Source organism: Flavobacterium wongokense, from assembly GCF_021608265.1.
GTDB lineage: Bacteria > Bacteroidota > Bacteroidia > Flavobacteriales > Flavobacteriaceae > Flavobacterium > Flavobacterium wongokense.
Map to the genome: position 1 here is coordinate 1 of NZ_JAKIHP010000003.1, position 115343 is coordinate 115343.

Annotated in this window: 111 protein-coding genes and 10 tRNA genes (1 of these 121 running past the window's edge); 72 read left to right on the top strand and 49 right to left on the bottom strand. The window is 39.0% G+C overall.

Annotated features, from left to right (window positions below; translation table 11 throughout):
* Positions 1 to 4949 (bottom strand): SprB repeat-containing protein (locus L1S31_RS09180; RefSeq protein WP_502539610.1); only part of this gene is annotated, 4949 nt, incomplete at its 3' end.
* A 158-nt stretch (positions 4950 to 5107) separates the two neighbouring features.
* On the opposite strand from L1S31_RS09180, the gene folE reads away from it, so the two are divergent.
* The 4 genes from folE to lgt all read left to right on the top strand — a co-directional run bounded on the left by folE (position 5108) and on the right by lgt (position 8573).
* Positions 5108 to 5779 carry a GTP cyclohydrolase I FolE gene (gene folE / locus L1S31_RS09185; RefSeq protein ID WP_236464442.1) on the top strand — a complete coding sequence of 224 codons (672 nt, stop codon included), beginning with the start codon at positions 5108 to 5110 and terminating at the stop codon, positions 5777 to 5779.
* A 76-nt stretch (positions 5780 to 5855) separates the two neighbouring features.
* On the top strand, positions 5856 to 7334 hold the full coding sequence (gene cysS / locus L1S31_RS09190; protein ID WP_236464443.1) for a cysteine--tRNA ligase: 1479 nt from the start codon (positions 5856 to 5858) through the stop codon (positions 7332 to 7334).
* Positions 7335 to 7343: 9 nt separating this feature from the next.
* Positions 7344 to 7586 (top strand): membrane protein insertion efficiency factor YidD, encoded by a 243-nt coding sequence (gene yidD, locus L1S31_RS09195; protein WP_236464444.1) that lies wholly within the window; start codon positions 7344 to 7346, stop codon positions 7584 to 7586.
* 69 nt (positions 7587 to 7655) lie between these two features.
* Complete coding sequence (lgt, locus tag L1S31_RS09200) at positions 7656 to 8573, top strand: prolipoprotein diacylglyceryl transferase (RefSeq protein ID WP_236464445.1); 918 nt, start codon at positions 7656 to 7658, stop codon at positions 8571 to 8573.
* Positions 8574 to 8606: 33 nt separating this feature from the next.
* Here lgt and L1S31_RS09205 read toward each other — a convergent pair whose 3' ends face one another.
* A complete protein-coding gene (locus tag L1S31_RS09205; protein ID WP_236464446.1) occupies positions 8607 to 9653 on the bottom strand; it encodes an RluA family pseudouridine synthase in 1047 nt (348 codons plus the stop codon).
* The gene (locus tag L1S31_RS09210; protein ID WP_236464447.1) at positions 9643 to 10260 is read right to left on the bottom strand and encodes a PASTA domain-containing protein; all 618 of its coding nucleotides are present in this window, start codon (positions 10258 to 10260) and stop codon (positions 9643 to 9645) included. The genes L1S31_RS09205 and L1S31_RS09210 overlap by 11 nt, the downstream gene beginning before the upstream one ends.
* 93 nt (positions 10261 to 10353) lie before the next feature.
* On the opposite strand from L1S31_RS09210, the gene L1S31_RS09215 reads away from it, so the two are divergent.
* Both L1S31_RS09215 and coaD read left to right on the top strand, forming a co-directional pair.
* Positions 10354 to 11340 carry a D-alanine--D-alanine ligase gene (locus tag L1S31_RS09215; protein WP_236464448.1) on the top strand — a complete coding sequence of 329 codons (987 nt, stop codon included), beginning with the start codon at positions 10354 to 10356 and terminating at the stop codon, positions 11338 to 11340.
* A 4-nt stretch (positions 11341 to 11344) separates the two neighbouring features.
* The gene (gene coaD / locus L1S31_RS09220) at positions 11345 to 11806 is read left to right on the top strand and encodes a pantetheine-phosphate adenylyltransferase (protein ID WP_236464449.1); all 462 of its coding nucleotides are present in this window, start codon (positions 11345 to 11347) and stop codon (positions 11804 to 11806) included.
* Positions 11807 to 11848: 42 nt separating this feature from the next.
* Here coaD and L1S31_RS09225 read toward each other — a convergent pair whose 3' ends face one another.
* The 11 genes from L1S31_RS09225 to L1S31_RS09275 form a co-directional block, all read right to left on the bottom strand.
* Positions 11849 to 12949, bottom strand: a complete 1101-nt coding sequence (locus L1S31_RS09225; protein ID WP_236464450.1) for a pyridoxal phosphate-dependent aminotransferase — start codon at positions 12947 to 12949, stop codon at positions 11849 to 11851.
* Between the two features lie 103 nt (positions 12950 to 13052).
* Positions 13053 to 13508: a cytochrome c oxidase assembly factor Coa1 family protein gene (locus L1S31_RS09230; RefSeq protein WP_236464451.1), complete on the bottom strand. Its 456-nt coding sequence runs from the start codon at positions 13506 to 13508 to the stop codon at positions 13053 to 13055.
* Between the two features lie 74 nt (positions 13509 to 13582).
* A complete protein-coding gene (locus tag L1S31_RS09235) occupies positions 13583 to 14719 on the bottom strand; it encodes a hypothetical protein (RefSeq protein ID WP_236464452.1) in 1137 nt (378 codons plus the stop codon).
* A 31-nt stretch (positions 14720 to 14750) separates the two neighbouring features.
* Positions 14751 to 15053 (bottom strand): hypothetical protein, encoded by a 303-nt coding sequence (locus L1S31_RS09240; RefSeq protein ID WP_236464453.1) that lies wholly within the window; start codon positions 15051 to 15053, stop codon positions 14751 to 14753.
* 38 nt (positions 15054 to 15091) lie between these two features.
* Entirely contained in the window at positions 15092 to 15337 is a 246-nt protein-coding gene (locus tag L1S31_RS09245; RefSeq protein ID WP_236464454.1) for a hypothetical protein, read from the bottom strand.
* 191 nt (positions 15338 to 15528) lie between these two features.
* Positions 15529 to 16326: a hypothetical protein gene (locus tag L1S31_RS09250; RefSeq protein WP_236464455.1), complete on the bottom strand. Its 798-nt coding sequence runs from the start codon at positions 16324 to 16326 to the stop codon at positions 15529 to 15531.
* Between the two features lie 257 nt (positions 16327 to 16583).
* The gene (locus tag L1S31_RS09255; protein WP_236464456.1) at positions 16584 to 17414 is read right to left on the bottom strand and encodes an HNH endonuclease; all 831 of its coding nucleotides are present in this window, start codon (positions 17412 to 17414) and stop codon (positions 16584 to 16586) included.
* Positions 17415 to 17615: 201 nt separating this feature from the next.
* Positions 17616 to 18641 (bottom strand): ligand-binding sensor domain-containing protein, encoded by a 1026-nt coding sequence (locus tag L1S31_RS09260; protein WP_236464457.1) that lies wholly within the window; start codon positions 18639 to 18641, stop codon positions 17616 to 17618.
* Entirely contained in the window at positions 18642 to 18911 is a 270-nt protein-coding gene (locus L1S31_RS09265) for a zinc ribbon domain-containing protein (RefSeq protein WP_236464458.1), read from the bottom strand. It lies immediately after the preceding gene.
* 206 nt (positions 18912 to 19117) lie between these two features.
* Positions 19118 to 20638: a hypothetical protein gene (locus L1S31_RS09270; RefSeq protein ID WP_236464459.1), complete on the bottom strand. Its 1521-nt coding sequence runs from the start codon at positions 20636 to 20638 to the stop codon at positions 19118 to 19120.
* A 37-nt stretch (positions 20639 to 20675) separates the two neighbouring features.
* Positions 20676 to 21428 (bottom strand): hypothetical protein, encoded by a 753-nt coding sequence (locus L1S31_RS09275; protein ID WP_236464460.1) that lies wholly within the window; start codon positions 21426 to 21428, stop codon positions 20676 to 20678.
* Between the two features lie 281 nt (positions 21429 to 21709).
* Here L1S31_RS09275 and L1S31_RS09280 point away from each other — a divergent pair, with 281 nt between their 5' ends.
* Positions 21710 to 22231 (top strand): hypothetical protein, encoded by a 522-nt coding sequence (locus tag L1S31_RS09280; RefSeq protein WP_236464461.1) that lies wholly within the window; start codon positions 21710 to 21712, stop codon positions 22229 to 22231.
* Between the two features lie 8 nt (positions 22232 to 22239).
* Here the strand turns inward: L1S31_RS09280 and L1S31_RS09285 are convergent, their stop codons facing one another.
* On the bottom strand, positions 22240 to 22842 hold the full coding sequence (locus L1S31_RS09285) for an NUDIX hydrolase (protein ID WP_236464462.1): 603 nt from the start codon (positions 22840 to 22842) through the stop codon (positions 22240 to 22242).
* A 7-nt stretch (positions 22843 to 22849) separates the two neighbouring features.
* Between L1S31_RS09285 and pyrE the strand changes: the two genes are divergently transcribed.
* Together pyrE and L1S31_RS09295 are read left to right on the top strand one after the other, a co-directional pair.
* Positions 22850 to 23491, top strand: coding sequence for an orotate phosphoribosyltransferase (pyrE, locus tag L1S31_RS09290; protein ID WP_236464463.1), 642 nt, complete (start codon positions 22850 to 22852; stop codon positions 23489 to 23491).
* A 97-nt stretch (positions 23492 to 23588) separates the two neighbouring features.
* Entirely contained in the window at positions 23589 to 23981 is a 393-nt protein-coding gene (locus L1S31_RS09295; RefSeq protein WP_236464464.1) for an SRPBCC family protein, read from the top strand.
* Positions 23982 to 24160: 179 nt separating this feature from the next.
* Here L1S31_RS09295 and L1S31_RS09300 read toward each other — a convergent pair whose 3' ends face one another.
* Positions 24161 to 26086: an LTA synthase family protein gene (locus L1S31_RS09300; protein ID WP_236464465.1), complete on the bottom strand. Its 1926-nt coding sequence runs from the start codon at positions 26084 to 26086 to the stop codon at positions 24161 to 24163.
* Positions 26087 to 26205: 119 nt separating this feature from the next.
* Between L1S31_RS09300 and L1S31_RS09305 the strand changes: the two genes are divergently transcribed.
* The 5 genes from L1S31_RS09305 (at position 26206) to L1S31_RS09325 (ending at position 31739) form a co-directional block, all read left to right on the top strand.
* Positions 26206 to 27984, top strand: a complete 1779-nt coding sequence (locus L1S31_RS09305; protein ID WP_236464834.1) for an AMP-dependent synthetase/ligase — start codon at positions 26206 to 26208, stop codon at positions 27982 to 27984.
* 131 nt (positions 27985 to 28115) lie between these two features.
* A complete protein-coding gene (locus L1S31_RS09310; protein ID WP_236464466.1) occupies positions 28116 to 29186 on the top strand; it encodes a proline iminopeptidase-family hydrolase in 1071 nt (356 codons plus the stop codon).
* A gap of 203 nt (positions 29187 to 29389) precedes the next feature.
* A complete protein-coding gene (locus L1S31_RS09315; protein ID WP_236464467.1) occupies positions 29390 to 29782 on the top strand; it encodes a hypothetical protein in 393 nt (130 codons plus the stop codon).
* A gap of 157 nt (positions 29783 to 29939) precedes the next feature.
* Positions 29940 to 30710: a DUF4382 domain-containing protein gene (locus L1S31_RS09320; RefSeq protein ID WP_236464468.1), complete on the top strand. Its 771-nt coding sequence runs from the start codon at positions 29940 to 29942 to the stop codon at positions 30708 to 30710.
* 264 nt (positions 30711 to 30974) lie between these two features.
* Complete coding sequence (locus tag L1S31_RS09325; RefSeq protein WP_236464469.1) at positions 30975 to 31739, top strand: DUF4382 domain-containing protein; 765 nt, start codon at positions 30975 to 30977, stop codon at positions 31737 to 31739.
* Positions 31740 to 31801: 62 nt separating this feature from the next.
* Here L1S31_RS09325 and L1S31_RS09330 read toward each other — a convergent pair whose 3' ends face one another.
* The 11 genes from L1S31_RS09330 to L1S31_RS09380 form a co-directional block, all read right to left on the bottom strand.
* Positions 31802 to 32899: a slipin family protein gene (locus tag L1S31_RS09330; protein ID WP_236464470.1), complete on the bottom strand. Its 1098-nt coding sequence runs from the start codon at positions 32897 to 32899 to the stop codon at positions 31802 to 31804.
* A gap of 360 nt (positions 32900 to 33259) precedes the next feature.
* Positions 33260 to 33320 (bottom strand) — tRNA-OTHER (locus L1S31_RS09335).
* Between the two features lie 228 nt (positions 33321 to 33548).
* Positions 33549 to 33621, bottom strand: a tRNA-Phe gene (locus L1S31_RS09340).
* Between the two features lie 4 nt (positions 33622 to 33625).
* Positions 33626 to 33697: transfer RNA gene (locus L1S31_RS09345), tRNA-Gln, on the bottom strand.
* 5 nt (positions 33698 to 33702) lie between these two features.
* Positions 33703 to 33786 (bottom strand) — tRNA-Tyr (locus L1S31_RS09350).
* An 8-nt stretch (positions 33787 to 33794) separates the two neighbouring features.
* Positions 33795 to 33867: transfer RNA gene (locus L1S31_RS09355), tRNA-Pro, on the bottom strand.
* 5 nt (positions 33868 to 33872) lie between these two features.
* A tRNA-Asp gene (locus L1S31_RS09360) sits at positions 33873 to 33943 on the bottom strand.
* A gap of 18 nt (positions 33944 to 33961) precedes the next feature.
* Positions 33962 to 34038: transfer RNA gene (locus L1S31_RS09365), tRNA-Lys, on the bottom strand.
* A gap of 84 nt (positions 34039 to 34122) precedes the next feature.
* A tRNA-Asn gene (locus tag L1S31_RS09370) sits at positions 34123 to 34194 on the bottom strand.
* A 71-nt stretch (positions 34195 to 34265) separates the two neighbouring features.
* Positions 34266 to 34338, bottom strand: a tRNA-Arg gene (locus L1S31_RS09375).
* A 5-nt stretch (positions 34339 to 34343) separates the two neighbouring features.
* Positions 34344 to 34416 (bottom strand) — tRNA-Arg (locus L1S31_RS09380).
* Positions 34417 to 35194: 778 nt separating this feature from the next.
* On the opposite strand from L1S31_RS09380, the gene L1S31_RS09385 reads away from it, so the two are divergent.
* Positions 35195 to 35725: a YceI family protein gene (locus tag L1S31_RS09385; protein WP_236464471.1), complete on the top strand. Its 531-nt coding sequence runs from the start codon at positions 35195 to 35197 to the stop codon at positions 35723 to 35725.
* A gap of 188 nt (positions 35726 to 35913) precedes the next feature.
* Here L1S31_RS09385 and L1S31_RS09390 read toward each other — a convergent pair whose 3' ends face one another.
* From L1S31_RS09390 to L1S31_RS09415, 6 genes are all read right to left on the bottom strand, one after another.
* Positions 35914 to 36807 (bottom strand): lysophospholipid acyltransferase family protein, encoded by an 894-nt coding sequence (locus tag L1S31_RS09390; protein WP_236464472.1) that lies wholly within the window; start codon positions 36805 to 36807, stop codon positions 35914 to 35916.
* A 32-nt stretch (positions 36808 to 36839) separates the two neighbouring features.
* Entirely contained in the window at positions 36840 to 37007 is a 168-nt protein-coding gene (locus L1S31_RS09395; protein WP_236464473.1) for a hypothetical protein, read from the bottom strand.
* A 94-nt stretch (positions 37008 to 37101) separates the two neighbouring features.
* Complete coding sequence (locus L1S31_RS09400) at positions 37102 to 38505, bottom strand: efflux transporter outer membrane subunit (RefSeq protein WP_236464474.1); 1404 nt, start codon at positions 38503 to 38505, stop codon at positions 37102 to 37104.
* Positions 38506 to 38534: 29 nt separating this feature from the next.
* Complete coding sequence (locus L1S31_RS09405; RefSeq protein ID WP_236464475.1) at positions 38535 to 41711, bottom strand: efflux RND transporter permease subunit; 3177 nt, start codon at positions 41709 to 41711, stop codon at positions 38535 to 38537.
* A 23-nt stretch (positions 41712 to 41734) separates the two neighbouring features.
* Positions 41735 to 42865 carry an efflux RND transporter periplasmic adaptor subunit gene (locus L1S31_RS09410; protein WP_236464476.1) on the bottom strand — a complete coding sequence of 377 codons (1131 nt, stop codon included), beginning with the start codon at positions 42863 to 42865 and terminating at the stop codon, positions 41735 to 41737.
* Between the two features lie 273 nt (positions 42866 to 43138).
* On the bottom strand, positions 43139 to 43717 hold the full coding sequence (locus L1S31_RS09415) for a TetR/AcrR family transcriptional regulator (RefSeq protein ID WP_236464477.1): 579 nt from the start codon (positions 43715 to 43717) through the stop codon (positions 43139 to 43141).
* Positions 43718 to 44278: 561 nt separating this feature from the next.
* Here L1S31_RS09415 and L1S31_RS09420 point away from each other — a divergent pair.
* The 3 genes from L1S31_RS09420 to L1S31_RS09430 all read left to right on the top strand — a co-directional run bounded on the left by L1S31_RS09420 (position 44279) and on the right by L1S31_RS09430 (position 45913).
* Positions 44279 to 45043: a DUF4382 domain-containing protein gene (locus L1S31_RS09420; RefSeq protein WP_236464478.1), complete on the top strand. Its 765-nt coding sequence runs from the start codon at positions 44279 to 44281 to the stop codon at positions 45041 to 45043.
* A 250-nt stretch (positions 45044 to 45293) separates the two neighbouring features.
* Positions 45294 to 45470, top strand: coding sequence for a hypothetical protein (locus tag L1S31_RS09425; protein WP_236464479.1), 177 nt, complete (start codon positions 45294 to 45296; stop codon positions 45468 to 45470).
* A gap of 11 nt (positions 45471 to 45481) precedes the next feature.
* Entirely contained in the window at positions 45482 to 45913 is a 432-nt protein-coding gene (locus L1S31_RS09430) for a hypothetical protein (RefSeq protein ID WP_236464480.1), read from the top strand.
* 443 nt (positions 45914 to 46356) lie between these two features.
* Here the strand turns inward: L1S31_RS09430 and L1S31_RS09435 are convergent, their stop codons facing one another.
* Positions 46357 to 46998 (bottom strand): DUF6266 family protein, encoded by a 642-nt coding sequence (locus L1S31_RS09435; RefSeq protein ID WP_255702239.1) that lies wholly within the window; start codon positions 46996 to 46998, stop codon positions 46357 to 46359.
* A gap of 398 nt (positions 46999 to 47396) precedes the next feature.
* Here L1S31_RS09435 and L1S31_RS09440 point away from each other — a divergent pair, with 398 nt between their 5' ends.
* Positions 47397 to 48440: a type I restriction enzyme HsdR N-terminal domain-containing protein gene (locus L1S31_RS09440; protein ID WP_236464481.1), complete on the top strand. Its 1044-nt coding sequence runs from the start codon at positions 47397 to 47399 to the stop codon at positions 48438 to 48440.
* A gap of 78 nt (positions 48441 to 48518) precedes the next feature.
* Positions 48519 to 49907 (top strand): caspase family protein, encoded by a 1389-nt coding sequence (locus tag L1S31_RS09445; RefSeq protein WP_236464482.1) that lies wholly within the window; start codon positions 48519 to 48521, stop codon positions 49905 to 49907.
* 60 nt (positions 49908 to 49967) lie between these two features.
* On the opposite strand, the gene L1S31_RS09450 is transcribed toward L1S31_RS09445, so the two are convergent.
* The gene (locus tag L1S31_RS09450) at positions 49968 to 50228 is read right to left on the bottom strand and encodes a helix-turn-helix domain-containing protein (RefSeq protein WP_236464483.1); all 261 of its coding nucleotides are present in this window, start codon (positions 50226 to 50228) and stop codon (positions 49968 to 49970) included.
* Between the two features lie 269 nt (positions 50229 to 50497).
* Here L1S31_RS09450 and L1S31_RS09455 point away from each other — a divergent pair, with 269 nt between their 5' ends.
* From L1S31_RS09455 to L1S31_RS09475, 5 genes are all read left to right on the top strand, one after another.
* Positions 50498 to 50899, top strand: coding sequence for an energy transducer TonB (locus tag L1S31_RS09455; RefSeq protein WP_236464484.1), 402 nt, complete (start codon positions 50498 to 50500; stop codon positions 50897 to 50899).
* Positions 50900 to 50996: 97 nt separating this feature from the next.
* Positions 50997 to 51782 (top strand): DUF3667 domain-containing protein, encoded by a 786-nt coding sequence (locus tag L1S31_RS09460; protein WP_236464485.1) that lies wholly within the window; start codon positions 50997 to 50999, stop codon positions 51780 to 51782.
* A 126-nt stretch (positions 51783 to 51908) separates the two neighbouring features.
* Entirely contained in the window at positions 51909 to 52670 is a 762-nt protein-coding gene (locus tag L1S31_RS09465) for a hypothetical protein (RefSeq protein WP_236464486.1), read from the top strand.
* 32 nt (positions 52671 to 52702) lie between these two features.
* Entirely contained in the window at positions 52703 to 53692 is a 990-nt protein-coding gene (locus L1S31_RS09470) for a hypothetical protein (protein WP_236464487.1), read from the top strand.
* 129 nt (positions 53693 to 53821) lie between these two features.
* The gene (locus L1S31_RS09475; RefSeq protein WP_236464488.1) at positions 53822 to 54682 is read left to right on the top strand and encodes a hypothetical protein; all 861 of its coding nucleotides are present in this window, start codon (positions 53822 to 53824) and stop codon (positions 54680 to 54682) included.
* A 6-nt stretch (positions 54683 to 54688) separates the two neighbouring features.
* On the opposite strand, the gene L1S31_RS09480 is transcribed toward L1S31_RS09475, so the two are convergent.
* Positions 54689 to 55462, bottom strand: a complete 774-nt coding sequence (locus L1S31_RS09480; RefSeq protein ID WP_236464489.1) for a S1/P1 nuclease — start codon at positions 55460 to 55462, stop codon at positions 54689 to 54691.
* Positions 55463 to 55604: 142 nt separating this feature from the next.
* Here L1S31_RS09480 and L1S31_RS09485 point away from each other — a divergent pair, with 142 nt between their 5' ends.
* Together L1S31_RS09485 and L1S31_RS09490 are read left to right on the top strand one after the other, a co-directional pair.
* Complete coding sequence (locus tag L1S31_RS09485; RefSeq protein ID WP_236464490.1) at positions 55605 to 57137, top strand: T9SS type A sorting domain-containing protein; 1533 nt, start codon at positions 55605 to 55607, stop codon at positions 57135 to 57137.
* Positions 57138 to 57218: 81 nt separating this feature from the next.
* Positions 57219 to 59255, top strand: a complete 2037-nt coding sequence (locus L1S31_RS09490; RefSeq protein ID WP_236464491.1) for a M3 family metallopeptidase — start codon at positions 57219 to 57221, stop codon at positions 59253 to 59255.
* A 113-nt stretch (positions 59256 to 59368) separates the two neighbouring features.
* Here L1S31_RS09490 and L1S31_RS09495 read toward each other — a convergent pair whose 3' ends face one another.
* The gene (locus L1S31_RS09495; RefSeq protein WP_236464492.1) at positions 59369 to 59560 is read right to left on the bottom strand and encodes a hypothetical protein; all 192 of its coding nucleotides are present in this window, start codon (positions 59558 to 59560) and stop codon (positions 59369 to 59371) included.
* Between the two features lie 224 nt (positions 59561 to 59784).
* Here L1S31_RS09495 and L1S31_RS09500 point away from each other — a divergent pair, with 224 nt between their 5' ends.
* From L1S31_RS09500 to L1S31_RS09595, 20 genes are all read left to right on the top strand, one after another.
* Positions 59785 to 60162 (top strand): hypothetical protein, encoded by a 378-nt coding sequence (locus L1S31_RS09500; RefSeq protein ID WP_236464493.1) that lies wholly within the window; start codon positions 59785 to 59787, stop codon positions 60160 to 60162.
* An 80-nt stretch (positions 60163 to 60242) separates the two neighbouring features.
* Positions 60243 to 60671, top strand: coding sequence for a hypothetical protein (locus tag L1S31_RS09505; RefSeq protein WP_236464494.1), 429 nt, complete (start codon positions 60243 to 60245; stop codon positions 60669 to 60671).
* Positions 60672 to 60678: 7 nt separating this feature from the next.
* Complete coding sequence (locus tag L1S31_RS09510) at positions 60679 to 61062, top strand: hypothetical protein (protein WP_236464495.1); 384 nt, start codon at positions 60679 to 60681, stop codon at positions 61060 to 61062.
* Positions 61063 to 61217: 155 nt separating this feature from the next.
* Positions 61218 to 61649, top strand: coding sequence for a MarR family winged helix-turn-helix transcriptional regulator (locus L1S31_RS09515; protein WP_236464496.1), 432 nt, complete (start codon positions 61218 to 61220; stop codon positions 61647 to 61649).
* A 36-nt stretch (positions 61650 to 61685) separates the two neighbouring features.
* On the top strand, positions 61686 to 62039 hold the full coding sequence (locus L1S31_RS09520; RefSeq protein ID WP_236464497.1) for a four helix bundle protein: 354 nt from the start codon (positions 61686 to 61688) through the stop codon (positions 62037 to 62039).
* A gap of 43 nt (positions 62040 to 62082) precedes the next feature.
* On the top strand, positions 62083 to 64473 hold the full coding sequence (locus L1S31_RS09525; RefSeq protein ID WP_236464498.1) for a 3-hydroxyacyl-CoA dehydrogenase/enoyl-CoA hydratase family protein: 2391 nt from the start codon (positions 62083 to 62085) through the stop codon (positions 64471 to 64473).
* 82 nt (positions 64474 to 64555) lie between these two features.
* Positions 64556 to 65737: an acetyl-CoA C-acyltransferase gene (locus L1S31_RS09530; protein WP_236464499.1), complete on the top strand. Its 1182-nt coding sequence runs from the start codon at positions 64556 to 64558 to the stop codon at positions 65735 to 65737.
* 16 nt (positions 65738 to 65753) lie between these two features.
* Positions 65754 to 66272: a hypothetical protein gene (locus tag L1S31_RS09535; RefSeq protein ID WP_236464500.1), complete on the top strand. Its 519-nt coding sequence runs from the start codon at positions 65754 to 65756 to the stop codon at positions 66270 to 66272.
* 19 nt (positions 66273 to 66291) lie between these two features.
* Positions 66292 to 68082: an acyl-CoA dehydrogenase FadE gene (locus L1S31_RS09540; RefSeq protein ID WP_236464501.1), complete on the top strand. Its 1791-nt coding sequence runs from the start codon at positions 66292 to 66294 to the stop codon at positions 68080 to 68082.
* A gap of 90 nt (positions 68083 to 68172) precedes the next feature.
* On the top strand, positions 68173 to 68751 hold the full coding sequence (locus L1S31_RS09545) for a Crp/Fnr family transcriptional regulator (protein ID WP_236464502.1): 579 nt from the start codon (positions 68173 to 68175) through the stop codon (positions 68749 to 68751).
* A gap of 73 nt (positions 68752 to 68824) precedes the next feature.
* On the top strand, positions 68825 to 69178 hold the full coding sequence (locus L1S31_RS09550) for a nuclear transport factor 2 family protein (protein WP_236464503.1): 354 nt from the start codon (positions 68825 to 68827) through the stop codon (positions 69176 to 69178).
* A 33-nt stretch (positions 69179 to 69211) separates the two neighbouring features.
* Complete coding sequence (locus L1S31_RS09555; protein ID WP_236464504.1) at positions 69212 to 69652, top strand: DoxX family protein; 441 nt, start codon at positions 69212 to 69214, stop codon at positions 69650 to 69652.
* 278 nt (positions 69653 to 69930) lie between these two features.
* Complete coding sequence (locus L1S31_RS09560) at positions 69931 to 70536, top strand: TetR/AcrR family transcriptional regulator (RefSeq protein ID WP_236464505.1); 606 nt, start codon at positions 69931 to 69933, stop codon at positions 70534 to 70536.
* A 171-nt stretch (positions 70537 to 70707) separates the two neighbouring features.
* Positions 70708 to 72051 (top strand): TolC family protein, encoded by a 1344-nt coding sequence (locus L1S31_RS09565; RefSeq protein WP_236464506.1) that lies wholly within the window; start codon positions 70708 to 70710, stop codon positions 72049 to 72051.
* Positions 72052 to 72107: 56 nt separating this feature from the next.
* Positions 72108 to 73169 (top strand): efflux RND transporter periplasmic adaptor subunit, encoded by a 1062-nt coding sequence (locus tag L1S31_RS09570; RefSeq protein ID WP_236464507.1) that lies wholly within the window; start codon positions 72108 to 72110, stop codon positions 73167 to 73169.
* Positions 73170 to 73201: 32 nt separating this feature from the next.
* Positions 73202 to 76327: an efflux RND transporter permease subunit gene (locus L1S31_RS09575; RefSeq protein WP_236464508.1), complete on the top strand. Its 3126-nt coding sequence runs from the start codon at positions 73202 to 73204 to the stop codon at positions 76325 to 76327.
* Between the two features lie 146 nt (positions 76328 to 76473).
* Positions 76474 to 77082 (top strand): TetR/AcrR family transcriptional regulator, encoded by a 609-nt coding sequence (locus L1S31_RS09580; protein ID WP_236464509.1) that lies wholly within the window; start codon positions 76474 to 76476, stop codon positions 77080 to 77082.
* Positions 77083 to 77318: 236 nt separating this feature from the next.
* Entirely contained in the window at positions 77319 to 77744 is a 426-nt protein-coding gene (locus tag L1S31_RS09585) for a hypothetical protein (RefSeq protein ID WP_236464510.1), read from the top strand.
* A 171-nt stretch (positions 77745 to 77915) separates the two neighbouring features.
* A complete protein-coding gene (locus L1S31_RS09590; RefSeq protein ID WP_236464511.1) occupies positions 77916 to 78083 on the top strand; it encodes a hypothetical protein in 168 nt (55 codons plus the stop codon).
* A 60-nt stretch (positions 78084 to 78143) separates the two neighbouring features.
* On the top strand, positions 78144 to 78842 hold the full coding sequence (locus tag L1S31_RS09595; protein ID WP_236464512.1) for a T9SS type A sorting domain-containing protein: 699 nt from the start codon (positions 78144 to 78146) through the stop codon (positions 78840 to 78842).
* On the opposite strand, the gene L1S31_RS09600 is transcribed toward L1S31_RS09595, so the two are convergent.
* Positions 78839 to 79336, bottom strand: coding sequence for a metallophosphoesterase family protein (locus L1S31_RS09600; RefSeq protein WP_236464513.1), 498 nt, complete (start codon positions 79334 to 79336; stop codon positions 78839 to 78841). The genes L1S31_RS09595 and L1S31_RS09600 overlap by 4 nt on opposite strands.
* A gap of 66 nt (positions 79337 to 79402) precedes the next feature.
* On the opposite strand from L1S31_RS09600, the gene L1S31_RS09605 reads away from it, so the two are divergent.
* The 15 genes from L1S31_RS09605 (at position 79403) to L1S31_RS09675 (ending at position 97209) form a co-directional block, all read left to right on the top strand.
* Positions 79403 to 80080 (top strand): TMEM175 family protein, encoded by a 678-nt coding sequence (locus tag L1S31_RS09605; protein ID WP_236464514.1) that lies wholly within the window; start codon positions 79403 to 79405, stop codon positions 80078 to 80080.
* Positions 80081 to 80122: 42 nt separating this feature from the next.
* A complete protein-coding gene (truA, locus tag L1S31_RS09610) occupies positions 80123 to 80881 on the top strand; it encodes a tRNA pseudouridine(38-40) synthase TruA (protein WP_236464836.1) in 759 nt (252 codons plus the stop codon).
* Between the two features lie 73 nt (positions 80882 to 80954).
* The gene (locus L1S31_RS09615; protein ID WP_236464515.1) at positions 80955 to 82712 is read left to right on the top strand and encodes an ABC transporter ATP-binding protein; all 1758 of its coding nucleotides are present in this window, start codon (positions 80955 to 80957) and stop codon (positions 82710 to 82712) included.
* A 97-nt stretch (positions 82713 to 82809) separates the two neighbouring features.
* On the top strand, positions 82810 to 84303 hold the full coding sequence (locus tag L1S31_RS09620) for an AMP-binding protein (RefSeq protein ID WP_236464516.1): 1494 nt from the start codon (positions 82810 to 82812) through the stop codon (positions 84301 to 84303).
* A gap of 2 nt (positions 84304 to 84305) precedes the next feature.
* A complete protein-coding gene (locus tag L1S31_RS09625) occupies positions 84306 to 84965 on the top strand; it encodes a GNAT family N-acetyltransferase (RefSeq protein ID WP_236464517.1) in 660 nt (219 codons plus the stop codon).
* A gap of 4 nt (positions 84966 to 84969) precedes the next feature.
* Positions 84970 to 85218 (top strand): acyl carrier protein, encoded by a 249-nt coding sequence (locus L1S31_RS09630; RefSeq protein WP_236464518.1) that lies wholly within the window; start codon positions 84970 to 84972, stop codon positions 85216 to 85218.
* Between the two features lie 93 nt (positions 85219 to 85311).
* Complete coding sequence (locus L1S31_RS09635; RefSeq protein ID WP_236464519.1) at positions 85312 to 86673, top strand: MBOAT family O-acyltransferase; 1362 nt, start codon at positions 85312 to 85314, stop codon at positions 86671 to 86673.
* Positions 86674 to 86675: 2 nt separating this feature from the next.
* A complete protein-coding gene (locus L1S31_RS09640; RefSeq protein ID WP_236464520.1) occupies positions 86676 to 87617 on the top strand; it encodes a hypothetical protein in 942 nt (313 codons plus the stop codon).
* 148 nt (positions 87618 to 87765) lie between these two features.
* Positions 87766 to 89154: a dihydrolipoyl dehydrogenase gene (gene lpdA / locus L1S31_RS09645; protein WP_236464521.1), complete on the top strand. Its 1389-nt coding sequence runs from the start codon at positions 87766 to 87768 to the stop codon at positions 89152 to 89154.
* Positions 89155 to 89275: 121 nt separating this feature from the next.
* Positions 89276 to 92260 (top strand): DUF4062 domain-containing protein, encoded by a 2985-nt coding sequence (locus L1S31_RS09650; RefSeq protein WP_236464522.1) that lies wholly within the window; start codon positions 89276 to 89278, stop codon positions 92258 to 92260.
* 393 nt (positions 92261 to 92653) lie between these two features.
* Complete coding sequence (locus tag L1S31_RS09655; protein WP_236464523.1) at positions 92654 to 93574, top strand: GlxA family transcriptional regulator; 921 nt, start codon at positions 92654 to 92656, stop codon at positions 93572 to 93574.
* Positions 93575 to 93590: 16 nt separating this feature from the next.
* Positions 93591 to 94193, top strand: a complete 603-nt coding sequence (locus L1S31_RS09660; RefSeq protein ID WP_236464524.1) for a hypothetical protein — start codon at positions 93591 to 93593, stop codon at positions 94191 to 94193.
* Between the two features lie 5 nt (positions 94194 to 94198).
* Positions 94199 to 94723: a DinB family protein gene (locus L1S31_RS09665; protein ID WP_236464525.1), complete on the top strand. Its 525-nt coding sequence runs from the start codon at positions 94199 to 94201 to the stop codon at positions 94721 to 94723.
* Positions 94724 to 94732: 9 nt separating this feature from the next.
* Positions 94733 to 95566: a GNAT family N-acetyltransferase gene (locus L1S31_RS09670; protein WP_236464526.1), complete on the top strand. Its 834-nt coding sequence runs from the start codon at positions 94733 to 94735 to the stop codon at positions 95564 to 95566.
* A gap of 131 nt (positions 95567 to 95697) precedes the next feature.
* Complete coding sequence (locus L1S31_RS09675; protein WP_236464527.1) at positions 95698 to 97209, top strand: DUF4394 domain-containing protein; 1512 nt, start codon at positions 95698 to 95700, stop codon at positions 97207 to 97209.
* A 69-nt stretch (positions 97210 to 97278) separates the two neighbouring features.
* Here the strand turns inward: L1S31_RS09675 and L1S31_RS09680 are convergent, their stop codons facing one another.
* On the bottom strand, positions 97279 to 98121 hold the full coding sequence (locus L1S31_RS09680; RefSeq protein ID WP_236464528.1) for an isoaspartyl peptidase/L-asparaginase: 843 nt from the start codon (positions 98119 to 98121) through the stop codon (positions 97279 to 97281).
* A 1-nt stretch (position 98122) separates the two neighbouring features.
* Positions 98123 to 98995 carry a cyanophycinase gene (locus tag L1S31_RS09685; protein WP_236464529.1) on the bottom strand — a complete coding sequence of 291 codons (873 nt, stop codon included), beginning with the start codon at positions 98993 to 98995 and terminating at the stop codon, positions 98123 to 98125.
* Between the two features lie 126 nt (positions 98996 to 99121).
* Between L1S31_RS09685 and rluF the strand changes: the two genes are divergently transcribed.
* The 6 genes from rluF to L1S31_RS09715 are packed head-to-tail and all read left to right on the top strand — an operon-like array spanning position 99122 to position 104308.
* Positions 99122 to 99877 (top strand): 23S rRNA pseudouridine(2604) synthase RluF, encoded by a 756-nt coding sequence (gene rluF, locus L1S31_RS09690; protein ID WP_236464530.1) that lies wholly within the window; start codon positions 99122 to 99124, stop codon positions 99875 to 99877.
* Positions 99874 to 100245 carry a fluoride efflux transporter CrcB gene (crcB, locus tag L1S31_RS09695; RefSeq protein ID WP_236464531.1) on the top strand — a complete coding sequence of 124 codons (372 nt, stop codon included), beginning with the start codon at positions 99874 to 99876 and terminating at the stop codon, positions 100243 to 100245. Before rluF ends, crcB begins: the two co-directional genes overlap by 4 nt.
* 60 nt (positions 100246 to 100305) lie before the next feature.
* Entirely contained in the window at positions 100306 to 101310 is a 1005-nt protein-coding gene (locus L1S31_RS09700; RefSeq protein WP_236464532.1) for a DHH family phosphoesterase, read from the top strand.
* Positions 101311 to 101314: 4 nt separating this feature from the next.
* Positions 101315 to 101926 carry a gliding motility-associated peptidyl-prolyl isomerase GldI gene (gene gldI / locus L1S31_RS09705; protein ID WP_236464533.1) on the top strand — a complete coding sequence of 204 codons (612 nt, stop codon included), beginning with the start codon at positions 101315 to 101317 and terminating at the stop codon, positions 101924 to 101926.
* Between the two features lie 2 nt (positions 101927 to 101928).
* Positions 101929 to 103071: a peptidylprolyl isomerase gene (locus L1S31_RS09710; protein ID WP_236464534.1), complete on the top strand. Its 1143-nt coding sequence runs from the start codon at positions 101929 to 101931 to the stop codon at positions 103069 to 103071.
* Positions 103072 to 103102: 31 nt separating this feature from the next.
* Entirely contained in the window at positions 103103 to 104308 is a 1206-nt protein-coding gene (locus L1S31_RS09715) for a peptidylprolyl isomerase (RefSeq protein WP_236464535.1), read from the top strand.
* 49 nt (positions 104309 to 104357) lie between these two features.
* Here the strand turns inward: L1S31_RS09715 and L1S31_RS09720 are convergent, their stop codons facing one another.
* The 7 genes from L1S31_RS09720 to L1S31_RS09750 all read right to left on the bottom strand — a co-directional run bounded on the left by L1S31_RS09720 (position 104358) and on the right by L1S31_RS09750 (position 110102).
* Positions 104358 to 105809, bottom strand: a complete 1452-nt coding sequence (locus L1S31_RS09720) for an APC family permease (protein WP_236464536.1) — start codon at positions 105807 to 105809, stop codon at positions 104358 to 104360.
* Positions 105810 to 105912: 103 nt separating this feature from the next.
* Positions 105913 to 106689 carry a nucleoside triphosphate pyrophosphohydrolase gene (gene mazG, locus L1S31_RS09725; RefSeq protein WP_236464537.1) on the bottom strand — a complete coding sequence of 259 codons (777 nt, stop codon included), beginning with the start codon at positions 106687 to 106689 and terminating at the stop codon, positions 105913 to 105915.
* Positions 106690 to 106804: 115 nt separating this feature from the next.
* On the bottom strand, positions 106805 to 107296 hold the full coding sequence (locus L1S31_RS09730) for a DUF5606 family protein (RefSeq protein ID WP_236464538.1): 492 nt from the start codon (positions 107294 to 107296) through the stop codon (positions 106805 to 106807).
* Positions 107297 to 107413: 117 nt separating this feature from the next.
* Entirely contained in the window at positions 107414 to 108001 is a 588-nt protein-coding gene (gene def, locus L1S31_RS09735) for a peptide deformylase (RefSeq protein ID WP_236464539.1), read from the bottom strand.
* Positions 108002 to 108032: 31 nt separating this feature from the next.
* Positions 108033 to 108449 carry a Holliday junction resolvase RuvX gene (gene ruvX, locus L1S31_RS09740; RefSeq protein ID WP_236464540.1) on the bottom strand — a complete coding sequence of 139 codons (417 nt, stop codon included), beginning with the start codon at positions 108447 to 108449 and terminating at the stop codon, positions 108033 to 108035.
* Between the two features lie 75 nt (positions 108450 to 108524).
* Positions 108525 to 109139: an META domain-containing protein gene (locus L1S31_RS09745; RefSeq protein ID WP_236464541.1), complete on the bottom strand. Its 615-nt coding sequence runs from the start codon at positions 109137 to 109139 to the stop codon at positions 108525 to 108527.
* Positions 109140 to 109235: 96 nt separating this feature from the next.
* Positions 109236 to 110102, bottom strand: a complete 867-nt coding sequence (locus L1S31_RS09750) for a copper resistance protein NlpE N-terminal domain-containing protein (protein ID WP_236464542.1) — start codon at positions 110100 to 110102, stop codon at positions 109236 to 109238.
* 209 nt (positions 110103 to 110311) lie between these two features.
* Between L1S31_RS09750 and L1S31_RS09755 the strand changes: the two genes are divergently transcribed.
* Together L1S31_RS09755 and L1S31_RS09760 are read left to right on the top strand one after the other, a co-directional pair.
* Positions 110312 to 111127 (top strand): 2,3,4,5-tetrahydropyridine-2,6-dicarboxylate N-succinyltransferase, encoded by an 816-nt coding sequence (locus tag L1S31_RS09755; protein ID WP_236464543.1) that lies wholly within the window; start codon positions 110312 to 110314, stop codon positions 111125 to 111127.
* A gap of 36 nt (positions 111128 to 111163) precedes the next feature.
* Positions 111164 to 111976 carry a glycosyltransferase family A protein gene (locus L1S31_RS09760; protein WP_236464544.1) on the top strand — a complete coding sequence of 271 codons (813 nt, stop codon included), beginning with the start codon at positions 111164 to 111166 and terminating at the stop codon, positions 111974 to 111976.
* Here L1S31_RS09760 and L1S31_RS09765 read toward each other — a convergent pair.
* Entirely contained in the window at positions 111957 to 112781 is an 825-nt protein-coding gene (locus L1S31_RS09765) for a glycosyltransferase family 2 protein (protein ID WP_236464545.1), read from the bottom strand. The two genes, L1S31_RS09760 and L1S31_RS09765, sit on opposite strands and share 20 nt — an antisense overlap.
* 25 nt (positions 112782 to 112806) lie before the next feature.
* Positions 112807 to 113625: a glycosyltransferase family 2 protein gene (locus L1S31_RS09770; RefSeq protein WP_236464546.1), complete on the bottom strand. Its 819-nt coding sequence runs from the start codon at positions 113623 to 113625 to the stop codon at positions 112807 to 112809.
* A gap of 99 nt (positions 113626 to 113724) precedes the next feature.
* Between L1S31_RS09770 and L1S31_RS09775 the strand changes: the two genes are divergently transcribed.
* Both L1S31_RS09775 and L1S31_RS09780 read left to right on the top strand, forming a co-directional pair.
* Positions 113725 to 114576: a glycosyltransferase gene (locus L1S31_RS09775; protein ID WP_236464547.1), complete on the top strand. Its 852-nt coding sequence runs from the start codon at positions 113725 to 113727 to the stop codon at positions 114574 to 114576.
* Between the two features lie 9 nt (positions 114577 to 114585).
* On the top strand, positions 114586 to 115343 hold the 5' portion of the coding sequence (locus tag L1S31_RS09780) for an LTA synthase family protein (protein WP_236464548.1). 1219 nt of this gene lie beyond the right edge of the window; 758 of the gene's 1977 nt are visible here — the first part of the coding sequence; the start codon lies at positions 114586 to 114588; the stop codon falls past the right edge of the window.

The following is a 115343-nucleotide window of genomic DNA, read 5'->3' on the forward strand; positions in this document are numbered from 1 at the left end:
AATGTGGTAGAGTAACAGGCTGGTGCTCCAGCAAAATAAGCTCTCACATATATTATTTGATCATTTGGATAAATATTACAATATGGACTTGGAATTGGACTACCTCCCGTATCAGCATCTGTTTGAGTTTCGTGATAGGTAATCACAACTGTTGGGTCTGTAGTTACCTCAATATCTTTGGTTGTTAAGTCGAAAGCACAATAAAAACCATCATTATTCAAACTATCATCACAAACTACATAATCCGTCGGCGTGTTGATTATTGGAGCTACATTAACGGTAACAACTGCTGTACCTGTTTGTGCTTGAGAACAGGCCAATGAACTTCCTTCAGTAACACTTACTAAATCATAAGTATAGGTCCCTGCAGGTGATGTTGGTACGTTGATTACGTAGCTGTCACCAGTAATTGTTTGCACAGCTGGCTGTAGAGCTGTATTGATTGAATAGGTAAAAGTATATGGTGCTGTACCTCCAAAACCTGTAAGCACTATTTGTGGTGATGGTGAATTCAGACACGTAGCTGTAGTACCCGTTATCGTAGCAGTTGGTAAAGCATTCACCGTTACGGTTGCTGTGCCCGATTGTGCCTGTGAGCATCCAAGCGCTCCTGAATCCTGAACACTAATTAAAGTATAGGTAAATGTTCCTGCAGTAGCTGTAGAAACCGGAATGGTATAGGTATTTCCTGTACTTGCCGGGCTTGTAATGGTAGTGGTACCTCCGTCTGTACTATAGGTAAAGAAATAAGGCGCAGTACCGTTTGCTCCCGTAAAGGTAATATTTGGACTTGCTGCATTTCTACAAACAGTAGTCGTTCCAGAAATAGTAGCTGTAGGCAATGCTATAACAGTTACAGTTGCTGTACCAGCCTGAGCTTGTGAACATGCCGGTGAGCCCGAACTTTGAACACTAATTAAGGTATAGGTAAATGTTCCTACCGTAGCTGTAGAAACGGGTAAAGTATAAGTGTTTCCTGTACTTGCCGGTGTTGTAATCGTAGTTGTTCCTCCATCTGTACTATACGTAAAGAAATAAGGCGCTGTACCATTTGCTCCTGTGAAAATAATATTTGGACTTGCAGCGTCCTTACAAACCGATGTGGTTCCTGATATCGTAGCAGTTGGTAACGGATTAACAGTTACTGTAGCTGAACCTGATTGCGTTTGGGAGCAGACTGGTGAACCAGAGCCTTGAACACTAATTAAGGTATAAGTGAATGTTCCTGCAGTAGCTGTAGAAACCGGTATGGTATAGGTATTCCCTGTACTCGCTGGGCTGACAATGGTAGTGGTACCTCCGTCTGTGCTATAGGTAAAGAAATAAGGCGCTGTACCGTTTGCTCCTGTAAAGGTAATATTTGGACTAGGATCATTTCTACAAACTGTAGTTGTTCCTGAAACCGTAGCTGTTGGCAATGGATCAACCGTCACAGTCGCTGTACCTGCCTGATTTTGTGTACATGCCGGTGTTCCGGAACTTTGAACACTAATTAAGGTATAGGTAAATGTTCCTGCAGTAGCTGTAGAAACCGGAAGGTTATATACGTTCCCGGTACTTGCCGGTGTTGTAATCGTAGTTGTTCCTCCATCAGTACTATAAGTAAAGAAATAAGGCGCTGTACCATTTGCTCCTGTAAAGGTAATATTTGGACTAGGTGCATTTCTACATACTGTTGTAGTTCCGGAAATGGTCGCGGTAGGTAATGCAACGACCGTTACTGTGGCTGAACCTGACTGCACTTGGGAACATGCCGGAGTTCCTGAATCCTGAACACTTATCAATGTATAGGTAAACGTTCCCACTGTACCGGTTGCAACTGGTATGGTATAGGTATTTCCTGTACTTGCCGGGCTGACAATGGTTGTTGCACCTCCATCTGTACTGTACGTAAAGAAATAAGGCGCTGTACCATTTGCTCCTGTAAAGGTAATATTTGGACTTGCAGCATCTTTACAAACCGATGTTGTTCCCGATACGGTAGCAGTAGGCATCGGATTTACATGGAGATGGAATGTTGTGGTACCAAAAACTGTAGGATCTGCAATTTCGGTCATTCTGATTACTACCAATTGACCATCTGTACCCGGAACAGCAGTATATGGATTGATGACAGGTGTACCTGCATTGGCCTCAGCCTGTGTATTGTGAAAAGTTATGTTATAATCTGCGGCAACGTGCCCTACCAATGCGGCAGCTACCTGTGGTGTAAAATCAAAATTCTCAGTACCATCATTAGAGACATCACACAATGTCAAATCAGGTACGGTATGAGGTGTAACAGCACAATTATCTACAATCAAATCGAAAGGTTTTACAACATGGCAGTTGTAGCTAATTAGATAAATAGACGCATAAATATGATATGTTCCAAGAGCTGAACTTGGGCAATATGCTGTTGGATTTGGTATTGGATTACTTCCTGAATCGGCATCAGCCTGAGAAGTATGATATGAAATATCATAATCTGCAGGAGATAACGAACCTAAGATAACTGAATTATTAGCTGTTAAATCAAAAGCACAATTCGGAACACATAATGTAAGGTTGTTTGGCGAGCCTGTTGAATCAGGGTGCACATTTAAGGTTGTTGTTGCTGTGGCTCTTTGAGGGACTCCACATACATTATAAACAGTTTCCAATGTGTAAGTAGTGGTTGCAGTAGGACAAACAACTATATCCGGTCCGCTTCCAAGAAAGTTTCCGGCTGCAACAGGACCTTCGTACCAGTTTATGGTTTGAGATACATTCGGACCTGTTGGAGTAAACCTCCAAGCTTCAGAAACGTTATCAGTATTAGTCGGATTTCCAGGAGTTGGGTCTGTACTAAATGCAGCTGCATTTCTACCCGGCGCGGCAACAGCTTGTGAACCATCGGTATTGATTACACCTATCGTGCCTCTTCCACCATTCCAGCCAGTACATGCTACCCTTCTTTGTACATATACTTCAATTATATTGGATACTTCATACAATACGATTTGACTAGTCGACAAACCTATGGTGTTCCCACATGAAAATTGAGGACAGTTGGCAAAATTGGCAATGAACTTTCTACAAGGATAGGTACCAACTACATTATAATTAACACTTATCTGAACACCCGGAGGAGGCGTCACAGAAAAGTCGGTATCCTGATAAACTCCAAATATTGAATTTGTGATCGGGAAACCAGCACTAGGTATCGGTGTACTATAGGACCAAGGACAAAAATCGCCCGCAGCAAATAGAGCCGGATTCGGGAAATGGATTACCTGATTGGTTCCAACATTTAATTGCGTGTAATTTTGACCATAAAAACAAAAATTCATACCCGCAGGAAAACTAAATGGTGCTGACCAGTCGTCATCACCAATAGGACCTCCTGGAAGAATATTTGTCCATGATGGGTTTTCGAAAGCTGCCTGTGGACAGAAAGGAATCGAAGTTACCGAATAAGTGGTAGTCGAAGGAACGTCGGAGACGTTTGCATGCAGTGTCCTGCACTCCCCTGTTGTACACAAAGTCAAATCCAATGGTGCTGTTCCTGGTGCCGGAGTAGTCTCTACCGTAGCACATCCATTCGGAACAACATTAGCTGTTAATGTAAGTCCTACAGGAAGCAATCTTTCACATAAAGTAAAAAATCCTTTGATTTTAATAAACTGATAAATCTCTGTAGAACTCAGTGGCAAGGTAGTAAAAGTCCCTGTTCCTGCAGGTCCAATATTAACCGGAACTGTAAATGGAACCGGGTTGAGTGTACTTGCCAGCGTAACAGTTGAGTTTGGCGTTCCTGTGATTATAAAGGTCGCCGTATTTCCTGGACAGATGGTTTGAACCGCACTTGGACTGGTTACGTCCGGTAATGGATTTACCGTAATCGTAACAGAACCCGAAATCGCCGCACAACTTCCTACGGTAGATGTTACTGTATAAACTGTAGTTGCAGTTGGAGAAACTGTTGGGTTGGCAAGGTTAACATCGCCTGGAGCCAAACCGGCAGTAGCAGCTGGAGATGCAGACCAGGTATATCCTGAAGGACTTCCTGATGCATGCAGCGTAATCGAACTACCTGTACATATCGCTGAATTTAATGGGACCGAAATTTTTGGACCAATCACTACATTTGACAAAGTAGCAGTTTGAGCAGTCGGAAGTGTACTATCGGTAACTGTAATCGAATAAGTTCCCGGAGGTAAGTTTGGGAATATCCCAGTGGCATTCGTAACATTGATTGCTCCACCTGTGATGGTAAAGCTATAAGGTGCTAATCCCCCCAAGGCTGTTGCCGTTACGCTTCCGTCATTTGGTGTTGCACAGGCAGCGTTGGTAACATTATAGGTAAGCATCAAATCATCAGTCAGCATCATATCGTCAATCGCGAAATCATTCCCGTTTGCGGTTACATTATTATTCCAAAGTTCAATCTGAACCGTAGTTGCTGTAGCAGTAAATTGGTAAACTACATGCCTCCAGCTTTGTGATGGCGCAGGTGCTACAGTAGAACCAGAAATTAAAACAGGTGGAGACCCACCTGTAATCTGAATTCCGATATCTGCCGGAGAACCTAAGTTTGAAACGGACTTTATCCAGTAACCGAATCTGTAGATTGTTCCTATTGTTGCAGTAGTCACACCAGCTCCCGTTCCTCCTGCTCTCCAAAATCGCGGATTTCCTGCAGTGGTGTTACCGTCAATGATCAGCATTTTTCCGACACCTGTAGTATGGTCGCCTTCAAGAATGAAATCAGCGTTATTGATTGTAAATGGGTTATTGGTCACAGCAAAATTCCCTGTAACCGTGGTGCCTGTAAAAGGGGCTGCAAGTTGGTTATAGCCCGCTCCATTGGTCACAAAACCTACACCAGAGCTCCCAGCTTCAAACCCAGGATTGATTAATAAGTTTTGCGAATTGGCATAGTAGTTAATAAATAGTAAACTTAAAACGAGTAAAATTTTACTTTTCATAGTAGGTTGATTTTTTTTGAGGCGTAATTTACATAAATTTAACAATATGGCAAACCCAAAAATTGAATATTTTAAATATTAACACTTTAAGATTATTTTTGATTTTATTCTATATCTTTGTGCTTTCATTTTTAAAACCCAAATTAACAGAGAATTTAATGACAAATAGTGACCAAATCAGTGACGAATTAGGAGAAAATCATATCGCAACAAGTGCTCAAAATCCTGTAAGAAATGATGCGTTTAATTTGACAGATGAACAAAAGATTGAGATGATAAAAAAAGACGTTGAAAACATTCTGAACACCCTTGGAATGGATTTGACCGATGATAGTTTAAAAGGAACGCCAAACCGTGTTGCAAAAATGTTTGTCAAAGAAGTTTTTGGAGGTTTGAATCCGAATAAAAAACCTAAAGCTTCCACCTTTGCCAACAATTATAAGTATGGCGAAATGCTGGTTGAAAAGAACATAACCCTCTACTCTACCTGCGAGCATCATCTGCTTCCTATTATTGGAAAAGCACACGTTGCCTACATCTCAAACGGGACTGTGGTAGGGCTTTCAAAAATGAACCGAATTGTGGATTATTATGCCAAAAGACCTCAGGTGCAGGAACGTCTGACGATGCAGATTGTCCAGGAACTGCAAAGGGTTTTAGGAACCGAAGATGTTGCCTGCGTTATCGATGCCAAACACCTTTGCGTAAATTCGCGTGGAATCCGTGACATTGAAAGCAGTACGGTGACTTCTGAATACGGAGGGAAATTCAACGACGAAACCACCAAACGTGAGTTTCTGGATTACATCAAATTAGACACAAAATTTTAATAGCTTAATCTAACTAGCCCCGATTGCAGCAAGCTACCATGTAGCGCGGAAAGCGGGAAAAAGCTCCTAAACATTTATGGCATTATACAAAGACCATCAGTTAAAGATATACAATTCCCTTTCGGGAGAAAAAGAAGTTTTCAAGCCTGTCCACGCAGGGAATGTTGGAATGTATGTATGTGGCCCAACGGTCTACAGCAACGTGCATCTTGGAAACGTCCGTACCTTCATGTCGTTTGATATGATTTTCAGGTATTTACTGCATTTGGAATACAAAGTGCGTTATGTGCGGAACATTACCGATGTAGGCCATATTGTGGATGATGTAGATGATGGTGAAGATAAGATTGCCAAAAAAGCAAGAGTGGAACAATTGGAGCCAATGGAAATTGTACAGCGTTATACTGTGGATTTCCACGATGTGCTGAATCAATTCAATTTTCTTCCACCGAGCATTGAACCAACAGCGACAGGCCATATTATTGAGCAGATTGAAATCGTAAGCCAGATTATTGAAAAAGGGTTTGCCTACGAGAAAAATGGCTCGGTTTATTTTGATGTCGTAAAATTCAATGAGAATAACCATTACGGGAAATTAAGCGGCAGGAACATTGACGAAATGCTTGCCAATACCCGCGATACTGACGGTCAAAGCGATAAAAAGAACCCACAGGATTTTGCCCTTTGGAAAAAAGCAGAACCTGAGCATATCATGCGCTGGCCTTCGCCATGGGGAGTTGGTTTCCCAGGCTGGCATTTGGAATGTACAGCGATGAGTACCAAATACCTTGGTGAAACCTTTGACATCCACGGTGGTGGGATGGACTTGAAATTCCCGCACCACGAATGTGAAATTGCACAGAACGAAGCCTGCACAGGCCACAGTCCGGTGAATTACTGGATGCACGCCAACATGCTGAACCTGAACGGTAAGAAAATGTCGAAATCTACCGGAAACAACCTACTTCCGGGCGAAATATATTCGGGTGGAAGTCCGTTTCTGAGTAAGGCTTTTTCTCCAAATGTGGCTCGTTTCTTCATGATGCAGGCACATTACCGAAGCATTCTTGACTTTACCGATGACGGAATCCTTGCTGCTGAAAAAGGCTTTAACCGATTGATGGATGGTTTGGATATTTTGAAGAATTTACAGGCATCGAGTGCTTCTACCCTTGATATTGCAAGTTGGAAGAAGAATTGCTACGATGCGATGAATGACGATTTCAATACTCCAATCCTGATTGCAAACCTGTTTGAAGGAATACGCTTTGTCAATTTGGTAAACGATGGCAAGGAAACGCTGAATGCTGAGGATTTAAAGACACTTTCGGATACCTTGAACACCTTTACCTTTGATGTTTTAGGAATAAAAGACGAGAAAGCTTCGGCTGATAATTCAGGCAAGTTGGATGGTGTCGTTGAAATGCTGATTGGCATGAGAAACGAAGCAAGAGCCAATAAAAACTTTGCCTTGTCGGATCAAATCCGTGACCAGCTGCTGGAACTTGGAATCCAATTAAAGGACGGAAAAGACGGTACTAAATTTAGTATTTGATAACCACCCATGTTAAAAAAAATCCTGATAGCGCCACTTTTAGTACTGATTTATTTTTACAAAATAGTACTATCACCGCTCCTACCCTCAAGCTGCCGGTTTCAGCCCACGTGTTCGAGCTATTTTATTGAGGCACTGAAAATTCACGGTATTTTTAGAGGGACTTATTTGGGCGTAAGCCGAATTTTAAGATGCCATCCATGGGGAAAAAACGGCTATGATCCGGTTCCGGAAAAAAAATGCAGGCATTAAAGTTTCCTTAATTTAATAGCCATTTTAGAACAAATCACTATTTTTACAATCTAACTCACCCAACTAATCATGATTTGGAATCCCTCAGAAGGAATTAATATAGGTTTTTTTACCATCCGTTTTTACAGCTTAATGTTTGTCATTGCTTTTGGGCTTGGCTGGTACATTATGAAGCATATTTTCAATAGGGAAAAACAACCCATTGAAAAACTGGATACCTTATTTATCTGGACGGTTATAGCCACTTTGCTAGGCGCCAGATTAGGCCACGTTTTTTTCTATGATTGGGAATATTACCGAAACCACGTATTGGAAATCCTGCTGCCTTTCCGATTCTCACCAAAATTTGAATTTACAGGTTTTCAGGGCTTGGCCAGCCACGGAGCTGCCGTTGCCATCATCATCGCAATGTATTTCTACAGTACCAAAGTAATCAAAAAACCGATGCTTTGGGTTTTGGACCGGGTTGTGATTCCGGTTGCCTGCGGTGCTGTCTTTGTTAGGATTGGAAATTTCTTCAACTCAGAAATCGTGGGTAAGATAACCGACTCTCCTTTCGGAATCCGATTTATCAGGGATTATTATTCGCCTAAGGAAGCGGTGAACCTTACCAAAATATCCAATGTGAACCAGGCTTATGATGCCTTGGTAACCGACCCAAAATATGCAGCGCTTTTAGAACGCGTTCCGGCAAAACATCCGGCACAATTGTATGAAGCCGGTTTGTACGTTTTTGTATTTTTAATCCTGTTTTTCCTGTATTGGAAAACCAAAACTGCCGAAAAACACGGATTGCTTTTTGGCTATTTCCTAATCCTGCTTTGGACGGTACGTTTTGTAGTGGAATTTGTAAAGGAAAGCCAGGGCGGAATTGAAGAAACCTTTGGTTTATTTTCAACCGGGCAATGGCTCAGCATTCCGTTTATTTTATTGGGAATCTATTACCTCTTCGTTGCCGAAAAACCTATAGAAGAAGACAAAATATAAAATAAAAAGTCCCGTTTAAAACGGGACTTTTTATTATTCTTCCTCTTCAGTTAAACCCGATTTGGCATAGTTGCGCCATTTTTCAATACAGTCTTTCATGTCCTGAGGCAGTTCGGTGTCAAAACGCATGTATTCTCCTGTTCTTGGATGGACAAACCCAAGGGTTTTGGCATGCAGTGCCTGTCTTGGCAATGTCTTGAAACAATTGTCTATAAACTGCTTGTATTTGGTAAACGTGGTTCCTTTCAGAATCAAATGGCCACCATAGCGTTCGTCATTGAATAAGGTGTGCCCAATGTATTTCATGTGGACACGTATTTGATGCGTCCTTCCGGTTTCCAAAATGCAGGAAACCAAAGTCACATAACCAAAACGCTCCAGTACTTTATAATGCGTAACCGCGTGTTTTCCGATTTCCTCATCTTGAAAAACGGCCATCTGCATGCGGTCTTTTACATGCCTTGCAATGTTTCCTTCAATCGTTCCTTCGTCTTCTTTGATGTTCCCCCAAACCAGCGCAACATATTCTCGTTCGGTGGTTTTGTCTTCAAACTGTTTGGCCAGATGTGTCATCGCCAATTCTGTTTTGGCAACAACCAAAAGCCCTGAGGTGTCTTTGTCAATACGGTGTACCAATCCGGGACGGTCACTTGAATTCTTAGGAAGGTTTTCAAAATGGAAAGCCAAAGCGTTTACCAATGTTCCTGTATAATTTCCGTGTCCGGGATGCACAACCAATCCGGGTGGTTTGTTTATAATCAATAAGGATTCGTCTTCGTAAACAATGTCAAGAGGAATGTCTTCGGGAAGGATTAGGTTTTCAAATGGCGGATGCGAAAGCATCACCCGAACCACATCAAAAGGTTTTACCCTGTAATTCGATTTCACCGGAATGTCATTTACCCAGATATTCCCCTCCTCTGCGGCTTTCTGGATTTTATTCCGTGTCGCATTGGCAATCAGCTGCATCAGGAATTTATCCACACGCAGCAACGATTGTCCTTTATCGGCAACAAATCGGTGGTGTTCAAATAATTCTTCCTCTTCTAATTCGGGAGTATTATCGGGATTATTGTCCATCTATAGGAGGCATTTGCGTAGTATCTACAGTGGTAGTATCAACGGTTTCTTCATAAGTAATTTTTCCGTCACCCAGAACCAAATCAATTTTGGATGACTTAAGGACTTTTTCACCCGGCTTTAATTTCTTGCCGTTCATCCTCATTTCGAGCACCATGTCTTTACCCAAATAAGGCTTGTAGGTAATTGTTCCTTCAGCAAGACCAACAGCTTCGAGGGTTGGCACAGCCTGGCGATAGGTTTTCTCAATCAAATCGGGAACAGCCACCATCGTATATTTATCAGCGTTGATTTTGATATAAATCTTTCTTCCTTCCTTTACTTTTGAACCTGCTTTTGGCTCCTGTTCTACGATGCTCAACTTTGGGAAATCGGGCCTGAAATCAACAGTATCCAAAATGATATAATCCAAATCGATGGAAGCCAATTTTTCTTCAGCCTGTTCAGCAGAAAGCTTACTCAAATCGGGAACGGTAATTTCCTGTCCGTGATTTGTGGTATAGGTTATCCAATGAAAAAATAAATACGCAATTGCGGCAACTATTGCCATAGCGGCAAGAATCTGAAAAAAGAAAACCCGGCTTGTTAAATACGCACGTAAGCTCATAGAAAAAAATTAATTTGCACAAAGATATAAAAAACATAAGGGTATTTAGTTCGAAAAAAATTGATAATTTTGTCTAAACTAAAACTAACCTAAATGAACGTAGCAGTAGTAATGGGTGGATATTCAGATGAGTCTGTAATATCATTACGAAGTGGTCAATTAATCCTAAATCATCTTGACAAAAACAAATACCAGGCATTTGAAGTCCATATCCTTAAAGACGGATGGCACTGCCTGATTGATTCCCAAAAATATCCTATCAACAAAGCTGATTTTACGTTTACCAAGGACAATCAAATCATAAAATTCGATGTTGCCGTAAACACCATCCACGGAACTCCGGGTGAAGACGGGCACATGCAGGCGTATTGGGAATTATTGGAGCTGCCTTACACGGGTTGCAGCTTTTACCAATCGAGCCTGACGTTCAACAAAAGGGACACCTTATCCGTTTTGTCAAAATTCAATATCCCCAAAGCGAAATCCATTTATTTATCCAAAGGCAACGCTATTGATGGAAAGGCAATTGAAGCCGAATTGGGCCTGCCCTTTTTTGTGAAACCAAACCAATCCGGGAGCAGCTTAGGTGTTTCGATGGTGAGTACTTTGGAGGATCTGCCAAAAGCTTTGGATTTTGCTTTCGCAGAAGACAATGACATTTTGATTGAATCCTATCTGAACGGAAGCGAGGTTTCTGTAGGTGTGCTGAATCTTAAAGGAGAAATCAAAGTATTGGGAATTACTGAAATCCTTTCGCAGAATGATTTCTTTGATTATGAGGCTAAATATTTGGGCAAATCAGAAGAGATTACGCCAGCCAGAATCTCTAAGGAATTGGAGGGCTTGGTCATTGAGACTGCCAAAAAAGTATATCAATCCTTAGGAATGACGGGGTTTTCGCGTGCCGATTTTATCATCATGAACGGCATTCCGCATTTTATCGAGATCAATACCAATCCGGGATTGTCGCCACAAAGCATTTTCCCGCAACAGGCAGCCTACGCAAATATTCCGTTCAGCGATTTGCTGGATAACGAAATTACACTAGCTTTACAAAGGAAACCTATTTGGAAGAAGTAACATTATGAAAAGAAAAGCCGTTTTCCCAGGTTCGTTTGACCCAATCACCCTTGGGCATTATGATATCATCAAAAGAGGCGTTTCCCTTTTTGATGAAGTAATTGTTGCGATTGGAATCAACGCCGATAAAAAATACATGTTTTCTTTGGAAGACCGCAAGAAATTCATCGAAGAAGCCTTTAAGGATGAACCGAAGGTTTCTGTCATTACCTATGAAGGCCTGACGATTGATTTGTGCCGAAAACTCGGAGCCGATTTTATCCTTCGTGGCTTGAGGAATCCTGCCGATTTTGAATTTGAAAAGGCCATTGCGCATACCAACCGAAGGTTATCCAAAATTGAAACCGTCTTTCTTTTAACGGCTTCCAAAACCTCTTATATTTCTTCGAGCATTGTCCGTGATGTGATTCGCAATAATGGGGATTATACGGTGTTAGTTCCAGAGAGTGTTGTAGTAACGAAGTAAGTTCAGGTTATTGCGCAAACCTTTATTAGTGACAGTTTTTCTTTATTGTATTGCCTTAATAAATTGCTGCATTTCCTTCATGGTACCAATGGTAATTCGTGTCCATTTACCATTTTCCTCATAAATCCTAGTCCCTTCAATGTTATTGTTTTCCAATAGCTTAAAATAGTCCTTGCTGTAATTCGCCAATGAAAAGTAGATAAAATTGGTATTGGAAGCAATGCATTCGCAGTTCAGTTTTTTGAGTTCAGCAATGGTGTACTCTCTTGCCGTTTTGTTTAGAGCGTAGCAGTCGGCAATAAACTTTTCATCTTTCAAAGAGGCAATGGCTGCAAGTTTTGAAAGCACGCTCACACTATTATTGGTATTGGACTGCATCCCTGCAAGGTTCTCAATCATTTTATTATTCGCAACCGCATATCCTATGCGTGCCCCTGCCAAACCATAGATTTTAGAAAATGTTTTGGTAATAATCAGATTAGGATGTGTATCAATAAGATTGCAAAGCGATTGTTGGGTTGTAAATTCCAAATAAGCTTCATCAATGAACACCAGGGTTGTCAAAGGGATATTGGCAATAAAATTAACCAGTTCGGTCCGTTCACATAATGTTCCTGTCGGATTGTTTGGGTTACAGATGTACACCAATTTGGTGTCGTTGTTTACAGCTTCCCGCATTGCCTGCAGATTGATTTTCTTATCAGCAGTAAGCGGTATTTGATTTTTCCTTAAACCCAGGTTGTCCAATGTTACGGTCCAATAAGCATAACTTGGATCGGGAATTACATAATCCCCTTTTTCCAATGATGCAAATTTTGCAACCAAATCCAGGATTTCCGTTGAGCCGGCTCCCAATAAAATGTTTTCCTCCCTGACATTATTTTTCAACGCAATCGCAGCAATTATTTGTGCTTCAATATCCCAGTTATATCGGTTGCTGATAGCCACATTATCGGCAAATGCCTTTCTTGCCAATGGCGATGGGCCATACGGATTTTCGTTTGACCTTAATTGAATCAGGCTTTCACTTTTTTCTTCAATGACGCTTTCTGTTGATGGAATTGCAAAACCTTCCAACGGGATAATCCCTAAACCTACAATTCCTAAACCTGTTTGTTTTAACCAATCTCTTCTATTACTCATAAATATTTAATTTAAAATGTAGGCATACTGTTTTAAGATCAGATAGTATGGCGGTTTTTTTAAAAATTGTTACAGTTTTAACTTCCTTTTACAATGAAACGGCTTATTGCTTTAAACTGATGTCAGCGGTTGATGCTTGATTTTTAATAACGATTATCCTGGTCTGATTATTGTCAATTATCACGCTGTCGTACTTCCAACCCGTTGCCTGCCTTTCCAGCCACATTTTCATAATTCCGGTTTCTTTAGCTCCATTTACCGGTAAGATTATCTTTAGCGTGTTTTTATTGTTGGAATAGAAAGCTTTACCATCATAAATTTCCTGATTGGTGATGGGTTTCAAATGCCCAAACTTTTGGACGACAACCGGATTTTTATTTGCGCTGTCTAAAGCAGCCTCATAAAAGGAAGGATCCGCGTTGGCCAGCGCATAAAAATCTAAGTTTCCGTTTAAAAACATTCTTGAGGAAAATACTAAAACCCCAATAATGAATGCTGATATCAGCAACCAAAGGAGGTTCCTTTTCCACCAGGGTTTTTCAATTAGAAGTTCGTTCATTTATCTTTTTGTTTTAGTAATTCGGTGTAGGCACTTACCACTAAATTTGTGCAGCTTTATGTAGTGAAAGCATTTTATTCGTAATATTCTATTTTTCTTTCGGCTGTTAATGTAGGTTCTCCCTCTTTTTTACCTTCTAAATACATATTGCATTTAACCCAATTTTGGTGGCTGTCATATTCATAATCATAATACCTTTTTAGGGGAGCAATGTTTTGCCCAGGAAAATCCGGAATAAACTCTTTTTCAATGATATCGCCATTTTCATTAAAGGTTTTTACATACCTCTTTGTAGGATTGGAAATTTCCCCAGGGCCGGTAATATAATATCTAACTTTTTGAACATATCCCTTCATGGGATCGTATTCATAATCTTCAGAAGAGATAATCCCATTGTTTCCCCAAAAAACCGCCTGTATGACTCTTCCTTTGTTGTCGTATTTATATTTTAACTGCAAATCAGGAGAGAAACCACTTTCTGTGCCCAATGCAGCGTAAGACCCGCCATCTTGTTGATGTCCGGGAATAATCTTTTGGCTAATCAGTTGATTTTTATCGTTATACAGGAATTTTAACCTCCAAACCAGATCTTTTTCCGAAACGTTTTTTATCCTGACAGTATCCATGTTTTCATTGTAGGGCCAATATTCGTATGACTCTGTAATTCGATTATTTTCATCGGTTTTGTACACGTAATTGAATTGTGAAATTCCCAAATGTTCAACTCCATCGATGGTTTGTCCGAACTGGTATGAGTATCTGTACAAATCATAATTTACAAATAGTTCGGGATTTTGGAATATCGTAGCATTACTTAAAATTGGTTTGTACTTATTCTTTTGAACTACATCCTTAGTATCAAATTGCTGTATTTCCAGCTTTGTGGAGTCGATTGCTGTAAATTCAAATGAAGGGATATCGCCGTATTGCATTTTCAACAGTCCGTTTTGATAAAATTCCAGGCAGTTATTATTCCTCACATCATTTTTTAGCATTACCTGTTCTTTGGCATAATTACTCAGTGATGCTTTGATGCTGACATAACGGGTTTTGACCGACTTTACCTGGCCTTTAAAATTGAAATCATGGTAACCTCTGGAATTGCTGGAAAGTACTTGAATATCATTTAAATTCTCCTGCGCATGAGCAACACAGGAAAACACACCAATGGTTAGGAAGAACGTAATTTTAAATTGGGATGCTATAGTCATACTTAATTTTTGTAGAATTCTGTAAGCGTTGTTAGATGGTATTTCTATTTTCGGGTTTTATGATCTTATTAAAAATAAACTGAAGCAGTAAACAAACCGGAACCATTATGATCAGGTTTCCGGCAAATACCGCGAATTCCGGATTTAAGCATTTTACAGGCCTCGTGTGAATTGTACGGTCAATCCAAAATAGCAATAAAGGATATAAAAATATTAAAAATGCCGTAATCAAATAAGTCAGCCATTGCCCTACCAAATTCCATCTTTTATAGGAATAGGCTAAAAGCAACGGAACCGCTATATAAGGGAAAAGAATCAATATTATTATGAGCATGATTATAATTTTTCAAGGTTGCTTCGGAATATCAAATTTCATTCCCTCTTTTTTGACATTAAAATTTTTAGGTCCGAATATAAATAGGTCCCTCCAATCATAATTCCTGCAATGCAGGCCGGAATTGATTTACTTGTTACCGGATTCAGTATCCCAAAAATACCCAGGACCATGATAAACAGGCAAAAAGGATAGGCAATAAGCCGAACCAGGATTTTTTTTAAAGTCCATTCGCCGGTTTGTTTTTCAGACGGGTTTGGTGTTCTTGAATTATCCTTATTCATTTTTTAAGGGAATTTGTTTTCCAAAAAAGTGGCTTGTTAGCGACTGTTAACTGGGCGTAGCCAAAGACAGAACAGCTATTACTCCAAACGGCTGTTAGCTGGAGTGAGGATTAACAGCTACTATTCAAAATATAGTAAAAACCCTTTAGGAATTTAGGTCCTAAAGGGTTTCCTTCAACTGTAATGAAGGCCTAGTAATATTCAAACGCAAAGGAGTGCAACACCGTTCCACCCAAGCTTTGATTTGCCGTTAGAGGATAATTATCGGAATTATAGGTGTATTGATAATCTCCCTGATGATTTAAAAAATTGTGTGAAATACCGCCAATAATGGAATCTACCCAAGTCATTGCACCCTGCTTTCCGAGGACATGGGTAAGAATTATTTTGTCATATCCCGTTACGTTTTTAAAGATACTGTTTTTGGTGTCATAAGTATAGTTGTCTGTATAGGAATCAAATTCCTTTACGACCTGCAAACGAACGATTTCACCATTCTCCATAGTAATGGTTCCGGTTTTTAGTGATTCTGTTGGCTCGCCCGGAACATTGGCATTTTGTGCGAATGAAACGGTGTTATTACTATTATAGGTATAAGTTGTTACTCGCTCACCTTCAAAATCCTGGGAAGTCGTTTTGAATTGAACCAATTGGTTATTGGCGTTGTATGCGAATTGGTCTGTAGAAAGAAGCTCTCTGTCCTCACTAGGTGTACCGGCATCGTATACTGCAAACTTTTCAATTTTTGTAATCACATCCCCTGTGTATGAATAGACATCGGCATAATCATCATCCCCATCTTTAAAGATTTCGACTAGTTTATTTCCGTTATAGGTATAGTTTGTAACGGTTTGACCAAAAAGGACATCGCCTTCAGTCATTTTTTTCAATAAAAGGGGTTGCGATTCGGAAGAACCTCCATCATCGCTTGATGAGCAGGAAGAAAGTAACACTACAGAAAAACTGAGTAACAATAAGATTTTTTTCATTTGATAAAGATTTAAATTTTTACAATAATTTGTTAAAAATATTAAAGTAAATGATATAAAAAATGTTTTTTTACTATTTAGAAAAAAAATCTTTCTTAAAACTAATGGTTTAAAGCAAACAGCAGCAACAGAGCAAGACCCGGGAATGCGAAGCAGACGAACAGGGCGGCACGAGCCGAAGGCGAACTGGCGAAGCAAGCCAAAGATAAAACAGCTATTGTGTTAAACGGCTGTTAGGGGTAGTGCAAATGATTAGATTAATTATAATATCTCGAAATCACTCCCAATAAAGTATCTCGAATAATTTCGGCACTGTCGCCAAAATGAGCTTCCCGGTGATGATTTGGACAAATTCCTGCAACGTTATATATTGTGTCCGGCCCTCCTTGACTTAACGGTACAATGTGATGTGTTTCAAGAAATAGTTCACCCGATGATGTTTTAAATCCTTTAGCTCCACAAAATTCGCATTTCCCACTTGCTCGCTTTAAAACAGTTTTTCTAACTTCTGGATTTCTAAAAAAAACTTCTCCGATTACACTATGTTTTTCTGAGGGGGATGTCACATTAGAATCGATGTCAAATTGATCTATTAATTTAATCCCTCTAGAAAGTACGAATTCTCCTGAAATATTATCGTAAGATGTCACAGTCCACGGCATCGAATCAAGAAGTCTAAGATTTACCTTAGATGCTTTCTCAGTTTTTAGATCTCCTTCTCTGCGATAACCGTCGTTTATAATAACTCTCACAGTGTGATTATTTTGATAAGCACTTTGCACATGTCTATCAAATTTATTTGCTCGGCTTTTCCATATACCTTTTGTTGAACTGCTTTTACTTGTTAATCGCAAATTACTTCGAAGTAGGATTTCGTCTAATTCCTGACTAATTGAATCATACCATATATTTAGAACCGTTACACTACTATTGGAAAAAGCCCATTCGTAGCAATACTTAGGGTTTGTTCTTGCTCTTCTTATACCGCCCTGAAAATTTGCCCAATCGCTTACGTCGATTCCAGCTTCTTTAACTAAATCCATCACAAAGAGCTTATTTCGTGGCTTGAGATCTTCTATTGAATTCATTTGTTTTTATATACGTGGATTTTTAGTGCATTACCCCTAACGTTCCGCGGCTTTGCGCAGTGGCGGCAAGTTAATAATAAATGTAATAAGAAATTTTGATGTTCAGAGTATTTTCCAAGACCCGAGGCGGAACGCCGAACGGGGCGCAGCCAAAGACAAAAAAAGCTATTACGCCAAACGGCTGTTAGCGGCTGCCCTATTTTACTCTGAAAATTGAGTAAAACGTATTCCGTCAAACATGCTCAATCCCACATTTCTGGTTCCGAACCAAAGTTTTCCGGAAGCATCTTCTACTATAGTGAAAACTCCGTTGTGGACAAGGCCTTCGTTTGTAGTGTAATTTGTGAATGATTTTCCATCGTAGCGCCAGGCACCTCCACCTACATAAATGCCCCCGATTGCTTTTTCGGTAGCGAACCAAATATTCCCATTTTTATCTTCCAGCATAGAATAAACCCAATCAATACCTTCCTTTTCAGCAAAATTAATTAAGGTTATGCCATCATATTTGTACGCACCATCAGCAGTACCAAACCATATATTGCCATTCCGATCTTCCAGCATTGACATAACCCTTACATAACCAAATGGTTTAAGTGTAACATTTGGTTTAATCTGCGTTATAAATTTGCCATCGAAACGCGAGATACCTTCACTAACATAGGACCCAAACCATATATTCCCATTTTTATCTTCTAAGATGGATTCAATCGATTTAAGGGTAAGTCGGTCATTGTTTACAATTTGTTTTTTATCCAGAAAGCGTTCAAAAGATTTACCGTCGTAACAGTATACACCATCATCGGTGCCCAACCAAATAATTCCATTTCTATCCTGCATAATGCTCAGAACCCCATTCTTAGTTTTGGAAATAAAAACGCTTGTAAACTTTTTGCCGTCAAAAAGTGTAAGGTCGTTATCTGTTCCAAACCAGATGTTTCCATTTTTATCCTCTAAGATTGAGGAAATATTATTGTTACTCAAACCATCGCTTACTGTAAATTGATGGAACAGCTTTCCGTCATAACGATAAATTCCTTCTCCTGTTGTGCCAAACCATAGATTTCCTTTTTTATCGAGTAATCCGCGATGAACATTTGCTTTTGGAGTAGAGCCTTGTGTTTTTACAAGTTTGGGATTTTCGTTAATTGCCTGCGAATTACAGGTAAGAAAAATTAGCAGTCCGACAACTAGGATTAACGTTTTCATTTGGATGATAGTTCTCATTTATTTTTTAGGTTTCCATCTATCCAAACGTTTCATTCCTCTCGTAAATAACCAAGAAAAAAATCTTGAATGTCCGCCTTCCATCATTTTATGTTTACAATATTCTTGAAATTCTAAGACGTTATTGCCTTTATAAATAAATTCGCCATTTTCGTAGCAATAGGAACAATACTTTTTGCTAATGCTTTTGTCTGCATTTGTTCCACCTCCTTTTTCGTCTCTTTTTAGTGGCATTCCACAAGACTGACAGCTTTTAAATTCTTTGTCCATTTTGAATGTCTTTAGTTTTGACAAGTGTTCGTGTGTAGGGTTGCCCCTAACGTTCCGCCGATTGGCGTAGTAGCAGTAAATTTAGGAAAAATATTCTGCGTGAAGAAGGATTTCGGGACACGAGCGAAGCGAGTGGCGCAACAAACCGTTAGGTTTCCGGCGGAGCATTTAGGAGATATTGCGCCAAACGGCTGTTGGGTGCTGTTTTATTCACTTTTCTTACCATATTTTCTAAAAGCCGCAATAAATTGGAAAATAATATAAGCATTTACAAGTTTGGCGATACTATCTATCAATATTACTTTATTGGGAATCTCATATTCATTCTTATTAGCAATAACTTTAGGTAAAAATTCACTCTTTCTGATTGGATTTATAAATTCAAGAATGTAAGTAGCGTTCTCCCAAAAATAATTTTTCTCTTGTCCTGAAAAGTCTACGTAAAAGCCTAATTGCAAACAATAGAGGGTGAAGAATAATGAACTGCTTATAACCAAAGCTACAAACGCTCTAATCCAACTTTGCCCATGATAATTAGTTAGTCTATTGAGAATTAAAGTAATTTTTTCCGAGCCAAGTTTTAATGTACTCATATAGGTGTTTAATTCCTCTGCTTGATATGTTCCTGCAGTTACCATATCACCCATACTTTGATATACTTTTTTGATTTGGCTTAATGCTAATCTTTTCTGAGATTTTAAATTTTGGGCATTTTGGCTTTTAATATTTTTTGGGCCTGGAAGAAGTGCGCCTGCTAATGAAATGTCTGTAATTTTTGAACTGTCGAAAAATAAGTTTTGTTGAGAAAAATTACAATCAATAAAAGTTGTTTTACCTAAATCAGAATTTTCAAAATATAAATCTTTTGTTATCTCTATTTTAGAAATAGTAATGTTACCAAGATTTGTGAAATTTATAAATTTAAATGAATGTAGACTTATCTGGCTGAAATGATAAAAATTATCTTTATTAGAATATCGAGAGACAATTAAATCTTTTATTCTCGGTATCGAATTTTTAAATCGTGAAATATATTGGCCGGATTCAGTATCATAAGAATTATCGTCATTTGGTTTACAATGAATTTTTATAGGAGTAACACTTTTTATTTCTAAACGATCTATTTTGCCTCCAGCAATCCAAATTCCTGTAGCAAAATTGCCTCCTTCAATTTCGAATCTTTTTATTTCAAGTTCATCTGTTGCTAAAGCTTCTCCATTTTCTATTTCGTCTTTTCCATCTAATGTTCCCAACCAATGATTGAATGTACCGCCGATTAATATGAGATTTTCAATTTGTCCCCCTCTAATACTTACAAATCCGTTATAAGTTCCTCGCCTAAAAAATATTCTTTTAAAATTCCCTCCTCTGAAGATAATATTTCGGTATATGCCACCATCAAAAAATATATCTTTTGCGTAGGCTTCGCCTGGTTCAAACACTATATCCTCATGCATTTCAAAACTACCTCTAACAATTATTTTATTTTCCTCATTTAGAATAGAAATATCTGGGGCAGTCGGATGATGACCATATATATCTAATTTGGTCTTTCTACCAGATATTATTTCCTTGAAATGACTATTTGTAATTTTTTGACTCATTAAGTGGATGTTACTTGAAATAGCTGCTAACGTTCCGCCGCTTGACGTAGTAGCGGTAAATTTAAGAAAAATATTCTGCGTGAAGAAGGATTTGTGGAAACCGTTAGGTTTACGGCGGAGCATGTAGGAGCTATTACGCCAAACGGCTGTTAGGCAAAGTTTAAAGTTCTTGAGCCATTTTATTTATTAAATCAATACAAACTCCAAATAAATCTTGAGCGCTGTCTAAATCATAAGTAATCTGAGGATGTTGAGTTGGATTGCGATAAGAAATTCTAACCACATCTAAAGCGCTTAAAATAGTGTCATCAGGTTTAGGCTTTTTTTTATTCCGCAATTCATTTGTCATTGGGCCCCACATGGGTTTTGCTAATCGTTTAGTTTTTTTATATTTAAAATAATATTCTTTCAAAATATCTTCGGTGGCTCTAAGTATATGAAATGCACAGGCTGTACCTTCTCCGAAAGACAAACAGCGACAAGCAGCAGCAAAATCGTATTTTGCAATATCTGAAAGTTTTCCAAAAAGGTTTTCTTTTAACAATTTTTCAGGTTGATTAAGCAGATACCCACTATTGTATCTTCGTTCAGGAATTATATATAGATTTTTAGTTCTTGATTCAGAAAATATAATTTTTTCTAAAATTGAGAGTTGTTGTTTAAGCTGCGAGCATAATTCATCACTCATTGTAGCCTTCTCATCTAACTTTCTAATTTTCTCCATCGTTTCAGTCAACAAATTAATATTCTGCAATCCTGAAAGTGAAACGTTTAAATTAGCAGCCTCAAGTTGTGCTTCTAATGCGCCATATTGAGCTAAAACAACTTTAACTGTATTATGCTTTTCAAGATTCATCAAAAATCTTGTAATCAAACCTATCTGAATGAAGTCGTAGCTAAGAAATGTTTTCATGTGTAGTGCTTTAAATTTTGCCTAACTTATTTAAACACGAAATCGCGCATCATAAGTTTTAAGCTAATATACTACAAATTGCCTTCTGCCCTTTTCCGCTATCCAATAATTATCAACAAGTTATGTGTTTCACTTTGATTTTAAATTTCAAAGTGAAACAAAAAACGTTGCAGAATGATTTTAAATTTCAAAGTGAAACAAAAAACGTTGCAGAATGATTTTTAAAATCAAAGTGAAACACTCTGGCAGCATTTTTGTTTAGCGAAAATAAAAGAACCACCATGAAAGCAGAAAAAAACATCCGGTCGCTGTTTGGGTTTACCCAACTTGAAATGGCAATGTTGTTAAAGATTCCCCGTGGCCAATGGTCGATGTTCGAAGCGGCGAAACGCAGGCTGCCTTTACCTGCATGGCCGTTATTAACGCAGCTATTGAACGCCTCCCAAAACAAACAGCTCGAAAAATTCCCTGCGGCAGCATCACAGGAAACCATCCTGGAAACGAAGCTGCATCGCCTGCTGCGGGAAAATGAATACCAAATGGAGGAGTTAAGGCGTAAGCTGGAAGCAATGGAGCAAAAATATGCGTTAAGCATAAAGGCACTGCAGACCACGGAGCATTTAAAATCCGTACCCGGGTTCAACGAAGATCCGGTCTTATTGAAAATGATTGAACATAGGGCTTTAAAAAGCCTCAAACAAACCGGGTTGCCGGAACTCACAAAGCTTAGGATAAAACAGCAACTGCTTCAATACGAAGAAAAACTCCTCAAGGCCGAGTTGGAAAAATTATCCCAAAAATAAAAAGGCTCCTACTTTAGGAGCCTTTCTTCTTCAAACAATAATTTGATATTTTCAAAAGAGTTCTTCAATGCCTCTTTGATTTCTTCGGGTTTGAGCCACACCGCTTTTTCGATGCCTTCGTTTTCCTGCGGTTTTGGGATGCCAACAAAATCGGTCTGCATTTCAAACCAATGCGTCACTTTCAGTTTGTACTTTCCGTTGCGTTTAAAAACGTGATAGGTTTTCTGGAGTTTGCGGTTGATGGAAAGTCTTCCAACACCAGTTTCCTCCTCTACTTCACGCATCGCAGTTTCTTCGATTTCCTCGCCTTTTTCGATGCCGCCTTTGGGCAAATCCCATTTTCCATTCCTGAAAATAAACAGGACTTCGCCTTTTTGATTGTAAACCAATCCACCTCCGGCTTTGCAAACCGGGATTTTCTCCTTCATCTTTTTCAGTATCGCTTTCTCGTCAGGATAGTACAAAGAAGCTTTCTGGATTTTGTTCTGGAACATTTTGATGATGAGTTGCTCAATATCAATGCTTTCCAGCAAAAACAATTGAAAATCGGTCTCCTTGGCGATTTCGTTTGTTAAAAAAAGAGGTTTGTCGTTGACAAAAACTTTATACATTTGTACTATGATTTTTAATAAAGACACAGCCGAAAAAACAGCCGAATTGCTTTTACAAATAAATGCAATTAAATTGAATCCAAAAAATCCTTTTACATGGGCTTCGGGCTGGAACTCTCCAATTTATTGTGACAACCGACTGGTACTGTCGTTTCCGCCGATAAGAAATTTTATCCGCGAAGAGTTTTCCAAGCATATTGAGAAGGAATTTGGCAAACCTGATGTCATTGCCGGAGTCGCAACCGGAGCCATTGGCATCGGAATGCTTGTTGCCGAATACATGGGGCTGCCGTTTGTTTATGTGCGTCCTGAACCTAAAAAACACGGAAGGCAGAACCAGGTGGAAGGTTTTCTTCAAAAAGGCCAGAATGTAGTCGTTGTCGAAGATCTGATCAGTACCGGAAACAGCAGCCTGCTTGCCGTGGAAGCCTTGAAAGAAGCCGAAGTGCACGTTAAAGGCATGGTCGCTATCTTTACTTATGGCTTTGATGTTGCTACAGAGAACTTCAAAAAAGCGAATGTAGATTTACACACTTTGGCCGATTATAACCATTTATTGGATTTGGCTGTAGCCAAAAATTATATCACCGAAAAAGAACTCAAAACATTAAAGGAATGGCGTGAAAGCCCATCAACCTGGAGTGTATAATTAGAAACAAGAACGAAGAAACAAGAAGAAGGAAAATAATCTTTCAGCGAAGCGGTCTTGCCTCTTGCTTCTTTCTTCTAAAATAAAAAACAACACCATGAATTTAGAAAGCCCAAAAGTTACCGTAGCAAAATCGGCACAATACTTATTTGATTCGTTATCAGATGTAAAAAACTTTGAAAAACTTATGCCCGAAAACATTGCCAAATTTGAAGTTTTGGGTGATGATATCTTTAATTTTGGTTTAAAGGGAATGCCTGAAATCAAATTGAAGATGAAGGACAAAACGCCGCATTCCAAAGTGGTATTGGCTGCAGCCAGCGATAAACTTCCGTTTACCTTAACTGCAAATATTGACGCCCTGAATGATGCCCAAAGCGCAGTGCAATTGCATTTTGAAGGCGAATTCAACCCAATGATGGCGATGATGATTAAAGGCCCAATCTCGAAGTTTATTGAGACCTTAGCGGAAAACATGAATAAATTATAATTTACGATATTTGATTTACGATTGATATAGAATCGTATATCGTACTTCGTAAATCTTATATCATAAAAACAAAAGCGACTTAAAAGTCGCTTTTTTATTAATCCACTTTGTCATTCCCGCGAAGGCGGGAATCCACAACTATACAAAATAGATTCCCGCCTTCGCGGGAATGACAGTATTTATTTAATCGTTGTCAACCGCTTATCAATCACCCTTTCCATATAATCCTGTACAAACGCCTTGCATCGCAATTCCAGCAAATCCATAGCAGCATTTCGTTTTGAAATCAGGTTGTGTTCCATCGCTTTATCATTCTTATCATAAAAACCGATGGCTTTTTTACCGTCAAAAGTGCAGATGTAACCGCCACTCATAAACTGGTACATATTCGAGCCATATTTTACTACAAACGGCGAAACCTGCTTGTCGTTAATCAGGCTTCTACCCCAACTCCTGAATGGCTTTTGGTAGCCAATCATATCCAGAAGTGTCGGATAAATATCAATCTGCTGCGCCCAATCGGTGTTGACACCAACGTATTTTTCATCGGGTGAAAAGAACAAAATCGGAACTGTATTCTTATTGAATTCCTTTTTGTATTCGTCATACGCAATGGTGTTTCCGTGATCGGCAACCATAACGAAAATCGTGTTTTTATACCAAGGCTGTTTCTTTGCGGCAGCAAAAAATTGCTTTAGCGAATAATCGGTGTAACCAATGCTTTCGTTGATGTTGACTTTCCCTTTTGGGAATCGGCCTTTGTATTTTTCGGGAACTTTATACGGCTCGTGCGACGAAACCGAAAATAAGGTTGCCATAAAAGGCTGTTTCTTCTGCGAAAGCGTTTTGTTGAAATACTGGAAAAATGGTTCGTCCCAAATTCCCCAAACGCCATCAAAATCAGCGTCATTATTATATTCGGTTTTACCATAATAATGGTCGTAACCCAAAATATTCCCAAAGCCTAAAAACCCCATCGATCCATTCGGCGCACCATGGAAAAAGGAAGTGTCATAACCCTCACTTTTCAGCGTTGAAACCAGCGATTCTATTTTTTGTTTTGGATAAGGCGATGACGTAAATGCGTTCTGAAAAGACGGAATTCCGGCAATCACCGAAGAAACGCCATGAATCGATTTCCAGCCATTGGCATACGCATTGGTAAAAATCAAACTGTGCTGTGACAGCGAATCTACAAATGGCGTATACCCTTCATAATCAGGGATTTTAGTTCCCTTATTAAAAGCGCCATTATATTCCCGCGCAAAGCTTTCCAAGATGAAAATTACAATATTGGGTTTGCTGGGCTGATTGTTCTGATAGTGTTTTATAGGTACCAAAAGACGGTCTGCCTCTGCCTTGGAAACCAAATTCACTTTCTTGAATGTATTGGTGTTCCAGGTGCGTATGATCGCAAAGGGCGTATTCAAAACAATATCCGACTGCGACACATTCGAAACATAACGGCTGGCATCGAGGATATTGATTGGCCTTGTACTTTTCTTGAAATCACCACGTATTCCTCCAATGCAGATGGTAGCAATCAACAAAATGCTCAGTATTGAAAAACCAAAATACTTCAGGTTGGAGGTTTCGGTAACAGGCTGCACTTTGGTTTTTTTGTAAAGCCAGATCCAAAGGAACGCCAGTATAAAAAATAATAAAAACACATGCCAGTAATTAATCAGGAAGTCCAGGAACAACAAGCCTTTGTTGCTCTCGTGCTCCAAGGTATCCAAGGATGCACGCGTGCTTCTGCTGAAGGTGTAGCGGTAATAAATGAAATCAACGAAGTTGGTAGCATACGCCAACAGGTTGGGTACAAAATAAAGATAGAAAAGTACTTTCTGATAGCCTTTTTGAGTGTTTTTCAAGGCTGGGATAATCGAACCCAAAATAAATAATCCATTGATGTACAGGATGGTTGTCGTGTCAAAAGCCAGTCCGTGGTAACAGAGTTTCAGGAAATCAATCGTGCTGTCAACTTTGATGAGGGAACTGTTGTAAACGTAGAATAAAACTCGGGCAACGGAGTAAAAAACATAAGCCAGTAAAATTCTAATGGCCAGCACTTTATACTCTTGTAAACGTGGGTATCTTTTCATAAATGGTTTCAAAAGGAACAAAGCAAAACTACATATTTCAGGGGAAATGCTGCCATATTTTAAATTAATATTGTGCATCACGCTAATATTATTTAATTTGCATGAAAATTAGCATCCGAATGACTCCAATCACAAGACTTTTTGACTTTCCGTACCATCAGCTGGAAAATTATAACCTCAACGACGCATTGGTTACCAAACAAAATGGTCAGTGGATTAAAACCTCAACCAAAGAGTACATTGAAAAGGCCAATACCATTTCGAGGGCTTTGTTGCGAATGGGAATTCAGAAAAATGATAAGATTGCCATCATTTCCTCCAACAACAGGACCGAATGGCATATTATGGATATTGGGGTTTTACAGACCGGAGCACAAACGGTGCCGATTTACCCAACCATTTCAGAAACCGATTATGAGTACATCCTAAACCACTCGGAAGCAATGTATTGCTTTGTCTCTGATGACGAAGTTCTGGACAAGGTGAACCAGATTAAAGGAAATGTTCCAAAGCTGAAGGAAGTTTATTCATTTAACCAGATTGCAGGCTGTAAAAATTGGTCGGAATTGCTGGAACTTGGGAAAGACGAAAGCAATCAGAACGAAGTTGAAGAACGCAAAAACAAGGTGCAGCCATTGGAATTGGCCACGATAATTTATACTTCTGGAACAACCGGAAAACCAAAAGGCGTAATGCTTTCGCATAACAATATCGTTTCGAATGTACTGGATAGTGCCGAACGCATTCCTTTTGACGCAGGAAAAAGCCGTGCGCTGAGCTTCCTTCCCATCTGCCATATCTACGAACGGATGGTGACCTATATTTACCAATACTATGGTGTAGCAATCTATTTTGGTGAATCGATTGAAAAGATTTCCGATAATATCAAGGAAGTGAATCCAAACGTAATGACGGGCGTTCCAAGGCTTATTGAGAAAGTTTACGATAAGATTATTGCCAAAGGTTCTGAACTTACCGGAATAAAAAAGAAGCTGTTCTTTTGGGCGATTGACATCGGACTTCGATTTGAACCTTATGGTGCCAATGGTTTTTGGTATGAACTGGAATTAAAGATTGCCCGCAAACTGATTTTCAGCAAATGGAAGGAAGGTTTGGGTGGCAAACTCGATTTGATTGTTAACGGAAGTGCCGCGCTTCAGCCACGTTTGGCAAGGGTTTTCGCTGCTGCCGAAATATATGTAATGGAAGGTTACGGCCTATCTGAAACTTCACCGGTAATATCGGTGAATGACATGCGCAACAGAGGTTTCAAAATAGGAACTGCCGGAAGGATCATCCGGAATGTTGAAGTCAAAATCGCTGCCGATGGCGAAATCCTCTGCAAAGGTCCTAACGTGATGATGGGTTATTACAAAGATGAAGCCTTAACTAAAGAAGCCATTGTTGATGGTTATTTCCACACAGGTGATATTGGAGAAGTAGATGCCGAAGGCTTCCTTAGGATTACCGACCGCAAAAAAGAGATGTTCAAAACTTCAGGCGGGAAATATATTGCACCACAATTACTGGAAAACGCCATGAAGCAATCGCGTTTCATTGAGCAGATTATGGTCATTGGTGACGGACAGAAAATGCCGGCTGCCTTTATCCAGCCTAATTTCGAATTTGTAAAGGAATGGGCTAAACTACACAAAACGGATATTGGGACAACCAACGAGGAAATCATTGCCAACCCAAAAGTCATTGAGCGCATCCAACAGGAAGTGGACACGATTAATGAGAAATTTGGAAACTGGGAAAAAATCAAGAAGTTTGAACTAACTCCCGATTTATGGACTGTTCCTGCCGGGCATTTGACACCTACGATGAAACTGAAGCGCAAGATTGTAATGGAAAAATACATTAATCTGTTTCATAAAATATATGATTCAAACTAAGGTTTGTCTCAAATTGATTTTACGAAGATATAAAATGAGCTAAAGCTCATGTACCTGAAGCCCACTGGGCTTCCTCCTCTTAATATCAAATATAAGATATACGACTCTAACTAACCTTAAAACCTTTCACTATGAAAATAAAATTTATAAGCGCATTGTTAACTATACTTTTATTTTCTGGATGCAGGGAAAATAAAACCGAAGGCGCTACTTCGGCAACAGAAGAAACTTCAAAAAACAGTTACCTCGATTTTTCCAACAGGGATGACCAGGCAACCGGTGGCATCAAAATGATTCCGATTACCACGCCTGTGGGCAAGTTTAAGGTTTGGACAAAAACCGTAGGCAACAATCCCAAAATAAAAGTCCTTTTACTCCATGGTGGCCCTGGCGGAACACACGAATTCTTTGAATGCTTTGACGGGTTCTTTCCTCAGGAAAGCATTGAATACATTTATTACGATCAATTGGGTTCCTATTACAGCGACCAACCCAATGACAATCAGCTATGGACCAACGAACGTTTTGTAGAGGAAGTGGAACAGGTCCGCAAAGCCTTGAAATTGGATAATTCCAATTTTTATCTGATGGGACAATCCTGGGGTGGCATCCTTGCGATGGAATATGCATTGAAGTACCAGAAAAATTTAAAAGGCCTCATCATCGCCAACATGATGGCAAGTGCACCTGCTTATAACAAATATGCCGAAGACGTACTTGGCCCGCAGTTGGACAAACAGGTATTTGATAAAATCAAGGAATTTGAAGCCAACAAGGATTATACAAATCCACACTACACCGAATTGCTGTTCAAATATTATTACACCGAACACATCCTGAGAAAACCGATTGAGGAATGGCCTGAGTCGATTACAAGAGCGTTCAAGCATCTGAATCCTAATGTATATGTATACATGCAGGGACCAAGTGAGTTTGGCATTACCGGTGATGCAACCTTAAAGGATTGGGACGTTACGGCACGTTTGAAAACACTAACAATTCCAACGCTGGTTATTGGGGCAAAATACGATACGATGGATCCGAAACACATGGAATGGATTTCCAAAGAAGTCCAAAACGGACGTTTTTTATACTGCCCAAATGGAAGCCACTGCTCGCAGTATGATGACCAGGAACATTATTTTCCGGGTGTAATCAAATTTTTAAAGGATGTAGACAGCGGTAATTTCAAAAAAGGATAATCAATGGTTGTACTATCATATATAAGCTTCCTGCATTTCAGGAGGCTTTTTTTATGCAATATGAAATTGTAAATTTTTCATTTTTTTAGCACAAACGTTATTAACAATATTGATTTTTAAATAGTTAATAATTAATTATACTAATTTTTAACAATTGTTTAATTATATATACTTTTATTCCACTAACCATTAAACTTTTAATTATGAATGTAAAAAACTTTATTGTCGGCGGAATCGTCGGTGGAATTGTAGATTTCTTATTAGGATGGGTTGTTTATGGCATGCTGTTACATGACATGATGCCTATGGAACCAGGTGCAAAGGAAAATATGCTGCATATCTTTTTAGGCTGCATGTCTTTCGGGTTTTTAATCTCCTGGGTTTTCTCACAAGGTGAAGGCATTTCTAATGTAGGTGCCGGAATTAAAATGGCAATTGGTATTGCCCTGTTCATGGGATTGTGTTCCCATTTCTTTATGAACATGACCAGTGACACTATTGACTGTAAATACATGGCAATCGATATCTTAGGTTCGTTTGTATTGGCAGCCGGTGTTGGTGCAGCAGTGGCAACAGTTAACGGAAAAATGAAGTAAAGTAAGTAATTTTCATAGTGAGAAAACGCCTGTGGACCAGTTCCGCAGGCGTTTTTTTATTTGTGGAATCCTGTAACAATCTCCAAATATTCTGTAAGCCTGCTCTCGTCGAGATTATCAAACTTTGCATATCTACTAATTTAATTATTTAAATGCTATGAAAAAATTAATCTTTATGGTGAGCATAATTGCAGGAGCAGCTATGTTCAATTCGTGCAACGACGATGATTCGGTTGCAGGCAGTGGTGACTATACGTACAAAGTACGTATGACCGATGCGCCAGGCCCTTATGACAAAGTAAATGTTGACATCCAAAGTATCGCCATTGTTGATGGAGATGGAAACACTGTAACACTTGACGACGATTTGGGAGTTTACGACCTTTTGGAACTCAGCAACGGGAACAGCGTGGAACTGGCAGCACGTAACCTTGAGGACAATCAGGTAAGCCAGTTGAAACTAACTTTAGGAGCAAACAGCACCATCGTAGTTGACGGAACCAGTTATCCTTTAAGTTTTGCCTCTTCTGATGGAGCAGGTTTGACATTAAACGTAAACCAGACATTGGATGCAGACGGAACCAATGAAATCCTGCTTGACTTTGATGCCAACAATTCTATTGTGGCTACTGGCGCCAATACCTATAAAATTGTACCGGTAATCAGAACCATCAATGCTACTGCACAGGGAAGCATCTCGGGTGATACCAATACCTCATTAGCAGTTGTAACTGCAGTTTCGGTTTCAAACAGCAGCAACATTTATTCAACAAGTGTTAATGCTTCGGGGAATTACAAAATACAAGGTCTGCCACCGGGAGTATACAACCTGACCGTAACTCCGGTATTGCCTTTGTTGCCTGCGACTCAAACAAATATTACAGTAACAGCTAACCAAAATACCACAGCCAGCGCTATTGTTTTCTAATAGCCCTAAAAAACTATTTGTTACGAGAGAACTCCCCATATCCTGGGGAGTTCTTTTTTTAAGGAGCTCCACAATCGCTTTATCAGGATGAATCCTCCCGCTGTACGCGCTACACGGTAGCCAGCTCCCATCGGGGCTAGTGGGAACGCCTGTAGTGTATGGAAATTATGAAAATTGTTCACATAATCCTAAAACAATCCTAAACACAATTAGCAGAACTTTGTAATGCTGTGAAACCTAATTCAGAGTTTTAAATAAAATACAATGAAAAAGATAATCTATTTACTATGTGTTGCAGCCGGAATCGTACTATACTCCTGCGACAGCAGTAGTTCCGATTCAGCTGACGGAAGCTACTCGTATAAAGTCCGTATGACCGATGCTCCAGGTCCTTACGACGCCGTGAATATCGACCTGCGTGCCGTAGAAGTCAAAGGAAGCAATGGACAGACTGTAAACCTAAATACAACTGCGGGCATCTACAATCTTCTTGATTTTTCAAATGGCGTAGACACCCTAATTGCAGTGAGCACACTTGCTGATTCAAGAGTAGAGCAAATCCGATTGATATTGGGGCCAAACAATAGTGTAGTTGTTGATGGTGTCACGTATCCATTGGATACACCAAGTGCTGAGCAATCAGGTCTAAAATTGCAGGTACACCAGGATTTGGTCGCCGATATTGAGAACATGGTCCTCATTGATTTTGACGCCAATTCATCGATACACCAAACCGGAAACGGAACCTACAAATTAAAACCTGTACTGAGAACCATAGTTACAGCCACAACCGGAAACATCAAAGGAGTGATTCCTGCCGGAGTTGCCGCAAGTGTAACTGCCACTTCCTCAACAGGTATTGATTATTCAAGTGGCGTTAACGAATTTGGACAGTTCCAGATTTCGGGCTTAACACCCGGAGCCTACACCGTTACTGTTACTCCTGCTTTACCCTTATTGCCTATAATCCAAACAAATGTCATCGTAAATGCCGGAACCACAACCAATCTGGGCACGCTCACATTTTAAACGCATCACCTTTACATATCTAGCCAAAACGAAAAACCACGAGTATATTACCCGTGGTTTTTTTATTTAACGAAAATCTCCTTCAACTGACCGATAATGTTACCACTACCTGAGATGGTGATTTCACCAATCTTATCCGCGATTTTTTCAACGTATTCCATCTCTTTCAATTTCCACAACATTTCGTTTTCCTCCATCAACTTAGCGGTATTCAACATGCTTCGTACCGCTGCAGTCTCTTCACGCCTCATGATGCTGTTGGCCTGTGCTTTCTTCTCTGCCACCAACACCTGGTTCATGATCTCTTTCATATCTCCAGGCAAGATGACATCACGGATACCCGCATCGGATACAGTTAAACCCAAATCTTTTATTGTTGCAGTTACTTCTGCCAAGATATCTTTGGCAATAGTATCCTTTCTGCCCAACAATTCATCCAAGGTGTAACTACCTACAAAAGCCCTCAACGCCAACTGCATGGTGACATACAATTGTTTGTCAAAATCCTTATTGTCTACCAAGGCTTTGACAATGTCCTTTACCTGGTATTTCACAAAGAAGTTGATACGCAATGCTGCTTTGTCTTTGGTCAACAATTCCTGACCAGAAATTTCCATTTGTTGCTGACGGATATCTATATTCTTAACCTCAACTGTGATGGCGTTATTCCAAAAGTAATAAGTACCAGCTGTCAATTCCTTAACAAACATTCCGTTTACAAACAACAACCCTTTTTCATAGTTCAATACGCTGAAGCGCCTTACATAGGCCCTCAATTTGATGTTCTCGAACAAAGCCACCGGAATTTGCTCAGTGATGTACACTTTAGACAAATCCACTTTGGTAAATTCGTTTTTGGTATAACCTTTCCAGAAAGCATAACGACCCGCGGTCAACACTTCCTTGAAATTACCATTGGCATACTGCAAGGCGATTTCGGTATCAGCCACATCTACAACTTCCAACATCTCAGCCAATGCCTCATTCTGCATCAAGATATCCAATTCGATTGGAGGTTTAAACATTTGGCTCATTTCATATACCAAAACATCTTTGCTACCAAACAACCAATAACCGCTTTCGCGCAATACCTTGATTAATTTTCCATTTTCAAATACCAAACCTACCTGGAAGGCATTTATTCTAATTACTTTAAACATGATTTCATTCTTTTTTTATTATTAAATTTTAAATAAGAAAACGGTTTGGCTTTATCCTCATTCCAAAACGGAAAAGCAATCGTCAACTCAATCCTTTACAATGGTTCCGTATTATTTTTTGTGTGCCTAAAGCCCTAAAACAGCTTTTGTACACAAGCAAACAACGAAGCAAAATAAATTCTCCAGTCTCTTCCTGTTTTCTGGTTTTGGCCTAAGTGCAAAAATTGAACACTAATATTCATCATTGCCAACAAAGACAAAACCGTTTTCCTGAGCATTCAATTTTAAAGAGCAAATGCAACTCTTCTTCAACCTACATTAAAAGTGTAGTGCTCTACCAATTGAGCTAACGCATGTGACAGATGCGTACAGGAATCGAACCTGCGACAACCAACCCTATTGTTCTAACCTCTGAACTATCCCGATAATCGGGAGTGGGATTCGAACCCACGACCCATAGATCCTAATGGTAGAAAGTTATTTTGGCAAACTTCCTAAAACCTCCAAGTCGAGTTGAATGGTAAAGCATCATCCGCTTTCGCGAAAAGAATACCACAATGGTGCTATACAGAAACACCCAACAAGACCCGCTTGATACTGTGAAATATTGTTTCATAACAATACATTTTTAAATTAAACTTCTTTTTAGTGGAACAGATTAGAATCGAACTAATACCTTCGGTGCTTCAAACCGACGTGCACACCAAGTACACCACTGTTCCTTTGTTGGCCTGCCAGGGTTCGAACCTGAACAACAGGAATCAAAATCCTGTATGCTAGCCATTACATCACAGGCCTATCAGTGGAAGCAGTAGGATTCGAACCTACTCAGCTTTACAGCAACGGTTTTACAGACCGGCCCAACTCTCCAACTTTGGCGCACTTCCAATTTTAGTCTGGGAAGCAGGACTCGAACCTGCAGCCTCCTGCATCCAAAGCAGGTAAACAGCCAATCGTTATCTTCCCAGTTTTGCGGCTTATACGGGAATCGAACCCGTGTTTTCCGAGAGACAGTCGGAAAGGTTACCATTACCCCAATAAGCCGGGTCCTTTCTATTGAACTGGTGATTCCGGGAGGACTCGAACCTCCAACCCTCCCGTTAAAAGCGGGATGCTCTAACCAATTAAGCTACAAAATCTTTGAAATTAAAAGGAGGAAGCCCAGTGGGCTTCAGGTAAGCGAACTTTAGTTCGCCCAATGTGCCTATATCCATCCTTTTTTGCGATTCCGGAAGGGCTCGAACCTCCAACCTTTGGGTTAACAACCCACCGCTCTGCCATTGAGCTACGAAATCTTATTACTATTTTAAATTTTGAATTCTAAATTTTAAATTAAACCTCTTTCCATTTGAAAACTCATAATTTGTGATCCCAGAAGGATTCGAACCTCCAACCTACTGCTTAGAAGACAGTAGCTCTTCCATTTGAGCTATGAGACCTATTGTGGCCCTGAAAGGACTCGAACCTTTAACCTACTGCTTCGTACACAGCTGCTCATCCATTTGAGCTTCAGAACCAAAATTATAAGGCATAAAAAAAGCACCTCGTTAAAGGTGCTTCGTATCATTGCATAAGGAATTCTATACCCTATGGCTTATGCATTTGCACCTGTATGCTGTACCCAAAATAATCCGGGCGCACTGATTGTCCTTTATTAATAAATACTGTATTCATAGTATTTTGTTTTTGTTGTATTGCGTTATATAGTAAATCGATTGTTCTCATTTTTCCTATTTCGTGTTCTTAAATTTCTTCGGCAAAGATAAAGTCAAAAAAAACTAACTTCCAAATGTTTTTTGAATTTATTTTGTTGATTATCAATTAGTTATGTGTAATTTAAAAGCATGAGAATCCTTGTCCGCCACTTGGGGCAGAGGTTGAAATTTACCAACTGACTGTCTCTCATTCGGTTACTTTTCAAGGCTATATTTCGCTATTTGGTTTAGGCATTCATTATTTTTTTAAAACTTTTTTATTATTTTTTCATTATTTCCTTTTTTGACATAAAAAAAGCGCCCTTTTTCAAGGACGCTCATGTATGTTTTATCATTATTTGTGCTATCAAATACTATCAAAAATCATTAAAATACATGCTGCGCCCTAACACTCCACAAGGGTATTTCCCCTGAAAGCTGTCATTTCTTTCGATAAATAGTGAGCGTGTATGTACCATTTTGTTTTTCATTTCGGAAGCAAATATAGTTTTTGTTTCTTAATCTAGGTTAAGTGCCCAACTTAAACTCCCGTCCTAACTTTGTACTATCAAAATGATACTAACAATTAAAAAATAAAACAATGACAAAATCAACATGGGCAATTGACCCAACCCACTCAGAAATAGGTTTTAAGGTAAAACACATGATGTTTACCAATGTATCAGGTAAATTCGACCAATTCGATGCATTGATTGAAAACCAGGATGATGCTTTCGAAACTTCCCAAATCAGCTTTACAGCTCAGGTGAATTCCATCAATACCGGTAATGCCGATCGCGATAATCATTTGAGAAGTGCTGACTTTTTTGATGTAGAGAACTTTGCTGTACTCAATTTTAAAAGTACTTCGGTTAAAAAGATAAACGAAGGTACATTCGAAATCAATGGTGATTTGACCATTAAAGACGTGACCAAAAACATCACTTTGGAAACCGAATACAGTGGGCAAATGAAAGACCCTTGGGGAAATACCAAAATCGGGCTTTCGGTAAATGGAAAAATAAACCGTAAGGACTTTGCCCTTAGCTGGAATGCAGCCTTGGAAACTGGTGGCGTATTGGTTGGTGAAGAAATTAAACTAAGCGCTGAAATGCAGTTTGTAAAACAATGAGATTAAAAATAGAGTAATGATGTTAGGTTGATTGAAAACCGTCTGCAGCTAATCACGCAGGCGGTTTTTCATTTAATAAAAAAAGTCCCGGACATCACTCCGGGACCCAACAAAAAACCTAATCACATCCATCATCAGCATAAGCCGCCTAACCTGCGGTACAGCTTCCATAGGATATACCTTGTTTTTTAGTGTGCAGTTATCGATTTGTCAAAAAATCGTTTGCTGTATTCATTTTTATAAATATGCTTCCATCGCTTATGGCTCCACAAATAATTTTCAGGATGCGCCTGAATGGTATGCTCGAGCTTTTCGGTAAAAATGGCTGTAAGTATTCCGGTTTTATATTGTTTGGTAAAATCAAAAACCGGCGTCAGTACAAATCGGTAATGCCCCCGTTCCTCACGGATGATCTCTGCAAAAAGAAGCGGCGTCTTGTGTGAGGCTGTATACAATTCGGTGCCACTGATAAAGGCAGTACGCTGCGATAGGAAAGAAGTCCAGAAACTCTTCATGGGCTTATTCGGATTCTGATCGGCTACCAAAACCAAGATGTGCTGGTTATCGGCATAAGTTTCCATTTCCTTTTTCATATTCATGGAGGAAACCATTTTGGACCCAAACCGGCTTCTTAACTTCAGCATTAGATTATTGAATGATTTGCTTGATATGGGTTTGTAGGCAACCACAACATTGGTATTCTTGAATGCCGATGCCACATGCGCATTAGCCCATTCCCAATTGAACTGGTGTCCAAGATAAATATGGACGTTCTGATCGGTTGCCAGTATTTTTTCAAGTTCGGAATAGTCGGCTGTAATATGCTGCCTCAACTCCTGCTCTGTCATTGTTAGCAATTTTACGGTTTCAATAAAATGATCACAGAAGTTCTTATAGAACCTTTTTTCAATGTCCAGCCGTTCCGCTTCATCAAGATAATGGAACGACCGGTCAATGTTCGCCTTCACCACCTTGCGGCGGTATTTGAAAACGTGGTACAATAAATAGGCACATACATCCGATACTATGTATAAAACCCGCAACGGAATCAGTGAGACTGGGTAAAGCAATAAGTTGATCATTCTTATATATCGTTTGGATTAGCGTTTAAGAATCAATTGGCAAATACCTCATCGATATCAAACAACTGGAAATTCAGCCTTGACTCGGTATCTTCATCCTTGATTTCTTCTTGTTGGATTTCGTTTTGCTGTTCATCAGCAGTGTGGCATTCATTGCCCAATAGGCATTTGATGCGGTCGGTAAATAGTACGTTTTTCATGTCTTTATAATTTGGTATTATTTTAAATTCTGAATTTTAAATTTTAAATGATGCCTTAATTTAGAATTCAAAATTTATAATTTATAATAGTTTTTTATTCCCATCCGCCACCCAAAGCACGGTATAACTCTACATTGGATGACAATCGTTCTTTTTGGACAGTGGCAAGTTCCAATTCTGCCTGAAGCAGATTACCCTGAGCATTGTTTACCTCAAAATAGGTCGCCATGCTGCTCCTGAAAAGCAAAGTGGCATTGCTTACTGCTTTCTTAAGGGTTTCCACTCTTTCACTGGCAAGGGTGTATTGTTCTTTTTGTTTTTCAATTTTTACCAAAGCATTCGAAACTTCAGCAACGGCTGTCAAAACCGTCTGCCTGAATTGTATTGCTGCCTGGTCGCGTTCCAGTTTGGCTATTTCGTATTGGGTACGCAGTTTTTTGCCATTCAACAACGGGGCGGTCAAACCTCCTGCAACGGAACCAAAAAGTGATGCCGGCATTGTAAACCAGTTACTCGACTCAAAAGCATTTACTCCGCCAACAGCCGTAATGGTTAATGAGGGATACAGGGTTGCTTTGGTAATCCCAACTCTGGCGTTGGCTGCTTTTAAAGCCAGCTCAGCGCTTTTTACATCAGGCCTTTTGCTTAATAATTGTGACGGAATCCCAACAGCAAGGTTTTCCTTAACGATAAGTGATTCGAGTTTGCTCGCTCTTTCCTTGGCATCAGGAAAAGTCCCGGATAATACACTCAAACCATTTTCCTGCAGTTGGATATTCTTTTCCAATTCGGGAATCAACTGTGCTGCAATCAAACGCTGTGCTTCGGTTTGTTCTTTAGCCAGTAAAGTAACCTGACCTGCTTCATACTGCAGGTTTACGGCAAAAAGGGTACTGTCGTTCAATTCCAATGTTTTTTTGGCAATCGCCAATTGGGCATCCAACATCAGCAAATCGTAGAATCCTTTCGAAACATTTTCCACAATCAATGTCTGCAGTGCTTTTTTGGCTTCGGCAGTCTGCAGGTATGCTGCCTGTGCAGCTTTTTTGGTATTCCTGATTTTGCCCCAGATATCGGCTTCCCACGACAGGTTCAATCCCGCCGAAAAATCATCTGCATGGTGTTGCCCCAAGGACTGGCTAATGTTTTTCCCGTTAAGGCTGTTATCCGAAAGCCTGGTACTTGTTGCATTCGCAAACGCATTCAACTGCGGGACATTGCCCCATTTACTTTGGCTGAACTGTTTGTTGGCAATGGCAATATTTTTATCGGCAATCTGCAAATCGTTGTTTTTTGCCAATGCGGCATCGATTAGTTTTACCAAATCGGTTTCCTCAAAAAAGGATTTCCATTTAATGTCAGCTATATTGGTTGTGTCGGTCACCGTTGCATTTCGGTAAGTTCCCGGAACCTCAGCTGTTATTTTTTGTTGGGCAAATGTTGTGAAGCCGGCCATTACGGCCAACAACACTACACTTGTTTTTATATATCGTTTCATAATCTGATTATTATTTTTATTGGTATGAATTATACTTGTTCGTGTTTTTCGTTATTGATAACAGCCAAAGGTTTACCTGTTACCAATTCCTGCAAATACTGGAACGTAATGAAAAGCACCGGAATGATGAAGATTCCTAAAATCACTCCCGAAACCATTCCTCCTGCTGCTCCAATACTAATGGAGTGGTTACCCAATGCGGATGGCCCTGTGGCACGCATCATCGGCGTAAGCCCTACAACAAAGGCAAATGAAGTCATGATGATTGGTCGTAAACGAAGCTTAGCTGCTTCCAAGGCTGAAGCCAATAACGACTTACCGGCTTTCCTTCTCTGAACGGCGTATTCCACGATAAGGATGGCGTTCTTGGCCAGCAGTCCGATTAGCATGATTAAGGCAACCTGAACATAAATATTGTTCTCTATTCCTGTCAATCCAATGGCTGCAAAGACTCCGAATATTCCTGTTGGTATCGATAACAACACCGCCAGAGGAAGGATGTAGCTTTCGTATTGTGCTGCCAATAGGAAGAACACAAACAATAAACTCAATCCGAATATCATTGCCGATTGCCCTGAAGAAGTGATTTCCTCATTGGTTAAACCCGAAAATTCAATAGTGTAGCCTTTTGGCAGTTTGGTTTCGGCAACTTCCTGAACCGCTTTGATGGCAGCACCGGAACTAAACCCTGGTTTGGCGATGGCATTAATCCCAATAGAATTAAAAAGATTGTATCTCGAAGCCGTTTCAGAACCGTTGACCGGTTTCAATTTTACCAATGAAGATACCGGAACCATCTCTCCATGCCTGTTTTTGACAAAAATATTATTCATGGATTCTGCGCTGGTCCTTGACGCTACTTCCGCCTGAACCATTACACGGTAGTATTTTCCAAATCGGTTAAAATCGGATGCCTGTGCGCTTCCGTAGTAGGTCTGCATCGTCTGCAGGATGTCCCTCACATTCACGCCCAATTGTTCGGCTTTCACATCATCCACTTCCATTTCCAATTGCGGATAATCGGCTTTAAAACTGGTAAACGCTACAGCAATCTCAGGACGCTGCATCAATTCGCCAATAAACGCCTGGCTCACTCCACTAAATTTGCTGATGCTTCCTCCGGTTTTGTCTTTCAGTACAATATCCAAAGCGTCAACGTTACTAAAACCCGGAACTGTTGGAAACGTGAACACGAAGAAATTACCACCTTTTATTCCTGCAAGTTTACCACGCACATCGTTCATGATGTCATTGATATCCTGATGTTCACCACGCTCTTTCGCGGGTTTCAGCAATATGAAGGCAACTCCTGCCGAAGAACTTGTAGAGGAAGTCAGCATGTTAAAGCCCGAAATGATATTCAGTACTTTTTTCGATGGCAGGTTCCCTAAGGTTCCTTCCACTTCCTTCATTACTTCCTTAGTCCTTTCCAAAGATGCTCCCGCAGGCATTGACAGCGAAATGGCAATAAAGCCCTGGTCTTCTGATGGGATGAATCCTGTAGAAGTGTTTTTTACCATATAAGCCGTTGCCACAATTACTACTGCCAATCCACCAAAGCTTACCCATTTGTTTTTAATTAGGAAACGAAGGCTGTTCACATATTGTCTGGTCAGCTTGTCAAAACCACTGTTGAATCCAACAAAGAATTTTTCCTTGAAGTTTTTAGGCTTAACCTCATCTCCGTGGTGATGGTCATCATGAGGCACGTCTTTAAGGAATAAGGCAGCAAGAGCCGGACTCAAAGTCAATGCATTTACAGCTGAAATTACGATGGCTATTGCCAAAGTAAACGCGAACTGACGGTAGAATACACCGGTTGAGCCTTCCATGAATCCAACAGGTAAAAACACTGCCGACATTACAAGGGTTATCGAAATAATCGCTCCTGTAATTTCGCTCATCGCAGATGTTGTAGCCGCTTTTGCAGACAACCTTTTACTGTGCATTTTTTCGTGCACAGCCTCTACGACGACTATGGCATCATCCACTACAATTCCGATGGCTAACACCAGGGCAAAAAGGGTCAGTAAGTTGATTGAGAATCCAAAAACCTGCATAAAGAAGAAGGTTCCCAAAATAGAAACCGGAACCGCAATAGCCGGAATCAAGGTTGCCCTGAAATCCTGAAGAAACAGGAATACTACCAGGAATACCAATAGGAATGCCTCAATCAAAGTAGATTTTACCTGTGAAATCGACATGTCCAAAGAATCCTTGGTATTGTATAAAATCAAATGTTTTACATCCTTTGGAAAATCCTTAGACGCTTTTTCCATCATTTCCTTAATGGCAATCTGCACATCGCTTGAGTTGGAACCCGGTAATTGGAAGATACCAATATTCAATCCCGATTTTCCATCGATACGCGTGCTGCTTCCGTAAGTGTACGAACCAAATTCAACACGTGCCACATCCTTTAACCTAAGCACAGAACCGTCAGCATTGGAGTGGATTACGATGTTTTCATATTCAAGAGGCTGGTTTAGCTTCCCTTTGTATTTAATTACATATTCGAACGCTTCTTTGCTGCTTTCCCCAAATCTTCCTGGTGCTGCTTCAAGGTTTTTATCCTGAATGGCTGCCAAAACCTCCTGAGAGCTTAATCGGTAAGCGGCCATTTTTGATGGGTTTAACCAAACACGCATCGAATAATCCTTATTACCTCCAAAAATGAACGCCTGTCCTACTCCGGGAATCCTTTTAATATCCGGGATAATGTTGATCTGTGCATAATTGTTCAAAAAGGTCTGATCGTATTGTTTTTCATTCTCTGTATATAAATCTACCACCATCAAAAGGCTGTTCTGCTTTTTGGTAGTCTGTATTCCCGCCTGAACCACTTCCTGTGGCAACTGGCTGGTGGCTTGTGAAACCCTGTTCTGAACGTTCACGGCTGCCTGGTCTGGGTCGGTGCCCAATTTAAAGTTTACCGTAATCACCAGCGAACCGTCATTACTTGCCGTAGAGCTCATATAGCTCATATTTTCAACTCCGTTGATAGCTTCTTCCAATGAAGGTGCTACCGAACGTAAAACTGTTTCTGCATTGGCACCCGGATAAAGGGCAACAACCTGTACTGCCGGCGGTGCAATGTCGGGGAATTGCTGTAGCGGAAGTGTCTTTAAGCCTATTGTTCCTAGGATAACAATAAGTATAGCGATGACTGTTGACAGCACGGGTCTGTCAATAAATTTTTGTAACATGATTAAGATTTTGTTGGTTTAGATTATAATTTGGCTACTGATTTTTTAGCGTTATCCGGAATAATAGTAGCGCCGTCAGGCAGGTTTTCAAAGCCTTTCAATACGATTCGGTCTCCCGAAGCGATGCCTTCGCTGATTAAATAATCGGTACCGCTTTTTCCTGATACTACAACTGGTTGTCTGCTTACTGCATTCTTTTTATCTACAAGGAATACATACACCTTATCCTGTATTTCAACAGTAGCGTCCTGTGGAATTACAATTGCGTTTTGATGATTGATGCTGATTTTCACCTTTCCGGTATTTCCGGAACGCAGTAAACCGTTGGCATTTGGGAATTTTGCTCTTAAGGTAATCGCACCTGTTGTTTTGTCAAACTGGCCGTCAACCATATCAATCTTTCCCTGTTGCGGATAAACCGTATCATCAGAAAGCACTAAGGAAACCGGAGCCAAACCTTTTAATTTGTCATTTAATGTGTTCCCTTTGTATTGTGCCTTAAAGTTGATGAAGTCATTTTCACTCAAAGAGAAATAAGCGTATACATCCCTGGTATCCGAAAGTGTAGTCAAAGCTTCAGGGTCAGCCTGGTTGATTAAGCTTCCCTGTTTTTTTGGAAGCCTTCCAATATAACCGCTAACCGGAGCTTTGATTAAGGTGTAACCCAGATTAATCTGTGCAGTTCCTACTACGGCTCTTGATTGTGCCACAGTTGCTTTGGCTATCGCCAGATTGGCTTTGGCTGTTTTCAATTGGTAATCCGATACAACTTTGTTGGCTACCAATGGAGTCAGTTTGTCAATTTCCAACTGGGCATTGATTACTGCAGCCTCTGCAGCGTTCAAACTTGCAGTAGCATTGTTGTACTGCTGGCGGAACGGATTGTCATTGATTTTAAATAAAGGCTGCCCTGCTGTAACATAAGCACCTTCATCTACAAAGATTTTATCCAAAGTCCCACTAACCTGTGGGCGGATTTCAACGTCTGTTTTTCCTTGTATTGCTACAGGATATTCGGTGTCGGTGTTGGCCGAAGCGTAAGCAACATCCATAACAGGTAAGGTTGCCGGAGCGTTTTGTGGTGCACCGGCATTCTTATCGGCGCAGCTTGCTAAAAATAGAGCGACTAAGCTCAGAGTGATGAATTTGTACATAAGATTAGATTTTGTTGTTAGTATTGATGTTAATTGTTGATTTTGCTTTTTCATGAGATTGGATTTTGCTAGTTATTGATGTTGAGTTTTTGTTTTTAGTTTTGGAATAAACGTTCCAGAATTAATGCTGTTTGTTAAAAATTTACTGCCTCTTAACTTCTTAATTTTGAAACGTTTGTTCCAGAATTAGAGCTGTTTTTAAAAATTATTATAGTTCTTCCCGACATTTACTTTTTGAAATAAACGTTCCAGAATTGGTGTTAAAAAAAAGTATTAACGCGTAATACTTTTAATAAGGTATTCAGACATCTTTTTGATGATGATGGGATCTTGGTTTATGATAAAGGTCTGTTTCCATCCTGTAAATGTCGTCATAATGTATTCTGCAAGTAGCGAAGCATCTTCACTTCCATCCAACTCTCCATCATCTATCGCCTTTTGGATCAGGTTGGTCATCATTTGTTGATAACGCGACCCGTTTTTGCATAATAAATTCCGAACCTCTTCGTCTTCAGGTGCAATTTCAAACACGGTCTTAATACCCAGACAACCTCTTTCGCTGTCGACAACCCATGCCGCTTTATCCCTGATGATATTAATCAATGCCTTTAAAGCTGATTCCTCTTTGGCAATCTTTTCTTCCGTTTCACGAAATCCGGCTTCTACATAAGAAGTTACACATTTAATGAAAAGACAGTGTTTGTCGCCAATAGTATTATACAAACTGCTTCGGTTAATCTGCATCGCATCTACCAAATCCTGCATGGAAGTACCGTGATAGCCTTTTTCCCAAAAGACGTTCATTGCTTTTTCTATGATCTCACATTCATTAAATTCAACACTGCGTGCCATGATATTCAAATTACTGGGACAAAGATATAATTAATTTTGAAACGGTTGTTCCAGAATTAACGTTTTTTTATAATTATTTTAAAAAACGCAATGAAATCAGGGTCTCACGTATAGTGACTATAATTAAGTAGAGTGGTTGTAATGATTATTATTTTTATCATTACTTTTTTTCTTGATAAAAAAAGTAACTAAAAAATGCTGCGCCAGTTCGCTTCGCTCGTGTCAGGCCTACTTATAAAAATCTCTAAAACTACTTCGAAGTTGCGTTCCGCGTCCCAAGCCGTTCGCTTCGCTCAACTCGTGGAGCGCTGCCCCTGCGCTTCTTCATTGTTTTATTACGATTTTTATATGAGGGCGGCTTTTACCCCACTGTTCTAAGACGCAGTTTTTTAGTATTAGACCTTAGGCAAAGCCTAACGGATGAAATAATCTGGCAGGCTACCAACCGTAACCCGCATGGCAATTATACAAACCTTACCCTGCATCGTACAACAATCCCCCAAGCAATAGCACCACCTTTGTAGTGTTGTGATACCTAATTCACAACACTAAATACTAAATATGAAAAAGTTAATTTTTATTGCCGCTGTTATTGTTGTTGGATTGTCATTTAACGCCTGCAGCAGCGATTCCAACGATTCAGGCAAGTATGCGTACAAGGTGCGTATGACGGATGCTCCCGGACCTTATGACGAAGTAAACATTGATTTACAGGCTGTAGAGGTGATTGGAAGCAACGGACAGACCATCACGCTGAATACCACTGCCGGGATTTACAACCTATTGACTTTGTCGAATGGTATCAGTACCATGATTGCCACGAGCGAAATGGGCGATGTTAAGGCATCGCAGATCCGATTATTATTGGGGAACAACAATACCGTTAAACTGAATGGTATCGTATATCCTTTATCAACACCAAGTGCCGATCAATCAGGTTTAAAGATCAATGTAACGCAGACCTTGTTGGAAAATGTTGAAAACGAAATCCTAATCGATTTTGATGCCAACACTTCTATCGTGGAAACCGGAGCAGGTGTTTACAAACTGAAACCGGTATTGAGAACCATTGTTGCTTCTACATCAGGAATCATCCTGGGAAGAATCAACTCAGTGGGAACTAAAGCGGTGATTATGGCTACCTCTTCTTCAAACGTAGAGTATTCTACCAATGTAAATGCAGCCGGAATGTTCCAAATGGCAGGCCTTCCTGCAGGAACGTACACGGTAACCGCTACACCTGCATTCCCTGGTCAGGCGGTAACACAGCAAAATGTGGTAGTAACCAATAGTACCACTACCAATATTGGAGCTATAAACCTATAGTGCTATGATTTAAAAGGTTAGGTTAGTTTTTAAGCCCATAGTACTTAAAAGGAACCGTCTGCAGAGCAACCTGTGGGCGGTTTTTATTTTGAATAAGGCTTCTCGATACATTTCGTCATCACTGACGAAACACTCGAAGTGACGGATGTAATTACTCGAAATGGAAATTATGAAACCCCGTCCAAAAATCCTGTAAATGAAAAAGATAGCCCCTTTTATAATTTTGTAAAGTCAAATAAAAACAATTACGATGAAAGCCCACGAAATCCTTAACCCACTAACAGCCTGCACCAATGTATTGGAGTCGGCGCTATTAACAACAATCCACCTTATCAATGGGGACAGGATTATTACTGAAGCTGACGTTTACGAAAGCGAAACTGATTATGAACATGCTTTTGGTGAATTTTACCCTGCGGGAATTTAATAAGGCTGTATATGATTTTATTAATACTCCTTACTGCAGCGTTTGCCGCCACCAGCCTAAAGACTATCTTTAGTTACGTTACTTCGGAAATGTTCCACCAGCCTTTCCAGGAACCTTATCTTTTGGCTGCTGTCATCAGTCACTTCAATGTACTCGATACCAAGACCAACCGCAGGATTGGTTTGGGCGTACAGTACGCTATGGGCTTTTTGTTTGTCATCGTATTCCAGGCACTGCTTGCGAATGGGTGGATGACGCTTTCCTATGAAAACATATTACTTTATGGATCGCTTATCGGAATCTTCAGCATACTGTTCTGGGCATTCCTGTTTGTCAAATCCCAAAGCCGGCCACAAATGAACGCTGCGGGATATTATAGCCTGCTGTTTGCAGGGCATATCGTTTTTGCCTTTGCCATGGCAGGGTGTTATATCATTATTTAATTCTACCACAATTAAATGCGGAAACCGCCTGAACTAGTTTATAGGCGGTTTTTTTATTATCTATTACTTTTTTCCTTGATGAAAAAAGTAATCAAAAAAATCAAGCCTGCATATAAAAATCTCAAAAACTACTTTGAAGCTTCGTTCCGCGCCCCAAGCCGTTCGCTTCGCTCAACTCGTGGAGCGCTGCCACTTTGCTTCTGCATTGTTTTATTACGATTTTTATATGAGGGCGGCTTTTACCCCGCTGTTCTAAGAAGCAGTTTTTTTGGCATCAGAATCTGGCAGGCGAGTGTCAAATATTCGAAGAATCTGTAAAATGAAAAGCTGTTTGAGCATAGCGAGTTCTTTTCATTTAAGATTCGAGAATAAATTTGACCGCCGAAGATTCAAAGCCTTGACCTTTTGTTTCTTTTGGGTCAAGCCAAAAGAAAATAAAAAAATCAAACAATCGTTACTGCCCCCATATACACACTCGTCGCATACGCCTTCCCTGTCTCTGATGCAAACGTAATCCAACTTTGCACTTCAAGCCCCGAGAAATACGACGACAACGTAATCGTAACCGAACCGGCATTGCGGACTGCCGCGTTGAGCAGTGTGTAATACAGGTTTTCTGCCGGAGCATAGATTACGACTACCAGCTGGTCGGTAGCCTTGGCACTACCCTGCCCAGAATTGTCCTCCCAGGTGTAGCTGATCTTTTCGGCAGTGGTAGATGCCGCAGTTGGATTCTGTACCCCCACCAAATCTCCCTTACTAATCAGCACCTTGTTATACAGGATGTCAAAGTTGGGGTCTACGTACTCCACCGCTTCGGTCATGTGGTAGGACATCGCCTGGTTCCTGCGGCTAACGTAACCTCCACTGTGCCCAAAATACCGTGACAGCACATTGCTCATCGGTGAAAGGAATTCAGCTACCGTAGTAAACAGCTGGCGTTGGAGCTGCTGCGTCTCGGTTGGGGTGCGGTTGGTTTTCTTTGGAAGTGATCGCATCACATCCTTACCTCTCCAGTTGGCACCAACCACTGTACCAACCTTTCCTGAAAATGGGCCCAATATGCCCTTGTTATAAGTTCCCATAATTTTTTGTTTTAACGGGTTACTAAATAGTTCCTCAGCCCTAGTGGTAACTGATTGAGGACAAAGCTAGAACAGCGGTTTTAGGCTCGCAATGGCGTGAACACCTGTGAACGAAATTGAACAGTAGTGATGCATATTGAACGCTAAAGAACGCTATTGACGTTTAATGAACACTTCTTTTGCCATTTTTGATATGGTTTTTCGGATGTTGTTCGGGTGTTGGTTGGGTTTTGTTCGCAAAATGGGTGGTTTTTGTGGAGAAGACCCGAACATAATGCGAAAGAATTATGGATTTTAGTAAGTAAGTTATTAACAATTAGTTGTAAGAACTGAAAAGATTAATTACGTTAGCTAACCAATAAATCCATTGTCTTTCAAATAAATATAAAAAAGTACTTATGCCATTAGATTCAAAAAGATTAAAACAGGTTACCAACAGTCTCAAAAAAAGTTTGGATAATTGGGATTTCAAAAAAGCAATTGCAGCAAGTAAGGATGAAACCCAAACTCGTGACAACTTAATTCACACTTTTTTAAATCATTTGAATTATAGAAAAATTGACCACTATACTCATGAATATTATGCAGATATGGCGGACAAAAAAAACCGCCGTGTTGACATTGCAATTACATTAGGAAAAAAAGAACCTGTAATGTTGGTCGAATGCAAGAGTGTGACTGCCAATTTAACCGATAATCACTTCAGGCAGTTGAATGAGTACTGTTTGTATACTCCTTCTGCGAAAATTGGTATTGTCACTAATGGAATCATCTATAATTTCCATGCAGTCGATACAAAACAGAAAAAGGGATTGAATCCAAAACCTTTTTTTGCATTTAACCTTTTGGCATATGAAACTGCTGATATAGAAAAGCTGGCATTATTCAATCATCAGAATCTTGAAATAAAAGATATCCTAGCAGAAGCAGAAGATATTTATTTTCTGGATGAATTTGATAATGCTTTCTGTCAAACCTTATCAGTTCCAAGCGATGATTTAGCTAAACTTATCTATAAAAATATGGGCGGACAACGCTCTTCTGATAAGGTACTAAATCAAATAAAACTTTTGGTTAACTCAGGCTCGATTAAAACAGCCCTGGATAAAGTAATTAAAAAAGAAATTGCTGCTTCAAATTCAGGTATCATAACAACAGATGAAGAAATCAAGGCATATAATGTTGTGAAGACCATTTTAGCAATGTCATCTAAAATTAAGGAACCTCAGCTTTCCCGAATTACTTATCGTGATATGAAAAACAAATTTGCCATAATTGTTGATGAGAATCAGAACAAAAATATCTGCTCCTTTGTGTTTAAAGAAAAAGTAAAAACTGTTGAAATAAATGGATTTCGTTATGATTTAGAAGAAGTAACAGTTGCTACAATTACAAAGCTGAAAAAGGAATTATTAGAATCAGCATTGAGTAACTTATATTAATTAATTCTTTATTTTGCTGTGCTTATATGATCTTTCTCAATTACAAAACTCCTAATTGATAAACAAAAAATAAAATACATGAGCAAACGATACGCAATCACTATCGGAATTAATGATTACGAAATAAAGCCTCTGTCATTCTGCGCAAAAGATGCATCTAACATGGCACAGGTTTTTACAGAATTTTGTAATGTTGATGATGGAAATCTTAGAATTATAAAAAGTGAAAAAACGAAACCAAATGGGAATATTTGGGAAACTTTTGTAAAAACAATCGAAGCATTAAGTAATGAGTTTCAATATTCCAACGATGACATATTTTTTTACTTTTCAGGGCATGGAATACCTGCAAACGAAACGACTGTAATATTCAAGGACAAGGCTGTTACAATTTCCGAGATAATAGCCGAACTTGAAAAGCTTTCACCCAAAACAAAGATTTTAATTTTTGATAGTTGCTATTCTGGAATTGGATATCCCGAAGCAGATAAATCTGCACAATTCTTTTCGCTAAGTTCAAAAAAATCAACAGGTTATTATATAATTTCAGCCAGCTCCGCAGATGAAAAGGCAAAAGAATCAATAGATCTTCAAAATGGAAGATTTACTTATTTTTTAATTTCTGCCATTTCTGATTTAGTCTCTTATGATGAATATGAATGCCTTGATGTAAATACATTGTTTTCAAAAGTTGACTCTTTTTTTAAATCGAATCCTCATTTCGATCAAAGCCCTTTTCAACAAGTTAAAAGTATTGGCAGCTATCCTTTGGCTAATAGTTTTGAAAGCAATAACTTCTACGCAAGACATGATATTGACGACCCTTCAGACTTCAATTGGGCGAGTCTGTTGAATTCATTTAATCGCTATCTGAGTACAAAAGAATCTGTAAAAGGGGAATTTCTCAGATTGGCACGGGAACACTTTGATAATGTAGCATCATCTTCTAAAGGAAATTCAACGGTACGAAGCATTGAAGTTATGAAAAATCGTATCACATTCGTTGATGATGGCACTTATTTTAATTTATTTGATAAGAATGAAGGAGTTAAGGCCGGAGGGGGAATAAAAACTGCACAGCAATTTTTAAAAGACTTTGGTGACTTTTTCAGTTTTAAATCTTACACTGACAATGGCCTGAATTTTTATGATTTTTATTTTAAGGAATTGGGCATGAACGAAATTTGCCAGATAAATGTTAGCTGGAAAGAAGTTTATGATTTGAACAAACAAGTTTTAGATATACCTGATGAATGTGATGGTTACACAATACGATTTGAGAACTACGTTATGATGAGGAGTTTAATTAAACTTTCTATTAATAATTTTTTAAGTGAGGCTCAAAGGCATGGGAAAACCATAACACTTGAATTCAATGAAAATGATAGGTTGGTTAAAGAAACGGAATCATTTATAAGAGAATATAATGCACAAGATTGGATAAAAATCAAATTATACAAGGATTAAAAGTAGAGGGCTCAAACAGTTTCCCGTCCTCGCCCTCATATAATACTGCAAACATACAAACTATTTATCATCAAACCGCTTCGAAGGATCATCCAACTTAATAATGGTATTAAGGAATTCCTGCGTAAAGAAGTTCTTTGGATAGTAGTACTTGTTTCCAATCTTATTACAGGGTATGGTTCCGTTGGCACGGAGCCGGCGTAAGGTGGAGTCGCTGCAATTCAGCAGCTCGCGCATTTGGTAACTGTCGAGCAGTATTTCTTCGGGTTGGGTGTTTCCAATAACTTGAATAAGCGCTTCAAGTTGGTCTATTCTCTTCATGAGAATGTTAAAGTATTTTTGAGTCATAAGCAAAATAATTTAACAGACCTAGTGGCGTCAGTCCGTGAGTGCGACATAAGATTGCGATTACAAATGCCGTGCCTTTTTTCTCATTTTGCGATTCTTAAGCATTTCTTAAGTGAAATTACCGGTAGCATTATACAATTCAAATTTTGCTTATCTTTCCACTTAATTAATAAGTTCGCCATTGCTGCAGGAACCGTCGGCACCTCATAAGCAATTGCTAAAAACCCTCTATTAAAAACATTATGAAAATTTATTTATTGTTTCTTTGCTGTTTTATTTCCCAATACAATTTCAGCCAGAAGAGTGTCCCTAAAGGCTCTAAACCATTGCCATCAAGAACGGTAATAGATGCAGCCTTTCCAGGCGATATGAAACTATTTAATAAATACCTCCACTATAATTTATACTGGCCGGATAGTGAAAATGATATAACCGGAGAGATTGTGATGAGTTATACGATAGGGGTCGAGGGCTTTGTAACAGAGGCTAAACTTGTAAAAAACGACCTGGGAAATTTTGGTGAGCAGCTTGCAATTGAAGCAGCAAGAGCGCTAAGGAAATCTCCGATGTGGCAGCCGGCAACCCTTAATGGCAAGAAGGTTCCAATCACTAAATTAATTGCATTACCATATCCTAAACCCTAAACTGCAACACCTATAACAGCGTTTTGACTGAAAGTAAAATTTGTTTATATTAGGGTCATCTAACAATCCTATGACCAACTAACCAGCGTAACGATACATGACCAACCCTAACTGCCTTAACTGCGGAGACCAATTGACCAATAAATTCTGTTCGGGCTGCGGGCAGAAAGCCGACACCCACCGCATTACCTTTAAAAACTTTATCTTCCACGATGTGGTGCACGGTACGTTCCATCTTGATAAGGGAATCCTGTTTACCGCGAAGCAGGCATTGGTACGCCCGGGAAAAGCCGCACTGGAATACATTGCAGGAAAACGCAAGCGGTATTACAATGTGTTTTACCTGATCCTGATGGCTATTGGGGTGATGCTGTTCATACGTCATATCGATGAGCTGCTCTACCCTGAAGAAGTCCTCCCTCCTAAGGTTTACCTGAATGAAGCCAGCAGGAAGATGGACGAACTATTTATCCAGAAAAGCAAATTCATCCTGTTTCTGTATGTGCCCTTTGCCGCATTGAACACCTTTATTTTATTCCGAAGGAAGAAACTCAATCTAAGCGAGCATTCGATAATATCCGGAATGATATTGCTGGGGATTTTACTGTTGGGCACTTTCGCCAATCTCTATTTTCCGATAAACAATTTTTTAAATTGGAGTGGCATGGCTGCCAGCATGGTCGTAACGGTCATCATCAATGCCTATGTAATTTATGGTTATATCAATGCCTTTGGCAGTGACTATTCCAAATGGGGCATTGCCTACAGGATGGTGTTGTTTTATGCCTTAATCTGCCTTGAAATCTACATTTTGTTCGTAATCGCTTTCGGCTTTGTATCAAATTGGAAATTTGGTCCGGTGAATATTGCTCCTTTTGGGTAATACCTTAGAAACAGTTTTCATTTCATCGGTAATTCGGGTTTTTTAACGAGAGTTTATGATAGTATTATGGTGGTTTACTAGGGTTTTGTATTTTTAATTGTAACTACCCACATTAATAACATATCCATGCCAGAATGCGGTTTTTCGGAAACACAGTTTTCCTTTTGTTTTACATTCGAATTCATTCAGAAATATACCTTTTGGTGCATCATCCCTTTTTTTCCGAGCACTTATATGGAAGGCCAGCCGGGCTATGGATATGATGTACAGGTAAATAACCATTTATATTTTCAGTTCAAAAGGCCGTTCCTGGTCAGTAGGCGACGTAATCCCAATCAAGCGCAGTGGGATACTTTTGGGCGTTCGTACCTGCGTATCCACATCCATACCGATGATGAACAGCATAAACTACTACACCTGCTGAAGGCAAGGGCACCACAAAATAAAGTGTTTTACATTGCCCCTGAATTCAATAGGCAGGACGATATCTCACGGCATTATATAAATAACCAGATTGTGCCCAACAGCCTGATTGTTGCCATTGAAGATTTTCCTCCACACGGAAGCGGCCATCACAGTCTTTGTTATTTAGCAGGTGCATCCTTTGCATACCTATTTTCCCAACCCCAACAAGTCAATAAACAAAACCTAGAGGAGCTTTTGTTTTCCGGAAACCGCGAACAACAAGCGTTACCCTTGGCCGAAGAAGCTGAAAGAATAATGGGACTGTTGAATGAATTGAAGATGCCAAGGAATTTGTTTATCAATCAGCCGGAAGGCAGGGACGAAAGAGTAAACTATGTAAAGAACATATTGCTATCCCAATTCAACATCCTTTGGATGCCGGTAATTGCTGAAGGTCAGGAATTGACACTTAGGCTACGCTAAATAATACCGGACAAATTTTAATACAGCACATAATGAAATTTAAATTCAAACTTGCAAAATTTAAATACTTCCTGCTTAAAATCTTCAGGACTATACTCAGGGAGTTGTACCATTTGGATGTAATTTACAAGAACAAAATAATTAAACCGTCCAATTTAATCAAGGTAGCTGCTCCGCTTTTCCCAATTATTATAATTGCTTATCTTTTTAATAATTCCCATACAATTAGTAATCCCGATTTAAAAAAGATTTATACTGCCCTTGGTTCGTTATTTTTAATCGGCATCTCGTGGTTATTGATAAGATATCTTTCCAATAAACTACACAGTGGCGGCATTTCAAGTGATGATTTTATCTTTCCCGGAAAATATGTTATCATTAGAACTAAGGGCAGGTTTCATTTAAGAACAAGCCAGATTGATGACTCGTATTTCAAATTTCCCACACCTCAGCAAATCACAGATATTTCACAGTTAAATGTTCGGGCGTTCCGAAACAGCGTTTGGGCAGACTCGTTTGTAAATAAATATAAAAGGAACAACTCCCATTTCAAAAAAAACAAGACGGTACTTATGCTTATTGTTAATGAGGAGTCAGAACCCATAGGCTACACCCACATAATTCCCGTAAATGAAAAAAAGATAGAAGATTATTTAAACGGAGAGATAGGAGATACTGAATTTACTTCTGAGTTGGTTTCCCCATTATCAACAATATTTGAGGATGAAAAAGCAGACATGTTGCTTGTCTTCAGCATTGCTTTTGTAAAAAAGGACATTACTTTGAAAAGTAAAAATGTAAAATTTGAAATTGGGAACCTATTGGAAGCAGCTTTTGCCTACCATATAAACCACATAATAACTTCCCATGACAGTTTGAAAGACCGTAAAAGCATTAAGGTCTTGCTGCAAACAAAAGACCAGCGTTATCTAAAACATTTACGGAAAAACATATACAAGTCCGATAAAATTTCGAATGAGAATATTGAGTTTTCGCATTTCTTTATTTCGAATAAGCATTAGCAACGGATTGCATTACAATTTATTTTACATTTTATCGGTAATTCTAGTTTTTAAACGAAAGTTTTAATCGCAATTACGCTTGTTTATCATCGTTTTGTAAATTTAAGGTACTAACCAAAACAATTTATAATGGCAAAAACAAGATTCGTGCAGCAAAATGCCCAACATGATGTGACACGTAGGATAAAGGTTCCTGTACAACGCGGACATGCAATGGTTGAAAGGATTTATCCCGAAATCACTAACCCTCCCGGGAATGAGATAGAATGGCTAAATCAAGACAACGGCGAAGGAGGATATAGTATTCGTATGTATCTAAAATATGATTATTTGCAGGTAAAGGACTTTGCCTTACTGATAGCAAACATAAACGATTTGTATGAGCTGGTTTACTTTATGCTATATGAGAAGGAAGTCGGGCCAAAAGAAATGTTAGTTATCAACCACGTAAAAACAGGACAATCCATATATACCGTATTTAGTGATCTTGTCAAGAATTCGCCGAAAAAAGTAAAGATTGCCTTAGCGGTTACGGTAGGTTTGCTTATAGGGATAGATAGAAATGATCACCACAATCAGGCTGTTGCCAATAAACAGCAAACTGAACAGATAACCTCATCGCATAAAAGGATTACAGACGCAACGGAAAGAAAGTTGGATGCAGATGCGAGAAAGGCAGATGCAGAAGCAAGGAAGGCAGATGCAGAAGCAAGAAAAGCAAATGCAGAGGCTGAAAGTGTAGAGTTCAATAATCTTTTAAGAAAAAATGAAATTGACGCAGCCAACATTAAGCGGATAAATACTCCCACAAACAGGAAGAAGATTAGCCAAAAAACAGAGAACGTGACGCAAATTGTTGGGCAAACTAACTTCAATCATGTAGAGTTTAACGGGAATGTTGTTTTCAACAATGCCAATAATGTAAATAATGAAAATAACACAAATGTCAATCAAGAAAATGAGGGCAATACAAATGGGAATGAGGAATAATCTCTCTTAAACCGTCTTAAAATAATGCTCCAATACTGCAGCCAATCGAATCCCTGCGTCCAATAACTGTGTTTTGATAATCGGATACACAGCGTCTACATAACGGTCGTCTGCCTTGTTGTTCTTTACGGTGTAGGCATCCTTTAGGTAGCCTCTGGATTGTTTTGCCCAGCCGATGACGTCTATTTTCTGTACGGCTGCCAGTTCTTCGGGAGTGTATTTTTTGCTGTTGAGCACATCAGCGAGCGAGGTTGCCTTATATTCTATGATGGCGTTATCCCAGGTGGCATGCAGGTTGGTTCCGCTGCTTCCCATAAAGTTCAGCTGTACGGTATTCCCACCTTTATCCGAAGGATAGCCTACGTGCAATGGCTGGTGCAAATCGCCAATCAGGTGGAAAAGGTACAAAATCCTCTTTTTGATTTCGTCATGCGAAAGTGTTTCCTTATGGTCGAGCTCCTTTAGCGTACGGTTTAAAACTGTTACGATGTTTTCAGGGTCGGCTGCCTGCGTTGCGCCTTTTTCAAAGTCGATGTAATGCCAGGGTTTCATATAGTCGTTGGCGTGGTCGCTTTTGATGGCGTCCATCCAGTTGGCGGCTTCTGCCAGCGTCATGCCGTCAAGGTATTTCATCACGTTGCGTTTGGTAGTTTCATCCATATGGCTAAAGGCTACCTGAGCGACTAATGTATGGCCCTCGCCTCCCCATGCAAAGGATTGGGCTGTAGCCAAAAGCAATACAACGGTCAGCACCGCAGTTCTGTAAAATGCATATTTCATAAAAGTGGGATTTTATGCGGGTAAAAGTAATCTAAGTAAGGAGTGTGGAGCGTTAGCAATGTGTTAAAAAGCGGAAGAGATTCAAAAATAGTTATTCCATAAGTTACAGATTATAGTATCTTTACCGCCAAATAATGACAGGATGAGAAAATTTATAGCACTTTTACTTTTAATCGGCTTTGGCGTTTCGGCACAAACCATAACCCGTATCCCTGGACCTGTTGATTCTGGTTTGGATGCTACAGACCGTGCTATGGTTCCTATTATTGTTAAGAACAATTTTCTGTATTGCTATACGACCAAAATGATAGGCACGGTACAGCGCTACCAAGTGGTAAGGGTTAATCTTGATACTGATGAAACCTTCATTTATAATGCGCCGGGTTTAGCAGGGTCAACCTATTTCTTTGCGAGGCCAAGGGAGTTCAAGTTTTACGACAACGACATCTATTTCCTTTGTGGTACCCGACTGAATAAGATCGACACACTCACTGATACCATTACTGAGCTTGCCCAGTGGTGTGATATTGTTTATGTCTTTAAGCATTATTTGATTTACAACTATAATTCGACCAATACTTATGTCAAGAATTTAATCACTAATACTACCCTTGAACTGAAATCTGGTGGCACATCAGCAATTGGGGAAACGGTAGGTTTTTACGAATATAACGATCAGTTGTATTTCAGGTCAGGAAGGCGCCGCATTGACAAATTCCTGCCGCCTAACTCAACCACTATCATTTATGATGCACCTTATCTGGCCTCTTCTTTAACATCAAGCCGGACTATTGTAACCAAAGTCAATAATAACTTGGTATACCTGGTGATTTATAATGGGGCGTTTAAGTTTGTTTCGTTCAACCTCGATACGAATGCCATCAATACAAACTTTGCCTGGGATACGCTTGAGCAATACGATACGTCGGTTAGTTTTCCGTTTGTGCTCAACAATACAATATATCTTACGAATGATAATGGAGTGTATACATCGGATGGAGTGAGCACACCGGTTTTGACTACGCTTCCGTTTAAGACCTTCTACGGAACCTTCTACAACAATAAGATTTATGGCACGGTATACGGCACTCCTTATGGCCCTGAATTATGGAAAACCGATGGTACCAATGCAGGTTCCGAACTGGTAAAGGATATCAACGAAGGAAGCGAGGGAATGAGCCCTATTTATCCGTTGGTACATAACAATGCCCTTTTCTTTGTAGCCACCAAAAGCAATTCCCCAAGTGATGGCTGGCGCATCTATACTTCTGATGGCACTGAAGCCAATACGCTCCCTATCGTAGCACCAAACTATTTTACAACTGCCAGCGGTTATTATTCGGGACCATTATTGGCCTATAATAATTACCTCTATTTTTATGCGGTAACCGCAACCGAATCGGGATTGTACAAAATGGACATTGCTGCTTATAACCTTGCAACTTCTGACATTGCAAGACCTAAAAATACTTTTTACCCTAATCCAACAACTAACAGCATACACACTGATACCGATATGGAAAACATTGCTGTTTATTCGGTGAGAGGGGAACTTGTTTACGAGGTGAAAAATACCAAAGAAGCTAACCTTACTTCATTGCCAACCGGTGTTTATTTTGTGAAAAGCATTTCAACCGAAGGCATGACTTCTATACAGAAAATCATCAGGCAGTAAGTCAATCATACAAAGTGAAATGCCTATATTCGCAAACGCTAAATCTATAAAACAAATTACAACTATAAAAATACCATTACAATGAAACTACGCTATTTTGCTTTTTTAATCTGCCTTATGACAACTTTCCAGGGATATTCGCAAACTACAGCCAACAGGAAAAACCCTTTCCTCGTAGAGAAGAACACTGTTGTTGACTACGCTAAAGTTACTCCCGCTGACGTAGACGATTATGCTAAACATACGCTAAATGCGGTAAAGGAAATGATTACAAGAATCAAGAAAGAGCCGACTATAAGCTTTGACAATGTTTTTGGAAGCATGGATGAGATCAAGAACAAGATCTATACAACAAGCAACAACTGCTTTATGATGTATTGGGTTTCTACCGATTCGATAACCCGTGCAAAAGGACTGGCAGGTTACCAGCTGTTGGATTCGCTTTCCACCAGCATGTATTCTGACAAGGATATCTACAACAAAATGCTGAAATTTAAAGCTTCACCCGATTATGGCAAACTGAAAGAAAACAGAAAGATATTGGTTGATGATATGATCCTTGGTTTTGAACTTTCGGGAGTGAACCTGAGTGAAGATAAACTGTCACAGTATAAAACACTTTCAAAGGAAATCAACGAATTGTCTACCAATTATTCGAACAATATGAATTCTGCTAAGGATATCCTAACCCTTGACAACAAAGGTGCAGAAGGACTTCCTGAAGATTTTAAGGCGAACTACAAAGTAGGCGATCATTATGAAATACCAATTATAAACGCTACCAACGAAACGGTAATGGGAACTGCTTCGAATGAAGAAACGCGAAAAGCCTATTACACCAAGTTTTTTAATCGTGCAGCCGATAAAAACATCGACATCCTTGACCAAATGGTAAAAAAACGTGACGAACTGGCAAAGGTTATGGGCTATCCAACCTATGCGAGTTATGCTACGGTTACCAGAATGGCTAAGAATCCGCAGACTGCCTGGAGTTTTGTCAATGATTTAATCAGCAGGGTTAGGGAAAAAGCAAAAGCGGATGTTGTTTTACTGGAGAATGAGAAAAAATCGGAGTCGAAAGGCGGTGCCGCTAAGTTAGAGCCTTGGGATATTGCTTACTACAAAACCCAAATCCAGAAAAGACAATACAATGTTAACAACGAAGAACTGAGGGCTTACTTCCCAATGGAAGGATGTCTGAAAGGCATGTTCGATATCTATCAGAAATTATTGGGAATGCAGTTCAAAAAAGTTCAGAACCCATCGGTTTGGAGCCCAGAAGTTGAAATGTATGAAGTGTATGAAGGCACTAAACTTAAAGGTAAATTCTATATGGACCTTTTCCCAAGGCCAAATAAGGAAACCTGGTTTTATGGTGTAAACATCGTTTCAGGAAAAGGAAATGAATTCCCGGTTGCGATGCTTTTGGGTAACTTTACACGTCCTACAAAAACTTCGCCTTCGCTGTTGAGCCAAAAGGAATTGAAAACCTTATTCCACGAATTTGGGCACATCGTAAATATGATGTCGTACCACGGCGAGTTTTCATCACAGCAGGAATCAAAAGCCGACTTCACTGAGTCGATGTCGCAGTTGTTTGAAAACTGGATTGCCGATTACAATATGGTAAGCACTTTTGCAAAACACTATAAAACGGGTAAACCATTGCCAAAGGAAACGTTCGATAATATGCAGAAAGCAAAAAAAGTGGCTTCGGGAATTGGTACGATCCAATCATTGCAGCGTTGTGTGTATGACTTGAATTTGTATGACAAATACAATCCGGAAAAACCGCTTTCTACAGACCAATTATGGAAAGATATTGACAAGCAATTGGGTGTGATGGATTTTTATGTACCGGGCACGCATTACCAGGCAAACTGGATACACATCAATACACATCCGGTATACTATTATGGATACTTGTGGTCTGAAGTGTATGCTTTGGATATGTTTACCCAATTTGAAAAGAACGGCCTAACCGATACCAAAACAGGTATGCGCTATCGTGAACTTATCCTTGCCAACGGTACGCAGCGCGATATCGTAAAAGCAGTTGAGGAATTCCTGGGAAGGCCATCGGACAATAAGGCCTATATCAAAAGCCTGGATCTTTAAATAAAAAATACCCTATAAAAACAGGGCATTTTAATATGAAATCGAAGATGGAATCCTATATTCCATTTTCGATTTTTGTTTTTGAAATATATTGATGTATATGGTATGTAAATTTATATGGCAAACTGATAGCTGTCGCCCAAATAAATCACATCATTGGAATCATCGCTTTCGTAAACAAAATAACCATTGTCTTTTTCAAAATCTTCGGGCTCTAAAATGTAATTTTCTTCATAAAAGGATAATGTTTTGTACTGTGAAACGCTTCCTTGTTGGATGCCGTTTCGTTGGGTATTATTTTTCATGATTTCTATGATTTTATTATACCAAATTTATATTGAAAATCGCCTAAACTCCTTATACCATTGCGTTGGTATCTTATATAATTTACGAATGGACATCGTGTAAACCTGATTGATAATTATATAAATATTCAAAACGGAGCTGTTTGAGAATTTATAATCACAATATTAACCCAAAAAACCACTGGTTCCTTTTTATATAGGCTACCTTGTAAAAAAATAAAATTATGTCAGATAAAAACAAAAAGCAGTTTGGTGTTTGGATTGATTCCCATAACGCAATAATTGTAGGGAAAGAAAGTGTGGATAAAGGAGAATTTATTATTCTTGGACAGGTATCGAATCCGGGGCCGGATAATAATTCCAATGAAAAAACGGCAAATAACCAGGAAATTGGACTAACTCATAAATACTTCAAGGAAATTGCCGGCAAAATGCCTAACATTGATGAAATCCATTTAACAGGAACGGGGCAAATACAAGAACAGTTTATAAAATTCCTTTCCGATACACCTCAATATAAAAATGCGCAATCTACAGAAAGTACTTCTAATAAAATGAGTGACGAAAACCTTATTCTTTTTATTGCAAAACATTTTAATTAGAAAATCAGAAATAAGACTTTATGCAATCGCGTAAGGTCTTATTAAAACAACAGTAATCCTGCCATCCAATACTCAAGATAATGAAAGAAAAGATATTAATCCATGCCGTAATCAGCTTTGTGATATTAAACATTTGGACTCTATACCTATTCTTTGACTATTACAGCGAGAAGGATGGAATAATGCATGGATTAGGGCTATTCCTGAATTTTATATATTCCGTACTATTTGGCGTTGTGCTCGGTGGAATATTGTTACTAATCAGGCTAGCATTTCACTTTCAAAAGAAAAGCAACCCTTTGCAGACTAATTTCCTTTACCTGCTTTGTGCGATGTTTAACTTCAATGTCTTTATCATCTGGCTAACGAGCATGAGTTTGCACATGATTGAAGTCGGCAGCGGAAGGTTAGAAATCTTTGCTTTTTGTTCCTTGTTATTGTCGATTATAATATTTTCAGACATCTACCTACATACCTTTCGAACTAAAAATAAGATTGTAACTAACTAACACTGCGATGTTAAAATACATACTGCTCTGGTTTCCTATGATTATAATTGCGGTTGTAAACGGCAGTGTAAGGGATTTATGGTATAAAAATTACCTAGGCGAATTGAAGGCACAACAGTTATCCACGATAGCACTTATACTATTTTTAGGAAGCTACATCAACTTTGTCATTAAAAAATACCCGCCCCAATCGGTTAGCAAATCACTGATAATTGGATTGATATGGATGCTCTTAACTTTAGCATTTGAATTCGGTTTTGGGTTATACAGGGGAAATTCATGGCCTCAGCTTTTGAAAGCATACAATATTATGACAGGTAATATTTGGATATTGATTCCTATAGGGCTTTTTCTCGCTCCTTATTTGCTATATACATTTCCAAAAAAATAGCACTTACATACCTTGTTTATTGTAAATTCCCAATCTTACTATTTACCAGTCATTTTTTCTTCGTTCAAAAAAATTAACACATATACTATGCGTGCATAATAAAATAATTGTATCTTTGAATTCTGGATCGAGTCAGTTTCGATACATTGAAGGATATGAAAGATAAAACTATAGATTATATACTTCGTGCAACCTGGCAGGCTGTGGCCAGAATGTACAATGAAGAAGCATCCAAATTTGAAGGCTCCATGGCAATAGGTTTTGCACTGCTGAGCATCGACCGTGAAGAAGGAACCCCTTCAACAGCCATAGCCATCAAAATGGGAATGGAACCTACAAGCCTTACCCGAACCCTAAAAACATTAGAGGAAAAAGGGCTCATCATCAGGAAGAAAAATCCGGATGACGGTCGCGGCGTATTGATTTACCTGACTGATTTGGGTAAACAAATGAGGGAACAATCCAAAATCACGGTTTTGAAATTCAATGAAATCGTAAAACAAAATGTTTCAGAAGAGAAATTACAGCACTTTATCGAAGTCGCTGATACTATCAACGAGTTGATTACAGAGAAGAAAATTTTTTAAACAGAAGAAAGAAGCAAGAGGCAAGAAACAAGATTTATGAAACATAATTTTAAGAATCTCAAAATATGGTCACTATCAATGGAGATAGCAGCTGAAGTTCATAAGTTAAGTTTAGAGTTTCCAAAAAATGAAGTTTATGGATTAACAAGTCAAATGAATAGAGCAGCTGTATCAATGCCTTCGAATATTGCTGAAGGATCTAATAGAAGCGACATTCATTTCAAACATTTTTTAAATATAAGCCTTGGCTCTTCTTTCGAATTGCAAACACAATTATTAATAGCAAATCAGAATAGTTATATAACCGAAGAAAGAACAACAGAAATAGAAAGCAAGATTATCGAATTCCAAAAAATGATTACTGGTTTTATCAGTAAACTGGATAGCTAGTCTTTTTTCTTGCTTCTTGCTTCTTTTCTCTTAAAAGACAAACATGAAACGAACAATAAAAAAAGTGGCTGTAGTTGGATCCGGAATCATGGGTTCAGGGATTGCGTGCCATTTTGCCAACATCGGATTGGAAGTGTTGCTTTTGGATATTATTCCAAATGAACCCAACGAAGCCGAAACCAAAAAAGGGCTGACTCTTGAAAGCAAAGCCGTTCGCAACCGAATCGTGAATGAACATTTGGCGAATGCCTTAAAATCAAACCCTTCCCCTATTTACAGTCAGAAATTTGCAAGCCGCATCACAACCGGAAACACAACGGATGATATGGCAAAAATTGGAAACTATGACTGGGTGATTGAAGTGGTAGTGGAGCGTTTGGACATCAAGAAACTGGTTTTTGAACAAATTGATAAATTCCGTAAACCTGGAACCTTGGTCACCTCTAATACCTCTGGAATTCCAATCAAGTTTATGAGCGAAGGCCGAAGTGAAGATTTCCAGAAGCATTTCTGCGGAACGCATTTCTTTAATCCTGCGCGTTATCTGAAGTTGTTCGAAATCATTCCGGGACCACAAACTTCGCATGAAGTGTTGGATTTCCTTTTTGATTATGGCTCAAGATATTTAGGCAAGACTTCGGTTATTGCCAAAGACACTCCGGCATTTATTGGAAACCGAATTGGAATCTTCGGAATCCAGAGTTTGTTTCATTTGGTAAAGGAAATGGGATTGACCATTGAAGAAGTTGATAAATTGACTGGCCCTGTCATAGGCCGGCCAAAATCGGCAACTTTCAGGACTGTTGATGTTGTTGGTTTGGATACATTGGTTCATGTGGCCAATGGTTTGTATGAGGGTGTGCCCAATGACGAAGCGCATGATTTATTCAAGTTGCCTGATTTCATCAACAAAATGATGGAAAACAAATGGCTCGGAAGCAAAACCGGGCAAGGGTTTTATAAAAAAGTCGATAAGGATATTTTGTCTTTGGATTTGGATACAATGGAATACCGTCCGGCGAAAAAGGCTTCTTTTGCAACCCTGGAACTGACAAAAACCATCGATAAACCAATTGACAGATTTAAGGTTTTAGTAAAAGGAAAAGACAAGGCCGGCGATTTTTACAGGAAGAATTTCTCTGCCATGTTTGCTTATGTTTCAAACAGGGTTCCTGAAATAACAGACGATTTCTATAAAATTGACGATGCGATGAAAGCCGGTTTTGGCTGGGAAAACGGACCGTTTGAAATCTGGGATGCCATTGGCGTTCAAAAAGGAATCGAACTTATGGAAGCTGAAGGTTTAAAACCCGCAGCCTGGGTCAACGAAATGATCGCTTCGGGCAATACGAGCTTCTATACTGTAAAAGAAGGCGCTACGTATTTCTATAATATCGCATCAAAATCACAAACCAAAGTTCCAGGGCAGGATAGTTTCATTATCCTGAACAACATCCGCGAAAGCAAAAAAGTGTGGAGCAACAGCGGTGCGGTAATACATGACCTTGGAGACGGAATCCTAAACCTGGAATTCCAAAGTAAAATGAATACGATTGGTGGCGATGTATTAGTAGGAATCAACAAAGCAATCGATTTTGCCGAAAAAGAATACAACGGCTTGGTAATCGGAAACCAGGGAGCCAATTTCTCGGTTGGTGCCAATATCGGAATGATATTCATGATGGCGGTTGAGCAGGAATACGACGAACTGAATATGGCAATCAAAATGTTCCAGGACACGATGATGCGCGTGCGTTATTCTTCCATTCCGGTTATTGTCGCTCCTCATGGAATGACGCTTGGCGGTGGTTGCGAAATGACATTACACGCAGATAAGGTTGTGGCTGCTGCCGAAAGTTATATCGGACTTGTAGAGTTTGGTGTTGGTGTAATTCCAGGCGGTGGTGGTTCTAAGGAAATGGCATTGCGTGCTTCCGATTTGTTCCGTAAAAATGATGTGGAATTAAACGTTCTTCAGGAATATTTCTTAGCTGTCGCTATGGCAAAAGTATCAACATCTGCTTATGAAGCTTTCGACACCGGAGTATTGCAAAAAGGAAAAGACATTGTTGTGGTCAACAAAGACCGCCAGATTGCTGAAGCTAAAAAACATGCCCTGCTCATGGCAGAAGCGGGTTATACACAACCTATCCGTAGGACTGATGTAAAAGTTTTGGGCAAACAGGCATTGGGAATGTTCCTAGTCGGAACCGACCAAATGGTAGCAGGAAAATACATTTCGGAACACGATCAAAAGATTGCCAACAAACTGGCATATGTAATGGCTGGTGGCGATTTATCAGAACCAACATTCGTATCAGAACAGTACTTATTGGATATCGAACGAGAAGCATTCTTATCGCTTTGCACCGAAAGAAAAACATTGGAACGCATCCAATTTATGTTAACCAAGGGGAAACCTCTTAGAAATTAATTATTATAAATTATAAATTTTGAATTTTAAATGAAAAACTAAAAATCATTTAAAATTTAGAATTCAAAATTCAAAATAGAAAATGAAAACTGCCTATATAGTTAAAGCTTATCGCACTGCGGTAGGAAAAGCCCCTAAAGGAGTGTTTAGATTTAAGCGTCCCGACGAATTGGCTGCAGAAACCATACAGTTTATGATGAATGAACTGCCGGATTTCGACAAAACAAGAATCGACGACGTTATGGTCGGAAACGCCATGCCCGAAGCCGAACAAGGATTAAACGTGGCACGTTTGATTTCGTTAATGGGATTAAAAGTAACCGATGTTCCGGGTGTAACAGTCAACAGGTATTGTGCTTCCGGCTTGGAAACCATTGCAATGGCAACTTCCAAAATACAAAGCGGAATGGCGGATTGCATCATTGCTGGTGGTGCGGAAAGCATGAGCTTTATTCCGATGGGCGGTTACAAACCTACTCCGGATTATGCTGTTGCAGCAGAAGGCCACGAAGATTACTACTGGGGAATGGGATTGACAGCCGAAGCGGTTGCCAAACAATTCAATGTTTCGCGTGAAGACCAAGACGAGTTTGCCTTGAACTCGCATTTAAAAGCCATCAAGGCACAAGCAGAAGGTAAGTTTGACAAACAGATTGTTCCGATTACGATTGAACAAACTTTCATTAATGAAAACGGAAAGAAAGAAACCAAATCATATACAGTTACCAAAGATGAAGGCCCAAGAGCTGACACGAATATTGGAGCCTTGAATAAACTAAGGCCGGTTTTCGCCGCTGATGGAAGTGTTACCGCAGGTAACGCTTCGCAAATGAGTGACGGAGCAGCCTTCGTTCTAATCATGAGCGAAGAAATGGTAAAGGAACTAAACCTCACTCCTATCGCCCGAATGGTTAGTTATGCCGCTGCAGGTGTTGAACCAAGGATTATGGGGATTGGCCCTGTAAAAGCCATTCCGAAAGCTTTGGCTCAGGCAGGTTTAAAACTAAACGACATCAACTTAATCGAATTAAACGAAGCTTTTGCTTCCCAGGCTTTAGCCGTAACACGCGAATTAGGTATCAATCCCGATATCGTGAATGTAAACGGTGGAGCCATTGCACTTGGCCATCCGTTAGGCTGCACCGGAGCAAAATTATCCGTTCAGTTATTTGACGAAATGAAACGACGTGGTGACAAATACGGAATCGTATCGATGTGTGTCGGAACCGGCCAAGGCGCGGCTGGTGTTTATGAGTTGTTATAAACCAAACAGAAATAAGATGAGGAAAACCATTATTATAACAGCAGTTCTTTTGTATTCTTTGACCGGAAAAGCACAGGAATCATCCGCAAAGCTAAAAGTGCATGCTGCCAATATGGGGCTTGGAAGTTTTCACCTTGAGAAAGATGTTAATGGACATGATGGCGTCTGCTTTGTTGCGGATCTTACCCTTTCTTTAAACAAGAACTTGATTTCCGCATCTTATTTAGGAGGCACTTCGATTAAAATACTGGATGGACCAAATTACAATTTTGAGGAGTTTAGCTTATTGTACGGAAGAGAATGGAAGGCACTCAATTGGCTGCGTTTTGAGGGATTTGCAGGTTTAGGTCAGTTTAAACAAAGTAGTAAAGATTCTAATATTGGTGAGGATAGTACAGTTTCATTTCCGTTAAGGATTAACACTAAATTTTATTTTACCAAGAAATTTGGAATGGGATTTAACACTAACTACAGTATCAATTCAATCAATAATAATTTTTCAAACAATATAATCTTTCATTTGAGATTCAATTAAAAATTTAAAATATAAAGAAATGAGCGATATCACTCGTGGAGGACAATTCCTCGTAAAAGAAACAAAATGTGAAGACATCTTCACTCCCGAAGACTTTTCGGAAGAGCAAATCATGATGCGCGATTCTGTAAAGGAATTTGTCGATAAGGAGATTTGGCCCAACAAAGATCGTTTTGAGGCTAAGGATTATGCCTTCACCGAAGAATGCATGAAGAAAGCCGGTGAAATGGGATTCCTGAGCGTTGCCGTTCCTGAAGCTTATGGCGGAATGGGAATGGGATTCGTGGATACCTGTCTGGTTTGCGATTATATTTCGGGAGCAACGGGTTCATTTTCTACCGCTTTTGGTGCTCATACCGGAATTGGAACCATGCCAATTACCCTTTACGGTACCGAGGAACAAAAACAAAAATATGTTCCTAAACTGGCTTCAGGCGAATGGTTTGGAGCATATTGTTTAACAGAACCCGGAGCTGGATCTGATGCCAATTCGGGAAAAACCAAAGCGGTACTTTCCGCTGACGGGAAATCCTATAGTATTACAGGAGGGAAAATGTGGATTTCCAACGCAGGATTCTGTTCCTTATTTATCGTGTTTGCCCGAATCGAAGACGACAAAAACATTACCGGCTTCATTATTGAAAACGATCCGTCAAACGGAATTACCATGAACGAAGAAGAACATAAATTGGGAATCCGTGCTTCTTCAACACGCCAGGTATTTTTTAACGAGACAAAAGTTCCCGTGGAAAATATGTTGGCTGGCCGCGGTGAAGGATTCAAGATAGCGATGAACGCATTGAATGTGGGTCGTATCAAATTGGCTGCAGCCTGTTTGGATGCGCAACGTCGTGTAACATCGAATGCGGTGCATTATGCCAATGACCGAATCCAGTTCAATGTACCGATTTCAAGTTTTGGTGCAATTCGTTACAAATTGGCTGAAATGGCAACTTCGGCTTATGCCGGAGAAAGTGCCACGTATCGTGCTGCAAAAGACATTGAAACCCGAATCAAACTGCGTGAAACTGAAGGTGCTTCACATCAGGAAGCCGAATTGAAAGGTGTTGAGGAATTTGCCATCGAATGCTCTATTTTAAAGGTTGCGGTTTCTGAAGATGTTCAGAATTGTGCCGATGAAGGAATCCAGATTTATGGCGGAATGGGATTTTCAGAAGATACTCCAATGGAAAGTGCCTGGCGTGATGCCCGTATTGCCCGAATCTATGAAGGCACCAACGAAATCAACCGAATGCTTTCTGTGGGAATGCTGATCAAAAAAGCCTTTAAAGGCCATGTCGATTTATTGGGTCCGGCTCAAAAAGTGCAGGAAGAACTTATGGGGATTCCTTCATTCGATACTCCGGATTACTCCGAATTATTCTCGGAAGAAAAGGAATTGATTGGCAAACTGAAAAAAGCATTCCTGATGGTTGCCGGTGGCGCTGTGCAGAAATATGGTCCTGATTTGGAAGGACACCAACAGTTATTAACTGCTGCTGCTGATATTTTAATCGAAATCTATATGGCTGAAAGTACCTTACTGCGTACCGAAAAATTGGCCAAAAAGCAAGGTGAAGCCAATGTAAAAGAACAAATCGCAATGGCAAAACTATACCTATACAAAGCAGTTGATGTTGTTACGTTGAAAGGAAAAGAAAGCATCATTTCTTTTGCCGAAGGTGACGAACAACGCATGATGCTTATGGGATTACGCCGTTTTACAAAATACACCAACATGCCAAACATTGTTGGTTTAAGGGAAACTATTACCACCAAGTTAGTGGCGGAAAATAGTTATTGTTTTTAGTTAAGTTAATTGTTAGTTTGTAAAAAGGCGCTCTTTCCAGAGCGCCTTTTTTAATTTATTATTATTAAGTTTGTGTAAATCTGATGCAGCATGTTTGACCTGATACTTAAAAATATTGCCAAACACATTCAGCTTGATAAGGCTGAAGAAGACTTCTTCATATCAGTATTACAGCACAAGATTATTGAGCGCAAAGCCTACCTTCTTAAAGAAGGCGATATCTGCAATACTGAAAATTTCATTATAAAAGGCTGCCTGAGAACTTACACCATTGATGAAAATGGTGTTGAACATATTGTGATGTTTGGCATTGAAGATTGGTGGGTTGGCGATTTGTATAGTTTTTTATCACGGATGCCAACAGCATATTACATTGATGCCCTTGAGGACACCGAAGTTCTTCAAATCACCAAAAAAAATCTCGACATCTTATATGAAAGGGTACCCAAATTTGAACGTTTCTTTCGTTTGATTTTACAAAATGCGTTTATTGCCCAGCAAAACCGGATTAATCAGAATCTGGCTTTTACCGCAGAGCAGCGTTATGTGAATTTCATCCAAAACTATCCTCAATTGGAACAGCGCATTTCGCAAAAGCAGCTTTCCGCCTATTTAGGCATTACCCCTGTTTTTTTGAGTATGCTCCGTAAAAAACTGGTACACAGGTAATTTATTAAACTACTTTAATTTTTTTCATTTTTTCCCACCCTTACTTTGTCCCATCATTTTAAAACAAAAAATCATGGAACAAATTAAACAACACTTAGAAGAACTTAACACTATGGTACTTCAGGGTAATGCTTTGGATGCATTCAAAAAATTTTATCACGAAAATGTCGTGATGCAGGAAAATCAAAATGAGCCTACGGTTGGCAAATCTCAAAACTGGGAAAGGGAATTGGAATTCTTTTCAAACGTTACCGAATTCAGAGACGCTGCCTTATTGGAGATGGCAGTAAACGGAAACGTAAGCTTCACTATCTGGCACTACGACTACACTCACAAAGACTGGGGCGTGCGTAACTATCAGCAAGTGGCTGTACAGCATTGGGAAAATGGGTTAATCGTTAAGGAACAATTTTTCTACGGCTCGTAACTTTTAAACAAGACAAACCTAAAATATCACAAAATGAAAAATAAAATATTCAATACAAACAACGACTTCACAGGATTAATCATCCGATTAACACTTGGTTTAATCCTTTTTCCGCACGGTGCACAAAAAATGCTAGGCCTTTTTGGTGGCTTTGGTTTTAGCGGAACGATGAAATTCTTTACCGAAACGATGAACTTACCCTGGCTTGTTGCTTTTATGGTTATCGTCATAGAATTTATCGGTTCCTTATCGTTACTATTTGGTTTTGCAAGCCGCATATGGAGTGCCTTAATTATTGCCTTAATGCTGGGCATCATCTTTACATCACATATAGATAATGGCTTCTTTATGAATTGGTTTGGAAATCAAAAAGGCGAGGGTTATGAATATCATTTACTAATGATTGGATTGGCACTTGGAATAATAAGTAATGGAAGCGGAAAATATTCAATCGATCAGACAATAACAGTTTAATCAAACTTAGGGTCAGGGAAATCAAAATTCTCTGACCCTTTTTTTATCACTTTGTAAGAGACCTATCATCCTCTACTTACATTTCAATAAAAAATGAAAAAATTTTTATTATCAAAAACTGACACGAGTGTCAGTAAATATTGGCTTCGGAATCAAATCGTTAAAAAGAGCCAATAAAAAAATTTGAAAAAAAATTTGGTAGTTTAAAAATATGTCTGACATTTGCGTCAAACTTTTAAGTCAAACAATAAGGTTGAACACCAAAGTCAAACGAAATCATGTTACCGAAAGCCAACACAACAGAAGAACAAATAATGGATGCTGCTTATTCCGTTTTCATTGAAAAGGGATATGACAATGCTAAAATGCAGCACATTGCAGACAAAGCCGGTATCAAGCGTACTGCGCTTAACTACTATTTCAGGTCAAAAGATTCTTTGTACAGACAGACTTCAAAAAGAATCATCCATCAGGCATTACCAAATCTTTTAAAGATATTAAACAGCGAATTGCCTTTTGAAAAAAAGGTTAGCGATTTTGTAGAAAGCTACATAACCTTAGCGATGAAAAATCCGTTTCTGCAATTGTTTATCATCAACGAAATCTACAAAGTTGAAATGACCATTGACAGAATGGTTGAAGAATTCAAACCAGAAATACACAACTTCCTGAAACAGATAGAACAGGAAATCGCCAAAGGAAAAATCCTTAACATCAACCCAATCCAAATCCACCTACACCTCATCTCATTGTGCATTTTCCCAATAGTGGCTAAACCAATGATGATGTTTATAACTAACATGAATGAAAACCAATATAAATCAATTATCGAAGAACGAAAAAATGAAATTACAAGACTATTCCTTAAAGGCATAAAGCCATAGCTATTTTTTTGGCTCATTACTGACAAGAATGTCAAACACAACTGTTAGTAAAAATAGGCAATCCAAATAAACCATCGGTTAGAACATACCTGTAAACACGGGCAGGATAGCTTTTGCCAAAACTGAATCATTTGAACAACTTTAAAATAACAATAACTAAATTAATTAACAATGAAAAGAAAGACAACGAAACTAAATGTACTACTGTGGCTGGCCTTACTAGGCTTGGCACAAACGCCACTCATGGCGCAAACCATGTCACTGCAGCAATGCCTGGACAAAGCATTAAATCAGAATCTGCAACTTAAGGCAAACGGTTATGATTTAGAAAAAAGCAAGGCCGGTGTTAAGGAAGCTTATGGAGCTTTTTTACCAACAGTTACAGCAACAACTAACTATGAATATCAATTTGATATGACTACAACGGCTCTTCCTGCAGAAGTTTTTGGAGGAACGCCGGGAACTTACAACGTGGTGGAATTGGGTGTACCTCAAAGCAAATCAACCATTACCCAATTGGAGCAAAAAATCATCAGCCCAGCCTCTGTTTTGGCAATTAAGGCCAGCAAAGCTAAAGTCAAATTGGACATGCTTGAAATCAGAAGCAGCAAAGAGGAACTGGTTTACAATGTATCGGTAACCTATTACAACATCCAGTCGCTACAAAAACAGATTCAGTTAAACACTGAAACCCTAAAAAGCACTGAAACACTTTTAGCAATCAGCGAGTCGCAATTGAAATCGGGCTTGGTAACACAAACCGATGTGGACCGATTAACCGTTTCACGCGATAACAGCAAAGCAGGAATTGATAGTTTGAAAAACAGCCTTGAGAAATATTATAATCTGTTGAAAACCTTTATGTACATGCCATTAACGGATGTAGTAGAAGTGTTTCCATTCGATGCCGAACTTATTGATGCCGCTTCTTTGGTTGAACCAACGGTTGACCCAAAAAACAGGACCGACTTCATGCAGATCCAGGAAAGCATTACCATCGCAAACCTTCAGCGCAAGTCGATAAAATCAATCAACTACCCTACTCTTTCGTTTACCGCCAAACAAGGTTACACCGGAAGTTATACGAACGCCGATCCTTTCAAGAACATCAATGACAAGTTTTATCCGGTTAGCTCAATCGGTTTCAAGTTAAAAGTAACCGTATTTGACGGAGTGACAAGAAACCAGGTTAGACAGAAAGAATTTGAAATCAAGAAATACCAGGTTCAGGGTGAACAGGTTGTACAACAAATCAACCGTGAAGTAGCAGATGCCTTTGCTGATTTGAAAAGCAATTACATCACGTATCAAAATCAAACCAGAAACCTAACGTTGGCACAAAAAGTAATGAACGACGTTGACAAACAATACAAAAACGGAATCTCAAAATTAAGCGACGTACTCAACTCAAGAACAGAATTACTAACAGCACAAAATGCCTATACAGTTTCAATCATCAACATCAAACAAGCAGAATTAAACTTAAGAAAAGCACAAGGAAAACTAATCCTTTAAATCAACTCAATCACAATCACAATCACAATCATAAATCATAATTAAAAAACAATCTCATGAAAACAATTAACAAAAAATCAATCATCATCCTTATCAGTTCAGCCCTTATCTTATTGGTAATCGTTAAACTTTATTCTAACAAAAAAGAGGTTTCGGAAAAAGTATATACCCGAAACGTAAATTTAAAAACAGTCATCAAGGCAGAAACCGTAAAAGAATCTGACTTCAATCAATCAACGCCATTTTTAGGCGAATTTGCTCCAAACCGCGAAGTAGCCATAGCTTCAGAAACTGCCGGAAAAGTAATCCGTTCCGCAATCGAAGAAGGAAGCAATGTAAGCACCGGAACCTTAATCGCAAGATTGGACGACGGAATCCTACAGGCTCAATACGCTTCTGCCAGAGCTAACTTCAGCAACGCTTCGAACAAATTAAAAAGATACCAACAGGTACCGGAAGGCGTAACGCAATTGGAAATGGATAACGCCAAAAATCAAATGTTGACAAGCCAGGCAGAAATCCAAAGACTGCAAAGACAAATCAGCCAGTTCACAATCAAAGCCCCTTTCAGCGGAATTGTATCGATGAAGAAATTTGAATTGGGCGCAGTGGTTTCTCCAGGAAGCCCATTGGCAACGATTACTGATATCAGTGTATTGAAATTGGAAATCAGTGTTCCTGAAAAACAAATATCAAACTTCAGAAAAGGAATGAACCTTAACGTTACTACCGAAGTTTACCCTAATATGACCTTCCACGGAAAAGTAGATATGGTGGCCAGTGTTACCGATGCTTCCCATAATTATACTGTGAAGATTTTGGTTCCAAACAACAGCAAAACTCCATTAAAATCAGGCATGTACGGAAACGTTACTTTGGAAAATAATGTTGCACAGAAAACCATTACCATTCCTCGTTCGGCACTTATCGGAACGGCACTTAAACCTCAGGTATATGTTGTAAAAAGCGGTATTGCCAAATTAAGAGCTATCGAAATCGGACAAAGCAATGCCAACAACATCCAGGTTCTTTCAGGCCTTAACGAAGGCGAAGTTGTGGCAACTGCTGGATTGGTAAACTTAAATGATGGTACTGAAGTAACCATAAAAAACAACTAAACAACAACGTATAACTATAAAAGACAACTAACATGAGCTTAACAGAAATAGCAATCAAAAGACCCTCATTAATCATCGTAATCTTTACGATACTTATCGGAGGAGGTATATTTAGTTACAAACAACTGAGTTACGAATTGTTGCCGGATATGGCACAGCCAACCCTAATGGTAATGACACCTTATCCCGGTGCAGCTCCATCAAACGTAGAGCAATCGGTAACCAAAAAAATAGAAGATGTTTTAAGTGGTGTAGACGGATTGAAAAGTATCACGTCACAATCATTGGAAAGCAACTCGATCATCACTGCCGAATTCACCATGGATACGGATATTGACGACAAGCAACAGGAAGTACAGCGTAAAATCAATAACATTATGGGGGATTTACCCGATGATGTTGAAGCGCCAAGCATCAGCCAGTTGTCACCTAGTGATCAGCCAATCATGCAGCTGATGGCAACTTCCTCTTTGGACAATGCCTCTTTTTATGATGTAATGAAAAACGAAATCAAGCCACAGTTACAACAGATTTCCGGTGTTGGTGAGATAACGCTTATTGGTGGACAGGAACGTGAAATCCAGGTAAACATCAATAAGGACAAATTGGATTATTATGGTTTGTCGATCCTGAATGTTTCCCAGGCAATCAACAATGCTAACATTGAATTTCCGGCAGGAAAAATAAAATCAGACAACAGTGGGCAGATGACCGTTAGGATTTCAGGGAAATTCACTTCATTAGACCAATTGAATGACCTGGTAATTGCGCAGCCTAAAACCGGAAGCCCAATTAAATTATTGGACGTGGCCAGTGTTGGCGACGTGACAAAAGACTACTCTTCCATCTTTAGATATAACGGACAAAACGGAATTGGTTTATTGATTAAAAAACAAGGTGATGCCAATGCGGTTGCCATTAGTGGTCAGGCCAAAATGAAAATCGGTGCTATCGAGCAGCGTTTTGCCAAAGACGACGTAAAATTTTCCATCGTAGACGATACAGCCGATTATACACTGGAAGCTGCGGACGGAGTTATCCACGATTTATGGATTGCAGTATTATTGGTTGCGGCAATTATGCTGTTGTTCTTACACAGTTTCAGGGATTCGCTTATCGTATTGGTTGCCATTCCGGCTTCATTGATTTCAACTTTTATCGCAATGTACCTTTTGGGATATTCATTAAACCTGATGACTTTATTGGCTTTATCATTGGTAATCGGAATCCTTGTAGACGATAGTATTGTGGTCTTGGAGAACATCCACCGTCACCTGCATATGGGCAAGGAAAAGCGCCAGGCTGCATTGGACGGACGTAACGAAATTGGATTCTCAGCTTTGGCAATTACCATGGTAGACGTTGTGGTATTTGGTCCATTAGCTTTGGTAAACACTTCCATTTCATCAATCTTACGTCAGTACTCGTTAACAATTGTGGTGGCAACCTTAATGAGTTTATTCGTTTGTTATACGCTTACACCTTGGTTGGCTTCCCGTTTCGGAAAAGTTACCCATTTGAATAAAAGCAAAATGTTTGACCGTTTCCTTCTTGGCTTCGAAAGTCAAATTGATGGTTTGACCAATTGGTATACCAAAGCTTTGAAATGGGCATTAAGACATAAATTGACCATGTTGGGAATCGTAATCGGGCTTTTCGTAGCAACCGGAGTAATCCTAAAAGCGGGTATCATTGGTAACGAAATGGTAGCACAAACCGATAAAGGCCAGTTCCGATTGGCTTTGGAATACGACAAAGATCTGACCGTTAAACAAAACAATATGAAAACCAACGAAATCGAAAACTTCCTTCGCAAACAGCCCGATGTAATTGATGTATTCAGTAACGTTGCCGGCTCAAGTACTTCCTCAATTGTGGCCGGAGTTGGTTCCGATTACAAATCGGAGTTGACCGTAACCCTTGTGAATAAAGAGCACAGAACTGAAAACACCGAAAAAATCATGCTTAAAAAATCGGAAGCGATTGCCCAGCATTTTGGTGGTGTAAAAGTTAAACCAACTTTAGTAAGCATGGTAAACTCTGGTGAGCCAATCCAATTGGTATTGAATAGTGAAGACCAGGAATTGTTGATGAAATCTGCAAACGAATTAAAGGAAAGGATTTCAAATATTCCAGGTGCTATCAATGTAAGCATGAGTGTTGAGGAAGGAAACCCTGAAGTTGAAGTAAACATCGACCGTGAAAAAATGAGCCAGTTGGGATTGACCATCAATACCGTTGGTGCAACGCTTAAGAATGCTTATTCAGGAAACGACGATTCAAAATACCGTGTTGGTACCAACGAATATGATATCAATGTCCGTTTTGATGCCTTCAATAAGAAAAGTGTAGACGATGTGAAAAACATCACCTTTACCAACAATGAGGGAGAAGTAATCAAGCTTTCCCAATTTGCAGCTGTAGCGCAAGGAAGTGGCCCAAGTGTATTGGAACGTAAAGACCGTAGGACTTCGGTAACGATAAAAAGCAACATCCTGGGCATTACTGCCGGTGTAGTTGCTGACAGGATCAATACATCGCTTGCAGAAAAACCAATGCCTGAAGGTGTTGATGTAAAATGGAGCGGAGATATCGAGCGTCAGAAAGATTCATTCTCTGCTTTGGGTTACGCTATGTTGGCTGCACTTGTGTTAATGTATTTGGTAATGGTTGGTTTGTATAACAACTTTATCTATCCTTTTGTGGTATTGTTCTCTATTCCGGTAGCGTTCATTGGAGCCTTCCTTGCATTGGCATTGGCAAAATCATCAATGAGTATCTTTACCATTTTGGGAATGATTATGTTATTAGGGCTTGTTGCCAAAAACGCGATTTTAATTGTCGATTTTGCCAACCACAGGAAAGAAGAAGGTGTTTCAACCTGGAACGCATTGATCGAAGCAGGAAGCACACGTCTTCGTCCAATCCTGATGACGACTATGGCAATGGTTATCGGAATGCTTCCAATTGCAATGTCTACTTCAGCAGGTTCTGAATGGAAAAACGGATTGGCGTGGGTATTGGTTGGAGGATTGTTCTCAAGTTTGTGCCTTACCGTTTTCGTGGTTCCAATTGCATATTACTCAGTAGATAGAATCAAAGATAAATTACAAAGAAGATTTAGCAGCAAAACCAGTCTTGTTGAGGTTGCAGGTTAGTTAGTGGTTATGAATTGGAAGAGGCGGTGTAACGACTGGTAAATGCCCGCTTCTTCCTTTTTCTTGTTAAAAAAGTACTTAAAAATTTGGTCATGCCAAAAATAAAACTGACATTTGTGTCAAACTCACATGTCACACCCCAAATTATGTCAAAAGTAGAAGAATCAATAGAAGAACAAATCTTAGTAGCAGCCTTTAATGTTTTCGTAGAAAAAGGATTTGATAATGCCAAAATGCAGGATATTGCAGATCGCGCCGGTATCAAACGAACCGTACTGAACTATTATTTCAGGTCAAAGGATTTATTATATCAGAATATTGCCAAAACCATCATGCGCCAGGCTTTGCCTCAGATGCTTCGGATTTTGAACAGTGATCTGCCTTTTGAGCAGAAAGTAGCCGACTTTGCAAGCGAGTACATCACCGTTGCACTTAAGAATCCGTTCCTTCCTTTATTCATCATTAATGAATTGAACTCGATAGGCCCAGCCTTTATTGATAAAATGCTTGATGGCAAACGTCCGGACATTGATAATTTCCTAAAACATGTCAATGAAGAAATGGACAAGGGGAATATTATCAGGATGAATCCGCTTCATGTACCGATACACATTATTTCAATGTGTGGTTTCCCAATAATATCAAAACCGATGTTAATGCTGGTTACCGGCATTTCTGAAAAGGAATACAAAGCCTTAATGGAAGACCGTAAAAAAGAAGTCGTTCGTATGGTGATGAAAGGTTTAAAGCCGTAATAAAAAAACAAACAACTATATTCGAAAAAGCATCCTGAAAAGGGTGCTTTTTTATGTTGGTTTTGTTCGGGTTTTGTTCAGGTTTTGTTCGGGATTGTAGTACTATAGCAGGTACTTTTTGTGAACCAGGCTTGAACAAGATTAATCGTATGGATTTTAATCGGTGTAATACTGATTCCATCATTTTCATTAACTTCGTTTTCATTAAATCTGTAATAACACAAACAAATGCCATCATGAAAAAAACTGCATCAATTTGTCTTTTCATTTTTCTATTCAGTTTGGTTGTTGGTTCCTGCGACAGGCCTAACTGCACCAATACCAATCCGGTTTTTGACAAGTTTACTCCTGATTCCAAAGAATATAAAGAGGAATTGGCCAGGCAGTTAAAAAGCGTTGATCCCTCGGAATTAACCTATTGGATGAAAGATTATACAGAGCAAAACGATAAAAAATACCTCTATGTAAATGTACAGGGCGATGGACTTTGTGCTGTACTTTTTTTAAACATTCGGGATTCTGAAAAAGGAATCAGCAAACTTATCAGTAAAAAAGGGGTTTCTTATCACGGTGCAGAATTTAAGGATTTGAAGTTTGATGCCGTTAAGGAAAATGGTGAAACCCAATTCATTTTCAAAAGCATCAGCTGGATTGTAGATTAGAAATATTTGAGATTAAGAGGAGGAAGCCCAGTGGGCTTCAGGTATATGAACTTTAGTTCATTTTCAAAAGCATCAGTTCGATTGTCTATTAAATAACAATTTAATAACAAGCTAAAAAGCTCTGTAAAAGACGTTTAAAGTACTTTTACTAAAACCTCAATTCTATATTCTATGCACGCAGATTGGATTATCGTTGGAATCGTAATCGTTTTTGGCATTCTGCTCCTCATCTTTTTAATCCGCCGCAATCTTAAGGACGAAAAGGATGTTGTCGAACATTTTAATAGAAAATCATCCACATTTTCTGAAGATGATGAATCGGAAACAAACGACCATTAAAGTAATTTGTTAAAAGTTAAATAATTTGCTTACATTTAGTTCATAATCAAAGCCATGACTATGAATAAACTCTACATTTCCCTATTGCTTTTAATTTCGTATTGCTCATTCGCACAAGACTCACGAATATTTGGACAGGATTGGTACCTGACCGACCTTAATTATGACGGTACGCATTATCCTCCGCCAAGAGGGAATTTAGGAGTGAGATTTGAGTCGGGAACACAGGAAATGACCGCGTGGGCCTGCTACAGCATGTATGGTCAAATTACTTTTGCCAACAACGAAACAGAATTTTCCGGAACCAATTTTTCGCCCTGCCTGTGCTGGTGCACTGATTCTGTACTGCAAGCGTATGAGGACATTTATTTTTATCTTTTCATGGAAGGCGATGGCACAAATGACTTTACTTATGTAATTACGGAACTTGGTGATAATCAAAAATCATTAGTGATTAATTCAGCGTACAACAAACAGGCAATTTATTCTACCGTACACATGGCTACAGCTGATTTCAACAAGCCTGACTTCAGCATTGCTCCAAATCCCGCTGCGGATTGGATAGAAATTACATTGGAAAATCAAACTGAAGGAACCTCACGTATCGAATTTTATGATAGCCTTGGAAAAATCTGCAAAGCGGAACAATCCAATTCATTCCAGTTTAAAATGGATACCAGGGATTTGTCACAGGGACTTTATTTTGTAAAAATCAATAACGGGAATTCAACGGTTACCAAAAAATTCGTCAAGCTTTAAACCCTGTTTCCCAATTCGATGATTTCGAGGTTTTGGATTTTATCCCCGTCAATTTCAAAACGCAGCATGGTACGCACCTGATGAAAACCATGCGTTCCACAGGCACCGGGATTCATGTGGAGCAAACCCAGCTTTTTGTCAAACTGCACTTTGAGTATGTGTGAATGCCCACAGATAAAAATCTTTGGTGGATTACTTTCGATTTCTTCCCTGATATTTTGATTGTATTTTCCGGGATAACCGCCAATATGCGTAATCCATACATCAACATCTTCACATAAAAACCTGTTGTGCAGCGGGAATTCCATTCGGGCTTTGTCATCGTCAATATTGCCATAAACACCACGCAAAGGTTTTAGTGATTTTAAAGTATCCGTTACGGCCAAATCGCCAATATCACCCGCATGCCAAACTTCATCTGCCAGACGGACATATTTCAATATTTTTTCGTCAAGATAACTATGGGTATCTGAAAGTAGGAGTATTTTTTTCATGCACAGCAAAGTTACAAAGAATCAAACTTTTTTTATAGCTTTGAAAAACTGCTTAAAACTAACTAAATGAAACAAAACGATAACGAAGAAATCACTCGTGACGAAATCAAGAAGGAATTCCAACTTGAACGCATGATATTATTCAGCGATGCTGTTTTTGCCATCGTCATTACCTTAATGGCAATTGAAATCAAAATCCCGGAAAACATTGAACTGACTTCAGAAAATATGAGTCATGAAATTAAGCATTTACTGCCAACCTTACTTGCCTATATGGTGAGTTTCATTTTTATCGGCTCGATTTGGTATCAGCATTTAAAAATGTTCAGCCTGCTTAAGGATTATGACAGAGGCTTAGTAATCCGCAACATGCTGCTGTTATTTTTTATTGGATTATTTCCTTTTAGCGCGACCTTGATTACAAGGGCTAAAGGACAGATGCTTCCCTTTTTCATGTATCTTTTTATGATTCTTTTTTGTGTAATTGCGCAATATATTTTATACCATTATATCGTGATTGGACGGCCTTCCATACGTTTGAATACCGACCTTAGCGAGCATACGGAAGAACTTCACAAAAGGAAAATAGCAGTCATAGGGTTTTCAACTGCAGCGGTTTTGATTATGATTACTTATCAGATAATTCCGCAACCCGAATTAAAAAGCATGTCAATGCTTTGGATGTGTATCTTTCCAATAGTTTTTAAAATATACTCAAGGAAAAAGAAACCAAAAACGGAATAAAACTTTGTAACTTTGTGGTTTAAAATTTGGCACAAAGACGTCTTGAGATATTTTATCGAATTAGCATACAAAGGAACAAACTACCACGGTTGGCAATACCAGCCCGAAGCAGATTCTGTACAGGAAACTATCAATAAAGCCTTGTCAATGCTGCTAAAAACTCCCGTTGACATTGTTGGCGCAGGAAGAACCGATACCGGAGTCCATGCCAGGCAGATGTATGCCCATTTTGATTATGAGGCCGAAATTGACACGCAGCAATTGACCCACAAACTCAATTCCTTTTTACCTAAAGACATTGTGATTTTCAAAATTTTTAAAGTTGCCGATGAAGCCCATGCGCGGTTTGACGCTACCAAAAGAACTTACGAATACCATATCCATACAATGAAGGACGCTTTTGAAAATGAAGGCAGTTATCAGTTTCAGCTTCCGCTGGATGTTGACAAAATGAATCAGGCCTGCGCCATTCTTTTCAGGCATACCGATTTTGAATGTTTTTCAAAAACGAACACTGACGTCCGCACTTTCAACTGTGTGATTTTTGAAGCCAATTGGAAGAAGGACGGAACCAAAATTGTTTTCACCATTACCGCCGATCGATTCCTAAGGAATATGGTTCGCGCCATTGTGGGCACAATGATCAACATCGGAACAGGGAAAATCAGCCTTGCCGATTTTGAAAAAATAATAGAAAGCAAAAACCGGAGCGAGGCCGGATTTTCAGTTCCCGCACATGGTTTATACCTTACCAAAATCGAATACGATTTTGGTGAAATTATTTTAAATTCTAAATTTTGAATTTTAAATGAGTGCAGCAACCAAACAAGAAATAATTTAAAATTTATAATTCAACATTTAAAATAACAAACAAGTGCAGGCAAAAGCATTCGACACCAATCTGTTCAAACGTATTTTAAAATACACCAAGCCCTATAAAATGAGGTATTATGGTGTGATTTTGTTTGCATTGCTGTTGGCACTTTTCGCTTCATTGAGGCCATTCTTACTGCAGATTACCGTTGATACTTATATTAAAAACGCCAGCAAATCCGGACTCTTATTCTACGTCATCATTATGGGATGTACCTTATTGTTGGAGACTTTATCGCAATTCTATTTTGTGTATTGGGCCAACTGGCTTGGGCAGGATATCATCAAGGACATCCGTACCAAACTGTTCCGTCACATGCAGACGTTCCGAATGAAGTATTTTGACAATTCTCCGGTCGGAATGCTGGTAACACGCTCCGTTTCCGACATTGAGCAAATCGCACGCATTTTCAGCCAGGGTTTGTTCATGATTTTTAGTGACATGCTCAAAATGCTGGTCTGCCTGATTGTAATGTTTTATATGAACTGGCATTTATCAATGATTGTTGTGGTTTCAATGCCAATCCTGGTTTATGTTACCCGAATCTTTCAGCGCAAAATGCAGGTTGCCTTTGAGGAAGTACGAACGCAGGTCAACAACATGAATGTCTTCGTTCAGGAACGCGTTACCGGAATGAAAATCGTACAGCTTTTCAACCGTGAGGACATCGAATATGAAAAGTTCAAAGAAATCAACCAGAAGCATAATCAGGCCTGGATTAAAAACATCCTGTACAACTCCATCTTCTTCCCTATTGCCGATATTATTTCGTCGATAACTCTGGGAGTTGTTATTTTGTATGGTGGAATGCAGATTATCAATGGAAATCCGTTTACCACAACTGGACAAATGATTTCTTATACGATGTTCATCGGAATGTTGTTCAACCCTTTACGCCAGATTGCAGATAAATTCAATGAGATGCAGATGGGAATGATTGCGGCCAACCGTGTTTTTGATATTTTGGATACCAATGAAGATGTTCAGGACAACGGAACAAAAGAAGCCAGTCATTTCAAGGGAAATATCCGTTTTGAGAATGTGCGTTTTAGTTATATAGCCAATGAGGAAGTGCTCAAAAGCATCAACCTCAAAGTAAATGAAGGCGAAACCATTGCGATTGTTGGTGCGACTGGCGCAGGAAAATCAACGATCATCAACCTACTCAACCGTTTTTACGAAATTGATTCGGGTGCCATTTACATTGACGGCCAAAACATAAACGATTTCAAACTCGAAAGCCTGCGCAAGCAGATTGCCATTGTACTTCAGGATGTTTTCCTTTTTGCCGATACCATCCACAATAATATTACACTCAACAATCCGGAAATATCCCGTGAAGATGTAATTAATGCGGCCAAGGAAATTGGTGTTCATAAATTTATCAAAAGCCTTCCCGGAGGTTATGATTACGATGTCAAGGAACGCGGTGTGATGTTGTCTTCAGGCCAGCGCCAGTTGATTGCATTCCTTCGCGCCTATGTGAGCAATCCGAGTATTTTGATTTTGGATGAAGCGACATCTTCTATCGATACTTACAGCGAAGAACTGATTCAAAAAGCCACGATAACCATTACAAAAGGGCGTACATCGATTGTAATTGCGCATCGTTTGGCAACCATCATCAATGCCGATAAAATCATTGTGATGGACAAAGGACAGATTGTGGAAGAAGGCACACACCAGGCTTTGGTTACCAAAATGGACGGTTATTACAAAAACTTATACGATTCCCAGTTTGCTGCAGAAGTAGAATAAATAGCTGCTATTCATTCAAAAAAATTAACTTTCTCCACTGCTTTTGGTTTATAATATATATTTTTGGAGCTTACTCATTTTAAAGGCTTAGTAATAAATGAACCCAACGGAAAATGATATTTATCTGGATTTAAAAGAGGTGATTCTGGCTCATGAAAACAGGAATGCTTTTTTTATCAACGGTATTTATTACACCTATTTAGATTTTGCAAAGGCAATTTCAAATATCCGGTTCGCCCTGAAAAATAATACCGGAAAAATAATCGGAATCATTACGAATGACGATCTGGAAACTTATGCAGCGATTGTTGCCATATGGTTTGAAGGAAAAGCGTATGTGCCCATAAATCCGGATATTCCATCAGACAGAAACCAGAATATCATTAGTGAAGCCGGAATTGAAACTATAATCGATTCATCTGAAACTGCGGTTTTTCCAAATATCAAAGCAATCCAAAGCAAAAAGATTGAACCAGTTGCCATTGATTTAGAACCTAATAAAATCCCTGAAAGTGAATTGGTTTATTTGCTGTTTACTTCGGGAACTACAGGAAAACCCAAAGGTGTGCCAATATCAAAACAAAACCTTTCAGGTTTTACCAAGGCATTTTGGGATTTAGGTTACAAAATCAACGAAGATGACCGTTTCCTTCAAATGTTTGAACTGACTTTCGATTTATCGGTAATGTCTTATCTGATACCACTTCTCAAAGGTTCATGCGTTTATTTGGTTCCAAAAGACAAGATAAAATACAGCTACATTTTTGAGTTGATGGAAGATTACGAGTTAACGGTTGCCCTCATGGTTCCGTCAATATTGCATTATTTAAGGCCTTATTTTGATGAAATCGATTTGCCAAAAATGAGGTATAGCCTATTCTGCGGTGAAGCGCTTCCGCTGGATGTTACAACCGAATGGAGCAACTGCCTTCCAAACGCACAAATCACCAACGTTTATGGTCCGACTGAAGATACCATATTCTGCACTTTTTACGATTATGTCAGAAACGGGCAAAATAAATCATATAACGGAATTCTTTCTATCGGAAAATCAATGAACTATAATTCAACCATTATCATTGATGAAGAAAATAATGTATTGGAACCTGGAAATGTCGGCCAGCTTTGTTTGGGCGGAATCCAGTTAACGCCAGGCTATTGGAAGAATCCTGAAAAGAATAAGGAAGCCTTTTTCAATATCCTTTACAATAATAAAGAAGAGCGGTTTTACAAAACCGGAGATTTATGCAAAGCCGATGAAAATGGTGATTTGTTATATATTGGCCGAATTGATTTCCAGACAAAAATCCAGGGATTCCGTGTTGAGCTTTCTGAAATTGAATTTTATGCCAAAGAATTTTTGTCTAAAATCAATGTTGTAGTTTTGACTTTGCCTGATGATGTTGGAAATACTGAAGTTGCAATGGTAATCGAAAGCAAACCCTTTGATTATAAGGATACTATTGATTACATGAAAGAGAAACTTCCTTATTATATGATTCCCAAAAAGGTTAAATTTATTGATACTTTTCCGCTAAATGTCAACGGAAAAACCGACAGGAAAAAATTAGAAATCCTTTTTATTGATTAACAATGAACTACTCCATCCGAAGAGCCCGGCTTTCTGATATTCCATTTCTGGCGAAAACCGTGATGGAAGCTGAAAAAAGTGCCACAGATAAATTCAGTTTTTCAACGTTATTCAATAAAAGCGAAGCAGAAGCACTTGAGCTAATCGCCGCAATGTTTGACGAAGAAGTAGACGGTTGCGAACTTTCAGTGAGCAGTTTTTTGGTTATAGAATTTGAAGGTAAACCAGTTGCTGCTTTCAGTGGTTGGATTGAGCAGTTTGAGGGTGAATCCAATTCGGGTTTATTGAAATCAAACTTAATTGGTTATACCTTTGGCAGGGAAAGCCTTTCGTTTTTGATGACCAAAGCACATTTGGTAAAAGACATCCAGATTGAAAGAGAAGCGAATACATTACAGATAGAATATTTGTTTGTTGCGCCAGAACATCGTGGGAAAAGTTTAGCCCATCAATTGATTTCAAAACATATTGAAGAAGCCATCAAACAATTTCCTTCAATAAAAAAAGTACAGGTACAGGTTTTTAAAAATAATCTAGCCGCGCAAAAAGTATATGAAAATTGCGGATTCAGCATTGTAAAATCTGCTAAATCAAATGATACTGAAATTTTAGATTACCTGCCATCGGACGAAAAATATTTAATGGAAAAAGAATTAAACTAAACATATGAACAGAGCTGAAATATTAGAAAAAATCGGAACCATATTAAATTCGGTTTTAGGTCACAGCAATTTCGAATTGAATGAAGAATTAACTGCAAAAGATGCAGACGGCTGGGATTCATTGACACACATGATAATTATTACCGAAATCGAATCGGCTTTTGGCGTAAAATTCAAGCTGAAAGATTTAAATAAGCTGCAGAATATGGGCAACCTGATAGACTTGGTAAGTGGTAAGCTTTCCGAAAAATAACAATCGCTTATGACGTTCAATTCCATTGAATTTTTAGCATTTTTTTTATCATTCTACTTACTCTATTGGCAGATTGTTGGTAAAAGCTTAAAAATGCAGAACGCATTGCTGCTCTTGGGCAGTTATCTTTTTTATGCCTGGTTCAGCTGGAAATTCCTTGCATTGATAATCATAAGCAGCGCTTTTAGCTACTGCTGCGGACTTTCGATTTCGAAGGCCGAAAATGAGAAAAGGAAAAGTTTTTTTCTCTACTTAGCAATTTTCCAGTCACTTGGCTTACTGTTATTTTTTAAATATTTTAATTTCTTCATCACAGCTGTAGCCGATTTATTGGCAACAATCAATCTCAATCCAAATATCCACACATTAAAAATCATACTTCCGCTTGGAATCAGTTTTTACACTTTCCGATTAATCAGCTATATTTTAGATGTTTATAACGAAAAAATAGATGCGGCAAATGACTGGGTTGCATTTTTCAATTACGTTGCTTTTTTTCCCTGCCTGCTTGCCGGGCCAATTGACAGAGCTGATAATTTCATTCCGCAACTCGAAAAAAAGAGGCAATTCAGTTATGCACAAACCGTCGATGGATTTCGTCAGATTCTTTGGGGTTTATTCAAAAAAATAGTCATTGCCGATAGCTGTGCTCCCATTACAAATCAATTATTTGACCATTATCAGGATTATCCTGGAAGTTCACTTTTAATCGGCGCATTTTTATATATCATTCAGATTTACGCCGATTTTTCAGGCTATTCCGATATGGCAATCGGGATTGCTAAACTGTTGGGATTCAACATTCCGAAAAACTTCAACTATCCATTCTTCGCCCAAAATATAGCAGAATTCTGGAAGCGCTGGCACATATCCCTAACGAGTTGGATGACCGAATATGTTTATACACCGTTATCATTCATTTTCAGAAGCTCCGGAAAAAAAGGAGTCATGTTATCAATAATCATCAATTTTGTTTTAGTCGGATTGTGGCACGGAAGTAACTGGACATTCATCATTTTTGGTTTGCTCCACGGTTTATATTTTATCCCACTAATCTTAAACGGAACCTTGACTAAAAGAAATAAAACGACATCAAACCTTAAAATGTGGTTTGGCATTTTTAGCACATTTGCAATTGTAATGCTTACGGCAGTAATTTTCAGATGCGAAAGCATTTCGATGGCTTTTGAATATTACACACATATGTTTTCAAAATCATTGATTAGCAAGCCCTTGATAACTACAGGATATGTTGTATTAATGATAACACTACTTTACATTACGTTAATGTTTGTAACTGAGTGGTTTGGCAAAAACGAAAACTATGGAATTGCAGGAACTTTTATCAAAAAATCAAGGGCTTTGAGATGGAGTTTTTATATGTTTTTGGTGATTTCCATTTACTATTTTTCATTTGTTGATAAGACGCAATTATTTATGTATTTACAATTCTAACCATGAAACAGCTGCTAAAAAATATCTTTTTATTTGCCTGCGTTTTGTTGGTTGTGATTTCTGTGTTGCAGATTGCTTTGTCAATCAGGACAAAAGGTAAAAGCATTTCGGGTTATGATACTTTGGATCTTACTGCAAATGTAAATGCTGATTTGGTTTTCTTGGGAAGTTCAAGAGGTTGGGCGCACTTTGATCCTGGTTTTTTTGAAAAGAATTATCACCTGAAATCGGTAAACATCGGAATGAATGGGTTTTCAGAAATACTTGTAAGTGAATTGAGATTGAAGAATTATTTGTCCAAAAACAAAAGCCCAAAGTTTGTCATATTAAATATCGATCCCTTCATAAAAGCCGGAAACCTGAACCACAGCATAGCATTGACAAACAAAAATGATTATGCTCATTTTGCTTTCATGCCAAGCAAAGAAAATATGGAAATGGTTGATTTCTATAAATTTGACAACTTCGAAAAATATATTCCACTGTATGCCATTTTCAAGTATAAAATCCTGACTGACTGCATTACATTGAGAAACGCAAATGCTTTTCCCGAAGGTTATGAAGCCAATGTGGAAAAATGGGACACCATAAAAGATCCTGTAAACACCAAGGCAAAACAGCATTACATAAAGGATGCTGAAATTCCGAATCTAGAAAATGCCTTAAGAAAACTGAATGCCTTCTGCAAAAGCAAAAACATCAAACTGATATGCATCCAGACGCCGGTTTATAAATCGGCTTATGATGCTAAAGCTTTTGAAATCCCAAAGCAAATCTGCCAAAAACTGAATATTCCGTTTGTTGATGCTTGCGATGAAAAGATTATCAGCAACATCGATAATTTTTATAACACGATTCACCTCAATAAAAATGGTGTTGCCGAAATGAATAAACTGCTCAAGAATGGAAAAGAATTGGATACGATTTTCAAAATAAATCCATAAATTCGCAGTCTCAATTAATTTAGAAAATCATATAAAATGGCACGAGCGACAGCGACTGCATTTTGTACAAATAATAAATAAACACGAGAAAATGACACGAGCGAAGCGACTGCATTTTTTTACCAATAATAAATAAACTCGCAAAAAAATGAAATACGATATTATTGTTTTAGGAAGTGGTCCTGGCGGTTATGTTACAGCAATCCGCGCGTCACAATTGGGTTACAAAGTAGCCGTAATCGAAAAGGAAAACCTTGGTGGAATCTGTTTGAATTGGGGTTGTATCCCAACCAAGGCATTGCTAAAATCGGCTCAGGTTTTTGATTACCTAAAACATGCTTCTGATTATGGATTGACCATTAAGGAATTCGACAAGGATTTTGGTGCAGTTGTAAAACGCTCCAGAGATGTTGCCGACGGAATGAGCAAAGGCGTTCAGTTCCTGATGAAGAAAAATAAAATCGACGTAATTGATGGTTTTGGAAAATTAAAACCGGGAAAGAAAGTTGACGTTACCGACAAAGACAAAAAAGTTACCGAATATTCGGCAGACCATATCATCATCGCAACTGGTGCACGTTCGCGTGAATTGCCAAACCTGCCACAAGACGGTGTAAAGGTAATTGGTTACAGACAGGCAATGACGCTTCCAACACAGCCAAAGAAAATGATTGTGGTTGGTTCGGGTGCCATTGGTGTTGAATTTGCCCATTTCTATAATGCTATGGGAACAGAGGTTACCATCGTTGAGTTTATGCCAAATGTAGTTCCTGTCGAAGACGAAGATATCTCAAAACAATTCGAGCGTTCGCTAAAAAAAGCCGGAATTACAGTTATGACGAACTCTTCTGTTGAAAAAATCGATACTTCCGGAAAAGGCGTAAAAGCTTATGTAAAAACAGCAAAAGGTGAAGAAATCATCGAAGCTGACATTTTGCTTTCGGCAGTTGGAATCAAAACAAACATTGAAAACATTGGCCTCGAAGAAGTAGGCATCAAAACTGATAAGGACAAAATTTTGGTTGATGCTTATTCGCAGACAAACATTCCTGGTTATTATGCAATCGGAGATGTGACGCCAGGACAGGCTTTGGCACACGTTGCTTCTGCGGAAGGAATCAATTGTGTTGAAAAAATAAAAGGGCTTCATGTAGAGCCAATCGATTATGGAAACGTTCCAGGCTGTACGTATGCAACTCCTGAAATTGCTTCTGTTGGTTTAACCGAAAAACAGGCCAAGGAAAAAGGATACGAACTGAAAATTGGAAAATTCCCATTCTCAGCTTCAGGAAAAGCAAAAGCTGCAGGAACTCCGGATGGTTTCGTAAAAGTAATTTTTGATGCCAAATACGGCGAATGGCTGGGCTGCCACATGATTGGTGCTGGTGTGACCGATATGATTGCCGAAGCAGTTGTAGCCCGTAAACTGGAAACTACCGGTCATGAAATCCTAAAGGCAATCCATCCACACCCTACAATGAGTGAAGCCGTGATGGAAGCCGTTGCCGATGCTTATGGCGAAGTGATTCATTTGTAAAAAAAAAATTAAAATCATAAAGAAAATCCCGTTCGAAAGAATGGGTTTTTTTGTTATTTTATATAAATCATTATTAAAAAATAACTAAATTGTAGGCCAAATTCTGTTAATTTTTATTGACATGGCAAAAACTCAAACCGAAGTATTACGTGTTTTTCTGTCTTCCACTGCAATTGATATGGAAAAACACAGACAGGAAGTTTCAAACTCTATATTGCGTCTTAATAATTTACCCGTAAAAATGGAATCGTTTGGAGCGCAGCCTTCATCACCTGTAGCTGTATGTAAAGCAAAGCTTGAGGAAGCTAATGCAATTGTTGTTATGATTGCCAATAGATATGGATGGGTACCTACGGTCGAAGAAGGTGGCGATGGAAAAAAAAGTATTACATGGATTGAGATAGAGACCGCAATGGATAAAGGAATCCCAATATTTGCATACATATTGGATGAAAAATATATAGGCTGGAATCAGCCTTCTGAACAGGACCAACTTGAAAATGCTAAAACTCAGGAAGAAGCAATTGAAGTATATGAAAAAGTAAAAAACCTCAAGGAATTAAAAACTTTTCTCAATACCAAAGCCGGTCTTGTAAGAGAGAAATTTACAACACCTGATAATTTGGCTTCTAAAGTTACATCAGATATAGCAAACTGGTTATTGAAAGCATCCAATGCGACAATAACAGCAACAATAACTACAAAAAAACAAACATTTCGATATCATGCAGTGCATCCATTGCAACCAGCTCCTCATTTCCGAGGCAGGAAACAACTCCTTGAAGAGTTATTGCAATGGTGGGGAGAGCCCGTTACACCTGATAGAGTACGCTCGCTCGTAGCAATTGGCGGAACAGGTAAAACTGCCATAATAGAACATTTTTTAAAAACTTTAGACAAAAAAAAATTAGTTGGAAATATATTGGTATGGTCTTTTTATGACGAACCCAATACTGATGCCTTCCTCAAAGAAGCGTGTATCTTTTTTACTGGTAAGGAACCTGATGGGATCGGAGGAAAACTCGAAATATTGCAGAGGACATTAGGGGCTGAAAACAATCAGAATCTTATCGTTTTAGATGGTTTGGAACGGGTGCAATCAGAAGGAAAAGGAAATTCGATTCGCGCGAAAGGAGATCTTGAAGACCATCGCTTAAAAAATTTACTTAGGGCAATCACCATTGGGCTGGGTAACACCAGGGCATTAATTACTTCACGTTTTAAGCTAACCGATTTGGAACAATGGGAAAACGCAGGTTATAAAAGCCATGACCTCGAAGTCCTTGATCATGAGTCGGCAGTTGAAGTATTGAAGGCGTGGGAAGTAAAAGGTTCTGACGAAAAATTATTACACATTGCAGAATCCGTGGGCAGGCATGCTTTATCTGTTTCCGTATTAGGCTCATATCTCAACCACTATTGCAACTGTGACCCTGATCAGATTACCGAATTCAGCCTTGAAGAGATTTCTCCCGATGAACCACAAGCTGCAAAACTGGCGCGAATTTTAGGAGGATATGCTAAAAGCCTTCCTGACGAAGAGCGCGATTTTATAATTCGCTTATCAGCTTTCCCAAACGGTGTTACCATAAACATATTTGGATACCTGATTGATGCAGGTGGTAAAATCGCCGGTGCATTGACAGGTATCAATCAGGCTAAACTTGCCCGCATTGCTGAAAAACTAAAAAAGCAAGGGCTCATCTATTCCTATAATAAATCAGCGTCTATTGTTTATACAGCACATCCCTTCTTAAGGGACTATTTTCGAAAGCTTCTCGGAATAAAACCCGAAGACATACACAATGTTGTAAGGAATGAGCTGGCAATTGGACTTGATACAAAACCTGAAAACAAACCAACAGATTCAGAAACACTAGACAGATATGAAGCTTTAATTGAACACAATATACTGGCTGGGCATTATGAAAATGCTATATCTATCTACATAGATGTGATGAGTGGTCGTGGTGTCAATTGCCATTTATATCATGAAGTAGGCGATTATTCAAGGTTAATGCGCATAATTTCTTATTTCTGTGAAGATGGGCGTCCTGAAAATCTTTCTGATCAAATTGATGACACTATTAAAAATGCTCTTTTAAGTGAGCTTGCATTAGCATCTATTATGTTAGGGGATTTAAAATCTGGTGAATCATCCGTTAAATTGGAAATGGACATAAGCTTAAAATCCAAATTATTCCATCACCATGCTCAAGGTCTTCAAAACTATGCATTAGTTAACAGTTTACTTGGAAAATTTCCTCTTTCGAAACAATTGTTGGAAAAGTCTTTCGAGTATATTGAAATCGATATGAAAGAAAGAGGCTATAGAGAAGAAAGTAAAATGTATGTAAAAAGAAGTAGTACTGGTCATCTCAGTTATATTTATTATTGTTTGGGAGAAACACAAAAAGCAAAGGAATATTTCGATAAAGCAACAGAAATGTATGACGGGCAATTATTTTCTGCGTCATCATATTTTGAATTTGAATTTTTGCATGCGATTGGTAAAAACGAGGAAGCTGTATTAAAAGCAAAAATGTGTTTGGATACTAATATCCTGAAAGATTTAAGCATTACACACTATTATTTAGGCATTTTAGCCTTACCTGATTCCATCTCAGAAGCATATGAACATTTACAGAAAATTCAAGAATGGACAGACAGATCAGGAGAAATGTTAAGCGTTATATACTCGTATATGCTCTCTTCTGAAATTGCTTATTGCTCAGGAAATCTTCCTGCAGCTTTATCAGAAGCTACCACAGCATTAAATCATGCTGAAAACTGCGGTTATGGTAAAATCATTATTGACACTCAATTACTACTGGCTAAAATTTATCTTACTATACCCGATTACAATTCTGCTTTGGCGATGGCGAGATCTGCCTATGAAAAATCAGCACACGATGATTGCCAATATGCCTGGGGCATTGCCAACGGCCTCCATTTATGTGGTGTTTGCCATATTGGACTTGGCAACCAGGAAGATTTAGCTCGAATGCGATTGGAAAAAGCTTTGGAGATACGTGAAAAAATAAAACATCCCGAAGTTGAAGAAACCCGAAAGCTGCTATCTGAACTTTCTCCGAAAAAAAAATAGCAGTTTTGCAATGACATTAAGATTGTTAACAAGTATTTTTATTGCATTCTAATTGATAATCAGTATTTTATAAATTTAGTTTGTCAAAATTTAAACCAACTTAAACTCACCAATTATGAAAATGGAAGACGGAAAATGGAAACTGCTCCGTGACTGCTTCAATTCAGATATGCCAGCAAAATAATTACATTCCTAAACCAAGAAGAATCCCTTTCGAAAGATGGGGATTTTTTTATGGCGTGCCCCTACGGGTCGCGCTGTCCGCAGTACATGGTACTCTGCTCCCATCGCTCACGCATTCAGCGTTAATTTTAATCTTGGCTGAAAATGTCTTTTTTATGGCTAATCAGTTAGGACAATAGTTTGTATTTTTGGACTTTACAATTACCAATTATGAAAACAAAATTTGTCTTTCTGCTATTACCCGAAATCCATTTGATGGATTTGGCCGGACCAGATCAGGCGATTCACGAAGCTATTGATTTTGGTGCCGAATTTGAGATTGAACATTGCAATCTCGTTCCACAAATTACAACGACTTCAGGGTTGTCTATTGGTAAAACAAAACACTACACCGAAGTAGTGATCAATAAAGGTGATTACCTGATAATACCGGGTTCCAATGCTTCCTACCTTCTTTCGGAGGATTTCAAAAAGGAAAAAAATCTGCTCAGCTGGCTGAAGGATTTACATCAAAACGGAGTGAACATCTGCAGTATCTGTGCGGGAGCTTTTGCGTTGGCCGAATGTGGTTTGCTGGACAATATTTCTTGTACTACACATTTCAAACGAACCAGGCAACTTCAGGAATTATACCCAAAAACCAAGGTTATTGAAAATATTCTATTTACAGACAATAATGGGATTTATACCAGTGCCGGAATCGCGTCCGGAATTGACCTGAGCCTTCATATTATCGAAAAATTAAAAGGAAGCCATTTTGCCCATTTGGTAGCACGCGAATTGGTGGTTTACAACCGAAGAAGCGGCAACAGTGCTCAGGACAGCGAGCTGCTGCAATTCAGGAATCATATTCATTCGGGCATTCATAAAGCACAGGACTGGATCCTTGATAACATTCATATCAAAACCAATCTCGAGGATTTGGCTGGAATTGCGAATATGAGTGAACGGAATTTTACCCGCATCTTTAAGAAGGAAACCAATGTTACTGTAAACGATTTCATCACGATAATCCGTAAAGAAAAAAGCAGGGAACTGCTCAAGAACCCCGATTTCTCGCGTATAGAAATTGCGCAGAGAATAGGGTTGCAAAGCGAACGGCAGCTGAGCAGGATAATAAATTCTTATTAATCTAAAATAAAACAACATGAAGAAAATCATTCTTATGCTGACATTTACCATAATGTCGGCAGTGGCAGCTACGGCTCAAAACTCGACTAAATTTACACTTAAAAAACATGAAACCATGAAATCAGAAACCTTAGACATTCAACCGTCAGTAACTTCATCAGAAAAGGATTTTAATTTTCTCGAAGGAAAATGGAAAGTACACAACAAAAAGCTAAAAAGCCGTTTGAATAACAGTACAGAATGGGATGAATTTGAATCGGAACTGCACTTACGCAAAACATTGAATGGCCTTGGGAATGTAGAAAATTATTATGCCACTTTCGACGGAAATCCATTTGAAGGCATGGCGGTAAGATTATACAATCCAAAAACAAGGCTATGGAAAATTTACTGGATGGACAGCAATAATGGTACAATGGATGAAAATCCGGTTACCGGTTCATTTGAAAAAGGCATTGGTAAATTTTACACCGACGATATTTTTAACGACAAAAAAATACGCGTCATCTATCAATGGGATGCAACCAACCCTGAGCATCCAATATGGTCGCAGGCATTTTCAACAGACAATGGCAAAACCTGGGAATGGAATTGGGTAATGACCTTAAGCAAAATATAACAACAATGAAGAAATCAGAAATCAAAAAAATGCCCGAGTACTTTGACCGATACATCAATCTAACCGATGACGTAACTTATATGGAAGCACTCGAAATCAGTTTGGCAGAATTACAAAACGCACCAATCGACAAATGGAAAGCACTGGGCGAAAAAGCGTATGCTCCGGGAAAATGGACCATAAAAGACATGCTACAGCACATCATTGACACCGAGCGTGTTTTTGCCTATCGGGTTACAGCATTTGCCCGAAAAGACAGGCAGCAAATGCTTTCTTTCGATGAGGATTCCTTTGCCAAAAATGCGTTTGCCAATCGCAGGACTGTTGATGATTTGGTTGAAGAACTCATTTTAGTCAGGCAAAATTACATTGCGCTTTATAAATCCTTCACACCCGAAATGCTGCGTTTATCCGGCAAAGGTTATAATGGTGCGGAATACTGCGTCCTTTCGATGGCATTCTGCATGCCGGGACATCAGCGTTGGCATTTTAGGGTGTTAGAGGAAAAATATTATCCATTAATTGAATAAATTTGCTGGATGCAGATACATACCCTTGAAAATACATCCATAGAAGAACTTACAACTTGCTTCAATAAAGCGTTTGAAGGCTATTTTATTCCTTTAAAATTAGAGGTACAGCAGTTGCGCGATAAGATACAATCTGAAAATATTTTGCTTGAACATTCTGTCGGAGTGACTATTAACAATGAGTTGGCTGGGTTTATCCTGCTTGGGATTAACTCAAAAAAAAACATTGGCTATAATGCCGGAACAGGAATTATTCCGGATTATCGGGGAATGAAACTGACTGAGAAGATGTATCCACATGTGATTTCCAATCTGAGTAAAATTGGAATTAAAAATCATTTTCTGGAAGTCATCTGCGAAAATCAAAAGGCGTTGAAAATCTATGAAAACCTTGGCTATACCATCACAAGAAAAGTGATTTGTTATAAGGGAAAAGTAGCTGAACCTAAAAAAACCGATTATAAAATCCAGTCCATCGAATTGCCTGATGAAAGTTTGGTACAACCATTTTGGAATCATCATCCAACCTACCAAAACTCATTGGGCTGCATCAAAAGCAATAGCGAAAAGCACACAGCTTTTGGAGTTTTGAATGGGGAAAAACTGATAGGTTATATTATTTTTGATAAAAACACCTTGCGGATAAAACAATTTGGAGTGGACAAAACCCATAGAAATACAGGCATTGGAAAACAATTATTTCACACTGCTCAAAATCAGAATCCTGAAGCAGTTTTGGCTATGATCAATGTTGATGAAAATGATTTGGAGACAACTAGATTTTTAACAAACATTGGACTAAGTCCTTTCATCGCGCAATACGAAATGCAGTTAAACGATTAAATGAAAATCCTGGCTTATGGCTGGGATTTTTTTATTAAATTTATGTGCTTTTCAAAAAAAGATTTTTGAATTAAAAACCAACTTATACTTACAAACGTAAATAAAAGTACAACCTTTCAAACATCTATATCATGAAAAAAACATTATTCCTTATTTGCTGTGTAGCCACGGCATTTCTTGCAACAATTTTTACGAGTTGCAGCGACGACAATAACAACGACCCCACAGTTGTAAAACCCGATTTGGATTTTTTTGGCCTTACTTCAACTAATACTCTTGTAAGATACAATGCAAACGATTCGGAAACTGCGATAAGCACAACAGCTGTAACTGGATTGCAGGCAGGTGAAAATTTAATGGCTATCGATTTCCGTCCGGGAACTGGGCAATTATATGGTCTTGGAAGTACTAGTAGATTATATATTATCAATCAAAATACCGGTGCAGCAACTGCTGTTGGGACAGTACCATTTACACCGGCATTAACCGGTTCGTTAGCTGGTTTCGATTTTAATCCAACAGTAGACCGAATCCGAGTAGTGACTTCGAGCGGTTTAAACATCAGGTTAAATCCTGAAACTGGTGTAGTTGCAGCGACTGACACCAACCTTAATCCAGGAACTCCTAATATCAGCTCAGCTGCTTACACTAATAACACTTCAGGTGCAGCTACAACAGAGCTTTTTACAATCGATACTTCAACAGGAATGCTTTACAAGCAGGATCCTCCAAATGCAGGAACACTTACCTCAATTGGAAGCTTAAGTATATCCGGCTCAATTACTGGTGATGGCGGTTTTGATATTGCTCCGGATGGTACGGCAATTGCCAGCTTAACTGCCGGTGGCGAAAATCATTTGTACCAAATTAATCTAACTACAGGTAAGGCTACCGATTTAGGTGAATTGGCCACTTCAATCATTGGAATTGCCATACCAACAAATCCGGTTGCTTATGCCGTCGACGCCTCGAACAATCTTCATATTTTCAATTTCAACAACCCGGGGACTCCAATTTCAAAAGCGATAACCAATCTCCAGGGTGGTGATAACGTATTGGGAATTGATATGCGTCCGGTAAACGGACAGCTTTATGCCTTGGGAACCAGCGGAAGAATTTATATATTGAATACCTCAACGGGAGCTGCCACTATGCTTGGTGTTGGTCCGGTAGCTGTACTTAACGGCACCGACTTTGGGTTCGATTTCAATCCAGTTCCCGACCGAATCCGGATTGTGAGCAATACAGGGCAAAATTTACGCGTTAATCCAAACGATGGTACACTTGCTGCTACCGATACCTCACTGAATCCTGGAACACCAAACGTAACTGCGGTTGCTTACACGAATAGTTTTCCTGGCACAGCAACAACAACACTTTACGACATTGATTCCACAACAGATATGTTATACATGCAAAACCCGCCAAACAATGGAACTTTGGTCCCAGTTGGTGCATTAGGCGTAGATGTCACATCCAGCAATGGTTTTGATATTGGAGGAACGTCAAATATGGCTTATGCCATATTAACAGTTGGTGGAATAAATGGCATTTATACTATTAATACATCGACGGGAGCAGCTACCTTGCTGACTGGCTTTCCTTTAGCAGTAAAAGGTTTTGCTGTTGGGTTAGGTTTCTAAACTTCAAAAAATAAAAGCAATAAAAAACCCCGGGATATTCTCTCGGGGTTTTCTTTTATGATTAATTTATTAATTAAAAACTTCTTCTTTATCGCCGTCAAAACTGGCAAATACCATACTTGGATGTGAATCCTGATGGAAAATATTCCCTTTGGCATCAATGGCTATGGCACCTGCAAAACCGTCAAAAGGAACCAATTCGGTAAAGGTTTTTTCGAATGCTTTTTCCAAAGTAAAACCATCGGTAACACGGGTTACGATTTTGGCAGCCACTGCTCCACTTACAATATCCTCACCCACTCCGGTTAAACTGACGCCACAGAATCCGTTGGCATAATTTCCGGCAACGGTAGCTGAATCGGAGATTCTTCCCGGCATTTCAAAACCTTTTCCTCCTGTTGAAGTGGCAACGGCAATTTTTCCTTCATTGTCCAATGCTACACAGCCTACAGTTCCTATGCGGGTTGAAGCCAGCTTGGCTTCGTATTCGCTTTTGCGTTGTGGTGTTTCTGTTGAAAATTTCTCAAAACCATATTGACGGGCAAAATTTGTTGCTCCGCTTCCACCCAAAACCTTATCATCGTAATGCATCAGAACCTGGGCAACCTGAACAGGGTTTTTTACTTCTTCAATATTGATGACACCACTCATTTTCATAGTTGAGCCATCCATTAAGGAAGCACTCATCCTGATTTTTCCATCACTTTGGATTTGGGAACCAATTCCGGCATTGAACAATTCATCATCTTCCAAAAGTGACACAGCATGCACCACAGTTTCCAAAGCTGAATGTGTTTTAAGAAAATCATACGATTCCTTTACAATGCGAAGCAAAGCCTGTTGTTTGGCAACCTTTGTTTCGTGATTGGTTGATGATTCCGAGAAAAATCCGCCGTGGATGATTATTTTCATTTTAAACGTATTGCGAAGATTTGATGGTCATTTTAAACGTAGTCAAATCAAAAGTATCATTAATGCTCATAACGTGCGTAACCAAATGGTTGATTGATATTGGCTGGCCTAATTCAACCTGGGTTAAATTGGTGTCCTTGATTTCCTTTCCGTCAACCAAAATCACAAGTCCGGAACCAATGGCCTCCATCATCGAATTATTGGTAATCAGCAAACCGGTATCTTCTCCAAGCCCAATTCCTAAAACCTTCGGATTTCCAACAACAGCCTGGAACAAACGTCCAATACGGCCACGCTGTACAAAATGTGTATCGATGATTACACCGTCAATCAATCCCAAACCGCTTGTGATTTTCACTTCCCCTTTTAGCAAAGCCTCGCTGCTGCTTCCCTGATAAATCATATTGTTGGAGGCTGCAGCCGCACCAGCCGAAGTTCCTGCATAAACAAAATCGTCATTATGGTATTTGTCCAATAAAATATCATGGAAAGGAGTTCCGCCAAGGATAGAAGTCAGCCGCAATTGGTCTCCACCTGTAAACATTACAACATCCGCAGCTTTCAAACGTTCCAAAATTTCCGGTTCTGAAGCCTGCTCACGCTTGTCGATATTTAAAACATCAACATTGTTGGCTCCAAGATAGTGCAACGCCTTTACGTATTCTGGTCCAATTTCCTTTGGGATTTTAGAAGCTGTAGTAATTACTTCAATTCGGGACTCTTTTTTATGTTTTGATTCGTCAATGATTCTCTTTAAAATTCCAGCCTCAAAGAAGTTCAGATTCTTTGCTGCATTTTTATCCAAATCCGTCTCGGTAAAACTGCCTTTGTCAACAGCACCGCCGATAATTATAAGTTTTCCTTGTATATTCATGTGGGTAAAAATAACAAAAACTTAGTAGTTACAAACCTTTTTTTTACTTTTTTGAAACCATTTATTAACTTATTTATCAAGAATGGAATTTGTTTGCAATGAAATCCAAATCCTTATATTTGCTGAATGGAAATCAATCAGACACGAATCAATAAATATCTTTCCGAATCGGGCTATTGCTCGCGTCGTGAAGCCGATAAATTATTGGAAGAAGGCCGAATTACAGTCAATGGAGTCGTTCCTGAAATGGGTACGAAAGTCACCATCGATGATGAAATCCGCGTAGACGGGAAATTGGTTCGTGAAAAAAGGGAAAAACCAATTTACCTGGCTTTTAACAAACCCGTTGGAATTGAATGTACTACCAATCAAAATGTTCGTGACAATATTGTGGATTATATCAATTATCCCAAGCGTATTTTCCCTATTGGAAGATTGGATAAAGCCAGCGAAGGCCTGATTTTTATGACAGACGATGGCGATATTGTGAACAAAATCCTTCGCGCCCGAAACAATCACGAGAAGGAATATGTGGTAACTGTCAACAAACAAATTACTGATAGATTCATCCAAAAAATGAGCAACGGAGTTCCGATTTTGGATACCGTTACCCGAAAATGCAAAGTGGAGCAAATCAGCAAATATGTTTTCAAAATCATTCTGACTCAAGGACTGAACCGCCAAATCCGAAGGATGTGTGAATACCTTGGTTATGAAGTGACTGCTTTGAAAAGAACCAGGATTATCAATATTTCGCTGGATGTTCATGTTGGAAGATACCGCGAACTGACTCCCGACGAAATCAAACAACTCAACAAGCTTATCGAACCTTCGAGCAAAACCGAAGAAGCAAGTTTACCAAAAAATTCAAGCCGTAAATGATAAAAACCATTATCTATATCGCAATTGGCGGTGCCATAGGAAGCGTGCTTCGTTTTCTGATGAGTGTTTTTGTAGCTAAATTTTGGTCGAACCAATTTCCATTGGCAACATTTATTACCAATTTTATCGGTTGCCTGCTGATTGGTTTTTTTATTGGCATTCTGACCAAAAACCAATTGGAAGACAGCAACCTGAAGTGGTTTCTCGTTACCGGATTTTGCGGAGGTTTCACCACTTTTTCAGCATTCGGAATGGAAAATTACAATCTGCTGCAAAGCAACAATTCGCTGATGGCTTTTGGATATATTGCGCTGAGTGTCGTACTCGGACTTTTAGCCGTTTGGTTTGGACTTTTGCTGTCCAGATAAAACTTAAATTATGCTTAATCTGTGTAATCTTTGTTTCATTTTTTAGTACATTCGCCAACTATGAAAAAAGAAGATATTATTGCCATTCAAAATTTACTGGCAACATCTAAAAAAATTGCCATTATTCCGCATCGAAGTCCCGATGGCGATGCAATGGGTTCGACATTGGCTCTGTATCATTTTCTTTTAAAACTGAACCACAAACCGGTGGTGATTTCCCCAAATGAATTCCCAAATTTCCTAGCCTGGCTTCCAGGATCGGAAACCGTTTTGATTTATGAAAACGACAAGGAAAACTGCACCAAAATATTGAACGAAGCCGAAGTGGTTTTTACTTTGGATTTCAATGCGTTGCATCGAACAGGAGAAATGGAACAGGTTTTAAATAAGCTTACTGCTCCGATGATTATGATTGACCATCATCAAAAACCGGACACTTACGCCACGTATACTTATTCTGATACTGCCTTTGGTTCTACCTGTGAAATGATTTATAATTTTATTTCATTTTTAGGCAAAAAAGAACTGATAGACAAAACGATAGCTGCCTGTATTTACACCGGAATCACAACAGATTCAGGGTCGTTCCGCTTTCCTTCAACGACCAGCATGACACACCGAATTGTAGCCGAGCTGATTGATTTGGGCATCGACAACAGCGAGATCCACAACCTGCTTTTTGACGACAACTCCTACAACCGATTACAGCTTTTGGGCAGGGCTTTGCAGAACATGAAAGTGTTTCCTGAATATAAAACCTCCTACACTTCGCTTACGCAAAAGGAATTGGACGAATTCCATTATGAAAAAGGCGATACCGAAGGTGTTGTCAATTATGGCTTAAGCATCAAGGGAATTCATTTTGCAGCGATTTTTATCGAACACCGCGATGAAAACATCATCAAGATTTCGTTTCGTTCGCAGGGAAATTTTGATGTCAATCAATTTGCAAGGGACCATTTCAACGGTGGCGGACATGTTAATGCAGCAGGAGGAAAATCCTATGACAGCATGAAGGCCACACTTAATAAATTTGAAGATTTAATTTCTAAAATAACCATCTAAGAACATGAAAAACATTTCAAAAATAACAATGCTTTTTGTAGTCTTTATAACTTTCTTAAGTTGTAAACAACAACAGGCACGCATGCCGGTTTCACGTTCTTCTGGAACATTCATGAAAGAATCAGCAGCGAGGAATAAAAAACTGGTTGCTGGAGAAGAAGGTAAAATCGATTCGATAATCAAAAGCAATCCAAAAGTACAATACATTGCATCCAAAAAAGGATATTGGTACCATTATGTAGTTAAAAATGAAAATGACACCCTTCGTCCAAAAAAGGGAGATGTGGCACAATTTGATTATGAAATTATGGATATGAAAGGAAATGTGGTGTATTCTGAAGTTGAATTGCGCCCACAAACTTATATTGTCGACAAGCAAAATATCATGATGGGATTACGCGACGGAATAAAATTAATGCATAAAAAAGAACAGGTAACTTTCCTTTTCCCATCGCACATGGCATTTGGTTACCGTGGTGATACCAAACGCATCAAAACCAACCAGCCAATTATCGTAACGGTAACACTAAATGATTTCAAAGCAGAAGCAAAAGCTACAGCAAAACCAGTAACACCAACTGAAACTAAACCAAAAACAGAACCTAAATTAGATTAAAAATGACCCAAAAGATTTGCCTCTTATTAACTGTTTTATCAATTTGCCTGAGCTCATGCAAAGACGAACATAAAGATTTAAAAGATGGTTTATACGCCGAAATCGAAACTTCAAAAGGAACAATTATAGCCGAACTTGACTACAAAAAAGTACCTTATATGGTGGCTAATTTTGTTACTTTGGCCGAAGGGAAAAACCAATTTTGCACCGAAGACCTTAAAGGAAAACCATTCTTTGACGGATTGGAATTCCACCGTGTTATTTCAAAATCAAACGGTGATGCTGAGGATTTTATGATCCAGACTGGTGATCCTTTGGGAACAGGTTCGGGTGATGCAGGTTACAAATGCAGGGATGAAATCACCAACCTAAAGCACGACAAACCTGGTATTTTGTCTATGGCTAATTCGGGCCCAAATACGAACACAAACAGCAGCCAGTTCTTTATAACATTGGTTCCTACACCTTGGCTGGATGGCAAGCATTCAGTTTTTGGATGTGTTGTAGGTGATGGAATGACGGTTGCCAATTCCATTGTAAAAGGAGATGTTATTAAAACCGTTACTATAATCCGAAAAGGGGAAGATGTCAAAAAATTTGATGCCGTAAAGATTTTCAATGATAATTTCAAAGCTCAAAATGAGGATCAAAAGAAACAGGATGCCCTTGCTGAGCAAAAGAAAATGGAATATGACGCAAAATACAAAGCAGTTAAGGAAAAGAAAATCGCTTACTTTAATGGTTTGAAAAAATCAGCTACTAAAACCTCATCAGGATTAAAATTCACTATTACCCAAAAATCGTCCAAAGAAAAACCAAAAGACGGGGAAACAATTTACATTGCCTACGCCGGTTTTTTGGAAGACGGAACGCTTTTTGATACCAGCGAGCCAAATGTTGCCAAGGAGTTCGGAATGTATGACGAACAAAGGGCTATGGAAAATGGATATTCGGCCTTGCCTTATGTAATGGGTTCCAATAAAATGATTCCCGGTTTTGTAGAAGGTCTGAGTAAATTGAAAATTGGCGACAAAGCGGTTTTCTTCATACCGTCGAACCTCGGTTATGGCGAACAAGGTGCCGGAGGTGTTATTCCTCCAAATGCCAACCTGATTTTTGAATTAGAAGTAAAGAGTAAAATATAAATTAGTAACAAACATAAATAAGTAATAAATCATGAAAAAAATAAACATTCTTCTTTTGATTTGTATTGGCGTAATGAGTGCAAATGCTCAGAATACCAAGAAAACAGCAGGGAAACCTGCGCCTAAACCAGCAGCAACAGCTTCAGCCAATGAAGGAATATTTGCTGAGATGGAAACATCAAAAGGAAAAATCATCATTCAATTAGAATATCAAAAAACACCGGTAACTGTTGCCAACTTCATTTCGTTGGCTGAAGGGACAAACGCTTCTGTAGCCGATCCAAATTTAAAAGGAAAACCTTTTTACAACGGTTTGAAATTCCACAGGGTAATTCCTGATTTTATGATTCAGGGTGGAGACCCGCAAGGAAATGGGTCTGGTGGACCGGGTTATGCCTTTAAGGATGAATTTACCGATGCTAAATTTGACAAAGCCGGAATTTTGGCAATGGCAAATTCAGGCCCAAAAACAAACGGTTCACAGTTCTTCATCACGCATAAAGAAACATCCTGGTTAACCGGAAAACATACCATCTTTGGTTATGTTACTCAAGGACAGGACGTTGTTAATGCAATCAAACAGGATGATATAATCAACAAAATTACTATCGTTAGAAAAGGTGCTGAAGCCAAGAAATTTGATGCTGCAAAAGTTTTCGCAGATTATATGGCAAACAAGGCTGGTGATGATGCGAAGGAAGCTGCCCTTGCTGCTGAAAACAGAAAAAAACAGCAAGAACTCGAAGATCAGAAAAAAGCTGAATACAAAGCTAAATATGGTCCGGTAATGGCCGAAAAAGCAAAATACTTAACTGAAACAAAAGCTACTGCAACAGAAACTCCTAGTGGTTTGCGTTACAAAATAATTAAAGCGGGAGCAGGTAAAAAACCTACTGATGGTTCAACGGTGTACATTCACTATGCTGGCTATTTAGAAGATGGTTCTTTGTTTGACAGCAGCTACGAAGATGTCAATAAACTATGTGGAAAGTTTGATGAAAACAGGGCTAAGCAAAACGGTTATCAGCCATTCCCGTTCCAGTATGGGAAAAAAGACGGTTTGATTCCTGGATTTATCGAAGGATTGGAACACATGAACTTAGGCGATAAAGCTGTGATTTTCATCCCCTCAAAATTAGGATATGGCGAAAGAGGTGCAGGAAATGTGATTCCACCAAACTCCAACATTATTTTCGAAATTGAAATGTTGGAAACGCTTCCGGTAGCGAAACAATAATAAGATTCCATCAAATAAAAAAAGCCCCGAAAAATCGGGGCTTTTTTTATTATTCCTTTTTATGCATTGAAATGTAATAAACAGGAATTCCAATGGCGACAATAATCAGCCCCATGACTGTATTCCTCGAATCATAAATCAGCAAATCAACACAAATAAGGCTTGTGATGATTATATATAAAATAGGAACCAATGGATAACCAAAAGCCTTGTAAGGACGTTCGGCATCGGGTTCCTTTTTACGCAGGATAAACAAACCACCAATTGTAAGGATATAAAACAGCAATGATGCAAATGTTGCGTAAGTCAGCAAATCACCATAACGTCCGGTAAGGCAAAGGAAACAGGCCCAGCCACATTGAAACCATAAAGCTTTTGCAGGCACATCATAATCGTTAAGCTCCGCAGCGCCTTTAAAAAACAAACCATCTTTCGCCATGGCATAAAACAGTCTTCCGCCGGATAAAATCAACCCAATATTGCATCCAAAAGTTGACACCATAATCAGTGCCGCCATAAAAAATACCCCAATATTTCCCATGATGGCACTTGCAGCCGCTGCTCCAACCCTATCCTGACTGGCAAACATGATTCCGTGCTGCACTACAGTTCCATCGTCGCCAGGAACACCATTGAGTGGTAATAAAGCGAGATAGGCAATATTTGCCAAAATATAGATTATCGTAACAATCAGGGTTCCTAAAAACAAGCTTCTTGGAATGTTCCTTTTTGGGTCCTTGATTTCTGCGGCTATGAAAGTTACATTATTCCACGCATCGCTTGAAAACAAAGAGTTGATGATGGTTGCACCCATTGCCCCAATTAAAGCCACACCTGATAATTTGGTTATCGTAAGTGTTCCGTCTGCTTCCAAAACCGTTTTCTTTGCTTCCCACATAGTTGCGAAATTATCAGCAAAAGTATCGGTATGGAAACCTATGTAAATACCTAACACGATTAAGGCAAACAAGGCAATCAGTTTTGCTGAAGTAAAAATCACCTGGATGATTTTACCACTTCGGATTCCTTTGGTATTGATAAACGTCAGCAGCAGGATTATGAAAATGGCCAAAACCTGTTTATTAGTAACTGCAAAAGTTTCGCTAATCGTGAAAATTTTATTTTCCAATAAAGGAAAAAACACAGCGGTATAATTGGAAAAAGCTACTGCAACCGCAGCAATGGTTCCGGTTTGGATTACGGTAAACACGGTCCAGCCGTATAAAAACGAAATCAGTTTTCCATAGGCACGCTGTATATAAACGTATTGCCCGCCGGCATTAGGCATCATTCCGGCAAGCTCGCCATAACTCAATGCCGCCGACATCGTCAGCAATCCGGTCACGAGCCAGATGACCAATATCCACGCGGCCGAACCTACATCCCTTGCCATGGCTGATGTTACGATAAAAATACCGGATCCAATCATGGAACCGGCAACTAAACTGGTGGCGTCGATTAAGCCTAAAGAGCGTTTAAAATGGTGTGTTTCTGTTGACATAAAGTGGTTTTTGGAGTGGTTAGTTTTTCAAATATAGCTAAAGTTTTTTGGCCCTTTCCCAATTTGGGTAATTGAAAAATCTTCAATTTTTCAATTCCAATTTTTAGGGAAGACGCTTCGCCTCTTCCCAAAAAATATCCATTTCAGCCAAACTCATATCAGCTAAGGATTTTCCAAGCTCATTGGCTTTGCTTTCAAGGTAAATGAATCGTTTGATGAATTTTTTATTCGTGCGTTCCAAAGCATCTTCAGGATTGACTTTGAGGAAACGGGCGTAGTTGATCATGGAGAACAAAACATCGCCAAACTCGCCTTCTATCTTGTCCTGATTTCCTGCTTTGACTTCTTCCTGCAGTTCCTGCAATTCCTCCTGGACTTTGTCCCAAACCTGATGCGGTTCTTCCCAGTCGAAACCAACACCTTTTACCTTGTCCTGTATTCGGCTGGCTTTTACCAATGCAGGCAAACTTTTAGGCACACCTTCCAAAACCGACTTTTTGCCTTCCTTGAGTTTGAGTTTTTCCCAGTTTTGCTTTACTTCCTCTTCATCGGCAACAACAACATCTCCGTAAATATGCGGATGGCGGTGAATGAGTTTGTCACAGATTTCATTGCACACATCAGCCATATCAAAATCGCTGGTTTCGCTTCCTATTTTGGCATAAAAAACAATATGCAGCAACAAATCGCCAAGCTCTTTTTTGATTTCCTGCAAATCATTATCCAAAATGGCGTCACCCAATTCGTAAGTTTCCTCAATGGTTAAATGGCGAAGGCTTTCCAATGTTTGCTTTTTATCCCAGGGACATTTCTCGCGCAAATCATCCATGATGTCGAGTAATCTGTTGAAAGCGTCAAGTTGTTGCTGGCGTGTGTTCATTTATTATTTTGAATTTTAAATTATAAATTTTGATTTAAAGCATCACATTAGTAAAAATAAAAAATCCTATCACTTAAATCAGTAATAGGATTTGTATTTATAAAAAAGTAATTAACTATTTTTTTGTTTTTGGCTCTGCCTTAGCTTTAGTTTCCTTTTTTGCCTTAACTTCCTCAACAACCTGCTCTTTTACTTCTTCAGCGTTTTCAACTTTTGGCTCTTCTTTCGAAACCATTCCTTTTGCCTGAAGGATGTTGTACCAGTTCAATAATTTTTTAATGTCTGAAGCGTATACTCTGTCTTCATCATAATCCGGAAGGATTTCCTTGAAATAAGCCACAAGCTTAGCATTGTCATCTTTACCTGTAACCGGAGTTGGGCCTTCATTTTCCTTAATGGCGATGGCTCTAAGGATTTCTACCAATGGTTTTTCAGCACTGTAGGTATACATTGAAATTTCTGAAAGCAAACTAACATTGCTACGCAATCCAACAGTGATTTTCTTTCCGTCTAATAACGACTCCGCTAAAAACCCTGAGCGTGTTTGTATTTTTAATTCGAATAAACCTGGTTTCCCGGAAATGGCTAATATTTTTTCTACGTTCATTTTTTAATTTAATTTATGGGGCACAAATATATTTAATTTAAGTTCCAAATTTAAAACATCAGTTGACTAAATAAAGGAATTTAATAAAGATTTAAGAATTACCTGAAATGCAAAAGTTTATCTTCCTTTCTTATTGGCAAACTTCATTCGGTAATCGGGAAAAGCCTTGCCATCCATAATGTTCTGAAGTTTCTTTTTAATCAGTGTTTTTTTCAGCATCGAAATTTTATCGGTAAATAAAACGCCTTCAATATGGTCATATTCGTGCTGGATGACACGTGCAATCAAACCGTCAAAAACTTCTGTTTTCATAACAAAATCCTCTTCACAATACTCGATGGTGATCCTTTCGTTTCGGTATACGTCTTCGCGGACATCGGGAATGCTAAGACAGCCTTCATTAAAGCCCCATTCATCGCCTTCTTCCTTCAGCATTTTAGCGTTGATAAACGTCTTTTTGAAGTTTTTAAGCTGTTCCTGTTCTTCCTTCGATAAATCACTGCTGTCGCTGAAAGGCTCGGTATCGATGACAAACAAACGAATGGACATTCCAACCTGAGGTGCAGCCAATCCAACGCCATACGCATTGTACATCGTATCATACATATTGGCAATAACTTCCTTCAGATTAGGATAATCGGGAGAAATCTCTGCGGCAACTTGTCGCAAAACCGGTTCGCCATAGCCGTAAATAGGAATAATCATTTCTTAATTTTTTTGGGCAAAAATAATGAAATTAAATCATTTTGCGGGTTAAATAATCCTGAAGTAAGATAGTTGCAGCGATTTCATCTACAAGTGCCTTATTCTGACGCTGTTTCTTTTTGAGCCCACTGTCAATCATCGTTTGCAACGCCATTTTGGATGTAAACCTTTCGTCTACTCGTTCTATTTTCATATCGGGAAAGGCAGCCTCAAAATCGGCAACAAACTTCTCAATGACCGGAGTACTTTCAGAAGCCTGACCGTTCATTTGTTTTGGTTCACCAATCAAAACCTTTGTCACATCTTCCTTAGAAAAATAATCATTCAAAAATACAATAACTGTTTCCGAAGGAACGGTCGTCAGGCCAGAAGCGATAATCTGCAACTCGTCTGTGACTGCAATTCCGGTACGTTTGATTCCGTAATCAATGGCTAGGATTCTTGGCATTTTGATAATTTTCGGTAAAGATATAAATAAAAAATCCTCGTTGGGGACAAGGATTTTTATTCGATTGGGATTAGTTTACCGTATGGCTTCAAATTTTGCTACTGCCTTTTTACCAATGTGGAAGTGGAGCATTTTACCACCATCTTCTATCATATAATTATCGGTTTTTTGAAGGTTATTGTAAAAGTTGCGTTCATCTTCCATATCACTGCATGCCATTCGGGTTGAAATAATATTGGTAAATCCCAATTTGCCTTCGTCTTTCATAAAATAGTTTCCCGAGATTCTGTTACAACCTGCATAAGCCTTGAAGGTTCCTGTTTTAGAGTCAAAATTGATGAAATAATCACGACCGGTTTTGGCTTTAACGGGTTTTCCGTTCAACTCGACCAATCCCCATTTTGTTTCCGCCAAAGAGTATTTTCCCTTTTCTCCCGGAATCACTTTTTCTGTGGTCGAAATTTTATTGGGCAGTTTAACATCCGATTTTGCATCTTTATCTGTTGAAGGTTCTGTTGGAACTACTGCCGTATCGGTTGCATAAACTGCGGTATCGGTCATTTCCTGATCATCTTGCGAAACTGCAGAAGTGTCGATAATCGTATCTGTATCTTCATTGGCCGCATCAGCTTTTTTGCAACTTGTGAAGCTCAGGAATAAAACTGTGATGGTAAAATAAATAATTTTCATGAGGTATTTAGGTTTGGTTATACCTCACAAAATTAAGGCGCTAATCTTCGAAAAAATTATATGATTTTTAGGAATGCTTACAGAATATGCACGCTGTTAGATTGCTTCAAATCGGGCGATTACCTTTCTTCCTTCTCCAAAAAACGTAAGGATGTTTTGATCCACTTTGTAATTTACGACCTGTACAAGCATGGCTCCAAACTGGTCCTCTATTGTCATGTCGGGACAAGCCATCCTGGTCATTATTACATCCGAAAAATCGATGGTGTCAAAAGTGGGCATTACATAATTTCCGGCAATGCTGTTACAGCCTGCAAAAGCCGTAAATCGGTTGTCTTTGGAATTCAACTTTAGGAAATAAACCTTTTCGCCTTTTTGAATAATTTTCTTGTTCTTTAAGGAAACCAATTTCCATTTGGTTTCAGCCAGAGTATATTTACCAACAGCCGGATTTACTTTTTGGATAACCGTGGTCGTTGACATCCGGCTATTCAAATCAACTGTGGCTGCGTTGTGTTCTTCAACAGTTTCCAGTTTTGAAGTATCTGCGGGCTGTTTGAAAAGCTTGTATTCCTCAGCAAGTTTTCCTGTGATTTTCTTCCCGGTCAAATCGAGTTGGGTTAAGGTATTTTCACCAACAAAATATTGGTTTGGCCCATTCTTAACATCGGTAAGTATAATGGTATTTCCTTTTTTATTCCAGGTGAAATGCCCTTTCTGAACGTATAGTTTATCTCCTTTTCCCTGATATTTTGTTTTGATGCTAAAGGTCGAATTCTCATTGATGGCAATCTCAGTTTCCAATCCGTTGCAATCGGCACAAGGCAAAATTCCTTTGTACGTTCCGATATAATCAAGGGAATTTTTGGCATTATGCGTTAGCGAAGCAGCATCTTCTTTTTTAACCGTTTGCTTCTGGCAGCCAATCGTTAATACAAATAATAATAGTAAACTTTTTTTCATGGGAGTTGGAATAAGTTGACCAAAATTATCAAATCAATTCATAAGTTAAAGTTAAATATTTGAAATTAAAAGGAGGACTGCCGGTGGCAGTCAGGTATGCGAACTTTAGTTCGTCATCAATTATTAAAAACAAAAAAAACTTATCTTTGCGCTCACTCGAGTCTCGTCACATTGACGAGACGAACTGTACAAAGTAAAATTCAAAATTCATGAGCAACTTACAATCCATTATAGAAAAAGCCTGGGACAACCGCGAATTACTCAAAGACGAAACTACCTTAAAAACCATCCGTGAAGTTATTGCATTGCTTGATGCAGGAACCTTACGAGTTGCCGAGCCAACGGCAAATGGCTGGCAGGTTAACGAATGGGTGAAGAAAGCTGTAGTGATGTATTTTCCAATCCAGAAAATGGAAACCTGGGAAGCCGGAATTTTTGAATACCACGATAAAATGCTGCTGAAAACCGGTTATGCCGAAAAAGGAATCCGTGTGGTTCCGCCTGCGACAGCGCGTTATGGAGCTTATATTTCCAAAGGTGTGATTTTGATGCCAAGCTATGTCAACATCGGCGCTTATGTTGATGAAGGAACTATGGTGGATACCTGGGCAACGGTTGGAAGCTGTGCCCAAATTGGTAAAGATGTACACTTGTCCGGCGGTGTTGGAATTGGTGGCGTTTTAGAGCCATTGCAGGCTGCACCTGTCATCATTGAAGATGGAGCTTTCATTGGTTCGAGATGCATTGTTGTCGAAGGTGTACGCGTTGAAAAAGAATCGGTTCTTGGTGCGAATGTTTGTTTGACTGCATCCACCAAAATTATTGACGTTACCGGAAGTGAGCCTAAAGAATACAAAGGATTTGTCCCTGCGCGTTCGGTTGTGATTCCGGGAAGTTATACCAAAAAATTTGCTGCCGGAGATTTTCAGGTGCCTTGCGCACTAATCATAGGAACCCGCAAGCCATCAACCGATTTGAAAACTTCGCTTAACGATGCCTTGAGGGAATACGACGTAGCGGTCTAATTTATTATATTTGTTATTCACACTTACTAACTATCTATGAAACTTAAAGAATATCCACAGTCATTTTTTAACACCTTAAGGTTATTATCCATTCCGGTTAGCAAGTTGAATGATAAAACGAATACAGTTCCCGTAATTGTCTCATTGACAACTATTGAGTCGCGTTTGAATAAAGTCCACATCACGTTGAGAAGCGTTATGAACCAAACGGTAAAACCCGAAAAAATCGTGCTTTGGATAACCGAAGCCGACCGCAATAAGATTCCGGAAACCCTTCAGAAACTGACTGGAGATTTACTCGAAATCAGATATACACCTCGTACGAGTTCACATAAAAAACTATTGCCTTCTTTGGAGTTATTCCCTGATAAGGTAATCGTTACCTGTGATGACGATTTGATTTATGAAAGCCAATGGCTCGAAAAATTGTATGCAACGCATGTCAAGTATCCAAAAGATATCATTTGCAATAAGGCACGCCAGATTGCGATTGATGAAAATGGCAAAACATTGGATTATAAATTCTGGAAATACACCAAACAAAACAATCCTAAGAAGAATTTGGCGATAGGTGAAGGCGGAATCCTTTATCCTCCGGGAGCTTTGAACAGCCAGATTACCGATTACGATTTGGCTTTGAAACTCGCTCCGAAGAATGACGATTTATGGTTCAAGGCGATGGCCTTGTTAAACAATACCACCGTAAGATTATCTGAAAATCCTTCGACTGTTTTTATCCCAATTCCGGGAACGCAGAAAATTTCACTAAAGAAAATCAACGTGGTGAAAAACTTCAATGTGGATCAGTGGAATGATTTAACCGAGTTTTTTAATCTGAAGCTAAATTAGAGTCGATGCCAATTGGCGTTTTAACCACCTTATTGTTTCGCGTATTGGCGCGGATTGCGTAGTTTTTCTTCCAGGTTTCCTTATTTACATAACCGCGTTTGTGGTCCAGATGCACGCAAATTGCAGAGTATCTGATTTGCTTGGATTTCAATCCTTTGTTGAATAATCGTTCACCCAACTCACGATCCTGTCCTCCATACTGCATTTCCTGATTGAAACCATTTACCTCGACCAAATCCTTTTTCCAGCCCGAAGAATTGTGCCCGTTCCAGGAAGCATTTGTTGGCGTAATGAAATTTAATATTTTGGCGGACAAACCTGAAGTCAGGAATTTGATATTCTTGCCGCTTGCCTTCAATCCTTGCGATTTCAGCCATTGCAGGTTGAAACAATTTTGAGCGATAATGTCTTCTTTGGTAATTGCTATTGAAATGTCCATCGGAAGTTTGTAATAACCTCCGGAAAGAAAATAACCTTCTTCGCGATAATCGATATGGACCTGTACAAAATCTTCCCTTGGAATACAGTCGCCATCCGTAAAAATCAAATAATCCGAAGTCGAAGCCAAAATTGCCTTGTTCAGTATTTGCGACTTTTGAAAACCATTATCTTCCTGCCAAACGTGGATAATCGGAATGGAAATTTCCTTTCGCAGCCTGTCAATTAATTCACGCGTAGCCTCTTTTGAACCATCATCGGCAATGATAATTTCGAAGTCGGTAAAAGTCTGCACGCTAAAACCAATAATGGTTTTTTCAAGCCAGGCTTCCGAATTATACGTACTGAAAATAACCGATGCTGTCATAGATAATTTGGTATTCGTTGCAAAATTACAATTTTAATGTATTGATTCCTGTTTCTATTTTGGTAACTTTATTTTTCTTGTTAAACCTTCGGACTTCCATATTATACGCCACTTTTTCGGCATTGACATAGCCACGTGGATGATCGAGATGTACACAGATTGCCCGATATCGAATTTGTTTAGAAAGCAAACCGTTGTTGAATAATCGTTCGCCCATTTCACGATCTTCGCCGCCATAATCGAGCAATTCGTTAAACCCATTTATCGCTAAAATATCCGATTTGAATCCCGAAGAATTGTGTCCGTTCCACGAGCGTTTTGTCGGCGTAAGCCAATTCATAAACGTCGCAAAATATTTATTCCTGTTGAGTTTGGTAATTTTAAAGCTCAGCTTCAATCCCTGCTTTCGCAGCCACGAAATCTTAAAGCAGCGTTGGTGCAGGATATCATCGTCTGAAATGGCTTTGGAAATCGAAATCGGAAGTTTGAAATAACCACCGGAAAGAAAAAAACCGGCTTCCTTTTCCTTTAAATGCTGCGCCACAAAATCCTTTCGCGGAATGCAGTCACCATCGGTAAACAAAAGATAATCGGAGTTCGAAGCTAGAATAGCTGAATTGAGGATTTTGCACTTTCGGAAACCTTTGTCTTCGTGCCAGACATGAACAATAGGATGTGTGAATTTGTCCTTGAATGAAGCGATTACTTCCTTAGTTTTATCGGTTGAACCATCATCGGCGATGACAATTTCGATGTCATTTTCGGTTTGTATAGTATATCCAAGTAACACTTTGTGCAACCATTCTTCAGAATTGTATGTGGATATAATGATGGACAACTTCATACTCTACAAACATAAAGAATAATTCGGATTTTAAGCAAAAGTAACCGTATCGTTTTTGGGCAACGAAAAAAAAACTAATTTTACACAAAAATCAATTTGATGTTTAAGCATTACATAATTACCCGATTCAACCTGAGAGCCGATTATTGGGATGTTACCAAAAACAACGAGCAGCTGCTGACAGACGAATGGATGGACAACCGCATGTGGTTGTTTGAAAATTTTTGCTTTCCTACGGTCGTTGGGCAGACCAATCAGAATTTTGAATGGGTTTTGTATTTTGATACCAATACCAAGGATGTTTATAAAAACCGCATCATCGATTTAGTAGCAAATCATCAGAATATCAATGTGTTTTTTGTGGATGCGATGCCATCGTTTATGCCCGAATTGTTGAAATACATCGTGCAGCAAACCAAAGATGTTCCGTATTTGATAACGACAAGGCTCGACAATGATGACAGCATTCATGTGGATTTTATCAATGAAGTTCAAAAGCAGTTTAACCGGCAGGAATATCGTGCAATCGATTTTATAAAAGGCTATTCGCTGCAGATTGAACCGGTTTATATCCTTGGAAAAAAGGCGCAGCTTTTCAATCCGTTCATCAGTCTTATTGAGAAAAACGAAAACCCGAATACCGCTTTTTACCAAGACCACCGATTTTGGAAACGCGATAAAAAAGTAACCCAGATTGGCGAAAGGAGATTGTGGCTTTCCATCATTCATCAACGCAACAAAATCAATAAGTTTGACGGTTATGGGAATGTAAAATGGGAAGACATCAAAAATAATTTTACCATTTCGGAAGAAGCCAGCAAGCTGATTTCCGACAAAACAATTCCGCACAGCGCTTGGTTTTTTACGAGTTTAAAAAATCAGTTTAGCCAAAACTTTGAATTGAATTTCAAACTCCTAAAAAGAAAATTGGGCTTGTATAAGGCCAAATAAAGAATCAGCATGACAATTGAATTAAAGCGTAAAAAGTTTTTAAAGGAACTCAGTAACTTAATCTTCTTTTGGTTTTTTGGCGTTGCCTTTTTTACGGTATTCCGATTGGTTTTCATTGCACTTTTCCGTCAAAAAATACAGCACGAAATTGGTTTTGGCGAAATGCTCGAGGTGCTTTTAATGGGATTCCGGTTTGATTGTACTGCGGTTGCTTATTTCCTGTTATTGCCGTTTTTACTGCTATTACTTTTAGCGCCTTTCAATCAGTATCGGATAATTGAAATAACGCGAAAAGTCCATCAGGTACTTTTTATCATACTTTCAACACTGATTTGCGTGGTTACCATCAATTATTTCCAGGAATATGGCGACCAGTTCAATCACTTTCTTTTCCTGGCTTTGTATGATGACCAAAAAGCGGTTTTCAATACGATTATCGAATATTACCATCCGTTTTTGAATAGTTTCATTATCATTATAAGCGTAATTGTTGGCCTATTTTTATTTCGATATTTAGAAAATAAAAAAACCATTTACCAGGTATTCAAAAAAATCAGGTTCAAACGAAGTAAATACGTCTTCGCTCTTTTGGTGCTGATATTGTTCGTTTTCGGGATACGTGGCTCGTTTTCTTCGATTCCGGTTTTAAGGGAATATTCGGGAATTTCAACAGATAATTTTTTGAATAAAACCATTATCAATCCGTTTCGTTCCTTAAAATACGCCATCAAGGATTTCAATAGGCTGAACGCTTTGGGAGATAAGAA

Bases quoted from the DNA above. Each gene is read 5' to 3' on its own strand.
- folE (WP_236464442.1), top strand. From the start codon at position 5,108: ATGACAAATAGTGACCAAATCAGTGACGAATTAGGAGAAAATCATATC.
- cysS (WP_236464443.1), top strand. From the start codon at position 5,856: ATGGCATTATACAAAGACCATCAGTTAAAGATATACAATTCCCTTTCG.
- yidD (WP_236464444.1), top strand. From the start codon at position 7,344: ATGTTAAAAAAAATCCTGATAGCGCCACTTTTAGTACTGATTTATTTT.
- lgt (WP_236464445.1), top strand. From the start codon at position 7,656: ATGATTTGGAATCCCTCAGAAGGAATTAATATAGGTTTTTTTACCATC.
- L1S31_RS09205 (WP_236464446.1), bottom strand. From the start codon at position 9,653: ATGGACAATAATCCCGATAATACTCCCGAATTAGAAGAGGAAGAATTA.
- L1S31_RS09210 (WP_236464447.1), bottom strand. From the start codon at position 10,260: ATGAGCTTACGTGCGTATTTAACAAGCCGGGTTTTCTTTTTTCAGATT.
- L1S31_RS09215 (WP_236464448.1), top strand. From the start codon at position 10,354: ATGAACGTAGCAGTAGTAATGGGTGGATATTCAGATGAGTCTGTAATA.
- coaD (WP_236464449.1), top strand. From the start codon at position 11,345: ATGAAAAGAAAAGCCGTTTTCCCAGGTTCGTTTGACCCAATCACCCTT.
- L1S31_RS09225 (WP_236464450.1), bottom strand. From the start codon at position 12,949: ATGAGTAATAGAAGAGATTGGTTAAAACAAACAGGTTTAGGAATTGTA.
- L1S31_RS09230 (WP_236464451.1), bottom strand. From the start codon at position 13,508: ATGAACGAACTTCTAATTGAAAAACCCTGGTGGAAAAGGAACCTCCTT.
- L1S31_RS09235 (WP_236464452.1), bottom strand. From the start codon at position 14,719: ATGACTATAGCATCCCAATTTAAAATTACGTTCTTCCTAACCATTGGT.
- L1S31_RS09240 (WP_236464453.1), bottom strand. From the start codon at position 15,053: ATGCTCATAATAATATTGATTCTTTTCCCTTATATAGCGGTTCCGTTG.
- L1S31_RS09245 (WP_236464454.1), bottom strand. From the start codon at position 15,337: ATGAATAAGGATAATTCAAGAACACCAAACCCGTCTGAAAAACAAACC.
- L1S31_RS09250 (WP_236464455.1), bottom strand. From the start codon at position 16,326: ATGAAAAAAATCTTATTGTTACTCAGTTTTTCTGTAGTGTTACTTTCT.
- L1S31_RS09255 (WP_236464456.1), bottom strand. From the start codon at position 17,414: ATGAATTCAATAGAAGATCTCAAGCCACGAAATAAGCTCTTTGTGATG.
- L1S31_RS09260 (WP_236464457.1), bottom strand. From the start codon at position 18,641: ATGAGAACTATCATCCAAATGAAAACGTTAATCCTAGTTGTCGGACTG.
- L1S31_RS09265 (WP_236464458.1), bottom strand. From the start codon at position 18,911: ATGGACAAAGAATTTAAAAGCTGTCAGTCTTGTGGAATGCCACTAAAA.
- L1S31_RS09270 (WP_236464459.1), bottom strand. From the start codon at position 20,638: ATGCTCCGCCGTAAACCTAACGGTTTCCACAAATCCTTCTTCACGCAG.
- L1S31_RS09275 (WP_236464460.1), bottom strand. From the start codon at position 21,428: ATGAAAACATTTCTTAGCTACGACTTCATTCAGATAGGTTTGATTACA.
- L1S31_RS09280 (WP_236464461.1), top strand. From the start codon at position 21,710: ATGAAAGCAGAAAAAAACATCCGGTCGCTGTTTGGGTTTACCCAACTT.
- L1S31_RS09285 (WP_236464462.1), bottom strand. From the start codon at position 22,842: ATGTATAAAGTTTTTGTCAACGACAAACCTCTTTTTTTAACAAACGAA.
- pyrE (WP_236464463.1), top strand. From the start codon at position 22,850: ATGATTTTTAATAAAGACACAGCCGAAAAAACAGCCGAATTGCTTTTA.
- L1S31_RS09295 (WP_236464464.1), top strand. From the start codon at position 23,589: ATGAATTTAGAAAGCCCAAAAGTTACCGTAGCAAAATCGGCACAATAC.
- L1S31_RS09300 (WP_236464465.1), bottom strand. From the start codon at position 26,086: ATGAAAAGATACCCACGTTTACAAGAGTATAAAGTGCTGGCCATTAGA.
- L1S31_RS09305 (WP_236464834.1), top strand. From the start codon at position 26,206: ATGACTCCAATCACAAGACTTTTTGACTTTCCGTACCATCAGCTGGAA.
- L1S31_RS09310 (WP_236464466.1), top strand. From the start codon at position 28,116: ATGAAAATAAAATTTATAAGCGCATTGTTAACTATACTTTTATTTTCT.
- L1S31_RS09315 (WP_236464467.1), top strand. From the start codon at position 29,390: ATGAATGTAAAAAACTTTATTGTCGGCGGAATCGTCGGTGGAATTGTA.
- L1S31_RS09320 (WP_236464468.1), top strand. From the start codon at position 29,940: ATGAAAAAATTAATCTTTATGGTGAGCATAATTGCAGGAGCAGCTATG.
- L1S31_RS09325 (WP_236464469.1), top strand. From the start codon at position 30,975: ATGAAAAAGATAATCTATTTACTATGTGTTGCAGCCGGAATCGTACTA.
- L1S31_RS09330 (WP_236464470.1), bottom strand. From the start codon at position 32,899: ATGTTTAAAGTAATTAGAATAAATGCCTTCCAGGTAGGTTTGGTATTT.
- L1S31_RS09385 (WP_236464471.1), top strand. From the start codon at position 35,195: ATGACAAAATCAACATGGGCAATTGACCCAACCCACTCAGAAATAGGT.
- L1S31_RS09390 (WP_236464472.1), bottom strand. From the start codon at position 36,807: ATGATCAACTTATTGCTTTACCCAGTCTCACTGATTCCGTTGCGGGTT.
- L1S31_RS09395 (WP_236464473.1), bottom strand. From the start codon at position 37,007: ATGAAAAACGTACTATTTACCGACCGCATCAAATGCCTATTGGGCAAT.
- L1S31_RS09400 (WP_236464474.1), bottom strand. From the start codon at position 38,505: ATGAAACGATATATAAAAACAAGTGTAGTGTTGTTGGCCGTAATGGCC.
- L1S31_RS09405 (WP_236464475.1), bottom strand. From the start codon at position 41,711: ATGTTACAAAAATTTATTGACAGACCCGTGCTGTCAACAGTCATCGCT.
- L1S31_RS09410 (WP_236464476.1), bottom strand. From the start codon at position 42,865: ATGTACAAATTCATCACTCTGAGCTTAGTCGCTCTATTTTTAGCAAGC.
- L1S31_RS09415 (WP_236464477.1), bottom strand. From the start codon at position 43,717: ATGGCACGCAGTGTTGAATTTAATGAATGTGAGATCATAGAAAAAGCA.
- L1S31_RS09420 (WP_236464478.1), top strand. From the start codon at position 44,279: ATGAAAAAGTTAATTTTTATTGCCGCTGTTATTGTTGTTGGATTGTCA.
- L1S31_RS09425 (WP_236464479.1), top strand. From the start codon at position 45,294: ATGAAAGCCCACGAAATCCTTAACCCACTAACAGCCTGCACCAATGTA.
- L1S31_RS09430 (WP_236464480.1), top strand. From the start codon at position 45,482: ATGATTTTATTAATACTCCTTACTGCAGCGTTTGCCGCCACCAGCCTA.
- L1S31_RS09435 (WP_255702239.1), bottom strand. From the start codon at position 46,998: ATGGGAACTTATAACAAGGGCATATTGGGCCCATTTTCAGGAAAGGTT.
- L1S31_RS09440 (WP_236464481.1), top strand. From the start codon at position 47,397: ATGCCATTAGATTCAAAAAGATTAAAACAGGTTACCAACAGTCTCAAA.
- L1S31_RS09445 (WP_236464482.1), top strand. From the start codon at position 48,519: ATGAGCAAACGATACGCAATCACTATCGGAATTAATGATTACGAAATA.
- L1S31_RS09450 (WP_236464483.1), bottom strand. From the start codon at position 50,228: ATGAAGAGAATAGACCAACTTGAAGCGCTTATTCAAGTTATTGGAAAC.
- L1S31_RS09455 (WP_236464484.1), top strand. From the start codon at position 50,498: ATGAAAATTTATTTATTGTTTCTTTGCTGTTTTATTTCCCAATACAAT.
- L1S31_RS09460 (WP_236464485.1), top strand. From the start codon at position 50,997: ATGACCAACCCTAACTGCCTTAACTGCGGAGACCAATTGACCAATAAA.
- L1S31_RS09465 (WP_236464486.1), top strand. From the start codon at position 51,909: ATGCCAGAATGCGGTTTTTCGGAAACACAGTTTTCCTTTTGTTTTACA.
- L1S31_RS09470 (WP_236464487.1), top strand. From the start codon at position 52,703: ATGAAATTTAAATTCAAACTTGCAAAATTTAAATACTTCCTGCTTAAA.
- L1S31_RS09475 (WP_236464488.1), top strand. From the start codon at position 53,822: ATGGCAAAAACAAGATTCGTGCAGCAAAATGCCCAACATGATGTGACA.
- L1S31_RS09480 (WP_236464489.1), bottom strand. From the start codon at position 55,462: ATGAAATATGCATTTTACAGAACTGCGGTGCTGACCGTTGTATTGCTT.
- L1S31_RS09485 (WP_236464490.1), top strand. From the start codon at position 55,605: ATGAGAAAATTTATAGCACTTTTACTTTTAATCGGCTTTGGCGTTTCG.
- L1S31_RS09490 (WP_236464491.1), top strand. From the start codon at position 57,219: ATGAAACTACGCTATTTTGCTTTTTTAATCTGCCTTATGACAACTTTC.
- L1S31_RS09495 (WP_236464492.1), bottom strand. From the start codon at position 59,560: ATGAAAAATAATACCCAACGAAACGGCATCCAACAAGGAAGCGTTTCA.
- L1S31_RS09500 (WP_236464493.1), top strand. From the start codon at position 59,785: ATGTCAGATAAAAACAAAAAGCAGTTTGGTGTTTGGATTGATTCCCAT.
- L1S31_RS09505 (WP_236464494.1), top strand. From the start codon at position 60,243: ATGAAAGAAAAGATATTAATCCATGCCGTAATCAGCTTTGTGATATTA.
- L1S31_RS09510 (WP_236464495.1), top strand. From the start codon at position 60,679: ATGTTAAAATACATACTGCTCTGGTTTCCTATGATTATAATTGCGGTT.
- L1S31_RS09515 (WP_236464496.1), top strand. From the start codon at position 61,218: ATGAAAGATAAAACTATAGATTATATACTTCGTGCAACCTGGCAGGCT.
- L1S31_RS09520 (WP_236464497.1), top strand. From the start codon at position 61,686: ATGAAACATAATTTTAAGAATCTCAAAATATGGTCACTATCAATGGAG.
- L1S31_RS09525 (WP_236464498.1), top strand. From the start codon at position 62,083: ATGAAACGAACAATAAAAAAAGTGGCTGTAGTTGGATCCGGAATCATG.
- L1S31_RS09530 (WP_236464499.1), top strand. From the start codon at position 64,556: ATGAAAACTGCCTATATAGTTAAAGCTTATCGCACTGCGGTAGGAAAA.
- L1S31_RS09535 (WP_236464500.1), top strand. From the start codon at position 65,754: ATGAGGAAAACCATTATTATAACAGCAGTTCTTTTGTATTCTTTGACC.
- L1S31_RS09540 (WP_236464501.1), top strand. From the start codon at position 66,292: ATGAGCGATATCACTCGTGGAGGACAATTCCTCGTAAAAGAAACAAAA.
- L1S31_RS09545 (WP_236464502.1), top strand. From the start codon at position 68,173: ATGTTTGACCTGATACTTAAAAATATTGCCAAACACATTCAGCTTGAT.
- L1S31_RS09550 (WP_236464503.1), top strand. From the start codon at position 68,825: ATGGAACAAATTAAACAACACTTAGAAGAACTTAACACTATGGTACTT.
- L1S31_RS09555 (WP_236464504.1), top strand. From the start codon at position 69,212: ATGAAAAATAAAATATTCAATACAAACAACGACTTCACAGGATTAATC.
- L1S31_RS09560 (WP_236464505.1), top strand. From the start codon at position 69,931: ATGTTACCGAAAGCCAACACAACAGAAGAACAAATAATGGATGCTGCT.
- L1S31_RS09565 (WP_236464506.1), top strand. From the start codon at position 70,708: ATGAAAAGAAAGACAACGAAACTAAATGTACTACTGTGGCTGGCCTTA.
- L1S31_RS09570 (WP_236464507.1), top strand. From the start codon at position 72,108: ATGAAAACAATTAACAAAAAATCAATCATCATCCTTATCAGTTCAGCC.
- L1S31_RS09575 (WP_236464508.1), top strand. From the start codon at position 73,202: ATGAGCTTAACAGAAATAGCAATCAAAAGACCCTCATTAATCATCGTA.
- L1S31_RS09580 (WP_236464509.1), top strand. From the start codon at position 76,474: ATGTCAAAAGTAGAAGAATCAATAGAAGAACAAATCTTAGTAGCAGCC.
- L1S31_RS09585 (WP_236464510.1), top strand. From the start codon at position 77,319: ATGAAAAAAACTGCATCAATTTGTCTTTTCATTTTTCTATTCAGTTTG.
- L1S31_RS09590 (WP_236464511.1), top strand. From the start codon at position 77,916: ATGCACGCAGATTGGATTATCGTTGGAATCGTAATCGTTTTTGGCATT.
- L1S31_RS09595 (WP_236464512.1), top strand. From the start codon at position 78,144: ATGAATAAACTCTACATTTCCCTATTGCTTTTAATTTCGTATTGCTCA.
- L1S31_RS09600 (WP_236464513.1), bottom strand. From the start codon at position 79,336: ATGAAAAAAATACTCCTACTTTCAGATACCCATAGTTATCTTGACGAA.
- L1S31_RS09605 (WP_236464514.1), top strand. From the start codon at position 79,403: ATGAAACAAAACGATAACGAAGAAATCACTCGTGACGAAATCAAGAAG.
- L1S31_RS09620 (WP_236464516.1), top strand. From the start codon at position 82,810: ATGAACCCAACGGAAAATGATATTTATCTGGATTTAAAAGAGGTGATT.
- L1S31_RS09625 (WP_236464517.1), top strand. From the start codon at position 84,306: ATGAACTACTCCATCCGAAGAGCCCGGCTTTCTGATATTCCATTTCTG.
- L1S31_RS09630 (WP_236464518.1), top strand. From the start codon at position 84,970: ATGAACAGAGCTGAAATATTAGAAAAAATCGGAACCATATTAAATTCG.
- L1S31_RS09635 (WP_236464519.1), top strand. From the start codon at position 85,312: ATGCAGAACGCATTGCTGCTCTTGGGCAGTTATCTTTTTTATGCCTGG.
- L1S31_RS09640 (WP_236464520.1), top strand. From the start codon at position 86,676: ATGAAACAGCTGCTAAAAAATATCTTTTTATTTGCCTGCGTTTTGTTG.
- lpdA (WP_236464521.1), top strand. From the start codon at position 87,766: ATGAAATACGATATTATTGTTTTAGGAAGTGGTCCTGGCGGTTATGTT.
- L1S31_RS09650 (WP_236464522.1), top strand. From the start codon at position 89,276: ATGGCAAAAACTCAAACCGAAGTATTACGTGTTTTTCTGTCTTCCACT.
- L1S31_RS09655 (WP_236464523.1), top strand. From the start codon at position 92,654: ATGAAAACAAAATTTGTCTTTCTGCTATTACCCGAAATCCATTTGATG.
- L1S31_RS09660 (WP_236464524.1), top strand. From the start codon at position 93,591: ATGAAGAAAATCATTCTTATGCTGACATTTACCATAATGTCGGCAGTG.
- L1S31_RS09665 (WP_236464525.1), top strand. From the start codon at position 94,199: ATGAAGAAATCAGAAATCAAAAAAATGCCCGAGTACTTTGACCGATAC.
- L1S31_RS09670 (WP_236464526.1), top strand. From the start codon at position 94,733: ATGCAGATACATACCCTTGAAAATACATCCATAGAAGAACTTACAACT.
- L1S31_RS09675 (WP_236464527.1), top strand. From the start codon at position 95,698: ATGAAAAAAACATTATTCCTTATTTGCTGTGTAGCCACGGCATTTCTT.
- L1S31_RS09680 (WP_236464528.1), bottom strand. From the start codon at position 98,121: ATGAAAATAATCATCCACGGCGGATTTTTCTCGGAATCATCAACCAAT.
- L1S31_RS09685 (WP_236464529.1), bottom strand. From the start codon at position 98,995: ATGAATATACAAGGAAAACTTATAATTATCGGCGGTGCTGTTGACAAA.
- rluF (WP_236464530.1), top strand. From the start codon at position 99,122: ATGGAAATCAATCAGACACGAATCAATAAATATCTTTCCGAATCGGGC.
- crcB (WP_236464531.1), top strand. From the start codon at position 99,874: ATGATAAAAACCATTATCTATATCGCAATTGGCGGTGCCATAGGAAGC.
- L1S31_RS09700 (WP_236464532.1), top strand. From the start codon at position 100,306: ATGAAAAAAGAAGATATTATTGCCATTCAAAATTTACTGGCAACATCT.
- gldI (WP_236464533.1), top strand. From the start codon at position 101,315: ATGAAAAACATTTCAAAAATAACAATGCTTTTTGTAGTCTTTATAACT.
- L1S31_RS09710 (WP_236464534.1), top strand. From the start codon at position 101,929: ATGACCCAAAAGATTTGCCTCTTATTAACTGTTTTATCAATTTGCCTG.
- L1S31_RS09715 (WP_236464535.1), top strand. From the start codon at position 103,103: ATGAAAAAAATAAACATTCTTCTTTTGATTTGTATTGGCGTAATGAGT.
- L1S31_RS09720 (WP_236464536.1), bottom strand. From the start codon at position 105,809: ATGTCAACAGAAACACACCATTTTAAACGCTCTTTAGGCTTAATCGAC.
- mazG (WP_236464537.1), bottom strand. From the start codon at position 106,689: ATGAACACACGCCAGCAACAACTTGACGCTTTCAACAGATTACTCGAC.
- L1S31_RS09730 (WP_236464538.1), bottom strand. From the start codon at position 107,296: ATGAACGTAGAAAAAATATTAGCCATTTCCGGGAAACCAGGTTTATTC.
- def (WP_236464539.1), bottom strand. From the start codon at position 108,001: ATGATTATTCCTATTTACGGCTATGGCGAACCGGTTTTGCGACAAGTT.
- ruvX (WP_236464540.1), bottom strand. From the start codon at position 108,449: ATGCCAAGAATCCTAGCCATTGATTACGGAATCAAACGTACCGGAATT.
- L1S31_RS09745 (WP_236464541.1), bottom strand. From the start codon at position 109,139: ATGAAAATTATTTATTTTACCATCACAGTTTTATTCCTGAGCTTCACA.
- L1S31_RS09750 (WP_236464542.1), bottom strand. From the start codon at position 110,102: ATGAAAAAAAGTTTACTATTATTATTTGTATTAACGATTGGCTGCCAG.
- L1S31_RS09755 (WP_236464543.1), top strand. From the start codon at position 110,312: ATGAGCAACTTACAATCCATTATAGAAAAAGCCTGGGACAACCGCGAA.
- L1S31_RS09760 (WP_236464544.1), top strand. From the start codon at position 111,164: ATGAAACTTAAAGAATATCCACAGTCATTTTTTAACACCTTAAGGTTA.
- L1S31_RS09765 (WP_236464545.1), bottom strand. From the start codon at position 112,781: ATGACAGCATCGGTTATTTTCAGTACGTATAATTCGGAAGCCTGGCTT.
- L1S31_RS09770 (WP_236464546.1), bottom strand. From the start codon at position 113,625: ATGAAGTTGTCCATCATTATATCCACATACAATTCTGAAGAATGGTTG.
- L1S31_RS09775 (WP_236464547.1), top strand. From the start codon at position 113,725: ATGTTTAAGCATTACATAATTACCCGATTCAACCTGAGAGCCGATTAT.